The following is a 115343-nucleotide window of genomic DNA, read 5'->3' on the forward strand; positions in this document are numbered from 1 at the left end:
GCCATGCCGGTTCAGTGTGAGTTTGATTACTTGAATAAAATCCATTTCCAAAATTCCAAAGTCTTCCTGTTGTTCCTGTTGAATTGTCGGTGAATGTTATTGTTTGTCCGTTACAAATATTAATTACACCAACAACAATTGGCGGTGAAGTTGTAAAGCTGATCACATATGGTGTTGGTGGATTACGAATTACATTTTGTGTACATGAATCTATTCTTCCACTCAAATCGCGCACATACCATTTCACTACTGTAGTTCCCACAGGAAATACACCCGGAGAATTATTCCACATAGAATCAAACACACAATCAGCCGGAGGTCCACCCGGACCAGTTCCGCCGCCTGCAGTTTGAGTAGTATCAGTGTATGTCGGTGGTAAAAGAACGATCAATGAATCCGGAAGTCCGAAACAGAAAGATGTATCGCGGCAATTCAGGTGACAACAACTTTGTCCGACTGTTACCGGACATTGCACAGTCACGTTATTTGCATCGCGCACACTGAACACATATGTTCCCGGACAAAGTCCACCTACGCAAGTCATATTAAGAACTGGTCCGCTCGGTGTCGGAAGAAATATTGAATAAGGTGCCAATCCACCTGTGATCGTAATCCCCGCCGAACAATTACACGGTTGTCCTGATGAGCAGCAATTTGTACTACACAACGGATCCGGCACAACAGTCAATGGTCCTTGTGCAAACACACCCGAGTGCATCAACACAAAAATGCACAACATCCGAAAGAACTGCTTCACTCCCTTCTGCGTCAAGGAAGCTCCATTCTCCTGTTTAATTAGAATCGGCTTAGAATCATGCAAGCAAATTTCAAAATAAGCTACAAGTTCTTTCAGGATGTTGTACATGTGTTTCATGGTGGTTGTGATTATGCGTGTGTGTAAATTCAGTTTGAGTGTGTGGTGTGTAGTGTGGGCGTATATGTGACGGCTCTTCGTATTTTGTTTTCTGTTTTTCGTTATTCGGGATTTTTCATTTCACTTCATTTTACTTCATTCCACTTCTTTTCACTTCATTTTCTTCATTTCTTTTCACTTCATTTTACTTCATTCTACTTCTTTTCACTTCTTTTTTTCCAAGAATAGATCTGCCCCGGCGTTAAATCAAATTTCCTAGCAATAGCCGCCACTGCTTTCTCATTCAACACAACTTCATGCAGTACCTTCACTTTAAATTCTTCGGAAAACTTCCGGCGTTGGTTTTTCATTCGGGGACACGGATTCTTGGTCTCTAAAGGTGAAAATTTGAATGAAATTGCGGGGTGGGGTTGTAATAGATGGTAGGAATTGGGAATAGGTGGTGGGGGGGAGTTGATAGATGGTTGGGGGATTAATTTTCTTGGGGGTGTTTTGTTTATTGGGAAATTTGGTATGCTTAAAGAGTCTAATATCTTTCGATAGATTTATTTGGAATCAAAATTTCTTTCGAATGGATGTTTAGTGACATAAGAATGAACTGAAAAAAAAGTAATTTAGAAATTCTGAATAACTGCTTCAATAATAAAAGAACTATGCTTTCATATCACTAAAATCTATGTTGCCAGCATCCGGAATACTCAGTATCGAAAGAAAACACGAACAATAGCAATTCTACTGCAAGAAAACCACTTGAAAAGGATAATGACATAAACTTTTAACTCATATTTCATTTAACAAAATAAACATCACGCTTTATATTTCATATTCACAATTAAAACACTAATTTTCCACTTTAATGATAATATAGGGTGTACAAACCCTTTAAAACTGACTTCATTTTAGGGAAATGTTTGCTTTATTAAAATAAATAAATGATTACACGTAATATCAATACTGGAAATATTAAAGTGCGAAACAAAAATCTCACAGCAATTCACAAATTCTATTTTTTGGAGTATTTTGACATCCTCTTAAAGAGTATACAATTTTCGCGTGAACCAAATATTGCCTTTACACATTTTATTGGATTAAAAGATAAAAAAAATTAGGTGAGTCTCGCTACAAAAAAAATGTGCAAGCAACAGAATCGATGAGCAATTTAACCCTTCATCATTATTGGTACACATTTCAAGAAGTTATAGAGGAGTCTGCTTTCTTAGGGCTTATTGAGAAGGACCGAAGTATATTGAAATTGACTTCACTTGGAAATAAGCTTTTACTTGTCAGTTCAAAAGGCAGTGAAAAGTTTAACCATGAAATATTTCTCTTAATGGAGTCGAGGTTGCAAGGATTTAGATACCTTATCGAAGCTTCTTACCTAGCTAACCCAGAGAACAACGGACTTTTAATTTTTCCCGTGTATTCCCCTTTAAAATTAGGTATGAATAAACAGGAGATAGTGAGTAGTAACAATATCCGAGAATACGCACAATTACTTCGTGAGAAAATTGAAATAGATATAGAATATTATTTGAGTCAAAAAATTTCTCTTGATAAACCTACTTCCGAAATTATTAAAAAATCGAACACTCTGGACTATTAGAAATGACTTTAAATAGCAATGGAATTGCACAGAATTATAACAAAATTGTCAAGAGAATAAGAGACTTTTGGGTTAATTACTTTTGCAATTTGTGTATAAAATAGATCTTAGTTTAAGCTATTTTGAATTATGGGTTTATCGAGGCAAGCAACTTGGAATCATTAATGCAAATGAATTCTATCCAGGGTTTAACGGAAAGATCGTTTACCCAACATCTCTCCTCATGAAAGAAAAGGCCCATAGTGATTTCAAAAAACTGTTTACATATAAAGATGATACTTCTTTATATGCTCATACACCGAAATGGGTGTTAAATCAGCATGAGTTTGTTAACGTCCTGTTTAATTCTTATCACGATATCAAATCAAGAAGTAAAAGTTATTTTATCAATCTCGCCGATTTAAGAGATATGGTTTGTTTTAAAATGAAAATTTCGGAAAGCGTCTTTAGTGATTTCCTTAAAAAGGCCTACACTTTAAATCTTAGGGACGTATTGAAAATTAAAATATCTCTGGAATCCGATACTCTTCCTGAAGAAAATAAAGCAATTTATTTAAAACGCGAGCCTGTTATCATTGGTGGGAAACAGAAAAATATTATAGCAATAGAACTCAAAAAATAAAAATTTATGGAAAATCCATTGGACAAATTAATCCAGAAACCTAGCGAGTCCCCGAACATGTCCGAAGTTGGCAGATTTGAAATTTACAACCTTCGTGAGAATCCTTTTCCTAGAAGTCCCTTTGTAAATAAGTCCTCGACAGAGGATAAATTAAATGGTAATATTTTTGAAATTGCAGTGAGAGAGAAGGAGTTTGCAAAAAATTAAAAAGTGTTTTTAAATGTACCACAATCTAAACCTGATCATCTAAGGCTTGGCTTCATAAATGATACTTCATACATCGGTCGAGGTAACGGCAAATCGGCATTCTTGATAAACCTGCTCAAAAAGATCAATCAAAATTATTGCTTGGATTTATCTGAAAATAAAAATAAATGCTTCGGCATTTTCGCTGCTCCTGAAGGTGGGGGAGTCGTAAAGACCTTTGACAAATTTGTTGATTTAATTTTTGAATCAATTCTTGAAAGCGACATTATTAAGGTTTCGTTGGCCATAATCAGATTAGATGTTCTAGCTAAAAAAGGGTTACACAAAATATTTTCCGGAAAAAAATTTGAAGATATCATTGAGGATTTGAATTCAAGTAAGTGGTTTCAAGAACAAAAAATTGACTTTCACGAACTCAACAAAGGAATAAGAGCTAATTCTTATATCTCAGCAATGCCGACAGAATTCCCATTATTTAATGAACATGGAATGTTCGTTAATTTATCGACTCAAGCATCTTTTTGAAGAATATTATTCAAGGTTAAGAAAAAATCAAGATAAGTTAGAATTTGTTTTTAGTCAACTTGTTGAGTTTTTTCTCGCAGCTGGCTTTAACGGAGCCTATATCTTAGTTGATGATTTTGAACGCATTCCGGAATTTCAAAGTGCTATTCAAAAAAAGGATTTCGCTACCCAACTTCGTACTGTACTTTTCGATGGGGTATATGTTAACTCTAGAATTGGTTTTTACAACTTCTTCTTAGCTCTTCATGCTGGTGTACCAAGGCTTCTCGGGACTGCATGGAGTGAGTCGGGCATGGAAAACAGGTGCCACTTAACCCTCAGATAGAAACAAATAATGTTATTGCCTTTGAAAAACTGAGTGATAAACACGCGATAATGATGATCAAAAAGTATTTGGAACATTATCGAACAAAACCGCCGAAGAAAGGGGATGATTTATTTCCATTTACTGAGAAAGGGGTGCGAATAATGGGTGAATCTTCTGAATATAATGCGGCCTCTATACTTAAATTTGCATATCAGGTTATTGAGAAAGGTGCCGTCGAAAAAAGACAAATGCTTGATGAAGAGTATATTCAAAACTTTAGAAAAGAAAGCAAAGACTTTTCCATTGAGACGACACCAAAAAATCTGACTACTTCCTCAACGACAGACCTACGAAAGAAAGCTAAAAGTAAACGTAAAAAATGAAAAGATGCTTGGATAAAGCTTTAATTGAGCGTCTCATTAATCACTTAATTTTAACTCATGTTAAGGATGCAGAAATTCAACAACTTGTTGAAAATTGCAAAAATTGGGAGGAACAGATAGTTATCATAAATTATTTGTTGACACAGATTATTCAAAAAAAGATCAAAAAGGGTTCGTTGCCAGTTTCGTTCTTGCAGGAATTATATGACCTAATCGAAGAAGGAGATTTTGTGTTAGATGAATTAGATCGCAATTTTATAGAATTTATGTTCTCACACGTTCGCTACTCAAGTGATATGAATGAAAATATACGACAACTTAAGGAAAGACACTTAGAATATGATTATAGAAACACGATACGTTATTGATTCAGTCTCATTAATAAATTATTTTAATAAATTATTTAATGAAGCAGATAAGATTAGTCCTGATGCACGTCGGATAATTAATAATGGATTTAATACATTTTCAGGTGTAAAATTAGTAATTCCAAGTACAGTTTTTCTGGAGCTTCACACAAAATTTGTTTCAAATAAAGAAATGGCTAAGAAGATTTATTACGAGTTATATTATAGGATTAAAGAATGTCCTGATATTGAAGTTAAACCTTTAGAAAGAGAGGTTGTCGAACATTTTATTGCTATCGACAATTCAATAGTTGATTTGGAACACAATGATAAATTAATTCTTGCTGCAGCAATTCAACTTCAATGCCCAATTATTACGATAGATCCGAAAATTGTCTCTTATGTTAAAAAAACTAAAATTATTACAGTAATTCAATAGACGCAAAAATGTTCTTGAAGTATTAAGAATACAATTTTCATTTTAACAAATGATAAAGAAAAAGAAAAAATATCCCCGCTAGGGAATGTTGAGCGGATATTAAGAAAGTACTTTCATATTAATAACTACTAAAGTGACATTCCTGTCGGGATAACGTACAAACCTTGAAAGCTTACAATATGTATATAGAACTTTTTACAAACAATGTCCCTAACATCACGTCGGAATGACGCTGAGTGTATTGCTAAATGAAAGTGGTTACTAATTTGCGCTTAACATCGTGAAAGCGGAGGTTCTGTGCTTCGCAGACACATTTGTGCAAGGCGGAAGTTCAGTTCTAACATTGAAGTTTAGTGCTAAAAATAACTAATTAATAAAATGAATAAACTTTTAAAAAATTCAATCCTTGTTTGGCTCAGTTTAACTTTAGCAATTACTTTTATGTCGTATTTGGGCGGGAAAGACGGTGGTAGTTCTGATTATCCTGTATATCTTACGAGGGCGCAACAAGAAAATCCTTCCCTTTTATTTTGGGAACTTTTTCCAGTTAGTGCAATAATTTCTGGTATTGTTACATCAGTCGGAACATTAATTATTTATTTCATAAACAAATCCAAAGAATTCGAGTAATGGAAAGAAGCATTCTTTACGTAATAATTGTAATTCTTATTTATTCCTGTAAGGATAAGAGTACAGCTGTTGAAAATTTTAATGCGGGAATAGAATCTTATAATGATAGTTCCTTTACTACTGCTTTAGAAAATTTTACCAAAGCATCCAAAAAAGATACTAAAAACGCAAATGCCTTTTTTTATAGAGCATTATCAGAAGCTCGCCTTCAAAAACATAAAGAAGCACTAATAAGTTTTCAAAAATCAATCGAACTTGATAGTGTATTATATCAAGCATTAGTTGAAAGAGCAAAATTAAAAATCAAACTGGGAGATTTCGCAAGTGCTTGTAATGACTGCGACAAAGCAAAAATGATTAAAATAGATTTTCCGGAAATTTATAAAACCAAAGCAATTGCTTTTGAAAACCTAAACGACCCTTCAAATGCTATTATTGCCTATGAGTATGCGATTAAATACGGACAAAAAGACGGAGAAACATTTTATAACCTTGGTGTTCTCAGACTAAATTACGGCAACCGAGATTCAGCCTGTGCTCTATTGAGTAAAGCGGGTGAATTGGGATTTATGGAAGCATATGAAATGATTAAAAGGAATTGCAATCCATCATACAAAGAAGTCTTGAATGAAAATAGTGATCTAGATAATTTTAAAAAAAAAGATTCTTCTGAAGTAAATAATATTTTAACAGAAATTACCGAAGAAAACTCTAATGCTAATGCAAAAAAAAGTGCTAGAGAAAATTCTACGAATACTATTACAAGTTTTGGCTCAGATATTCCAAATATTAAAATTGGAAATGTTTTCACCAAAACCAGTGACTATGAAATAAAAGGTATTTCTTCCAAGACAAATGAACATTATTATCAATATACCAAGCCAATAAAGAGATTAGTCTATGGACATTCTGTTGATTATATTGTTGTGACAACAAAAATAATGTTATAATAGAATATATTTATTTTCTTTTCCCAAATAGTGGCGACATTGGTGTACCGAAAGAAATGATTGTTAGATTTAATACTGAAACTGGATTTGCCCTAGGGAAAAACGGGGATTCCTATGCCGCGAAAATTGACAATTTCTTTATAATGATTACTCGTGTAGACGATATTAATTTGGGTGGAGACAGAATAATGATAAAAACAAAAACGAAAACTGACAGCTTGTCGTACCGCTAGGGAATGTTGAGCGAAAATTAAGAATACACTTTCAGATCAGTAACTGCTCAAGCGACATTCCTGCCGGGGTATCGTACAACGCTTGCTAATAGCATACACATGAACTTAGAACTTATTTACAACCTGTATACCTAACTTCCCGGCGGAATGACGCTGAGTGTAATGCGAATTGAAATTGGCTACTAACGTGCGCTTAACATTCCGCCTAGCGTGATGGGTCTTGCCAATTGAATTGTGCACTATAGGCAGTACACCGAAATGTTGAACCGGAATTAAATGAACGCGTGCTAGGCGGAATGTTGAGCGGAAATTAAGAATGTACTTTCAGATTAGTAACTGCTCAAGCGACATTCCTGCCGGGGTAACCTCCAAACCACACTGAAAGCTAACAATATGCATATGGATCTTTTTACAAAAAGTATTGCTTACTTCCCGGTTCTATTTCGTAATTTGTATTGAGTATTCGAAGTGGTTGCAAATTTGCCCATTAACCTTCCGCTAAGTTTTTCTTTCCTTTCTCACAGCACTTGTTACACCTCTGGCATTTATAAAATTGTTAAATTTGTAATTGAACTTATTAAACAACCAACACCTCTGCACCAAAAAATGAAAGAACTCTTTAAAATATTTACATTTCTCCTCTTTCTCACCTTTTCTCTCCAGAGTTATTCATCAAGAATATATATACCGATTGATACAATCAAAAAAAATGCCCTTTGATCGTCGAAGGAAAAGTTGTTTCCATTCCTCCTGCCTATTGGGGCGGTCAAATGATTTACACCTCGTATGTCGTTCAGGTTTATAAAATTTTTAAAGGTGGTATCAATACAACATTTATTGAAATTCCTTTGGAAGGAGGTATAGTTGGTAACGACATCCTATCCATTCCTTCCTGTGGAACTTTGTCATTGGCAGGGCTAGGACAAACTGGTATATTCTTTCTCAATAATCCAAATATTTCAGATTCTACAGCAAATAAAAAATTTCTTAGTTCAGGTGATACTCTTGCAAAGAATTTTATCGTTCGTGCATTCTATGATACTTGGGTCTATCAAAATAACGCAAACACTGAGAAAGATGTTTACTGTCATATCGAAGAACTTACAAAAATAAAACGTAAAATAATTTCACGTCCCGAAGTTGAAGATGCAACTGTGAAGAACTGGTTAATAAGCTCAGGAAACGCTGGTCTCCTTCAGTCGCACGGTGTGGCTTTAAATTTTAAATATGCTGAACTTGGAAAGAATCAAACAATTTTTGATCTATGTATCGAAGTTAAATCAACAGTCAGTTTTGTTGCCTTAAAAACACTTGAATTCGCAGTTAAATATAACACTGAAACATTCGGCACTTTTGTCGTAAGGAATAAAAACATTGAATTCAATAATTCAAAACTTAATTTCGATAAGAAATGGTTAAGAATTTCAAAGTCGCTCTTAGGTGATACAGCATATACTACTCAAATTTATGATTTAGACAGCTCGACGATTTTGATTTCAATAAAATCATTAAAGAAAAGTAAACACGTTTTTGAAATTGGAAAGCAAATAGTTGCCTTGCTGCGCTTCAATATTAAAAACTTTGATTCAACTTCTTCATTTTCCTTTCCCAGCGAATTTGCAAATGGGAAATTCTATGATTACGAAAACAATTCCATTTCAAAATTGAGCTATGTATTCTGCAATCAAGAAATTGATGTTACCCCTCACAGCCTTCTTCTTCCAATTATTAATAACTTTTCTCCAGACACAATTCTGTGCGGTGAAAAAGAAATACTAACTGTAACAGGAATGAATTTTCTATCTGATAAAACAAGACTAATAATCGGATGCGCTAAAGATGGATGTAGTTTTAATGCAATAATTCCACATACAAAATTTATATCTCTAACTGCCACTACAATTGTAACATACATTCCATGCGAACTAAATGTTGGCGGATCCGCTTGTGGCAGTACTTTTCCTACTATTTCAGGATTCTATGTCGGCAAAGAAAATTTAAGTCCGGAAATTTTAAGTCCTCGCAAACTTTATATTCAACACAAATAAAAAGTATTTAACTAATAGAAGGCTTGAACAAATGTTTTGTCTGATGAAATATAAATCCGGAAATAAACGACCACCGCTAGGCGGAATGTTGAGCGGAAATTAAAAATAAACTTTCATATTCGTAGCTGCTCAAGCGACATTCCTGCCGGGGATAACGTACAACGTTTGCTAAAAGAATACAACATGTAATTCGAACTATTTTCAACCTGTGTCCCTAACATCCCGGCGGAATGACGCTGAGTGTATTGCGAAGTGAAAGTGGTTACCAACGTGCGCTTAACATTCCGCCTAGCTTGTGAGGGATTTACAAATTGCATAGTGGAATGAGGATGACTTCAAACAAATTGCTTTTTTTAATTTCCCGGACGAAGTTCATGCACGAAGTATTGAGACTGAATTTTTAATTTCAAGACTTCGTCCTGCGCCACGGTTCTAGTGCACACGTTGGGGTGTAGTCTGCAGACTACACCCCAACGTGCAACTTCATCCTGCAGCATGGTACCAAAACACACCCCGCTCGCCGAAATGTTAATCCTGAATTAAATGAACGCCCGCTAGGCGGAATGTTGAGCGGAAATAAAAAATACACTTTCAAATCAGTAGCTGCTCAAGCGACATTCCTGCCGGGGTAACGTACAATGCTTGTTAAAAGTATACAACATGCACTTAGAACTATTTCACAACCTGTGTCCCTAACATCCCGGCGGAATGACGCTGGGGACATTACGTATTGAAAGTGCTTTCTAACTTGCGCTTAACATTCCGCCTAGCGTGTAGGAGATCTTGCCAATAGAATAGCAGGAAGGGACGACTGCTTGAAAGTGGTTACTAACTTGCGCTTAACATTCCGCCTAGCATGTAGGGATCTTGCCAATAGAATAGCACATGTAGTGCGAGTTGAAATGGTTACTAACTCGCGCTTAACATTCCACTGGCGTGTAGGGAATTTAATCTTTATCCCATACCGAAATTTACTCCCTGATTATTTTTTTACAATAACTCGAATTTTCACTACTAACGATCAGAAAATAAATTCCACTCTGAAAATTAATCGTATTTAATTCAAGCCGGAATGAATCGCTGAGTGGATTTATCTCACGACTTTCTAAAACCTGACCTAAAAGATCTGTAACTGAAATCCGATAAGATGCAGATTTCATTCCTGAGGCATAAATCGTCAGGCTGCTGGTAAAAGGATTAGGTACTATTTTTATCTCAGTAGTATTTCCATTAATAGTATTCAAACCTGTTGTACATGCTGTTGTGATCGTATCACTCGTTGCGAAACAGCCATTAATGTCGAGACCGGTTACAAAATAATTTCCTGCCTGAGTGCATGATAATACATCTGTTGATCCTACAGGTACTGTGTCGCCAACAATGTACCATTGACTTTGAGTGTACGGTGAAACAAGATCGTTGCCGTTGATCGTAAACGCAATGTCGTTCAAAGGGGTGGCAACATTTACATCCCAGATCTTCCGGTAGGCAGTCAGTGTTTTTTTAACTTCATAGGTTGAGTCGTAACTTTCTGCAATTATCTGGTGCATTCCGGGAGCATAGAGCGAAGCATCGAATGTAAATGCAGTATCATTATTCACGACAGGAATTCCATCAACAGTCCATTGAGTTTGTATAGTGTTCGGACTGGATTTAACTTGTGTAACTGTAAACAATTGTGTTTCGCTATTACAAATTGTCAGGACTGTATCTTGAGGTGAGAAATTGTCATTCAAATCAACTAAAGAATTTATTTTATAAATGATCTGCTCTGCACATACTTCGCAAAACGGTTGATTCAAAAACTTCATTTTGCAATTACACTTTGGACGATACCAGTTAATTGGACAATAAAATGCTCCGGGATAAAGTCCTATTAAATTGCAATCTGTTCCGGGTGTACTTGGAATAGCAGCGGTAGTAAGCCAGTTCTTCCATACTAATAATGATGTGTCAGTTTCCTGACTTACATTTATATACTGGCTATGTCCGGGATTACAGTTGCTTGAACCGTATTCGTATTCGTCAGACAATCCTGCGAAAGAATGTCCGAATTCATGCATGAAAACTTCAAAGGCTGCAACATCCATTGATGTGAATGCTATTCCTCCGCCACTGCCACCATAATAAGGAGAATTTACAATTACGTTGATAATATCATACTGCGGGAAATTGATATCGGCTACAGTATAGATCAATCCCAGATTACTGGAACTAACAACCCTGTGTAAACCGTAATCGAATGATGTTTCCAGATAAGTATCTGCAATAGTAATGGGTTGTGTCAATGGTACTGATTCATCAGAAGCATTCCCCGGATGATCAGAACCGGATTCATTGGAAATAACTTCTATTCCGAAAAAAATTGAAAAAATTACTGTACATGTTAAACGGTGGAGTGCTTATGAAATAGTTCATTACACTCATAGCATTTGTCCTGAACAATGTTGTATCCGAAATAGTATACCCATCTCCCATGATAACTAAATTTATTCTGTTATCCGGATCACCGTTATAAAGTAGTGTATCAACCTTAAATACCTGAGCTTTTATTTGTGTGGAACAAAAGATCAGAAGAGTCAGCAAAATCAAGCGTGAATTTCTTTTCATGGAATTGAAATATTAAGGGTTGACAAAAGTGTTTCTTTTCCGTTGATGATCACATAACCTTCCGCTTTCACTGTACTTACATTTTCTTCAATTCCAAAACGAATATTTATAAATCCATTATTGTCATTCGCAATTTCATTATTCTTAATGACTCCATCAGGCTCAAAGCTTTCAATATGTCGCTTGAGCGGGTTCTGCACATACTCTTCATAGATCAGTTCGCCCGACTCCTTATAAAATTTAAAATGAACCGGTTCACTGAAATGTGATGCAGCATTTGTCTTCAGAACTTTAACTCTTCCTTCAAATACGTTCTTGCTGTAAAGTTCGATTTGCTCAGGCTTTGCATCTTTTCCGGTTATCTTCAGAACGATTGCAATTGCACGTTGTCCTGATTTTTTTTGTGATACTGTCTGGGCACATCCAATCTGAGAAAAAGCAAAAAGTAAATGCACTATCACAGCAACTCTATACCTGTTTTTCATTTCAATATTTAGATTATTATAACACTAAGAAACGAATTCTTATAGATAAATCCTAAAATAATTATTACCGATTTCACGAATTACGATATAAGATTTCATCCGAATGAAATGTAACACTAAAGGGCTTTTATTATTGCAGGTTTTTAATGATCTTTGGTTATTGATTATTCTAAAAGTCGCATAAATTGATAATCGCACTACTTTGAAAAAAATACCGATAAGACAACTTGGCTCTGCATTGCAGGAATTGTCTGTTTCAGAACAATTTAAAATTCGAAGAGTAGAAGAAATTGTAGGTGACAAAAATCTGGTTCACGATCTGCACAGACATGACTTCTTTTTTATTCTCGTTATTGAAAAAGGCGAAGGAAATCACGAAATCGATTTCACACCTTTTAAGGTGGCGGATAACACTGCCTTTTTTTTACGACCCGGACAAGTACACCAACTTGAATTAAATGCCGGTAGTAAGGGATTTCTTGTGGAATTTAATTCTGAATTTTATCACCCTAAAGAAAAATCATCACGTTTAAGACTAAGGAAAGTCAGCACGAAAAATTATTGTAAACTTGAAGTTAATCGGTTTAATAAACTTCAGGTCCTTCTGAATTCTATGCTGGAAGAATTTAATGCACGGGAAGAAGGTTTTGAATACATCATTAAATCCAGTCTCGATATCTTTTTTATTGAATTTATGCGTGAAAGTTCAAACCCAAAAGAATCTACCTTACCCGCCAATTCATATTCCCAGGAACGGTTTGAGGAGTTTTTGGAATTACTTGAGAAGCACATTGCAACTAACAAACAAGTTGCTAACTATACGGACATGATGAACCTCTCTCCTTATCAATTGAATGAAATAACAAAATCTTCAATAGGAAAAACAGCTTCAGAAATGATCAATGAACATATTTTACTTGAAACGAAAAGATATCTTTTAGCAACACCCAATCAGATAAAAGATATAGCTGATCAACTCGGCTTTGAAGACCCTTCTTATTTTATCCGGTTCTTTAAGAAACACACGGGTCAGTCACCTCAGGAATTCAGAAATAATTTTAAATAAGTCCTGCACTACTACACCTTAGTCCTATATATAACGCTTACGGTGGATTTACTTTTGTGTAATTAAAAAATAAAAATTATACAAATGAAAATTATCATCGTTGGTGCATCAGGCACTATGGGTAAGCATCTGACAAATGCATTTGCCAAAGAACATGAAGTTGTTACCGCTGCAACTGACGGTTGCGAGGTGAAGGTGGATATCACTTCCCCGGAATCAATTGACAACATGTACAAACAGATCGGAGCATTTGATGCTCTTATTTCAACAGCAGGTCCGACTTTTGTCGGCCCCTGGGCGAAACTTACAGACAAGGAATTCAGGAAAGGTGTTGAAGGGAAAATGATGGGACAGATCAATCTTGTTTTGATCGGGCAGAATTACATTAAACCAAAAGGCTCATTTACATTGATCACAGGTGCTCTGACACATGAGCCACAAAAGAATTTTGCCAATGCATCTGCTGCTAATGGTGCTGTGGAAGGTTTTGTAAGAGCTGCTGCCATTGAACTGGAAAATGGAATACGTATCAATGCAGTAAGTCCTACAGTAATTGAAAACTCCCCTCAGTATTTTCCTTTCTTTCCCGGCGATATCCCGGTTACAATGCTTCAACTGGAATATGGTTTCCGCAAATCTTTATTTGGCGCTAACACAGGACAGATCATTAAGCCTTACTAAAGAATCGATTTTCTTTCGTTGCAAATAATTAAGCCCGGACTACTCATCCGGGCTTAATTATTTTATTTACGTTTAACTGAAATTAATTCTGATCAGGCAAATAAATATAAAACAGTACGATCATAATTAGTAAAGTCGCAAGCCCAAATAGACTTGCTTCCAAACCAAACATGCCACCTGTAAAAAGATCCGATGCTTGCAAAAATTCTGGTTTCATTAAACTCTCTTCACGATTTCCGCTGACACCAAATCCAAGGAGCGTTCCCTGTGTCAAGTTCGCCATAAAATGTAATCCTATCGGAAATGCCAGACTCTTTGTTCGAATATATGTCAAACCGAATAACATCGATGCTAAAAATATATTCAGGGAAGCAACCCACTTAACTGATTCAGCCATGCCCGGATTATTAAGATGGGTTAAAAGAAATAACCCTGAAATAATAATTTGCGCCGGCCATACACCGATGGATTCTATAAGTCTCTTAAAAATAAATCCGCGAAATAAAAACTCTTCAGCGAAAGCAATAATAAATGCTGCAGAAATTCCATATACAACAGTTGAAAATAAAAACTATTTAACTTCCAGTTTACCATTCCTGAAATTGTCAATAACAAAGCAGGTGCAATCATTAAGATCGCACCTGCAATGATTCCTTTCTGAAATTGATTTAATAAAGTGAAATTGATCTTTCCGGTAATTTCAGTTACCTCTTCATTTCTTAAAAACTGACAGATAACTGTTACAAGTAAAATAAGTAATGCCTGTATAAATACAGGAACAGGAACAGATTGCTTTTGCGCAACTAATATTATCGGAAACAAAAATAAAGCAAGCAAGGTGAAGAATACCGGTACCCACCAGATACTCCTCATCTTGCCTGATCTGTTAAGAAATATTTTTCTCATTGATGTTGTGGAATATTTCTTTTTGAATTCACATCCCGGCTGTGATTGCTGACGGCTTGAAGCCACGAACCACCAGGTAAATACCTAAAGAAAATTCGAAGATAGCAACCATTATTGCAGATATCATTGATAATTCTGAACGAAACTCAATATAACCGAACAGTACTCCCAGGAAACCTGCTATCAGAGGGAAAGCGCCGATAATTCCGATAAGGGAAAGTGCACGTGGTACTAAGCGCGATTTATACAGTAAAATTCCCAGGAGCAGGTCATCTATTGCAGGAATGAACGATTGTCCGAGTGTAAAGATGCGATCATACAAAATAACGAGTGTACGACTGGTTAACAAAGCATCCGGACCTACACTTTCTTGCCTCAGGGTTACGGCCGAGAGTAAGAAAGCGACCCCCAAAAAGATTGTACTTGCTTCCAGCACTCTTGCTGCGACAAGGCCTAAAGCCATTCGCTCGCCCTGGCGTTTTAAAACAGGATACAATATTATAGCGGTTGCAATTCCGGAAAGAGCAACAATAATTTCAAGTAGTCCACCGATAATAATAGGTTTGTCTGGTCCCGCCCCAAGAACGTAATTCGGATCGTGAATGGGTTGATACAAACTTAGTGTCGGTATAGAAATAAATGTGAGAATATAAATAAGTCCGGCAAAGAAAGATGTCTTTCTCAATGAACTCATAGGTTTTAATTTCGATGCAGCTTCTAAGCCCAGGTCGATGGTTTTTGCAGTATGCATGTGTTTTTATATTTCAGTTAAAATATATAGTACGATTAATTGACTCCTTGCTTAAATTGCTTTTTCGCAAATGGATTTGTTTTCCAAGGTTTAGAAACACGTACACTTACCATTACGGATCTTGTTTTAATTTCGCCGGCATTGGCTATGTCTGATAAGCCATGTACATATCTTACATCTAGTGTAATGGTTTTCTTTTTCGTTGGTATAGAAAATCCTCCGCCAACTTGTATACTTGCATCCCATCTTTTGAAACCGTCAATCGAATTGGAGAAGTTGAGTTGTGATGTTTCATCACTGAATTTTCTGCTTCCACTGAAATTGTAAGCAATAGAAGGACCGGCGTTTAAATAAAGTTTTCCTACATGTAAACGCGCCATCATCGGTAGTTCAATGGAGTTGATCTTGATCGTCGATTCGCCTACGTTCAAAGGATTATTTGCCTTTAATGATCCACCCTTTCTCATGTAATACAATTCAGATACTACAGAGAAAGCCGGAGTCACACCTGCTTGAAATGAAAATCCGGCTTGAAGTCCTCGAATGGATTTTTTATAGTCGGACAGACTACTTTCAGCGCTCCCATAATTCAAATTAGAAGATGTCATTTGTACCATGACATCTAAATGAGTTTGCGCTGATCTTTTTTTGTTTTGATTTTTTTCGGAAATCGTTGTGTCTGATTGTCCAAATGTTGATGTGCTAAGGAAAATTAATCCTAATACTACTGCTGTTTTAATTGTTTTCATTTGTTTTTGTTTTTTAGGGGTTATTTATGATGCAAAAGTATTTGCAGGATAAACCTTGCGACAGGACAATTGTAAAGTTGAATTGTAAAAAATTGAAGTTTTTATAAAAGATTCTTTTTTACATCAATTTCTAACATCGACTGTGCTTGTAATTAAAAAAGAAAAAAGGCAATCACCGGGTAATTTTCAATTATATACTATTCTTCTGCACGTTTGTCCTACCTCAAAGCATCACACAGGAATTACTTTTACAACAAAATAAATAATCGTTATTGATCTAAATTAATTACCATGAAAACAAAAATGAAACTGATTGCCTCACTCAAAATTTGGATTGTAATATATCCGTCCATTACATTATTTCTTTTTCTGTTTGGCCGGTCATTATCGGCACTACCCTTATATCAAAGAACGTTTGTACTTACAATCGCTTTAGTCCCATGGGTAATGTTTGTAGGAGTTCCTTTGGTGGAATCGTTCTTAAGAATAATAAATACGAAAAATAAAATTTCAAATTAATTAATATTAATGTCCCATGGCTTCTTTGTCCAGAAGAGAATTTATTCAATTAGGAGGAAAAGCTGTTGCATTTTCTCTGTTGCCATATTCCCCATCACCAAATTTAAAATACAATTCAATGACTAATAACAAATATTTTGATGTAATAATAATAGGCGGAAGCTATGCAGGTTTAGCAGCGGCAATGTCTCTTGGAAGAGCTTTAATAAAAACATTGATCATCGACAATGGTAATCCAAGCAATCGCCAAACGCCACATTCACATAATTTTCTAACGAATGACGGTAAAACGCCTGCTGAAATAGCCACACTTGCTAAACGGCAAGTGAGTAATTATGATTCTGTCTCTTTTCTAAACGATACTGCAATCAATGCTGAAAGAACATTGAATGGATTTAAAATTCATGTTGCCGGTGGTGAAAATTTTGAAACAAAGAAATTGATTTTCGCTACTGGTATTAAAGATACATTACCTCCGATAAAGGGTTTTTCAGAATGCTGGGGTATTTCAGTCCTGCATTGCCCCTATTGTCATGGTTACGAGATCCGAAATAAAAGAACGGGAATTTTTGGAAACGGAGTTACAGGCTTCGAGTTTGCGAAACTCATTTCGAATTGGACAAATGATCTTACCATTTTTACCAATGGCGACTCTTCATTCACAACCGATCAGAAAAATAAACTTCATACACATCATATTAAAATAATTGAGAATAAAATCGACCGACTTGATCACAGCAATGGTTATGTAAATAGGATTTTATTCAAGGACGGTTCTGTATTGCCCATTGACGCAATCTATGCACCCTCCCCTTTCGAGCAACATTGCAAAATTCCTGAAGCATTAGGATGCGAATTAACAGATGAAGGTTACATTAAAACAGATCAATTCCATGAAACAACGATTAAGGATGTCTTTGCAATTGGTGATAACGCTACCAAAACAAGAACTGTCGCAAACGCAGTTGCTATGGGTACGCATGCCGGAATGACCCTCAGCAAGAAAATGATCATTGAAGAATTCTAATTGAAAGAATAGAAAGCACTCTGATGAAAAATAATGTGAAATGAAAAATCTTGATGCCACAATTTACAGATTTACAATTGCTTTTATAAGCATTGTAAATTATACTAATGCTCAGTCCGCTATTGGCCTTCTGAGGTATAACGACAACTTTACCTTCATCAAGGATGATAGCCTGAAAAAAGGTTTTAATCGTTTTAAATATATCGAGTTCAGCGAAAATAACTTCATTTCATTTGGCGGAGAAATCAGAGAACAACTCCAATTGTACCATAACATTAATTTCGGAGATCTGCCTCCGAAATTTTCAAGCATTAATGCCCACCAGCTTAATCATCGTTTGATGCTTCACGCTAACATAGAATCAGGAAATCATTTTCGCTTTTTTATTCAAATGAACAATACTCTTCAGTTCATGAATGTGAATCCACCGTCTCCCGAAATAGATGTGAATCATCTGAGCTTACATCAGGCTTTTTCTGAATTCCTGTTTGACAAATGGAAAATCAGAATAGGCAGACAAGAGGTCTTTTACGGAAAGCACAGGATATTCACAGTAAGGGAGGGCCCGAATACCCGGCAAACTTTCGATGGAATGGTTGTAAAAAAAGTTTTCAAAAATGGCACAATAGATTTCTTTGCTTTGTCCAAAACAATTTCCAAAAAATTCATTTTTGATGATGAGTTTGGAAAAGAAAGGTCCTTTGGATTTTACAGCAACTTGTTTTTAACTGAAAAAAGTATCGGATTGGATTTTTATGGATTAAATTTCCAATCAGAACAAAGGAAATACAATCACAACTCTGGTCCAGAGAACAGACAAACAGTTGGGTTTCGGTTATTTTCCGATTTGAAGCAATTTAATTTCGAAATAGAAGGAACGTATCAAACAGGCCAATTCAATTCGCTTTCGATTGATGCTTATAATGTATTTGCCGATGTCAATATAACAATCCTGCAAAAAATGAAAGCCAGAATTGGCTTGGCTGCAAATATCAGTTCGGGCGACAAAAATAGTTCTGACAATAAATTAAATACATACAATTTATTGTATGCAAAGCCTGCATATGGTTTGGCTATTCCATTAGGCTCTGCTAACATGATCAGCATATATCCTTACATTAAAATAAATCCGGTTCCAAAACTCAATATACTGACACAAGTTTTCTTCTTACAAATAAATAGTGATCAGGATGGTTTATATTCTCCATCTATGATAATGGTAAGACCTCAACCTGAAACCTCATCCAATTCAAACTCGATGTATATGGGAACTTTCTTTGTATTAGAAACGTCCTATCAGCATTCTGAAAACTTCTCACTCTCCTTTGATGCATCCTATTTCAATGTTGGAGGTTTTCTTAAGGAAACCGGAAAAGGTAAAGATCTGACATACGTTTCATTTAAATCTACCTTCAAATTCTGATTTCGAATTACTTTGTTGAATGAAAACATCTAATTGCACGGCTCATTAGGGCCGTGTAAATAGATGTTTTTGATTTTAAGACATGCTCCTTCTGCATGGTTCTATTGTAAATGTTGAAGTGATATCAACAGTCTAATCCCAATGCACAATCATATCAGTATGGTCTCAAGCAACATTCCGGCCGGGGTAACTACCTGCAAAAAATCATACATTCATTTAGAATTCCTTTTAGATTATGAGTGCAAATGAAAGTTCTTAATAAAAATAAGTAAAAAAGATGCAAACCATAAAGCCTGCATCTTTTTGTAATAATTGATCAAAATAAAATTGGTGTTAATCTTTAAGTTTTGTCGCTGGTGAAAACTAATCTGCGACAACTTCTTCCACAATCAGTTTTTAATTATTTTCATAATTGAAGTTCCACTTTTGGTTTTTAGTTGCAAAAAAATAAACCCCGCTAGCAGAATCAATTTCGATATCAAATAAATTCTCACCTATAAAAACTCTCTCCTGAATTAATCTGCCATCGATAGCAAATATAGCTGCGCGAACGGAATCGTAATCAATATCCATCTTTACTGTAATTCTGCCTGATGATGGATTCGGATAAATCCATGCCGAAGATTGTTGCGATGCAAGAGATATGACCTCTGTAAACGGACCACCTTCCAGACGTACCAGACCATTTACATGAATACTATCGTAGGTCCGGTAATCGCCGCCGATCAGCATCTTGTCATCATACCCTTGTAATTCGATTGCGTGACCTCCGGGATTAAAAGTAAGATAGCCGTCAGAAATTCCAAAACCTGTATTAAATGTATTATCTGTTGTTCCGTCTGAATTCAGTCTTATAATTCCATTTGCTAACGTTCCGTCAAAGGAAGAAAAAGTTCCGGTCAGAATTATTCTTCCGTTTCCCTGAATCTCTGTTTCGTTTACCTTCTGATCAGCTCCGGTACCGATATTGTTGATGAAGGATGAATCAACTGAACCATCCGTTTCAAGTCTGATAATTCTTTGACTCATTGCTCCGCAGGCAATAATTTTTCCATTTGTCTGGAATTTTAAATCATTTATTCCGACAATTCCCAGGGGAGTGAATGAGTTTTCTACTGTACCATCGGAATGCAATCTGAGAAGCGGTTCACATGCAACACCATTATACGTAGTAAAATTACCACCAATAATCATATCTCCACTTCCGCCCGGTACAAGCACAACAGAGTTTGCTTCCGCATTAAAACCATTTGTAGCGGAAGGAGAAATAAAACTTAGATCCGGGATACCTAACGTATCCAGTCGTATGATCCTGTTAAACGCTGCTCCGTCGAAAGTTGTAAAGTTGCCGACCACAATTATTTTACCATCAGGTTGCAACAATATTTTTTTAACGCCATTATTAAAACCTGTTCCGATATTAAAATTTGGATCAATGGAACCATCCCAGTTTAATCTCACAAGATTTTTTCTGGCAACATTGTCATAAGTGGTAAAACCGGTGCCATCTCCGCCGACATAAATTTTCTGATTGATTGTATCCAATACAATACAACTGATCTTAACTGTAAAAGTAGAGTTCGTTTTAAAACCTATAGGAGTATGAAAACTCGTATCTATATCACCATTCGTCAGCAACCGTACAATTCCAGGCGCCGCTGTTCCATTATAACGAATTGCATTTCCATCAAGAGCAAGCAGTATTTTATGATCCGGCTGGAGTTTTATGTCACGGATGTAGTGAGAATTTGAAACTCCCCATGAAGTTGTAAACGATGTTTCCAGCCATCCGTCCGGTTTTACACGCGCAATTTTATTTCTCAACGTATTGTTATACTCAATAAATGCTCCACCAATTAAAATGGAACCGTCAACCTGAACATCGAGCGACTGAATTTCATCAACTGTATAATTATACGTTGATATCGATGATGTGTAAAATGAATGATCCAGTCTTCCGTCCGGTAATATCCTGCAAAGTCTTCCGATGGTATCTGTATCATAAATCGCAAAATCTCCTGCTGCCAACAGATTATTATTAGCATCAAAATGCAGATCATAAACAATATTGTCAAATCCGTTCCCGGAAAGAAAAGATGTATCAACTGAACCATCAGACATCAACCTGCAAATTCTTCTAAGAGTTTGTCCGTCGTAAGAAGTAAATGCACCGGCAACAATCAGCTTCCCTGAATTATCAAGCAGTGTTCTATACACAGTATTGCTGAAACCGTTTCCAACATCGTAAGTAGGATCAAGAATTCCATTGATAGATAAACGTACAAGTCGGTTGGCAGCAGTATTATTATCGTACTCACTGAAATTTCCACCTACATAAATGGAATTTGTAACATTATCAAAATTTATCGATCGTGCTGAATTATCAAATCCAACACCGGAAATAAATGTTGTATCCAATGATCCATCCGTGTTCAATCGTACTATTCTTCCGGCCGGAGTTCCATCATAAGTATTGAAAGATCCGCCGACTAAAATCTTTCCGTCAGGTTGAAGACAAATTGCATACACATTACTGCCATTGTTGAAACCTGTCCCAACCGTAAAACCAAGATCCAATGCTCCTGTGCTGTCAAGCCGGACAATCCCACTCCGTGGCTGACCGTTAAAGGATGGAAAAGTTCCGCCGACAATTATTTTACCGTCGTTCTGCACTGCGAGAGACTGGACTTCTCCACTGCTGAATCCGGATGAAGTTTGAAAAGCCGGATCCAGATCACCGTTGTTCAATAACCGCACAAGTCTCGGGCGACTCACGCTATTATAAGTAGTAAATGGACCTCCGACGAGGATCTTCTGATCCGGTTGGAGCAAAAGAACATTTATTCCGGCACCATTGAACCTGGATGAATCGCCCAATTGCGGAGACGGTCTTCCAAAGCTGTAATCGATAGCACCAAACTGAGCGTTGCTTGTGTATGTAAGTAAAAATGCAACGAATAATACAAGGTATTTTTTTTTCATATATGAGAATTTAAATTTAAAAAAATTATGGTTATGCAGACGCAATTTAGTGGTTGTTGTTTAAATATCAAAATGGATATTGGACAAAATATCGGCGTATATATCTGCGAAAATCAGCAGGAAATAAATTGCGGCTAAATTTTACCCGCAGTTCGATTACATGAAATAAATTATTTTCAGGAAATCGCCTTCTTCGTCATCATCCCAATAAACTCTTCCTTCTTGCGTCTTGAAATTTCTGCAACGGAGTTGTCACTCATATGTACAAAATATCCATCAAGGCGACTGAAGCGCTTTACATGTTTAAGATTGATCAGATGCGAATTGTGTGAACGGAAAAAACCGTATTCGTGCAAAAGGTCTTCGTACTCTTTGATGTTTTTTGTACCGGTAAATTTTTCAATGGCTGTGTGGATGTGCGTGTAGGCTCCGTCGGCATGCAGACGAATAATTTCTTCGGGTAATAAAAATGCATAGCCGTCTTTTACAGGAATGGCAATTTTGTATGTCGTTGTTGTATTGAGATTTTCTAAAAAAGCATTGTATTGCGAAGGACCGTTCTCTTCTAATTCATTCGAAACTTTTTCTACTGCGCGGACTAAGTCATCGGTGTCGATCGGTTTTAAAATGTAATCGACTGCTGAAAAACGAATGGCTTTGATCGCATAGTGTGCATGTGCGGTTACGAAAATTATTTTGAAATCGATAACCGGAACTTTTCTAAGCAAATCGAAGCCGGTGCCGTTGGGCATTTCGACATCGAGGAAAACCAGTTGCGGTTTGTTCTTGGAAATGAAATCGAGCGCTTCGTCGACGGAAGAAACCTGACCTACGACTTTTACCGTCGGACAATATTCTTCCAGTAATTTGGAAAGGCATTCGTGGTTCTTTTTTTCGTCGTCGACGATGAGGGCGGAGATCATGTGGGGGCGTGGTCTACTGTGTGTTTTTATTTCCCGCAGAGTGCGCAGATTTCGCAGAAAATCCGCAGAGATCTCTGCGAGATCGAATTTGATTTTTGCACTATATCTAATCAATATACTACTTCGTGTAATAAATTTATATTCCGAAGGAATTTCTGCGGATTTTCTGCGAAATCTGCGCACTCTGCGGGAAATAATCACACTCTAACAAAGCTAACCGAATTCCCCTCAGATTTGCAAATTAAATCTCAACTTCTACCCTTGTTCCCGTTAAAGTACCATTTTCCGAGCGCAGATCGCGGTATTCTGCCTTGATATTCTTCCTGAAAAGCTTGTTATATGCCTCTATCCGCTGGAAAATGATCTTCGTTCCCCGTGATTCATGCGGCTCCCGGTTTTTGATGTTCCACTCTTTTGCTTCTTCGAAACCGATTCCGTTGTCTTCAATTGCTATCAATAAGTTCTCCCCTTTTCTGCGGATATCAATTACGATCTTCCCTTTACCTTTCATCTTAGAAATACCATGCTTGATGGAATTTTCTACGAATGGCTGCAATAACAACGACGGCAATTCATAATCGGAAAGTTCTATTCCTTCTTCAACATCTATCCTGAATTCAAAACCGCTTTCAAATTGCTGCATTTCCAGTTCAACATAATTGCGAAGTGAATTCAATTCGGCTTCAAGTGATACTACTTGCTTATCGGAATTGTCAAGAACATATCTCACCAACTTCGAAAATGAAGTCAGATATTTTTCTGCCGACTTCAGATCATGACTCTGCATATAAATCCGGATCGAATTCATGACGTTGAAAATAAAATGCGGATTCATCTGAGCACGGATTGCAGTCAACTGCAAGGAAGCCTGCACTTGTTCATTCTCCAGCTTTTCTCGTAACTTTCTCAACTGACTTTTGTAGTAAAAGAAAACTATTGCAGTTATTAAAAGTGAAATTCCAACTTTAAACCAGACCGATTGCCACCACGCCGGACGAATTACAAAATTGAAATTTGCTGAAGCATCGCTCCACACGCCTGATTTATTCATTGCCATTACACTGAAATAATAATTGCCCGGAGCAAGCGATAAAAATTCAACTTCGCGATTCATCGTTGTTGAAGTAATGGTGTCTTTGTCGTGAATCAACAAATACTTGTAGGTTATCTTTTCAAAACTCTTAAATGAAATTGCATTAAAACTGATCTGCAGATTATTTGAATCGTGTGGGAAGATCATGTTCTCAAATCCAATGATCTTCTTTGTATTCATCTTAATTGATGAGATGTAGATCTTTGGTGAAATTGTATTTGTGAAATCAGCAGTTGCTGAGAAAAAAGAAATTCCTGAATTGGTTGCAACGTAAACTGTATCATTCAATACAGCGATCTCACTGATCTCATCATTCAACAAACCATCGCTGTGATGGATATTGGTGATCTTATACGCGATGGAATTCAGATCATCGAACTCTATATGACTTACTCCTTTATTTGTTGCTACCCAAACTTCATTTCCGGAAACTGTCATTCTTCCCACCAGATTACTTGCAAGGCCTTTGGTTTCATCAACTGAAATTACAGAGTCGTTTACTACGAACAAGATTCCCTTTCCTTTTGTTGCAAACAATAATTTATTTCCGATATGTTTAATGTCGTCGACACGTACTTCGTCAAATTCCTTTTTATATGGCGTCTCCCGTTTAGTTCTTTCATCATAATAAAAAACCCCACGATTACAACCTATGAGTAAACGTCCATCATTTGTTTCAACAATGGTATTGACCCGTTGGGAAAGCAAATCGCTGATATATATCGAATCAGATTTAATAGAAAGTATAAAGGATGATCCTGCGGCATAAATGTCGCCATTTTCTTTTCTGAAATATTCCGTCTTTACACCTATCGGATTACGGATCTTATAAACATTATACTTCCCTCCAATAATACTTCCTGCATAATACCTGCTCACATAAATTGCAGGATCCCCCGCAAAAACAGTCAGGTCTGTAATCGGTAATTTTTTTGCAATATCAGTTTGTTCGTAAATCGTTTTTACTTTCTGATTCTGCATTTCAAGAATTGCACCGGTCCAGCAACCAATATAAAGCTTGCCTGTAAGATCAGTTGCCAGACTAGTTGGTTTCTTTATTGAATCAGAAAACTCAATGCTTTTTATCTTATCGTCCGGCAAATAGAAAACTCCATTCTCCAGTGTTGTGAACCAATATCCATTTTCATTATCCTGAAAAATTGCTGAGATCATATTCCCTTTCAGAAAAAGTCTTGAATAATTTCTCCAGTTATCTTTGTCATAGTAAAAAGTCCTTCCTCCGATCCTACCCACAAATTCTGATTGTCGTCTTCGAGCAAGGCAAAAATACTTCCCGCCAATGTAAAGAGCTTTTCTACCTTACCGTTTTTATCGACAAAAAACGCAGAGCTGCCGATTGAAAAAATTACTTCATCCGTACTCGTGCGACGAAAACAAAGTCTTCCGAATTCACTCGTAACTATTTCATACTGCCATTTCTTTTCTCCAAAACGATGATTCACGAAAGCTTTTGTACTGTTTCCATTTACACCAAGTATCGACGACACATGGTAATTCCCCGGAAATTCGTTGATGTAATAATTTGAATCTATCTGAAATCCTACTGAGTCGATGAAATTATACTTTCCGCCACTGTCGATAGAAAATGTTCCTTTCCCCCTGAATGAAACAACAACTTCCTGCAAACTGTCGACATAAAAACCATTTGGAATTTTGTTCTGTGAATTTTTCAGTAGAAAATCATTGTATTGATAAGGGATTATTTTCTCATCCTGAAAATAAAATACCCTTCCGGAATAAGTGAACATCCACAACCGACCACTGACATCTACATGCAGATAAAAAACAGTATTGTCTGTTAAGCCATCTTGTGTAGTGAATGTCTTGAATTCATATCCATCGTATCTGACCACACCCCTGTCTGTTCCCAACCAGATGTTTCCATAATTATCCTGTATTACCGAATAAAGTTCGCTGCTCGATAATCCTTCTTCCGTAGTAAAATGCTTGAACAAAGGAAGGGCGTCCTGAGCCGCTACCCGGGTAACCAAGGCGAATTTCAGGCAAAAAAGCACAAACAAAATCCCAAGCCTCGCAGTTGACGACATAAAAATTGTCTTTGCGTAAATATGATGAAAAATAAGATGTAAGTCAACACATGGATTCTATCGGTGGATTAAAAATCCATAGCTCGATAGCACAGGATCACAGATCCTGCGCAACAACATCCACAGCTCGGTCGCACAGGATCAAAGAGCCTGCGCAGCATTGTCCACAGTTCGGTAGCAATGGGTTTAAAAAAAATGAAGCAACTTTCATGGCCGAATCACCTTCACTTTTCATTTCTTCTAATCGAGTAGTATAACTCATCCAGCATTTCACCATTTTTCAAAAGGGTTTTTTTCAAACTTACATTCAAATTTAAAACCGGATTTTTCTAAGACGCGTTGTGAAGCAATGTTTGTTCCAAAGGGACGGGCGAAAATTCTGGTGATGTCGTAGGTCTTGAAACCGAAGTCAACAATCTGTTTGATTGCTTTTGTAATAATTCCTTTGCCCCAAAAAGGTTCTGCAAGCCAGTAACCCAATTCGGCATTCATTCTTTCAATGTCTTCTTTGGGATGCAAACCAATTCCGCCGACTGCTTCACCATTTACATCGATTGCAAAAATGTGGATGGGATCATCTTTGGTTGAGAAGGCAATGAAGGCTTCTCCATTTTCTTTTGTGTAAGGATTTGGAAATTTATCAGTCATAAATTTCGCAATGTTGATGTTGTTGGCGTACTTAACCAGACTGTCTATGTCTTTTGTATTCCAGGGGCGAAGGGTGAAATTCATTTAGCAAAGAAAAACAATTCTGCGCCAAATCTGCGAGATCTGCGGGAAAATTTTTCTGTGTTTTTTTCTCCCGCAGATCACGCAGATCACGCAGAAAATCCGCAGAAATTCCTGCGGAATTATTTTTTATCTATTTCATTTACGATCTCGCAGAGATCTCTGCGGATTTTCTGCGTGATCTGCGAGATCTGCGGGAAATTTTTGTGTGTTTTTTTTCTCCACATAACTCGCAGATTTATCGCAGAGGATTATTGCTTTATGACTTTCCCAATCCGCACTCTGCTCTTACTTGTCATCCTCAAGAAATATATACCTGACGAAAATTTCTCAAGATCGATTTCATTGTTAGCGGAAGTGACCTTCGTAGTTTGACAGAGTCGACCATTTGAATCAAAGATCTGCAACGTTGCAGTTTCCCCATCAGGAATTTGCATCAGATGAATTGAACCGGATGTCGGATTCGGATAGATGCCAAGATGAGTTTCATATGGATCAGTAATATCACTCGTCAGACACCAGAAAATCTCTACAGTTGTATCGCTGAAACTTTCGCTCATCAGAAAATGATACTGTGAAAAATCTGTTATGCCGAATTGAGTGATCGTATCCTGATACGTCTGAAGACCATTACCCATATGAGCAAAGAAATTTACCCAGCCGATCTTATTTGAAATTGTATCGCCTTGCGGACTGACGATCTGCACTGACGGATAATTCATATGTGCGAAATTTCCGTTGAAGATCCTTACATTAATATAGATTGGATTTAAGGTATCATACCAGACACTGTCTACACATACCAGGGAATAATCAACAGGCATTCCCGCTACGAAAGGATAATCAAACTTGATAAGATCTGCACTTGAGATACTGTCTTCCAGAATATATATTCCGGAATCATCGAAAGCCATGTCAACAGGAAACTCCTGAACCGAATTCGAATTGTAATCGCCAAACCAATTCTGATTTCCCATTACATCGAATGTTGCAACTCTTACATTGTTATCAATTGGTCCTTGTATTGCGCCTGCGATAAGAATGTAATTCTGACTAAATAAAGAAGACGATATCCTGTAACTGTCCAGACCATTCATCGAACGCTGCCATTCAAAATCACCATTGTAATTATACTTGTACATAGAATCATTCAAGCCGATTGCAATTATATCCTGATCCCAGTCAACGATCAATTCAACACTGATATCACCAAACGGTGGACAGACAGCAATATCCGGTTTAATCCAACTGAAAGTACCTGAACTATCAAACCGAACCAGATTGTAGGTTCCATAATTATTTATCAGATAAATATTATTCTGGTAGTCGATAGCTATATGCGCAGCATCAATTGTGACTGCAGTAAAATTAACAGATCCGTCCGTGTTATATCTGATCAGATTAGTTGCGCCGGCAACAAGGGAAGCGACAACACGACCTGCATTGTCAACTGCAATAAAATTAGGAGCAATCACCTACAGACCATTGTTCATTTCCAAACAGATCAAATACAGCTATTCCTCCTTGTCCTTTAAATAAAGTAAACTGTTTTTCATATCATTTGATGAAATGAAGAAAGCTGAGTATATTGCCATCGGTATTGAACTTTCGTAAATATATACTCTTTTCCGAAGAGCCTGATTGATAACAGAGCGTCACAACATTTCCAAAAATATCCACTTCCGTTTTTACTGGAAAAAGATAACTACTATCTGGCAACGTATTCATTGTTTGCGTCCACAGCGGCGTGCTTTGCGCATTAACATTCATCTGAATGAAAATAGTGATCAGGGTTAGAAGTAATTTGTTTTTCATAGGAATTAAATTTTAACTGAGATTAATTTACAATACAATATTATTTCATATTGTTCATTCCGACAATGTCAATTTTACGGCATCAATGGTACTTTTCGCGGATGGATTTCCTGAACTGATCCGGAGTGAAATCAGTATTCGTTTTGAAAAATTTCGTAAAATAACTGGGATCATCGTAATTCAAGGCTGCAGCTATTTCCTTAATGCTCTTTTCTGAATGATAAAGCAGTCTTTTTGCTTCGAGAATTATCCGCTCATGGATCAATTCACTTGCCGTTTTTCCGAGTTCCTTTTGCATCGTATCATTCAAATGTCCGGGAGTAATGTTTAATAATGCCGCATACTCGCTGACAGATTTATTCTCTGCAAATTTTTCTTCCACGAGCTTTCTGAATTTTCTTGTCGTTTCATTTTTCACTCCATGCTTTTCACCGGAAGGAACCTGATTCAGATATAATCTCCTGCATGAAATTAAAAACAAAGACATCCAGGAAGCGATCACCTGAATTTTATCTGAATGCTCTGAAGCATATTCTTTCTGAATCCGCTTAATGATGTCGTTAATTTCGCTTACGTTTTCTGTATCTTCCAGACGAACAATTGGAGTTGATGATGGATTTATAAAAAACGGCAACGTTTCAATGAACATCGAACTTGCTGCGCGATCAAGGAAAAAATCATCAGTAAACGAAAGCACATATCCCGTAACTTTCGGATCTCTTCTCAGTAAGTGCACTTGTCCGGGTGATACAAAATGAATTGAATTTTTCTCAATGGGATACGATTGAAAATCGATCTCATGACTTCCACCCGAACCATTGAAAAATAATACTTCAAAATAATTATGGCGATGCGGATGGCTGGCATCATAAGGGTTGTAGCTCTCTTCCAGCTTTGTGAATTCAAATAAATGATCCTTGTGGAGACTTTTATTGAAATCGAATGCGGGTATGTTTTTCTTTGAAATCGACATATTTTCAAAGATATTAATTCATTCCTTTGAATTAAATTTTTCATTGCTAAATTTATCGTTCAATTGATACAGAAATGAAAATAATACTCCTTATTTTAACATTTATCCTCCTTCCTTTTTTAGGAATTTGCCAAGGTACATGGACCCAGGAATTAAATTTTCCCGATTCCGGAAGAAGTATGGCTCTTACAACTACTGTTGGCGATACCGGTTTTATGTTCATGGGATACAAAGGCGGTTCCTTTTCCTATGCAACCTGGTTGTATGATCATTCAGCAAATTCGTGGACACAAAAAGCTCCGTTTCCCGGAACATGGCGAACCGGTGCATTTGTCTTTGCATTGAATGGAAATATATTTATCGGTTGCGGAACCGATTTTAATGGAAGTAATTGCAAGAATGATGTCTGGAAATATAGTATTGCAACAAATACATGGACTTTAAGTTCGCCCTATCCGGCGGATAATAGAGAAGGTTTCGCATTTTACACATATAACAACAAAGGATATGTTGTTTTCGGAAGAAGTAATTGTTCGATTTCTCCTTCGAGTAATTTTTATGAATTCGATCCCATTGGAGAAACGTGGACTGCATTAACACCATATACTTTCCGGGGGTGGAACAAGCATCGCTGCAGTTTATGACAACAAAGTTTTTTTTCGGAATAGCGGAACCAGTTTTGTTCTTGTTTATGATTTGATCACCAATCAATGGGAAAATACCTATCCAAATGTTCCGAATTACCCGGGTAACAATACCACTGAAAATCTTATTGTTTCCGGAAACAATCTCTTTGAATATACTTACGGTTTCATGATCTATTACCATCCTGCTTCCCGGACATGGTTAAATTATTCAAGTTCTTATAATGGCGCTCCTCACGAAGATGCATCGATCATGGTGTTTGGCGATACAGTTAAATTTCTCTGCGGAAAAATTCCATCTACAAATAATCACACAAATGATATCTGGAATTTTTATACTGGGTGTACGTCAACGATAAATGCAGAAGTTACATCAGTAGATTCAACATACTTCGGTGCAACTACTGAACTTCAAAACACATCAGTCGTAACTCCTGCAAACTTTGCTTATACATATCACTGGCAGGTTGACACATTAGTTGCAGGATGGCTTTCGGGCGACACTTCTTTTATTCCTAACCGATTCGGCAATGTAGACATTCAATTGATTGCTGATAATGGTGCTTGTGCCGATACATTTACAAAAACGATCTATGTCAATCCGGGAATGTGGTCGCCTAAAACTATTCTTCCCACTGAAGTAAGTGCGCGTTCGGAAGCCATCGTTTTCCCTATCGGAAATTTTGCATACATGGGATTCGGTCGCGATTTTGAATTGAATGCACTTAAGGACTTTTACAAGTACGATCCTGCAACTCAACGCATCACTAAATTAAATGACTTTCCTGACAGCGCAATGAGTTTTGTAAATGCAATAACACATAATGGAAAAGGATACATTCTTGGTGGTAGTACCGGTAACTTCCCGTACAAGTCGAATAAGTTTTACGAGTATGATCCAATAACCGATTCGTGGACACAACTTCCGGATTTCCCGGGTCCGTCCAGAGCTTCTGCACTGACTTTCATTATAAACAACGAACTTTATTTATGTCTTGGAACCACAACAGAAATATATAAATATAATTTTTCTACTTCTACCTGGACGCAATTATCCTCACACCCGCAGCTTAATAATGCAAATCATGCCTTCACATATAATGGTAAAGGGCTGATCATGATCAATGCAAATACATTGTCACAATTATGGCAATATGATCCTGGCACTGATTCATGGTCTGTTCTTGCAACGAACTTTCTACCTGAAAACCTCTCGGGCGTTTCTGCTGCTTTGGTCGGAAATAAAATCTGGATCGGTTATGGAAAATCCAGCGGCACTTCTATTCTCTCTTACCGTAATTCTACAGTCTTCTATGATCTGATTTCTGGACAAACTACGCCTGGACCTTCAAGCTTTGCAATTGCCAATTCTTTTCCTCAAAGAATTAATGCAACTTTCTTTCAATTGAATGGATATACATATAGCTGTTTTGGAAAAAACAATTCCGGATGCGATCGTATTATATCCAGATTTGAACCAGATGCATGTGTTAATATTCCTATGTTTTACCCCGATGATAAAGATGAAGCCGGAATTGGTATACCAATTCGTGTGGTTAATACTTCCAATTTATATTTACCTCCACTTCAATCATCGTTTCAACTTCTGACAGATGGTATTCAGACAGCTTCAGGAATTACTCAATTTGATTATTACATGGACTTCAGAATTTGTGGCGAACACAAAATACAATGGGTAATGAATGATGTTGCCTGCACTGATACATTTACTTTCTATCCAACTGCACATCCCGTGTACAATATTATTTCAGTGGCTGATATGCCATTGGGCGTTCTTAATTTCAGACATACTATGAATTCATTTAGTATAAATGGGAAAGGTTATATGGGTATGGGAAATAAGTATGTTGAAATTTTATCTGAAGCTTATAAAGATTGGTATGAATACAGTCCTGCTACAAATTCCTGGGCAGTTAAAAGCAGTCTGCCTGCAGCTGCATCTAATACTACAGGTTCTGCTTGCTTTACTGATGGCACCAACGGATACATTACCTCAGGAACAGACGGTTGTTTCGTAAATCAATCGTGTTATCTTAATGACACATGGATGTATGATCCGGTAATTGATACATGGACAGCAAAAGCTGACTGGCCGGTTGTCGGAAGATATACAGCAAGAGCAACTGCTTTAGGAGATACTGCTTTTGCAGGATTGGGTTATTATACTTTTTCAGGAGCAGGAAATATATACAAATATAGTTTCAGCGCTGACACATGGACCAATGCAAACTGGCCTTATGGTGTTGGCTATGTTCCGCCAATGTTTACATATAACAATGAATTCTACGCCGGCTATCCTCCGATTTCCGGTTCAGGCAATGACTGGGGACTTTACAAATACAGTCCGTCGAATGGAACGTGGTCACAAAAAGTTTTAAAGTACGGGGAGCCATCAAGAGCATATTTGAATACAGTTAAAGGGAATGAAGTTTACCTATTCGAATATGATTATGTGTATAAAATCGATCTTATAAAAATGAAGATGATCCCTATTCAGCCGATCTATATTCCCGGTGATACTTCTAATGAATTCAGCGCAGGGTTTGCTATTGGCGATCAGGTTTATTTCAGTTTGCTGAATCTGGATTACGGCGCACGGCGAGGGAATCATTTTTATCAATACGATCTTGCAGCTCCTGTTTGTAATCTGGATTCATTGATTCTTGGTACTCCAAATTCTGTTCTGAAGAATACTGTTCTGCTAAATGTTTCACCGAATCCGGCAACAGATAAAATAAATTTAGAGATTGCAGATCCACACAGGCATGTTGGCTTTATTCAAATCGCTGATGTGACCGGTAAAATTCTCATGAGTTCTGCTTACAATTTATTTGATCCGGTAACAGATGTCAGAAAACTTTCACCTGGCACATATATTGTTTCACTAAAAAATGAAACTGGAACAATTCTTACTTCAAAGAAATTTATCATCAACAGATGATTACAAAAAATGAATTCAAATAAAATCGATCTGTTCAGGGATTCTGAAAGTAATTTATTGCCAAAAGACGGGACAGTAAACTATTTCGGTAAGATTTTTTCAATAGAAAGATCTGACTATTATCTTGAAAAATTGCTGAGTAACATTGAGTGGAAAAACGACGAAGCCGTAATGTTCGGAAAACTCATTGTCACCAAACGTAAAGTTGCCTGGTATGGAAGTACTGAATTTGAATATACATATTCAAATGTAACCAAGCATGCACTTCCCTGGACAAAAGAATTGCTGGAATTAAAAAATGCTGTTGAAGAAAAAACAAATGAAACTTTTAATTCATGCCTGCTTAATTTGTATCATACCGGTGAAGAAGGAATGGCTTGGCATAGCGATGGAGAAAAAGATCTGAAAAAAAACGGAGCTATCGGTTCGCTAAGTTTCGGTGCAGAAAGAAAATTTGCTTTCAAACATAAAGAAACAAAAGAAGTTGTATCGCTAATTTTAGAACACGGAAGTTTACTTGTGATGAAAGACGAAACGCAGACAAACTGGTTACACAGACTACCGCCTACTAAATCAACTTTGAAGCCAAGGGTTAATCTTACGTTCCGGACAATAGAGAGTGATATGCGGGAAATATGATCCGGTTTTTATTTCCCGCAGAGTAGCGCAGAATACGCAGAAAAACCGCAGAAATTCCTGCGGAATTAAATGGAATAAATAATTGGTAATTGATGTGGTTTGTTTGAAGGAATTTAATTGAACAAATAATTTTTCATCTCGAAGAGATCTCTGCGGATTTTCTGCGGATTCTGCGCAACTCTGCGGGAAATATGATCCGGTTTTTATTTCCCGCAGAGTTGCGCAGAATCCGCAGAAAAACCGCAGAAATTCCTGCGGAATTAAATGGAATAAATAATTGGTAATTGATGTGGTTTGTTTGAAGGAATTTAATTGAACAAATAATTTTTCATCTCGAAGAGATCTCTGCGGATTTTCTGCGGATTCTGCGCAAGTCTGCGGGAAAAATGATCCGGTTTTTATTTCCCGCAGAGTTGCGCAGAATCCGCAGAAAAACCGCAGAAATTCCTGCGGAATTAAATGGAATAAATAATTGGTAATTGATGTGGTTTGTTTGAATGAATTTAATTGAAAAAACAATTTTTCATCTCGAAGAGATATCTGCGGATTTTCTGAGGATTCTGCGCAACTCTGCGGGAAATAATAAGCAGTATTAATTCCCGCAGAGTTGCGCAGAATACCCGAAAATTCCTTAGGTATCAAACCCAGAATTTATCCTCCACAAGATCACACGAAGTTCCTTTATAATGCAAAACTTCGATCTCTTTCAATTCTGATTCTGTGGCTTTTGATTGAAGTTCATTGAACAATACACGTTCTTCAAAACGAATGTGTTCTTCAAGTAAGTCGCCGATTTTAACTAATGTCTCTGCGTCCTTAATTTCAATATTAAAAATTTCAACCAACTCTTCGTGCTGCAAAAATGCTTGTTTAACAGAACTGCTTTCTTTGTCGATCGTAAATAAATGATCCTCTTCAATCCGGAAATGTGGAATGAGATGCTCCTTAAAAAACCAATCAACATACTTTTGGATCCGGCTAACATCAACTCCTTTTGATAGGCCTTTATTGATCTTCCATTTCAATAATAAACCATCATGATGATCGCGGCTTAAAGGCTGGAGAGAGTTGTGTCTTTTAATTGGTGTTGTCATAATGATGTTGAATGAGAAAATAATTAAGTACTGTGTGTCTAATACCGGGATTTAATGGATTTATAAAAATATATGTTCTTGCATTCGATATTGTCCAGGAAATCCATAAATCCATCAAATCCCGGTAAAATTTTTCCATCACCCCTTTAATCCCATTCGTGAAAACTGCGTCACTACCAGACTCACAATCCCCGTGAACATAACTAAAGCAATTCCGAAGAGATAATAATGAACCAAAGGTATGCTTTCATTTTGCATGGCCTGTACTCCCTGTAACATTAGTATCACTTCATTGACAATAACTCCTGCAACAAAAATAATTATTGCGTTTTGTGCACTTTTTGTAATAGTAATTACCTTTTGAGAAATTGCATATCCTATAATAAACAAAGTTATCATTCCAAGTAAAACTAAATGCAGATATCCAATAACAATAGGCCTGAATCCGAAAGCAATCTGACTCAACTGCGGATGTGTTGAACCGGTCTGTAAAAGAAGCTTGATCGACAATGCAAGTCCTGATGTTATCATTAAGACCCGTGATATTTTACTTAAATTTATTTTCAGCTTTTCAATATTCGCTCTGATCAATTTCAGAAACAGAATCCATCCATACATCTGGACCAGTGCTGAAATTATTACGATCAAATAGATTATAGTATGTATCGGAATCCATAGTACGGATAAAAAATAAGCAGGAATACATGCAGCGAAAAAATATAGAAAACTTTTTTTGAAAATATCTGAATGAATTCCCATCAACTCCAGTCTGTGAACCAGCAAACCCATACATGCAAAAAAGAACCAGCCATTATACTGGAAATGCAGAAAAAAATATATTGAAGCGAGATACCACTTTTCATGCAGATTATCTGAAGCCATCATATATGAAAGTGAAAATGGTCCGATGGACGAAATCACACTAAATATGAGTGACCCCTTAAACCACCATTTACTGATCCTTTCATCTTTCAGTTCATTCAGGTCTTTCCAAAAAGAAAATGCAAATCCATAAGAAACAAAAATAGAAAGTGTAGAAAACACAATTGAAAAAAAAGCATATCCCTGTAGTGGAAACGAAATTACCATTCCGTACGCCGTGATCAGGTTGAGTACAAGTAGGTTTCTATATTTCTTAAATGCAGCAGTCTGTCCACTGACAAAAAGATAAGAAACCATCAGCGTCATTAGCGCCTGAGTGATCCACCCTGCAAATGCAAAATGAGAATGGCCATGCAATAAATAATGCTGATCAAGAAAGGGAAGGGAAAATGCAATTTTGTAACGCAGTAAAACTCCTATGAATGCAACAATCGCCAAATTTAAAAGTGAAATGCGAAACCATCTGGATACTTCTGAGACCATTTTGAATCTGATATTCTGAAACGCAAATTTCTTCTCTACACAGCATGAATCAGTATGACCTCAATCATAATCAAATAAAAACTTTACCATTCTTAATATCCAGACTTCCCAGATCATTCAAATGCCGGATTGTTCTGATAACAGTTTCAACTCTTAGTCCGGTCATATTTGCAATTTGCTGTCTTGTCAAATTAACTCTTACACTATTCTCCCCTTGAATACATTTCTTCTTTTTGTAATACGTCAGCAATGCTATGACTCTGTTCTCCGGATTTTCGAATGCATTTGTTTTAAGCAACATGAACTTAAATCTTAATCGGTTGGCCAGCATGGCAGCAAATTTAAAACTTAGATCTGTGTTTTCTTTCAATATCTGGACAAACAAATGCTTAGGTAATTTTATAATAAGTGAATTTTCGAGTGCAATTGCACTTGCCACATATGGTTCATCATCAAAGAGTGGAATCTCTCCGAAACTTTCTCCCGGATCGATCAGGGTTTGAATAAACTCTTTACCATCATCATTATAATTGATCCATTTTACTTCTCCTTCTACTAATTGATGATAGCAACTGCATATTGCCCCCTCTTCAAAAATCAATTCACCTGCCTTATATGATTTATAAGTCCCACCCCAAGCAAGCAATATGTCCAAATCTATCATCATTACTATAATTAAAAATGAAAATTACAATTGATCTAAAAAACAAAATATGAACTTTTTCATTGAGTTGTATGATTTGCATCATACAAAATATAAAACAAGGACCCCTTTATTCGTTTTTAAGTCAATTTCACACAAGTAAAATCATTATTAAACAAAATTCAACTATAAATACAACATCATTTTTATGCTTTACATCATTATGATTCAACTCATAAAATACCGTTCCAAGTGCATGGTAATATTGCGCTTGTAATCACAATATAAACAAATCCTCATGAAAAAACTACTCTCTCTTTGCACTGCATTTTCAATCATCGCCCTTATTGCTGCTTGTGGTGGCAGTGAAAATAAATCACAAGATTCAGCAACAACTGAAACGACTCCTGCTTCAGGATCTGAATCTGCTACGAATGCAAATCCATCTTACGACCCGAACCGTGGTGAAGGTAAGTTTAAAGATGTAATGATAGCTGATAAACTTGATGTTGCAATGGCAGCGGATGGAAAAAAAGCATACGACATCAAATGTTCCTCTTGTCACAAATTAACAGATGAAAGACTTGTAGGACCGGGATGGAAAGGTGTTTCAGGACGTCATCAGCCGGATTGGATCCTGAACTTTATTACTAACACTGATGCTATGATCGATAAAGATCCTAAAGTGCAGGCTCAACTTGAAATTTGTCTTGTTAGAATGCCAAATCAAAGTCTGAGCGACTCAGATGCACGTGCATTACTTGAGTTCATGCGCGAAAATGATGGCGTCAAATAATTTATCCCACACGAAAAAAACAACTAATCAATAAAGATTATGAAAAACAATAAAGTGGTTTCATTAGCAGTGATCATTGCTCTTGGTTCTCTATTTGCCTGCAAACCTAAGAACGCAGGAAATGCTATCAGTGGCGATGCTGCTGCTAAAGCATACGTTGCTCCCGGCAAGTATGATGAATTCTACAATTTCGTCAGTGGAGGTTTCAGCGGTCAAATGGCTGTTTACGGATTACCATCAGGAAGATTGCTGCGTGTTGTACCTGTTTTCTCTGTCGATCCTGAAAAAGGATATGGTTATTCTGAAGAATCAAAGCCTATGTTAAATACTTCTCATGGAATGGTTCCATGGGATGATCTTCACCATCCGGAACTTTCACAAACAAATGGTGAAGTTGATGGTCGTTGGTTATTTGGAAATGCAAACAACACTCCACGTGTAGCCCGAATTGATCTTACAACTTTCAGAACTGCTGAGATCATTGAACTTCCTAATTCAGGCGGTAATCACTCTTCTCCATTCATCACAGAGAATACAGAATATGTAATTGCAGGAACGCGATTCAGTGTTCCACCGGATGATAAAAACGGAGACGTTCCGATCAACAGCTACAAGAAAAACTTCAAAGGAACTCTTAGCTTTATAAGTGTCGATAAGACAGATGGAAAAATGGCTATTGCTTTTCAGATAGAATGTCCCGGAGTGAATTTCGATTTGAGTCACTCAGGTAAAGGTAAATCTCATGGCTGGTTCTTCTTCTCTTGCTATAATACTGAACAAGCAAACACTTTGCTGGAAGTAAATGCATCTCAACGGGATAAAGATTTCATTATGGCTGTGAACTGGAAAAAAGCAGAAGAATATATTAAAGCAGGAAAAGGAAAAAAACAAAAAGTGAGATATGCTCATAACACCTATAGCGATGTTACTCATACTGCCACTTCTGAAATTCTTACAGATGTAACTGTTCTTGATTCAAAAGAATTGAAAGACATCTGCTATTTTATTCCATGTCCGAAATCACCTCACGGTTGTGATGTTGATCCTTCAGGAGAATATATTGTAGGTAGCGGAAAACTGGCTGCATTAATTCCTGTATTTAGTTTTGATAAAATGCAGAAAGCAATTGCAGCGAAAGATTATGCAGGAGAATTTGAAGGCATTCCGGTTATAAAATATGAATCTGTTCTTTATGGAGAAGTTAAAAAACCGGGACTTGGTCCACTTCATACAGAGTTTGATGGAAAAGGAAATGCATATACTTCATTCTTCGTTTCATCTGAAATAGTAAAATGGAATATTAAAGACCTGAAAGTGTTAGACAGAGCGAGTACATTTTATTCTGTTGGTCACTTGTGTATTCCGGGTGGTGATAGCAGAAAACCAAATCCGAAATATCTTATTGCATACAACAAGATCACAAAAGACCGTTATCTGCCAACAGGACCTGAGTTAGCACAAAGCGCACAACTGTTCGATATTTCCGGTGATAAGATGCAGTTGATACTCGACTTCCCGACAATTGGTGAGCCGCATTATGCTCAGGCTATTGCTGCAGATAAAATTAAAAACAATTCTGTTAAGATCTTCAAGATAGAAGAAAATCAAAATCCTTATGTATCAAAAGGTGAAGCGACTGCAAAAGTTGTACGTGAAGGAAATAAAGTTCACGTGTATGCTACAGCAATCCGTTCACATTTTGCTCCGGATAATATTGAAGGAGTAAGGATGGGCGATGAAGTTTATTTCCACGTTACCAATCTTGAACAAGACTGGGATGTACCACATGGATTTGCAATAAAAGGCGCCGACAATGCAGAATTACTCATCATGCCGGGTGAAACTCAAACACTAAAATGGATTCCGGGAAAAGTTGGAATCTATCCAATGTATTGTACTGATTTCTGCAGTGCATTGCATCAGGAAATGCAAGGATACGTTCGCGTTTCTCCTGCAGGAAGTAATGTACCGCTGATGTTCAGCACAGGTAAAAATCAACCGGCCAAAGAAAACCAGGATTAATGGATTATTGGATTAATGGATTTCTTTGAATGCAAGTGCAGAATCCAGGTAATCCCAGCAATCCTTTAAATCCCGGTCAAAAATCAAAGTGGCGAGTTGAATCCTTTAACCAATTGCATTCTCAAATGAGAGATATGAGAATGTAAACCGATTACAGGAAATTTCAACTCGCCTTTTTTTATAAATTAAATCAATAGCAAAATGAAAAATCAAACCAAGTTGTCTTCACTGATCAGTGTATTGCTGATTGTTTCCGGAGTATTACTTTTTGTAATTTTGTTTGTACCAATGTGGCGCATTGATCTTGATGCCCCGCAATATCCGGAAGGATTGCGGTTACTTATTTATGCAGACAAGCTCGGAGGTAATGTCGATATCATAAATGGCCTGAATCATTATATAGGAATGAAAACATTGCATGAAGATGATTTTGTCGAATTCAAAATTTTGCCTTTCATCATTTCCTTCTTCGGACTGTTCTTTATAACAGCAGGAATTACGAAAAGCAGAAAACTATTATTCACTCTGTTCGCTCTGTTCGTTGCGTTCGGAGTCATTGCTATGGCAGATTTCTGGAAATGGGAATACGATTACGGTCACAATTTAAATCCTGAGGCTGCTATAATTGTCCCGGGAATGGCATATCAGCCGCCTTTGATCGGCTTTAAGCAACTATTGAATTTCGGAGCTTATTCTATTCCTGATATTGGTGGCTGGCTATTTATTATTGCCGGCGCAACTGCATTATTCTGTATAATTTTAGATCACAGAATGTATAAACTTTCTAAAAAAATAAATCCTGCATTAACTCTGATACTGATATCTTTTGCTTTATACTCTTGTTCCATTTCTCCTCAACCTTTAAAACTGGGTTCTGACAATTGTTCATTCTGCAAAATGACAATCAGTAATCCACGCTTTGGTGCTGAGATTCTGACAAAAAAAGGTAAGGCATTAAAATATGATGATATTTCATGTATGGTCTCTGATCTGAAAGAAAATCCCATAGCTGCTGAAAAAATCAGTGCTATCTATTCAGTAGATTTTTCTTCAACACATCAATTGACAGATGTAAAAGATTGCTTTTTTTTCGAGACAGAAAATCTAAGGAGTCCAATGGGTGGCAATATCGCTTCTGTCTCAAATAAAGATTCGCTGAATTACTATCTGACCAACTTACAGGCACAGGAAATTTCATGGAGTGAGATCATTAAGCAATAATAATAATGAGAATCTTTTTTACTGTAACCCTTCTTTCAATAATTTTTGTTTGTCATGCCGCACTTGCGAAAACACTTCATGTTGGAGCAAATAAAAACATTAAAACCATTCAAGGGGCTGTTAGTAGTTCAATCGATGGAGACACCATTATAGTAGATCAAGGAATTTATTTTGAAAAAAATCTTATTATTGATAAGCAACTTGTATTGTTTGGAAATAATTTTCCGGTAATTGATGGCGAAGGCAAATATGAGATCGTTTCGATCAAAGCCGGAAATGTTACACTGAATAGTTTTAAAATTCAACATTCCGGATATGCTACTTTAGAAGATCCTGCCGGAATCAAAATCTACGACTCAAACAATGTAACTATCGAGAACAATATAATCGATGATACATTTTTCGGCATCTATGCACAGTATGCGAAGAACTGCATCATCAAAAACAATAAACTTACTGCCTACGGAAAACAAGAACAGGAAATCGGTAACGGTATTCATTGCTGGAAAAGTGATAGTATGCAGATCATAGGAAATACAATCCGTGGTCATCGTGATGGTATTTATTTTGAATTTGTAACCAACTCTATTATCTGGCGAAATAATTCGCTTTCAAATATGCGATATGGTTTGCATTTTATGTTCTCGCACAATGATTCATACATCTGCAATATTTTCAGTGGTAATGGTGCCGGTGTTGCTGTAATGTATACACATGGTGTAAAAATGTATAACAATGTTTTTGAAGACAACTGGGGCGATGCCGCTTATGGTCTTTTGCTAAAAGAAATATCTGACAGTTATATTGAAGGGAATACCTTTGTAAAAAATACCAGCGGAATTCACATGGAAGGTGCAAGCAGAATTCAGCTCTGTAAAAATATTTTCAAAAATAATGGTTGGGCAATTAAAATCCAGGCAAGTTGTATGGATGTTAATGTAAGCCGGAATAACTTTTTCGGAAACACATTTGATATTGGAACTAATGGAACTCTTGTGTTGAATACTTTCAATAATAATTACTGGGACAAATACGAGGGCTATGATTTGAACAAAGATAATTTGGGAGATGTACCTTTCCGTCCTGTGAGTATGTTCTCTATGATAATAGAAAACAACCCGCAAACAATGATCTTATTCCGAAGCATTATGGTTACCTTGCTTGATAAAACCGAAAGAATTATTCCAACTTTGATTCCTGAAAACCTGAAAGACGAACACCCGTTTATGAAACCCATTGCATTATGATAGAACTTAAAAACATATCAAAAAACTTTGCGAAGTTTCAGGCACTTAAAGATATTAATTTAACGTGCGAGAAAGGGCAATGTATTGCATTGATTGGTCCAAATGGCAGCGGAAAAACTACTCTCATTAAATCAATACTTGGAATGGTTGTTCCTGAAAAAGGAGAAATTCTATTTAAAGGAAAATCAATCAAAAACGATTTTGAATATAGAGCAGAGATCGGCTACATGCCGCAAATAGGACGATATCCTGACAACATGACCATCGGACAGATCTTTGAAATGATGAAAGATATCCGTAAGTCAAAAGATTCAACATTTGATGAAGAACTGATCAATAATTTTGAACTCAAAAAAATATTTGATAAACGGATGCGCACCCTCTCCGGAGGAACACGGCAAAAGGTAAGTGCTGCACTTGCTTTTCTATTCAATGCCAACGTTTTGATTCTTGATGAACCTACAGCAGGACTTGATCCGCTTTCTGCCGACATACTCAAAGAAAAAATAATCAAGGAAAATAAAAAAGGAAAGCTGATAATAATTACCTCACATATTCTTAGCGAACTCGACGAACTGATCAGTCATCTGATCTATATGCAGGATGGTAAGATCCGGTTTTACAAAAAAATAGATGAGTTGAAGAATGAAAGCGGACAGGCAAAACTTTCGAAAGCAATTTCTACATTAATGCACGAAGCAATATGAATAAAGTTTTCAAATATTTTGTAATCGATATTCTAAGGAATAAGACTGTAATTTTTTATACTTTGTTTTTATTCATCGTTACGTTTACTTTATTCAGTTTTGAAGAAAACACTGCAAAAGGATTACTAAGCCTGCTGAATATTATCTTATTCATAGTGCCGTTGATCTCAATAATTTTTTCAACTATCTACGTCTACAATTGTTCCGAGTTCATTGAATTACTGATCTGTCAGCCTCTAAAAAGAAAATACATCTGGCTAAGTCTTTTCACAGGACTTGCATTTTCACTTTGTCTATCATTTCTTATCGGCTGTGGAATTCCGGTATTGATATATGAACCGACATCAACCGGTTTAATTCTTGTTATTACCGGGTGTTTATTATCCGTGATCTTTGTCTCAATTGCATTGCTGGCAACAGTCACAACCCGCGACAAGGCAAAAGGTATTGGAAAGTCCATTTTGTTATGGCTCTACTTTGCATTGATCTTCGACGGATTGGTTTTATTTCTCCTATTTCAATTTGCAGAATATCCGTTGGAAAAAATGATGATGGCTATCAGTGGTTTGAATCCGATTGATCTTAGTCGTATCATTGTATTGCTGAGGCTAGATGTATCTGCATTAATGGGATACACAGGTGCAGTCTTCAAAGATTTTTTTGGTACCACTCTTGGTTTTGGAGTTGCCCTCCTGGCACTCTCATTATGGGCTATTGTCCCGTTATTAATTTCTACAAAAAAATTCAGGACTAAAGACCTGTAAAAAAATCAACATGAAAAAAGACATTTCCGGACGCCCCGATATAGAACTTGCAATAAAATCTTTTTATGATAAAGTTTTAGCTGATGAAAAAATTGGCTTCATCTTTACTGATATTGCAAAAGTGAATTGGGAAAAACATCTGCCAATTATGTATGACTTCTGGGAGAATGTTCTTTTCTTCTCAGGAAAATACAATGGCGACCCAATGAATGTCCACAGACACTTAAACAATTTAATTGAATTAAAAGCTGAACATTTCAGAAGGTGGACTCACCTCTTTAATTTGACAATCGATGAGTTATTTGAAGGAGAAAACGCAGAACGTGCAAAACAAAGAGCATTGAGTATAGCTACGGTCATGCAGGTAAAATTATCTGAATCTGCTTCAAAAAAAGAGTGACCCATCATGAGAATATTTCTCTGATGAATCACTCTTACATTTTTCAATTCAACCTGATATTAAATAAACAATTCTATTTCGATTGTAGTAATACTTCATCAATAACGTGGATCACACCATTTGATGCCTGAATTGACGCAACAATTGTAGCTTTACCGTTAATCATAATTTTTCCATCAACTTTTGTGATTGTCAAATTCCCTCCATTTACTTGTCCTAAAGTTTGTCCGTCCATCAAAGCATCTGCCTGATATACGCCAACCGAAACGTGATACTGAAGAATATCCTGCAACGATTCCTTTGCTTCAGGTTTCAACAAACCATCTACCGTACCTGCAGGTAATTTGTCGAAAGCTGCATTCGTTGGTGCGAATACAGTAAAGGGCCCTGCATTACTCAATACATCAACCAGTTCAGCAGCTTTAACTGCAGCAACTAATGTTGAATGGTCTTTACTTCCCGAAGCAACCTGAACGACATTTTTTGCGGATACATCGTCTTGTACACCTGACTGCCCGACAACAGACTCTTGTTGTTCCGCAGTCGCATTTGATTCTGATTTTTCTTCCCCTGAATTACTACAGGAAAACGAAGCAAGTAAAATTCCTGCTCCGATTAAAATTTTTGTGGTCTTTTGCATAATGGTTAAAATTATCATTTGATCTTAAATGTAATTTGTCACACGATGAAGGGATTATGATTGCAATCATAAATGATATTATTCATATGGAAGAGCTTGAAATTTTAATCAAAACAGTTGACACATGCGAAAGATCATGTTAAGGCTTCCACTCAGAATACGAATCTTTTGTTTCATATAATTTCAACCCGGTTAATCTTAGTTCTCTTGGCAATTCACTGCTTACTGCAACTTTAATAAACAACAATATATTTTCAACTGTTGGTTCAAAATCCCACACGATCAGATTTTCCAGTACCTCTACATAGGGTTTGTTGGCAAGGAATTCTTTCGACAAAACCAACTTATGATCCAGCACACTTACAACAACTTTCCCTACAATTTGCTTCAACAACTTAAAATCAATAATGAAACCCGGCGGTGCAATATATTCTGAATCATTTTTTGCAAATGAAACTGACACAAACAACTGATAAGAGTGTCCATGAATATGTTTGCAGGCACCGTCATATCCATTTATCGCATGCGCCATTTCAAAATTAAAGATCTTGGTAATACTCAGCATTTTTTTTAAGGACAATTTGGTCCAATGCCGAAGCGATTCAAATGACCTTAGTCACACCAAGTCATGAATTTCATTAATACGGAATTTCAAAAACCAATTTCTAAACACCTCTCGGCACCTTCAACACAATCGAAGTTCCCATATTAGGAACACTCTCTATCTTTAATGTACCTGAGATCATACTCGATCGTTCGCGCATGCCTAGTAAACCCAGAGTGTTTTTATTTCCGGCGTCTTTCTGGTTGAAACCTTTTCCGTTATCCTGGATATTGAGGATGTAATTTTCAGAATCAGATTCAAGTGTACTTTTAACAGTGGTTGCTTGTGAGTGACGGATGATATTTGTCAACGATTCCTGGTAGATCCTGAAGATGCTTGTCACAATATCTTTATGTAATGTTGTGTCGTCGATGCCTGAATGGAAAGAGCTTTCTATACCGGTCCGTTTCTGAAACTCTATACTATGCCATTCCAATGCTGCATTCAATCCGAGATCATCCAAAATTCCCGGGCGAAGTTCATAAGCAATTCTTCGAACAGCTTTTACTGTGTCGTCGATCATTTGATTGATGTCTTTGAACTTTTCAATAACTTCTTTCTCGTTAGAATCAATTCTCTTTTTCATCCACGCTACATCCATCTTCAAGCCTGTTAGCTGCTGTCCTAATTCGTCATGGATCTCTCTGGATATTGTCGTTCTTTCTTCTTCACGAATGCTTTGAAGATGTGATGCCAGTTCCCGAAGTTCTTCCTTTGTAGCTTTCAATTCAGAATTGCTTTGATTCAGACTGGTAATGATCGATTGGCGTTCGGTTGAAAAACGAATTACCTTATCTAACTCCTTGCTGCTGCTTTCCCCTTTGATCAGATAGTCCTGTGCACCTTCACGTAATGCACTTAAAGCAATGTGCTCATCAGACATCCCCGTCAAAATTACTATGACACTATTCGGAAATTTTTTTCTGATCTCGCTAACTGTTTGCACACCATCACTGTCAGGCAAAGTAAGATCGAGCAAAACAAGCGAAATGCCATCTGGTGGAATTTCAATTTCAAGCGCATCCTTTAATCCGGAATTTACAATCAGTAAATCTGTTGAAATACCAATCTCCTTTAGCATTTCCAGAATTAACCGGACATCCCCTTCATTATCTTCAATTAATAAAATATTACTTTTCTTTGTCATTCTCCAAATCTGTTTTAAAAATAAAATTTAATATTAGGTAATTTTAAAATTCAATTTAACTGTGGGAGCTTAACAATGGTAAACCAAAAGTCTTCAATGCTCTTGATCACACTCATGAATGAATCATATTCTACCGGCTTACTTACGAAACAATTTACATGCATTGCATAACTGGCGTGTATATCATTCTCTGATTGTGATGTTGTAAGTACAATTACGGGAATTAATTTGAGCTCAGGGTCGTTCTTGATTTTTTCCAGAACTTCCAACCCATTCATTTTTGGCAAATTTAAATCCAGCAGGATCAGATCCGGAACAATTGCATTCTTATGCTTTCCTGTCTTCGATAAAAATTCAATGGCTTCCACTCCATCAAAAACGACATGCAATTTATTTTCAATTCGCCCTTCATTTAATGCTTCCTGTGTCAGACGTACATCGCCCGGGTTGTCTTCAACTAATAAAATGTCAACTGCTTTCATGCTTTTTTACTTTTAAGGTGAAATAAAATGTTGTTCCTTTTCCTAATTCTGATTCAAACCAGATTGTACCGCCATGCCGTTCAACGATCTTCTTTACAACAGCAAGACCAATCCCTGTTCCATTGAACATAGCCTTGCTGTGAAGTTGTTTGAAAATTACAAATACTTTATCATGATATTTTTTATCGATTCCAATTCCATTGTCTTTTACTGAAAATAGCCATTCGTCAGTTTTACGTTCAGCAGATATTCTAATTTCAGGTATATTATCCTTTACCTGAAACTTTACAGCATTGGCTAATAAATTCTGAAATACCTGTATCATTTGTGTCTTATCCGCAAGTATCACCGGTAATTCATCGATTTTAATTTCAGTTTTACTTTCAACTATGATCGTTTTCAGATTCTCCAAAACATCCTTTACTACTGTATTTAAATCTACTTCTACATCCGGAAGTTGTCTGTTGATCTTCGAATAATTCAGAAGATCGATGATGAGTTGTTTCATCCTGTTTGCGCCATCAACTGCGTATTTGATAAACTCATCAGCATCTTCATCAAGCTTTCCTTTATATCGCTGTTCAATAAGTTGCACATAGCTTCCAACCATCCGCAATGGCTCCTGAAGATCGTGCGAAGCTATGTATGCAAATTGCTCCAGTTCTTTGTTCGACCGTTCCAGCTCTTCTACATATTTTTTTTCTTTCTCCTCTGCAATCTTTTGAGGAGTAAGGTTAACCATTGAACCTATCATTCTGATCGGCTCACCTTCCAGATTCCTGATAATAGATCCGCGGTCAAGAATGAAAAACACTTTGCCATTTCCTCCGTGATATTTATATTCATCGGTCCAGAACATTTCTCCGTTTTTTATTGATTCAAAGATCTTTTTTTCTACACGTTCCCTGTCATTATCATCTATGTTTTTTATCCAGAATTCAAATTTTTGCTCCGTTTCATCTTTGTCATATCCAAACAAAGTGTAAAAATTCTCATTCCACCAGATTTCATTAGTGATAAGATTCCAGTCCCATACTACATCGTGTGTTGCTTTGGAAACAATGGAAAATCTTTCGTTCATTTCAATGGCTGTATCACGCGATTTAAATTTATCTGTTACGTCTCTGTGATTTGCAACGATTGCTTTCACGTTCTCGTCATTCAATAAATTTATGACTGTTCCTTCTACCCAGAAATGATGACCGTCTTTATGTCTGAATCTATTTTGACGGTGAAAGAGTTTTCCAGGATGTAACAATAGTTCGCTGAAAATATTTTTTGAGTCATAAATATTTTCAGGATGCATAATTTCACTGAAATTTTTCCAACCATGTAATCTACGGTGTATCCTGTTGCTTTTTCAAATGCAGGGCTCACATAAATTACTTTTCCTTTTTCATCAATCAGTGAAATAATATCTTCAGCATTTCGTACCACACCCTGAAACCTTTTTTCACTCTTTATCAATTCTTGCTCAGCTTCCTTTATTTCAGTTATATCCTTGAAGTTCGTCAGCATTCCCTGGACATTGGGTTCATGAAATAAATTAACAATAATTCCATCGAACCAGATATACGAGTTGTTTTTATGTTTAGACCTAAGCGTTATTTTAAAAGGAGCTCCTGGATTTGCAAGTGCCAGGTTAAAAACCTGATTTACTTTCTCAAGGTCGTCAGGATGTATGCGTTGGAAAATATCTATTTGTTCAGAATCTTCATCAGTCCAGCCGGTAACACGTTCTGCTGAAGGACTTCTATAAGTCATTTTTCTGTCTTTGTCAATTACAATGATCAAACTATCATTATACTCTAATATATATTTAAATCTCTGTTCTCTTTTATTCAATTCATTGGTTCGTTCTTCAACCAGTCTTTCAAGACTTGCGTTTAATTCCTGCAATTCAATCTCTGCTTTTTTAAGAGAAGAAATATCTTTCACTAATACCAGATTTCCTACAACTTCCGAATTATCATTCAGGTTTTGTGATACTGTTACCAAAACATTAAGTGGCACATTTTCTTTCGTATAATAAATAACTTCACCTTGCCAAAAGCCTTCCTTTTCAAATGCCGCAAGCGCTTCTTCTCTGCCACCTGTATGAAATTTTATCTTCAATACCTCCATCGCAGTTTTTCCAATTGCTTCTTCACTCTTCCATCCAAACAGCCTCTCTGCTGCCGGATTCCATTCAGTGATGGTGTAATTTTTATCTGAACTAATAATGGGGTCCTGAATATTTTTTGCAATTGAAGCCAGGTATTTGTATTTTTCAATTTGCTCAGCCATTTGTCTGATCTTTCCGGCTTCAAATGCCTCCCTATCCTGTGTTGTTCTCTTTCTTACTGAAAATAAATCTATCAATACAAAAACTGAAGTCAGAATAACTATTGCGATAATAAAGATCTGCTCTTTCCAATTTGGATTTGTATAAATGGAAATTCCTGCAATTAAAATTGCAAGAAATAGTAGCAGCAGATATTTTTCTTTTCCCTTCATTAATTAATTCACTCTCAAAATAAAATTCAATTCAATAACATACAGCGCCTTTCAACTGTACGCAAAAAATCCTGCCAGATAAAAATAGCAGAATGCTCCTAATATGTCGAGTGATTCAGGTTCTTAGTGGGATTTCAAACCAAGAGGGTTCAAATAAAAACCCGGATCGTATCAAATTGTTTAAATTGTTTAACTCGTTCAAGGTGCTAAGAAGTACATTAAACCCATTAAACGATTTTGCACCTTGATTTAAATCATCAGCCTTTTCTAATCAAGGGCATAACAGATGCCATTGACTTTTCAGATCAATGGCATTTTTGAAATTCACTTCTTTCTTCAGAGTTCTGATGATTGCAAATTAATAAAAATCTCGTAACATTCTTAGAAAAATCCCAAAAAACTTTTTTACACTGAAAACTTAAAAATACTCCGAATAAATGTTGTCACGTTTATTATTGCTCATCGGCACTTGGACCATATACTCCCGGAATCGGAATATCCAATAATCTCAAGTATACGCCTAGCTGTGCTCTATGGTGAACAATCTGACTAAAGGAATGCCTTACAGTGTCAAGTTTTGATTGTTCCATGTAAACAATATCACCGTTTCGAAGTGTCCACTTTTCATCCAATACACTTTCTTTTGCATTCTCCAGATCTTTCAAAGCCAGCGCTACATTCTTGTTGAAATAAGCAACCAGTTCTTCTCCGGTTGTACAATCTGCAGGATTGTATGGACTTTTTGCGAAATCAAGTTCATCAGTATTCACTCCAAGGGAGATCCATGTCGGAAGATCAGCAATGTGAATAGCAAGATCCTGCAATTTCATACTCTTAGCATGTGGCTTCCAGCCCAGCTTATCTGCCGGAACCAGTGCCAGCATTTTTCGTGTACCAATAGCTTCTTTTTCGAGCTCTTTTTTGAATGATTGAAGAAAGGTTGTCATTGTTTTTAGTTTTTTGACAAAGAAACAGAAGACTAATGACAACAGTATGTCAGCATGTTTTTGGGAAACTAATGTTTCTAAGATTCTTTTCAGAAGACTCAAGTTCGGACTGCATTCTTTCAAGCATATTTAATTGGTCATGCTTCATATCTAATAATATTGATTTGTAATAAGATATTCCATTTATGAGGTTTTCCTTAAACAATTGAAACTGCTTTTGGTGACGAACAGTCCATGTAGAAAAATTCTTCGAAATCTCATTCTTCAAATAGTCAACATATAAATTCAATTCATTGACAAACATGTTCGGACGAGAAATGCTATTCAGAATATTTTTACGTCCGTAAATATGAGAAACCATTTCATCCAAAGAATATACTCCTGAGAAAAATGCAAGATTCGGCCCGGGACAAATCGTTACGGCGTTTAATTTATGAGGAGTGACTTGTCCGTTCTTTAAATAAGCTGTGGCTCCAAGCCCTTCACACAAACAATCCTTTTCCATAACTAAAATAATCTCTTCATCTTTTTCCTTTTCTGAAATGAATTTGCTTTTTATCTGGCTTATCTTCAAATTTTGATACTGCCGTGAAGCCGTGCAAATCGGTTGTGCAGTAAATTCTGTGTTGCTTGCAAGGAATTTTTTGTAACAAGGACTTCCAGGTCGACCACTTTGAATTCTTTTCTTTCTTTGAACTTCAGACGAACTCCTTCGAAAATTGTTAAATGGTATTCCTAATGGTGAGGAATTACTCAAATAATAATCTTCCTGTTTTGCATGGGCTAATTGATTAAGAGTAGTTTCATCCACATTCGTCGCCTCAGGAACTAGTAAAAAAGGACTTCCCCATCCGGTTCCATCTAAAGAATAATATTCCCGTAAAAATCTATCTTCTTGAAAAGTCCCAATACCACCTTGAACAGTAATACGCATTTCAGGAATATCACCATAACCTACTTTTCCTTTCACAATAAGTGCAGAATTACTGATAGAATACAATTCTTCAATCAACTCCACTCTCTTCAATTTAAATTCTTCCAATATTGGTCCAAGCAATAATCCATCTGTTGCAAAAGCGTGTCCCCCACAGTTTAATCCTGATTCAATTCTAAATTCAGAGACCCATAATCCTTTCTTCGCAAGAATCTTTCCTTGGATTAATGCTGATCTAAAATCACTGACCTTTAAAATTATCCTTTTCTTTTGTATCCCAGATTGATCAGGAAAAAAATCCTTAAAAGTTTCACAATAACTATACAGACGGGGATTCATTCCTGCAGAAAAGACAACTGAAGATGAAAGATTGCTATTTGCAAAACCTCTCAGGGCTGACATGGCATCACAATATTCAACCGGCAATTCGTTTCCTTCTTTAGAATAATTCGATTTGTCAAGCTTTGTCATTATATTAACATCGATTGAACCGGCTGAAATATTTTTCCGTAACTTTTCTTGCAATTCATGCTTAACAATATCATCTGAAATCAACATTTCCTTATACAATATCTTTAATGAAGAATCGCCAGGGAGCATCTCGAAATACTTATTGATAGAATAACCATCATCAAAAGATTCTGAACGCACTTCTTCGATTTTCTTTTCAACAATCTTCTGTAATAAGTTTAAATAAGCTGTCACTCTTTTTGCCCTATGGTCAATATCACCTTCAGGAATTGCAACAAACTCTTCATTCTCATTTTTACAATAGATCTCTCTCATACTTTCGATCAACTGATCTTCAATGATCGATACGACTGAAGAGATTCCGTAATGCGCAACTTTAACAGGAGTGTCAATAGTGTATGCTAAACCCATAACAGGGATATGAAAAGTGTGATTTTTTTGGGAGCTCATTTAATTCTTTTTGATATTTAATTCACAAAAGTCGGTTTATTGAAATGATATAATTATGACCTCCCTCATAGTCAATATGATTCGCTATAAAAGCGGAACTTATTCTTGCATTATTCTGTGAGCATCTGCCGAAATTCAATGAATTCGCACACAATAAATAATAATAAGTACATAGAAAACTTACTGATATAAATCATTCAATTTACAAATGTCCAAACGACTTCGTCAACTTACTCCTACGTAAATTTAAAATTACAGTACAGAATATATGTTCTTACTAAGGCCTGTAATCAGGATTATTAATGAACGATGTATCTGTAAGGGTTTTTAGAAAATTCACAAGATCCTCCTTCTCCCAAGGCCATAAATTCAACCCGTATAATTTTGCCGGTTTCGTCATGATAGGATCAATACCAGGAGAAGAAATACATACGCCAGAATTATAAAATTCCACAACTTCTTCCAGAGTCTGGTACCGTCCATCATGCATATATGGCGCAGTCAATTCAATGTTGCGTAGTGTGGGAACACTAAACTTTCCTTTGTCATTTATGTTTCCGGAAATCAAATATCGTCCTAGATCCTGGCCTTGTGGCAAACATTCAAGCCCATTGTTTCTGAAATCATTTGAAGTAAACAAAGGATTTCCATGACAGTGGAAACAATCGCCTTTCTCCGTCATAAAAATAATATATCCGCTTTGCTCAGACGTTGTAAACCCCACCTGATGATCAAAATATTTATCAAATTTAGAGTTTGCAGAAACCATACTTCTCATGAACTGACTAATAGAATATACAATTGTCTGCTTCAAATCATCATGCGACAAGTCCTCAACATTTGAGATTCCAAATGCTTTGTAAATCATCTGCGGATATTTTGGATGGGTTTTTAGATCCTGGACCAATTGATTCATATCTGTATCAAAAAATTCCGGGCCAAAGTCTGCAATACACAATCGATCTAGTTTAGGTTCAGAACCGTTCCAATTGTAATCCGGATTCCATGCAAGATTTACATGAGGTGGAATACTTATAGAATCACCGCTTGCAGAAATAAACATGGGTTTCGAAAACGACTTGTTTGCAAGATGACAAGAAGAACATGTCAATCCATTACTGGATAATATTGGGTCATAATAAAACTTTTTTCCTAAAGCAACTCCTTCAACTGTCATGGGATTCTCAGGTGGAATAGATGGAATGGGAAAATGAAGTGGAACCTTTAAGGAAAAAGGTGTTGGTTTATAAATAGCAACTTCCTCTACAATTTCTTTCTTACAGGAGAGAAATGCCATAAGTAAAAATAAACCAGCAATTACAAATAATTTTTTCATCTTATTGGAAGTGAAATATATCAACACCGTTTGCTTTTAATTTTGCCATTGCCGCACTACTTCCCATAGAATAATTACCATCAATATTAAAATCATAGATGAATGGGTTTCGGAACCATTCATTGAGATTCATTACCAAAGGAATATTTAAAGCATTATCACCAATTACAAAATTGGTATCAAGCTGAATGGTAAAAAGATTTTCGTTTTTACCAAGGTGCATTGCATACCCGAAAGTACCGGAACTATCAGTAAAATGTCCCTCGAATTTCATGAAATGATAACCACCACCCATTGGGACAGGCCAGATCATATTATTGTTTTCTGTTGAATTTGGCAATCCATCTGGAATGTTATGAAGCGAATCCAAGCCAAAATTAAATTTAACTCCTTTATATTCTCCTTGTAAAATCAATCCGCTAGAGAACACATTGGTTTCGGGTTTTCGGATACTGACATATTGAAAATTCTTTATCAGAACTTCCAATCCATCTGAACGTATTAATTTAATTTCAGATAAATAATAATGTAGTGTTTCAATACTGATTCTACACCCCGAGTCTAAAGGGTACATGATTGAATCCAATTGGATTGAATTACCATCAGCTTCGTAACCAATGGATAGATTAATTGTTCCGGTACTACTTGGTTCAGTTATTGATTCCTTTTTGCAGGAAATCATTAAAGTCAACCAAATAAATATAATTAATAATTGCTTCATCTTTTTTTACTTAATATGAAATTTAAAGCTAACATTCCGGAATTCCTATGATGATGCTCAGTGACATTCATCATGCTCAACTACACCCAACACTGGTTCCGCAATTCAGACATTTATAGCACGAGCCGCTACGAATGGTAATATGTCCGCATGTTCCGCACAATGGAGCATCACCCATCATACTTCCCAGGAATTGTTGTGTTTGATTATGTTGTAACTCTGAATTCAAATCTTCTGCTCTCAATGTAACTTTTGATTTTATTTCCTTCGAGATTGTCTTATCAATGTGTTCTGAAGGTTTAACTTGAACAAGATCTTCTCTTCCAAGATACTCCAATGCAAGGAGTCTAAATATATAATCTACAACTGAGGTTGAGTTTTTGATGTTCGTATGATCCACCATTCCTGATGGTTCCAAACGCGTAAATATAAATTTCTCTACAAATTCATCCAGAGGAACACCATATTGCAAACCAATAGAAACAGAAATTGCAAAACAATTTAAAAGAGATCTAAAAGATGCTCCTTCTTTGTGCATATCAATAAAAATTTCTCCTAATGTACCATCCGTATATTCCCCTGTTCTTACAAATATTGTGTGTCCACCGATCTTTGCTTTCTGTGTAAAGCCACCACGTTTTTCAGGTAACTTCTTACGGTGAACTATGTTTGACAATTGCCTTTTGAATTTTGTATCTGTTGTCTGGTGAATAATTCTTCTTGCTGCTTCGAGCACATCTTCTGCCGTTAATTTTTCTCTGTCTACTTCATTGGAATCATATACATTAACATTTTCTTTCTTATCGCTTTTTGATGAAAGAGGTTGTGAAAGTTTACTGCCATCCCTGTAGATTGCAACCGCTTTAAGTCCGGATTTCCACCCATTCATGTAACAATCCTCTATATCTTTTTCAGTAGATTCATTTGGCAAATTGATTGTCTTTGAAATTGCACCAGAAATGAATGGCTGCACCGAAGCCATCATTAGTATATGCCCAGATGGATGAATGAACCTTGTCCCTGTTTTTCCGCACCGGTTTGCGCAATCGAAAACTGAGAGATGTTCTGATTTCAAATAGGGAGCTCCTTCAACAGTCATAGTTCCGCACACATATTGATTTGTCTCTTCAATTTGCTCCGGTGTAAATCCTAACTCTGTCAACAATATAAAATTCAAATCAGAATATCGTTCCTTTGTAAAACCAAGTCGCTTTAAGCAATCTTCGCCTAATGTCCATACATTAAAGATGTAAGCAATATCAAATGCTGAAGTCGCTGCCGCATTAAGTATTTCTACCTCTTCTCTGGTAAATCCCTTTGAAGCTAACGTCTCATAATTTATATAGGGCGCACCTTTGAAAGTTGCCCTTCCATTTACATAGTTTATGATCGACTTAACTTCATGTTTGTTATAGCCAAGGTTTTTCAGTGCAGCCGGTACACTTTCATTTACAATTCTAAAATATCCGCCACCGGAAAGTTTTTTGAATTTTACCAATGAAAAATCCGGTTCAACACCTGTAGTATCACAATCCATCAACAATCCGATTGTGCCGGTTGGAGCAATTGCACTTACCTGAGCATTTCTGAATCCATTTTGTTCTCCACATTCCAATGCAGAATCCCATGTCTTACATGCTGCACGCAATAAATAATCAGGACAATATTTTGCATCTATTCCATTAGGAATAACTTCCAGATCTTCAAATGCATCGTTTGCATAATATGCAGCATAGCGGTGATTGCGGATCACACGTAACATGTGGTTTCTATTCTCTGCGTATTTATTGAATGCCCCAAGTACTCCAGCTATTTCAGCAGATGTTTTATAAGCGGTTCCGGTCATGATTGCTGTAATTGAAGCTGAAACAGCTCTCGCTTCATTACTATCATAAGGTATTCCTGATATCATAAGTAAGGATCCCAGATTTGCATAACCGAGGCCTAAAGTCCTGTAATCATGTGTTAATTGCGCAACTTCTTGTGATGGAAACTGAGCCATTAGAATAGAAATTTCTAACACAACTGTCCATAGGCGACAAGCATGTTGAAAAGAGTCAACGTTAAATTGTAAAGACTCTTCGTCTATAAACTTCCGTAAATTTAGTGACGCTAAATTGCAGGCAGTATTATCAAGAAACATATACTCGCTACATGGATTGGATCCACGGATGCGACCACCTTCAGGACATGTATGCCATTCATTGATTGTGGTATCAAACTGAACACCCGGATCTGCACAGCTCCATGCTGCATGTGCAATTTTATCCCAAAGTTTTTTTGCCGGAACAGACTTAATTGTATGTCCCTCAGTTCTCGCTGTCAGATTCCAATTGTCGTTTTCTTTGAGTGCTTTAAAAAATGAATTCGGAATCCGAATGGAATTATTTGAATTCTGCCCCGACACTGTCTTATATGCTTCCCCTTCATAATCGGACGAATAACCGGCGGCTATTAATGCAGCTACTTTTTTTTCTTCTTCAACTTTCCAATCAATAAACTCTTCTATTTCGGGATGGTCAAGGTCCAGACAAACCATCTTTGCTGCTCTCCTTGTTGTACCTCCCGACTTAATGGCTCCGGCTGCACGGTCACCTATTTTTAAAAACGACATTAACCCTGAAGAGTATCCGCCACCTGCAAGCTTTTCACGTTCACCTCTGACTGATGAAAAATTAGTTCCTACTCCACTGCCATACTTAAATATTCTGGCTTCCCGAGTCCACAAATCCATAATGCCGCCCGGATTAACCAGATCATCATTTACAGAAAGTATAAAACATGCATGTGGTTGTGGTCGTTCATAAGCTGAAACAGATTCAACCATTTTACCTGTTTCATGATCAACATACCAGTGGCCTTGTCCATTTCCTTTTATGCCATAGGTTGAAAACAATCCCGTATTAAACCACTGGGGAGAATTTGGTGCTGCATATTGTGCGAGTAACATAAATATAATTTCATCATAAAATATCGCAGCATCGTTTTTACCGGCAAAGTAATTATATTTAACTCCCCATTCCATCCAACAGTTTGCCAGTCGATGTACAACTTGCTTGATAGAATTCTCACTGCCAAGGCTTCCATCAACCTGTGGCACGCCGGTTTTTCGAAAATACTTTTGCGCTAAGATGTCTGTTGCTACTTGCGACCATTTAATTGGCACTTCAACATTCTTCATTTCAAAAACCGTATTCCCATCAGGGTTCCGGATAACACTGGTCCGCTTCTCATATTCAAACTGATCAAAAGCACTCAAATTGTCTTTCGTATAAAATCGTTTGAATTTTAAACCTTGACTTTTAGATTTTTTTTCGGATTTTTTATTTGAATTATTTTTCATAAAGTAATTTATATTCTGCAATATTCATCATCATTACTTCACGCAAAGATGAGTCAAATCATAATTTACTTTTATTAGATAACAATTCATCTGTTGATAAAATAATTTTGTAAAATTTTACCAGCAATGGAATTGAAATTAAAATTATACCGATAAGAACTGCTAATCCTGCGATATTAAACAACTTAAATAATTGTTGAAGTTGTAACATCATTGATTGAAATGCTACTCCCTTCTCATTTAAGATAGCTTTTGTTATGCCCGATATGATAAGTGTCATCCAAAATATTATTAGTGCAAGGTTGACCAGTATAAATCCGAATCGCGTTTTTTTATTTTCAATCTTTCCGATATGTTTCTCCAAAATGTAATACAGCGATGCAAAAAGAATCATTGTATTAATTCCAATAGTTGCTCCCATTGCATGTGCCACAGTAACATGAGTGCCATGAGTATAAGTGTTAATCGCCGGAATAGAAATGAGAATAGCAAGGGTCAGATTAAGGAATATCCATATGTCTGCAGCAACAATAAATTTGTAAGGCACCTTGTACAGATTCTTCTTTGCAGTATTTAATGATTTTCGCCAGTTTAAAATGATACTACCTAAAATCAACAATTCTGTCATACTAATTATATAAGCTACATTTTTTATCCAGTTTGCAGCAGGTACAATATAAGTATGATGGCCCCAATTAAACATTAGATTAGTCAAACCAAGAAAATAAAAGAAAAATGTTATAGGTGCAATAGTTGTTTTTGTATCACCACTTATTTTTTCCATTACATAGAAACCTGTTCCATACACCAACATATTCCAGGATCCTACCATAGAGCCGTTAGCTTTCCACTGCACAGTTACATCTCTTATAATATTGTCACGAAAAAATGGTTGTGTCCAAAAATAGGATTCAACAAAAGTGATAAGAAAAAATAAAATTCCTGTTGCCCACATCCATTGGTATATTGGCCAATCACTTATATTGAACTTAATAGTTTTAATGAAATTTATTGCAAATAAAATCCAGCTCAACAACATTGGTATTGCAAGCACCGGTGGAAACTCAAGATATTCTCTTCCGCCGAAATCACCTTTAAAATAACAAATGAGAATCGTAAGCCCAGTAACTATAAATAAAAAAAAGTGAATATAGGCGAGCTTGATCGAAAATAATTTGCGATTTGCCACAATCGGCAGATAATAATAAATACCACCGACACCACCGGTGAAAATCCATGTTATAACTAGTGTAACATGAAGTGGCCTTGTTTTTTCAAATGACAAGTTCTCTTTCAGGAACTCGGGAAGTATGTATTGCATCCCACCAATCATTCCAAAAAAAACACCAATGATCAGTGATAGTAGGGAAGCCACAATAAATAGCAGTGCAACTTTTATATGATCTCTATTACCTGCTTCTGAATGCATTTGTCTGTTTAGAACTTAAAACTCTATGTATTATAACTTTTCAAAATGTGATGTGAAATGTCTTAAAAATTTTGGCTCTTTGATGATCCGCAAGCCTTTAACCTTTTCTTTGGTTCTCAAAATTTCATCGAAGACTTCTATTACATAATCAATATGTGATTGTGTATAAACCCGACGAGGTATAGCAAGCCTTACAAGTTCCATTGGGGCCGCTATTAAATGTCCGCCTGAGTCATAGGTGCCAAACATTACTGACCCGATCTCAACAGTCCTAATTCCACCTACTTGATACAATTCACAAACAAGAGCCTGACCCGGATAATGATGTGCAGGTATATGATCGTAAAGTTTTTTTGCATCAACATAAACTGCATGTCCACCCACAGGATAAATTATCGGAACCCCTTTCTCTCTGATCTTTTCTCCAAGATACTGCGTGCTGACAATTCTGTATTTCAGATAATCAGGATCGAAAACTTCTTCCAGACCAACAGCAATAGCTTCCATATCCCGACCCGATAATCCACCATAAGTCGCGAAACCTTCGGTGATGATGAGCATCTGAGTACATGCTTCCGACAAACTTTTGTTTCTTAAAGCCAGAAAGCCACCCATATTTACCAATCCATCTTTTTTTGCACTCATGATTGCAGCATCAGCAAGCGAAAACATTTCCTGTGCTATTTCACGAAACGGAACTTCTTTATAACCCTGTTCTTTTTCATGAATGAAATAACTGTTTTCTGCAATGCGGCAACAATCCAGAACAAAAAGTATATCATGCTTCTTACAAATTCGGCTAACCTCTTTTGCATTTTGCATACTAACCGGTTGTCCACCGCCACTGTTATTTGTAACTGTCAATATAACTGCAGCGATATTTACTTCACCATATAGATTGATTATGTTCTGGAGCTTTTCAAGATCTATATTTCCTTTAAATGGAAATGTTGAATTATAGTCTTTGCCTTCTTGTGCAGGGATATCAATAGCTATAGCCCCACTGTATTCTATATTCGCACGTGTTGTATCAAAATGTGTATTGCTGATAAAATATTTTCCTTTGCCTCCGATATGACTATATAAAATTCTTTCAGCAGCCCGGCCCTGATGTGTAGGAAGAATGTATGTCATTCCGGTCAGATCAAGAATTTGTTTTTCAAAACGGTCCCAACTTCTTGCACCTGCATATGATTCATCGCCACGCATCAATGCTGCCCATTGATTGCTACTCATTGCAGAAGTTCCACTGTCTGTCAGAAAATCAATTATTACCTGATCTGATTTCAGCAAGAACGGATTATAATTTGCCTTTATCAAAAATTCTTTCCTTTCTTCTTCAGTGCTCATTGTTATGGGCTCGACGGTTTTAATCCTGAAAGGCTCAATGATCGTTTTAAAATTCATGGTCAGATCGGTTTAAATTTAGCCTGGAAAAAACGAAGATACTTAGGTTCATAAATCATCTCCAGACCTTTTATTTTTTTTCTGTGTTTGTAAACAGAAATTACTGATTCGGCAACTACATCCATGTGTGCCTGTGTATAAACTCTGCGCGGAATTGTTAGTCTGACAAGTTCAAGTTCCGGAAAATAATTTTCTCCGGTTTCCTTATTTCTCCCTGCAGAAACAATTCCTCTTTCCATTGTTCTTACTCCACTATCCAGATAAATTTCAGCTGCGAGAGCCTGCGCCGGAAATTGAATCTGCCTGAGATGCGAAAGAAACTTTTTTGCATCAAGAAATATTCCGTGTCCGCCAATTGGTTTCACAATTGGAATGTTTGCTTTAATTAATTTGTTACCTAAATATTCTACCTGTCCAACTCTTGCACGAATATGATTATCTTCTACTGATTCTGTTATACCAATAGCCATTGCTTCCATATCACGTCCCGCTAATCCACCATAAGTATGAAGTCCTTCATAAATAACAACCATATTACTGGCCTCTTCATACAACGACCGATCATTGAGTGCAAGAAAACCACCAATGTTAACCAGTGCATCTTTTTTAGCACTCATCGTTGCACCATCTGTCAGCGAACAGATCTCTTTTACAATTGCTCTGACCGGAATATTTTTATATCCCTTTTCCCTGATCTGAATAAAATATGCGTTCTCGGATACACGAGTCATGTCATGTATAATGCGAATCTTATATTTATTTGTAAGCTTTCTTAAGTCCCGCAGATTTTGCATCGAAATCGGTTGCCCGCCCGCCATATTTACCGATGTAGCAATAGAAATATATGGAATCTTTTCAGCACCGTATTTCTTAATAACCTGTTCAAGTTTCCTGAGATTTACATTTCCTTTGAAAGGGTGCGTGCTTTGCGAATCATGTGCTTCATCAATGATTATATCTATAAAAGAACCACCCGCCATTTCCTGATGCAATCGTGTTGTTGTAAAATACATGTTACCGGGAATGATGTCACCGGGCTTAATCATGATCTTGGAAATTATATTCTCCGCACCACGACCCTGATGTGTGGGAACAACATACTTATAACCATAATACTTCTGGATGACTTCTTCAAGATGATAGAAGTTTTCACTCCCTGCATATGACTCATCACCTAACATCATACCCGACCATTGCTTGTCGCTCATTGCTGAAGTGCCACTATCCGTCAGTAAATCAATGTAAACATCTTTCGATCGCAGTAAAAAGGTGTTGAAACCTGCCGCTTCAAGTGCTTTCTCTCTTTCAACTCTTGTCGTCATTTTCAAGAGCTCGACCATTTTTATTTTGTAGGGCTCTGCCCAGGATTTCTTAACTCTCATTGAACTTCAGATTTTAAAATTGTGACTTGATCGATATACTTCAAATATGCAATTATCTCAATGATCTCATTTTCGTTGAGATTAAAATTCGGCATTCGTTGAGAACCGGATCTTAACATTGCACTCATAACCAATTCATTCTTCGCCCGACTTGAAATTACCTTTGTAAGATCAGGGCCAAGATATCCTCCTAAGCCATATATCTGATGACACGCAGTGCAATTATGTTTCTGATACAACAACTTTCCCCTAACTGCTTCGGTACTCATACTCACTCCATCTACTTTTGTCCCCTCTAGATATACAAAAAACGAGTAAACAAAAAAAGCTAAAAACAAAAACAGGAACACATAAACTTTCCTCATCCTACAACGATTTTAAAATTACTTTTTTCTTTCAACAGATCTTAACTGTACCAATAATGATACTGAAAGAGGTATTGCAAATGAAATAAATAATTCACGTCAGTTACATGACTTTATTGATGCATATGTCATGAGGAAAATCATTGATAGAATGAAGGAGTTTTAGATGACAAAATATGCTTTATGTTTTCAATCATAAAAATTACAATTCGTGAAACTTCTTTCTTAGCATCAACCTATCAATCATTTTTACAATCCTTTCAGCTTTGGTGTCTTCATGTTTAGCAGAATAGACCCAATTCAGATATTGCTTCTTTTCACTTTCGGTTAACTTGTTATAAAATTTTAATGCTTCGGGATACTCTTGCATACAATCAATAAGTTCCTGAGGAATTACCAATGGACTCGCATCGGAATAAAGTTTGACGTGAACAAGATCACCGGCTTCTTTCTTTATTTTCTTTCTGATCTCGGCTTTCACAGGTAAAAATAAATTTCCATTTCCCATTGGCATCAGATTGTATTGTTTCAACTCATAACTATCAATACTGCCTTTTACCCGAACCATTCCAAAATGTGCTTTATGATCAGGACTTATTTCTTTGATCTCAATGTAAGACCAACCACCTTTTCCAGACATTCTCTGCATTATATATTTTTTGTCCACTAATGGCTTTTCCTTTTTCATTACTCCAGTCTCTTAAGTAAAGTAGTTGCCAATGCTACTACTCTTTTTTTCAATATTGCAGGCTTCACAATTTCAGCAACGTCGCCAATCATCATAAACCATCTTGCAAAACCATCAACTGATTCTGCCAGAAATGTCATTTGTACAACTTCATCTTTCACGATCTGCGAAACAAATCCATTATAATATTTTTGATCACCAATAAATCTGTAACTGCTTCTTTGAATATTAATAACAACTTCTGTCATCTCTCTTTCTCTGGTAATTTTATTGAGAAATGATTTAAGGTCAGGGTGGTTCTTTTCAAATTTCTCAGAAGTGTTGGAAATATTCTGAACCCTGTCAAGCCGGAAATCTCTGTAATCCTTTCTGAGTCTGCAGAAAGCTATCATGTGCCAATGCTGTCCGGAATGAAAAACTCCTACGGGTTCCACCAGTCTTTGAGATTTCTCCAGTGAATGATTGGCGAGATACTCAATAGAAATGCAACATTGACTTTCAATTCCTGTCATTACAAATATAAGCGGAGACTTCTTGTCATCAGGAATACTTGAATTATGTAAAATTGCAATCTTATCATCTACTCTTGCAATCGATTCCTTTTCTGAGCTTCTGAGAACTGCCTTTACTTTAAATAAGGCCGATTGAAAATTCTTTTTTGAAGTATGATCAGAAAAGCGGTCCATCAATTTCTCTGCTGTTACAAAAGAAAGTGCTTCGTCTCTTGAAAAAATTACAGGCGGTAACCGATACCCATCCATGATTGAATATCCGATTCCGGCTTCACTTACAATTGGAACTCCGGCTTCCTCCAATGAACGAATGTCCCGGTATGTTGTACGCAAACTTACGCCAAACCTGTCAGAGATCTCCTGTGCTGTTACTACTTTCTTACTCTGTAACTGAATAAGTATTGCTGTTATGCGGTCGAAACGATTCATTTTCTGTGCCGACGAAAATAGTCAATTTGTTTTAACGGTATCCGGCTAATTATTAAATTTATTTTCTACTTTAGTAATCGATAATAATATTCCAGAACTGAATGCAATTCAAATCACTTGAAAATACATCGATCGCCGATCTGGTTCATGTTTTTAATGAAGCATTTTCTGATTATATTATTCCAATGCATTTGACAAAAGAGCAATTGTTGAATAAAATAATTGCTGAAAGTATTCAAAGAAAATTATCTTTTGGAGCTTTTGATGGTGATAAATTAGTAGGATTTATTCTTCATGGTACTGAAATTCAGAATGGCGAAAAAATTGCTTACAATGGTGGGACCGGAGTTATTCCTGATAGGCGCGGCAAAAACTTAACATCACAACTTTATGATCATTCACTTCCGATATTGAAGAAAGCCGGCATTAATAAAATTCTTCTTGAAGTAATTTCTGATAATCATAAAGCATTTAATACTTACTCAAAAATCGGATTTAAAAAAAACCGAACTCTTAACTGCTATAAAGGTTCAATAGCCGACTTCAGCACTGATTCCTCTGTACATGTGCAACACATCTATCAGCCTGACTGGAATTTACTCAAGACATTCTGGAACTGGGCTCCTTCCTGGCAAAATTCTGTAACTGCAATAAATAATTCCTGGTCCTTACTGGATACGATCGGAATATTTAACGATGATAAACTTGTAGGTTATGTTGTCTGCAATCCTAAGTTAAATAAGATCCTTCAATTTGCTATCGATAAGAATTTCAGAAAAACCGGACTAGGGAAACAACTTTTTCAATACTATGCATTGAATAAAAGTAAGTCTGTATCTCTTAACAACATCGATTCCGGCGATGTTGAAACTAATTCATTTTTAACGTCAGCAGGATTGAAAATGCATTTGCAGCAGGAAGAAATGCAATTATCATTTTGATCAGAATAAAAAATCAGGAACAACGTATTGCTGTTGCTCCTGATCCTGAAAACTACAACTCCATTTCAGAAAAACATTATTGCTTTACCAGATAAAATTTTCCGCCATTAATCGTGCTTGGACTATATCCCCAATTTCCTGAGATCCGCATTGTTGCTGTATCCAGTGTAGAACTTAGCAGAAAGATACTATTGTATGGAGGAAGAAAATGAGTGCTGGCTGTATACAATGTTCCGCTCAGTGACCACGTCCCAACTCCACTTTGAGTATTCAGCGAATTCCATTCTTCCAATGTTCCATCATCATCCATTTTAAAACAATAATAAGTATCCGGCGAATCATTTCCATAACCATACTTACCAACCCATGTACCCTTCATGCTTTTATCAGGGTTTACAGGTAGTGGTTTCTCAGATGTGCCAGACGGTGTAATTGGGTCGTCTTTTTTACAGGCTACAAAAGAACTTGCAATTAAAATCGCTGTGATAAATAATTTAAGAGTTTTCATTTTTTGTGTTGGATTTAATTTAATTGTGAAAGGTTTGCTTTGTGTATTTAATTATTACACAACAAAGAAATGTTCTTAGTTTTATTTGTACAATTAAATTGGAATGTGATGCAAAAAAGCGAAACTGAAATGCAGATTTTAGTGCTTCAAATGAAAAAGGGAGACTGCGAGATCTTTGCGAAAATAAAAGTCCTGTATGTTTTCTCCCGCAGATTACGCAGATTTAGCGCAGATTCTTTACCCATAAATTCTCCTAAATGCTATTAACCAATGATCAAGCATAATTAAACTAGCTTTAAAAAATTCCAAAGAGACCTTTTCGACAAATATTCAAAATTTGACTCTTGTGAAAATGCTTCTTTCTCAAAGATAATATTTCGATAAGCTTCGTCGTGTGTTTTATATTTAAACCGGTTAACCAGATAATTAAAAAGATAAATTACATAAAATGGTAAGACCAGTAACTCAATTTGTTGTCTGATATGAATAAGCTCATGATTGATCAAAACCTTCTGTCGCTCTGAGCTTAATTTAGAATTTATAATGATTACAGGAAACAAAGCAATTCCACCAAGGTTTATTCGTTTTGTTTTGATAATTAACATAGACTTTAAAACTACCTATTTTTTTAACACTAAGCGAGCCCGAGAAAGGTTTTAATTGAGCTTGGTGTTTTTTTTAACACAGAGAGCGTAGAGAAAAAAAAGGGAGTAAAAAGAGAAACCTCCTTTTACTCCCTTTTTTTCTCAGTGTTCTCTGTGTTAAATTTGTAGTAACCCTGATGTTAAATTTACCCCGGAGTTTTGCAACGAAACGCACTTAATCCCACCCTTCCAAAATTGTTTCTATTTTCTCTGTTGTAATTGGTTTCTCCAGATAACCGGTAACATTTCTGTTGTCGAAAGCTCGTTGTTTATCACTGGGATCAACTGATGATGACAACATAAATATAATCACTTGATCCTTTATATCTTTATCCAGACTGTCAAAGTAATAAAGATATTCCCATCCTGACCATGTCGGCATATTTATATCTAAAAATAGTACCGTAGGCACGCCATTGGCAGTATATCCCTTTTGAAAATACTCCAGTCCTTCTTCCGGTGATTCAAATGTTTTAATTTCACATTTTGATGCCACCTTTTCTATAACGATCTTGCATAACATATTGTTAATTCTATCGTCATCAATAACTACGAATCGTATTGGCCTTTTCATAACCCCTCCTCTTTTTCAAGTCCCAGACTTATTGTAAATTGTGTTCCTTCATTTACGATACTTGTTAAACTAATTCTTCCACCTATAGTTTCAACCTGTGTTTTTACCATGAATAATCCCATACCCTTTCCCTCTGCAGTTTTAGTATGAAATCGCTTATATAAACCGAATACCTGATCTCCTTTTTTCTTAAGATCTATACCTAATCCATTATCCTTTACTAGTAATTGAAGTTTTCCTTCAACAACTTTACTTGAAATTTCAATAATAGGCCGCACTTCCTTTCGGCGATATTTCAAACTATTTAATATCAAGTTATATAAAATACTGTACAGATAACTTTTTATAGTTATCATCTCGTTCCTTTCAATTTTATCATAAACAATTATAGCCTCTTCGTCTTTGATCAGAGTACTTAAACTAATTTCAATGTCCTGAATAATTGATGAAATCAAAACTTTTTCTCTTTTTTCAGAAACATCTTTCTTGATCTGAAGAATCTGATTCAAGTCCTTAATAACATCATCCAATTTGTTAACTGATGAAAATAATCCTGATATCATTTCTTTCCGTAGTTCCTCTTCTAATCCTTCACTTTGAAGCACAGACGTTAAACCAATAATATTTGCTACCGGCGACCTGAGATTATGTGACACGATATAAGAAAACTGTTCAAGATTTTTATTCCTTTGCATAACATCAGAACTTAGTTTGTCTTTGAAAATTTCGTCCAATTTCTCCTTAGTGACGTCTACAGCATAACAAGATAAGCCTATAATATCATCATTTTCCCAAATTGGATAAATTGAAAAGTTCACAAAAGCTTCTATGTCCCGGATAATATATTTTTTCTCAAACTTTACAGTTTCTCCGGTTAACGCATCCGTATAAACTTCTTTCCAGAATTTTGTCTCTTCAGGATCATTTTTCCCGTGTAAATCAAAGACTATATCGCCTGGTTGTATGTCGACGTTAAAAACTGATTTTATTGTTTGCTTTAATCGTTGATTAAAAGTAATGTATCTGAATTCTCTGTCAATAGAATAAATTGTTGCTTCAGTATTCTCTATTATTGCTTTCAAATTCGATCTTGATTGTCGTAAAAGTTCTTCTGCTTTTTTTCTTTCAGTAATATCCTGATGCGATGTTACTACTTTATCATCATCGCTTCCAAAACCCATTACCACCATTAAAAACCATCGGTTTTCGGTTGGCGAATTACATTCATACTCCAGTTCGAAAAGAGTTCTTTCTTTTTTAAAAACAGATTTTATTCCATCCAATGCACTTTTTGCAACCTTATTCCCTTTCTTAATGGCTCGCTCACACACTTCAAAATAATTACTACCCTTCGATGTTCGTTCCAAAGTTATTGCACCATTTGCTTTTGCAAAATCGTCCCAGGCTTTATTAACTGCTACAACTTTACCGTTTTTATCTACCACAGCAATATGCGAACTTAATGAAGCTAAAACTCCTTTGTTGAATGACTCACTCTCTCTGAGTTTTTCTTCTGCAATTTTACTTTCTGTAATATCCTGAACTAACGACATTACAGATACCACTTTTCCATCTTTATTCTTCTGAACAGAGTTAAACCAATTACACCAAATCACACTTTTGTCATGCCTGTAATTTCTGATCTGAAAATTACTCCTGGTCAGATTTCCATTCAGCATGTCTTCCTTAAATTTCAATGTGCGTGAAAGATCATCTTCATATACCTTTACAAATTCTTCCTCCTTACTTTCAACATAATCGTCCATACTCCATCCGAAAATTTCTTCAGCGCGTTTAGAAGCTGTGCGTATTTTAAGGTTACTATCCCATTCTATAAAACCTAATGGAGTATTCTCAAGATGGAACATAAGCATTTCGTAGGCGGTCTTCAGATTTTGTTCGGCTTTTCTTTTTTCCTCTTCTGCCCGTTGTACTTTTGTTACATCGAGAATAAAACCGATCATACGAACCGGTTCCCGCAAATGATTTCGCTCAACGAAAGCTTCGCATCTTATAAATTTGATCTCATTAAAATTATCCCTGATCCGGTAATTGAGCTTAAATGTGCTCTCACTATTTGGAGTTTTGCTGAAAAGACATTCATATACCTGATCATGATCCTCCGGATGAATATATCTCAAGTAACGTTCCACAGTTGGCTCAATCTCTGTGTTAGTCAGTCCAAAAATACGATAAACCTCATTCGACCATTTCATACAGTTTTTGACCACATCAATTTGCCAGCTACCGAAATGTGCAAGCCGCTCCGCTTCCTCCATTAAAGATTCACTCTCAACTATTCTTTCAAGAAATTTCTGCCTTTCAATTTCCGTTTTCTTTTTTCAATTGCATTGAGGACTGCTTGTGGTAATCTCTGAATTCTATCCTTCAGGATATAATCATAGATTCCTTTTTTCATCATCTCAACTGCAAAATCCTCTGAAACTGTTCCTGTAACGAGAATAAATGGAACATCATAATAGATCATTTCCCGTGCAAGCTTCAATGCTTCAACAGAATTAAACGCAGGAAGAGAATGATCAGACAATATGATATCAGGCTGAAATGAATTCAACGCTTTTTCATAATCGTTCCGATTGCTTACAACCAGCTTTTCAAATTCAAACGTCCCCTTCTTCAGCTCCCTATCTACAAGATCAATGTCCGACTGAAGATCTTCTAAATGTAGTATTTTCAATTTCGTGTCCACGTCAACTCATTTAATATTTATTTCATCAATCAGGAGACTGATTAATAAGAGCCCAGTAAATTCCAAGATGCGAAATAGCATTTGAAAAGCTCTCGAATTCAACCGGCTTTACTATATAACTGTTCGCCCCTAATTTGTACGCCAGATCAATGTCTTTATTTTCTTTTGACGATGTAAGAACAACAACAGGAATTTGTCTGGTGTTCTCATTCTTCTTTATTCTTTCCAATACTTCCAATCCGCTAACTTTTGGCATTTTCAGATCGAGCAAAATTACCTTCGGCTTGTGATTTACATTCCTGCCTTCAAATGGTCCTTCAGCAAAAAGAAAATCAAGCGCATCTCTGCCATCTTTCATGTGTACTATTACATTGCCAACTTTATTTTTTTTTAATGCACGAATAGTTAATTCGGCGTCGTTCAAGTTGTCTTCAATCAATAAGATCTCAATTTCTGTATTTATCATTTTAAAATGTTTAAGAATTTTTGTCTCGAAATAGTAAATTAATCCGGCAGGGCAAAATAAAATGTTGCGCCATTACCGGGATGTGACTCAGCCCAGATTCTCCCTTCATGCTTTTGAATAATTCTTTTTGCGATTGCCAGTCCTACACCGGTGCCCGCGAATTCTTCCTGTGCATGTAATCGTTGAAATACACAAAACAATTTATCTATATATTCCATATCAAATCCAACTCCATTATCATGCACAGTATAAACCACTTCATCATTTATTTTTTTTGAAGAGATTTCTACAATAGCATTTTTTGTTTTTGAAGAATATTTTATTGCATTTGAAATAAGATTTGTTATGACCTGGGCAATTAATGCACGGTCAGCTTTGATCGGATGTAATTTGTCAATCCTTATTTCGACATTAGGATTGTCTGTAGTGCCCACTTCCGCAAGTACACTTGTTATCAACTCATTCATATCATTCTCTGATTTCCTGATCTCCTTCTTTCCCAGTCTGGAAAATGTTAAAAGATCATCGATAAGAACTCTCATTCTTCGTGCATTATTCTGAACTTCACCCAACAGCCGAATACCTTCCTTATCAAATTTTGAAAGATAATCTTCCTCAAATATCCGTGCATATCCATTTATAGCACGTAATGGCGCTCTAAGATCATGTGAAACGGAATATGAAAATGATTCTAACTCGTCTGTTCTTTCTCTGACACGGTTCTCCAACTCAATGTGGAGAATCCTATTTTCCTCTTCTGCCAGTTTACGCTGAGTAATGTCAGACCTGATTGCTACATATTGATATGGCTTATTCTTGTTATCGAGAAAAGGAACTATTGTCGTGTCTACCCAATAAACAGATCCATCCTTCGCCTTATTTTTTAATTCGCCGCGCCAGATATTTCCTTTTGCTATTGTGCGCCATAATTCCCGGATAAACTCTTTCTCATGATGCCCTGAATTAATGATCCTATGATCCTGTCCGATCAACTCTTCTCTTGAATACTTGGAGATGTTACAGAAATTCTGGTTAACATATTTTATTATTCCACTTTGATCTGTTATTGCAACAATAGAAGATTCATCTAATGCAAATTTGTAATCAGAAACTTCCTTCAAACTATTTACCAGATTTTCTTCTACCATTTTCCTGGAAGTTATGTCGGCGCGGATAGCAATGTATTGAAAGGGCTTATTTTGTTCATCAAGAAAAGGCACAATTGTAGTATCTACCCAATATACTGTTCCATCTTTTGCTTTGTTCTTGATTTCACCGCGCCAGATCTTTCCATTTGCAATTGTTGTCCATAGTTCCCGAATGAATTCCTTCTCATGATATCCGGAATTAATTATTCTGTGATCCTTACCAAGCAATTCTTCCTGTGAAAATTTTGAAATGTTGCTGAAATTCCTGTTCGCATATTTTATTATTCCTTTCTGATCAGTAATAGCGACAATGCATGACTCTTCAAGCGCATATTTATACTGATAATTTTCTCTGATAATTTTTTGCAGCTCTGCAGTGCGTTCTTCAACCCTTTGAGTAAGTTCCAGATTCAGATTTTTATACTTTTCTTCGGCAAGTTTTCTTTGTTCAATTTCAATTTCCAATGCTTCCTGAGAACGTAATGAAAATGCAACAGGTAAATTTTTAACGATATAATAAACTGTTGTCCAACTTAAAATTCCCGTAACAAATCTTGTTAATGCATTTAACCGATAAAGCGGAATCCAGAATGAAACAGCATCGAGCAAATGAGTAATTCCACAAGTAAGAATGAATGCTGCAAAAAGAAAATATAATTTAATGAAACGGATCTCACCTCTCTTTGAAATGAATCGCAAAATTACAATTGGAATAGCAAAATATGCTGACCAGATCATAAGGTCACTTATAATATAAAGCCATCCATGTAATTCAGACCACTTACCGCAATGCCACCTTGGGGGCCAGTCAGAACTATCGAATAATCGACTAAAAAACTCTATCACTTCTTTCATCCGGAAAAAAATTAATCACTGGTATTTAAAACTGTCAGCCCACTTTGGGGTGTGTGCCCGGCTGTACATTAGGGTTAGAAGAATGAAATTGTATGTGTAAAAGGTGCTTTTCTTGTTTGTTTTCTTGTGTTTTTCTAATTTTTATTATAATGATTCTAATGCAATTTAACAAAAATTGGTTAAAATGATAATATTTTCAGGTTTTCATTAAAATATCCTAACCCTGCAAATGATCATTTGAACAGTTTTAACTGACTAAACAGAGTAAATGTCGATTTTTTACGTTTTTCGAACCTTTTTTTGATCCTGAGGCATTAAATGGGCTTAAAAATTAGAAAAACAACTTACGATCAACTTAAATGACAAGGATCTGATTCCTGACACTTTCAAAAATAAATGCCGGAGGCTGCTTCATTGAGATCAATAATATATTCGGTTTCTGTAAATCTTCCGGAAAAGATTTTTCTTCCGGTGACATCCGAAATAAAAAATGAATGATTTCCTGAAAGGAGAATTAAAATGATAAGGAAGAATCGCATTCCTTATTTTTACAAGAACTCAATTTTACAAATTGAGTGGTTAAAACTATCCTGACAATAAAAATCTACATCACTAATGTTGTTAAAATTCTGTTCCGCAGTATTTGCAAAAATTTGCATCGGAATCATGGCCTTGTTTAAAACAATTTTTACAGGTTCTTCCGGTTTCCGAACGATTTGCATTTATGAATCTCGCTGTAATGATACCGGTTGGCACTGCGATGATGGCATAACCTAAGATCATGATAACGGAGGCAATAGTTTTTCCTAATGCGGTGATTGGTGAAATATCACCATAGCCGACAGTCGTAAGAGTTACAATTGCCCAATAAATACTTGTCGGAATACTGGTAAACTTTTCATTGGTTCCGTTTTCAATAACATACATCATTGAACCAAAGATCACCGTGAGCAATAAAACGAAAAATAAAAATATCAGTATCTTTCTCCGGCTTTCCCATAATGAGAGGAGCATTCCATTGCTTTCTTCAAGAAACCGAACCATTTTGAATACTCTGAAGATTCGCAATAATCTTAAAATTCGTATGACTGAAAGAAAATGTAATTGCGGAAAAAGAATTTCAAGTAAAAAGGGAATAAATGAAACAAGATCTATAACACCATAGATGCTTCCCATGTACGATAATGGCCTGGGTACTGAAAGACAACGCAGCAGATATTCCGCAGCAAATAAAACTGTAATGATAAAATTAAGTGTGTAAAATAATCCTGCATACTCTGTCATGTACCTTTCAACACTTTCAAGCATTACCAAAACGGTACTCAAAAGTATGAGGAGCATTAAAAATATATCAAAGATCTTTCCGGCCCTGGTCTCAGACTCAAAGATTACTTTGTAAATTTTATTTTTAAGTCTGACAGGTATAAACATAAAAATTGCATGGCTCCGTAGAGCCATGCAAGATAAATTTATTCTACGATAAATTTACCGCTTATAACAGTTCCTTTTTCTGAACTTAGTCTGAAGACATACAACCCTGCAGGCAGAGTATTTTTGTCAATTTCAACTTCATTTGAAATGATGCCACTAACCGACTCAAGGCATTTACCCGTTACATCGAAGATTTTAAAATCGAATGATTCATTCTTCTCATTATAAAACGATAATATCGATCTGTCTGAAACAGGATTCGGATAAAGGAAAAAATTTGCAGGTAATATTGCGTTTTCAGGTATTCCAGTCGCTACATAATTTAATTTAGCAATAAATAAATCATACGAACCCAGAAATGCATCCGAATTCACCAAAGGGATCGTTCCGAAAATAGCTGTCGGACTACTATATCTTCCGCCTATATAAATATTCTGTGCATTATCAGAGCTTATTCCACCGGTTGTTTCATTTAAATTTCCTGTCGACTTCACACCCCACAACGGCGTTCCTGCCGAATCATACTTAACTACAAATACATCCTGGTTGACTGCATTCATAGTAATCGGTCCAAAATGTGCGCTTAGTTTTATAAAGCCTGTGAGATAGCTGTTACCTGTTTCATCTGTATAAACATCTTCGGCCTGATCGAAATTGTTTCCGCCTGCACTTCTGGCCCATACAACATTTCCAAGACTATCATACTTCAGCAGAAAAATATCATTTATTCCTGCATTAATAAGGGTATCGCCATCGAAATAAATAATCGGACTATTGAAATAACCGGCCACATAACTATTTCCAAAAGCATCATTACTTATATCTGTACCATATCCCGAACAAGGAAATCCTCCGGATGATTTAGCCCAAACAAGTGAACCAACAGAATTATATTTTACAGTAAACACTGAAGCGCCGCCACTGTTAGCTGCAGTCAATGTTGTTGTTCCGAATGTTATTGAATTTCTGTATACTCCCGTTATGTATGAGTTACCTTTATTATCAGCATTTACAGCATTACTAATATCCGTACTTCCACCACCGCCACCGGTTGCCCATAATACATTGCCTGATGCATCGTATTTAACAAGAAAAACATCTGTTCCCAGGATCGGTGACACAGCCGATATTGAAAAATTTCCAAATGAAATTGTACTATCTTCAAAAGTACCTGTAGCATACACTCCGCCATCTTTATCCACACAAATACTTTTTCCTGATTGCGCAGCACCGCAAATCGCTTTCTGCGCCCACAATGGAGTTCCGGAAGAATCATATTTAGCTATGAAAAAATTCCCTGTCCCATTTGCTGTTAAAGTTGTTGCACCAAATGAAATGCTCCCTCTGAATGACCCGGTAACATATACATTTCCTGATCTGTCTGCTGCTATTCCAAATCCTTCAGAGCCATGATTTCCTCCCGGTATTTTTGCCCATACAATATTTCCTGATGCATCATATTTTGCGATGAAAATATTTTCACCATACGTTCCTGTATTAACAAGTGTTGTCGGACCAAAATCGATTGTATCCTGAAATTGACCGGTGATGTAACTGTTGCCATGCATATCGGTACTGATACTCTCGCAATAATCATGAGAGGTGTATCGTCCGGCAGACTTTGCCCATTGAAAGGTTGGTGTTTGTGCAGTTAATACTTCTGAAATAATAAACAGTAAGAATATTAGTAATTTTTGTTTCATTGATTTGAGATTTAGGGTTAGGGAAAAATTCTCTTAAATTTAAAAAACAGCAATTCCGGAAACTGCTGCAGTTAAATTTGTGAAACAATTTACTAATAAATCTGAAGTGTGCAATTCGATTTAAAAATATTCAATCGAAAAATTAAAAAATATCCTTAGTTGTTCTTAAAAACTCATCCATCATTTCATTATAGCCGGATTTGGTAAAAGGCTTAGGTAAAATTGCAGCCGCTCCCAGGGCTTTGCAAGTATTGACCAGATTCTGATCTATGTAAGTACTATAAATAACAACACTTATTTTACTGAATTTCTCTTCACTTTTGAGCAATTTTAAGGCTTCAACGCCATTTATCTTTGGCATATTTTTATCAAGTATGATCAATTGCGGGAGTTCGCTTTCTGAATTCAAACCATTCAAAAATTCAAAAATTTCAACTCCATTTTCGACCACAGAAATCAGTAAAAAATCATTTCTGTCTTCCAGAAAATCTTCAAAGATCATCCTGTCGTCAAGGTCGTCTTCAGCAAGTAAAACTTTTTTTTGTACCATACTGTTACTTATTAAAAGTTGCCTTCTATTGGTAAAATGAATCTGAACTCCGCACCCGAATCATTGACACCTATTGCTGTGATCAAACCATTATGTTTTTCAATGATCTTTTTTGCTATCGCCAGACCTAAACCTGAACCTTCATATTTATCTTTTGGATTTAATCTTTCAAATAATGAAAAAATTGAATCCACATATTTAGATTCAAAACCAATTCCATTATCCTTTATACTGATGATTACAAACTTTCCTTTGGGATTAGATTCTGCTTTAAATGATTTTGTATTTACCCGCCTCGAACTGATGTGTATTTCCGGATTGCGGTCTGCACTTGAGAATTTAAGAGCATTGCTTATCAGGTTCTGAAACACCTGACGTAACTGGCCTTTATTGCAATACAATTCTATTAAATCTTCTGAGATAATTTTTGCTTTTTTATCTGCAAGAATCAAATCAAAATCACCCTTTAATTCTGCAACAAGTTCATTCAGATCCACCCATTCATAGAAAGGGTCATTTACTGATAACCGTGAGTAATTCAGAATGTCCACTATTAAGTTTCGCATTCTTCCTGTAGAATAAATTATTTTACCCAGATATTTTCTGAACTCACGAGGATTTTCATTTCCTTGCTCATTCAACATATTAGCAAAGATCTGGATCTTCCGTAATGGCTCCTGCAAATCATGAGATGCGACTGATGCAAATTGCTGCAGATCATGATTACTGATTTCCAAAGCAATATTACTTTTTGCCAACTCCATATTACTTTTTTCAAGTTGTTTCTGAGTACGCTTCTCATTAGTAAGATCTGTAAGAATTATACTCAGTGAAATACCCAGTTCCAGTTCAAGAGTTGTAAGTGATAATTTTACAGGCATTGTCCGCAGTCCGGTCCGCAACATGACCTCACCCTGGCAATCGGTCTTCCAGCACTTTTCAAAAAGCCGGCGATAGGTTTTCAGGCTTTCATTTGCAATAAATTTAACAATGGGAAATCCTATGATAGAAGAAATATCAGACTTCACCATTCGCGAAAAACTAGAATTGCAATAGAGAATAATTCCATCTGTGTTAACTGTAATTGCACCCTCATTCATTTTTTCAATAAATACCCTATATGGATGATCAGCACTTTTTAAAGTATACAATTGATTTCCCTTTTCTGTCTGAACAACCAATGCATCAATCTGTCCGCTTCTGATGGCTTCAATAGTTTCAAGTGCTTCATCCAATTGTTGATGTAACTCGGCCAACTCTTTTTCCAGTTCAGTATTCGACTTTATATATGACTCCTTTTTATCCATTAATATTTATTCCTAATCCTTTTAATACTTTTTTTGTATCCGATAAATCGCCTATGAGTTTTCGCTCGGGAAGGGGGCTTTTTTTTAAAAGCATGGGTAAAGCAATCAACTCTTCCTTTTCAGCAATTTCGTCTTGCTGATAAACATCTATGATTTCCAAAGTGTAATTGCCATTCAAATATTTCTGACAAATTTCCTGAAGATTCGTTACAGCTCTGACTGAGTTTGCAGACGCACCTGTAATGAATAATTTAAGAACAAGTTTTTCCGGATTCTCACCTGTATCGCCACTTGCTTCCGGCTTGTGTTCTTTTTTATTTTTCATACTCAGTATTTAATGGCCGAATATTCAAGCCAACTAAAACTTTTGTTTCATTCGACAAATCACCTATGATCTTTCTGATCGGTTCGGGAAATTTTCTTACTAAAGTTGGAATTGCTAAAATCTGATCTCCTTCTGCTAACTGTGGTTTTTCAAGAAGATCTATCACTTCGATTCTGTACTCACCTTTTAAATGTGTTTCACAATAGCGTTTTAGATTACTCAATGCTACGGTCGACTTTGGAGTGTTGCCTGCTATGTATAACCTCAATTCCCACTTATAGGTCTTTTCGGTTGTCTTACTTTTTTTTGCCATTATCAGATGTTTTAGCATTTCTTTTTTGAACTAAAGCCAATCGGTTTTCTTCAATAACACTACGCTTTAATTCTTCTTCTACGTAAACTTTGTTCAGTTCATCTTTCAACGATTCAAATTCTTCTTCCAATGAAGCAATTTTAGCGTTGAGAACTTTTTCTTTACGTGTGATCTCAATGTCTTTTCTGTTAGAGGCTAGTTTGCGTAATCTGGCATCTGTCAATGCTTCCAATTGTTGTGCTTCTCGTGCTGAACCAATGAGTACGCCATCATTACCCAGATAAACATCAACAAGATCAAGTCCGTTATCCGTAATAATAAATTCACGAACCTGATTTGAATGTTTCATTCCACGTGATTTCATTATATACATTCCACGATTTCGTTCACCGTTTGATTCGATATCGCGAACAAGGATCCATGCATCAACCAATGAAGATACTCCTTCATCGGTTTGCTCATTAACTATTGTGTTCAGTGAAAGCGCTGTGAACAATACCGTGATCTGTTCTGATTGTAAAAAATCAATCAGCCGCATCAGCATAGCTTTAACTTCACTTACAGAACCTACTGTCACCAGGTTTGTGATCGGATCGAGGATTACTATCTTCGGTTTGAATTGCTTAATTTTTTTATACATTGAAACGAGATGCATTTCAAGTCCATTCAATGTTGGCCTTGATGCATGCATTTCAAGAAGTCCTGCATCAATATGTTTCTTCAAATCAATTCCGATTGATTTCATATTGCGAAGGATCTGTAAAGGCGACTCTTCAAAAGCAAAATACAAGCAACGCTCTTTTCTTCTGCAAGATTCATTTGCGAAAATAGATGCAATACTTGTTTTCCCTGTTCCTGCTGTTCCCGAAACAAGAATTGAACTGCCTCTGAAAAATCCTTTACCACCAAGCATTTCGTCCAATGACGGAATGCCTGTACTTACTCTTTCTTTAGAAACTTCGTATTGTAGTAACAATGATGTAATCGGTAGTACTGAAATACCATCCTCATCAATTAAAAACGGATATTCATTCGTGCCATGTAATGATCCACGATATTTTACAATTCTTAAAAGCCTGGTAGAAATCTGATTGATGACCCTGTTGTCAAGTAGAATCACACAATCTGAAACATATTCTTCCAGACCTTGTCTGGTTATGTTTCCATCTCCCTGCTCTCCGGTAATAATCGCTGTTACCCCTTTTTCTTTTAACCAATTAAATAATCTTCTCAATTCTGCCCGTAAAATTGCCTGGTCTTCTAATCCCGAAAATAAACTTTCAATCGTATCAAGTACAATTCTTTTCGCTCCAATGCTGTCGATTGAATGACCTAACCTGATGAATAAACCATCAAGATCATATTCTCCGGTCTCATCAATTTCACTTTTATCAATATGAATATAATCGATCTTCAACATCTTATCGCGGACAAGTTTGTCGAGATCAAATCCCAGTGACGCAACATTTGTAGTAATTTCTTCCGCCTTTTCCTCGAACGTTACGAATACTCCGGGTTCATTATATTTGATTGCTCCTCTTACCAGGAATTCAACTGACATAACGGTTTTTCCGCACCCTGCAGAAGCGCATACACGCGTTGGTCGACCCGCGGGCAAACCTCCACCGGTAATTTCATCCAGACCTTTTATTCCTGTCGGAGTTTTTAATAATGTTTTGCTTTTAAAATTCTTCAGTGCCATATTCGTGTGGTTAAATATGTGAGCTGAAAAAGTGTCTTCTCACATCGAATTCTTTATAAATTATAAGCTTAGAATTACATCCAACGATTTGAAAATAATATGCCAGCACCCCAAAAGTTATTTTTCCTAATCAATGAAATTGAAAAAATAAAGAACAATGCTAAAAATTACACAATTTTTATAAATTTTTTGTCCAGATAATTACACAATTTTTATTCTTGAATAATAAATTACACTAAATATAAAATTTCATTTCTATAAATTTCTACAAGTTTCTCAAATGTAATTCTGTTCGCCGCCCGGGAGATGGTGAAAATGCAATCACCAGACTTATTTTCGATCGTTAAAAATAAATTCAGACCGTACCGGCTTTCTCTCTTTTGGAAATTTATGTTTGATTCCCATTGAATTTAAATATTGAAGAAACCACTTGGCTGCACTTGACTTACCACTACTGCTTGTAAAAATAATTTTTTCAATCCCGGGATTTTCTTCCAGAATTTTAAAAACTTCCATGTACTCACGAACTTCAAGATGTTCGTCAAGCGAACTTTCTTTATACCGTGCAATCGTTTTTCCCATATCCGATATTGCCAGATGCAATTTTGTAAGAATATTTTTTCGTTCTATAACAGCCTGCTCACCTGAAAAATGAAGCAACGGGATTCCGGAAATTTCAGACATGATCCTCCAGAAGAAATTTGCAGGATTGGGATAATAGAAGTCATACTTCCTGTTTTTCAATGCACTTGGAAAAGTTCCAATCACGAGTGACTTACTATCCGGGGGCGCATACCAGTTCCAGGGATGTTTTTCGAGAATATATTCGGAATTCGAAAGTAATCCGGCCATTATTTCAATATGTTAAAATGCTGTTTTAAAATAATCATTCCCAAATTTCGCCTTTTCTATATGAATCAGTATGCTTTTTTTCCAAACTCAGGAATTAACGTTCAGTGGCACACTATTATAATATTGTCAGGTAGCTCTGGTCAATGCCGAACAGATCTCTAAATAAAAGACAATGGAAAATCAAGATTCAATGAATAAATCAGGGTCTACTCCACAGGGAGGAAATCAACAGGGTGGATCACAACAAGGAAGTAATCAGCAAAAAGGAAATCAGCAAGGAACAAATTCTTCTGATCAGCCTCAACGTGATGAAAATAATAAAAACAAAGAAGCAAATCCTTCTGAAAGAAATTTCACTGCTGAAACTGATGCAGACACTGATGCATCTGAAGAAACTACGGAAACCAATAAACCGAAAATGTCCGGTGATGTTAAAGGTGGCAACACTGATAAAACAGGTACTGACAGAAGTGCCGGAAACTCTACTCTCTAATCCTTTTGTAAATACAAAAGCAGGAAGTCATCTAAGGATGATTTCCTGCTTTTCATAATATTAGTATATGAAAAACCCAACAATATTATTTGACTCCCTCTTACTGTTCATTATGATTGCCTTGACAGGATGTTCTGTTGTAGGCGGTATTTTTAAAGCAGGAATGGGCTTTGGAATTATAATGGTCGTACTGGTTGTTGCTCTTATCATCTGGCTCATCAGCAGAGTAGGGAAAAAAAACTAGAACCATTTCTTTTTAAAGCTTGTCTGTTGATGCTTTATGTTCTTTAAACTGATGCCGGAATAAAGAAATGATTAACTTGCCCGGGTTAATTAATCATTACCAATCGACGATTTTCCCGATCAAACCATTTATATTCTGTGAAAAATACTACATCAGGTAAATATGTACTTTCCAAAAAGCTTGATGCATACTTCTACGGAGTAAATAAAGCATATAGGTTTACCCAGGATTTTTTTAAACAGGTTGTAAGAAGACCTTTCCATTTTACAGAGGTAATAAATCAATGTTTTGAGATCGGCTTGCGGGCATTACCACTTATTTCATTAACCGGATTTATCATCGGAATTGTTTTTACCAAACAATCGCGGCCATCTCTGGAAGATTTTGGCGCTACTTCCTGGTTGCCCTCACTCATTGGAATTGCAATCGTAAAAGCACTGGGCCCGTTAGTCACTGCTTTGATCTGTGCAGGAAAAGTAGGATCAGGAATTGGGGCTGAACTTGGTTCAATGAAAGTTACTGAACAGATCGATGCAATGGAAGTATCTGCGATCAACCCCTTCAAATACCTGGTCGTTACCCGTGTTCTCGCTACACTCATCACAATTCCAATTCTCTCATTCTATTGTAGTGTAGTTGCACTTCTCGGAGCATATATTAATGTGCATGCAGAAGAAATGACCAGCTTCCTAGCATTTTTCAAAAATGCATTTTCTACAATTCACTTCCTTGATCTTTTTACTGCAGTTGTTAAATCGATCATCTTTGGATTCACAATTGGTATCATCGGTTGTTATAAAGGATTTTATGCAACACAAGGTACAAGTGGTGTTGGTAAAGCGGCAAATGAAGCTGTTGTAATTTCAATGTTCATAATCTTCATCGAAGAAATTGTTATTGTTCAAATCGCTAACTGGATAAGATTCTTTTAATGATGGAAGCCCAACATAAAATAAATTATAACGAAAAGGTTATTTCCATAAAAGATCTTTACAAATCATTTGGAGATCTTCATGTATTGAAAGGTATATCCCTCGATTTACATAAAGGAGAAAATATAGCTGTACTCGGAAAATCAGGTACAGGTAAATCTGTTCTGATAAAAATTATTTCCGGCTTGCTTAAGCCGGATAAAGGAGAAGTAATTGTTTTAGGAAAAAATGTTGATCAGTTAACATTAAAAGAACTGAATGAACTCCGCTTACATATTGGGTTCTCTTTTCAGAACAGTGCGCTCTATGATAGTATGAATGTAAAACGAAATCTTGAATTTCCGCTGACAATGAATTTCCCGAAACTTACAAAGAAGGAAGTTGAAAAATCCGTTGATGAAGTTCTTGATGCTGTCGGACTCAAAAGCAAATTGAAAGAAATGCCTTCGAGTTTATCAGGTGGACAAAGAAAACGTATTGGAATTGCCCGTACATTAATTCTGAAACCACAGATCATGTTGTATGATGAACCAACTGCCGGACTGGATCCGATTACCAGTACAGAGATCAATAAACTGATCAACGAAGTACAAGAACAATATAATACCAGTTCAATAATTATCACGCATGACCTTACATGTGCGAAAGCAACAGGCGACAGGGTTGCAATGTTACTTGATGGACAATTTTCAAGAACCGGGACTTTCAAAGAAGTTTTTGAAAGTAGTGAAGAAGTAATAAAAGAATTTTACAATTATAATTTTATTCAATAAGTCATGAATGAATCTTCTGAAAAAAGAAAAGTAGCTGTTGGAATCTTCGTTTTGATTGGAATTGTTTTTCTGATCCTTGGAATTCTTGCGATCGGAAATATCAATGAAACATTCAAAAAGAAAATTTCTATTGTCGCAATGTTTGATGATGTAAGCGGACTGCAATCAGGGAATAATATCTGGTTTTCAGGTGTGAAGATCGGCATGGTCGATAATCTTGAATTTTATTCACAAAGCAAGGTTAAAGTGACCATGAAAGTAGAAGAGAAAGCTGTTCCTTATATTCGTAAAGATGCATTTGTAAAAGTTAGTACCGATGGATTGATAGGAAATAAGATCCTGATCATTTATGGTGGAAGTATGGAGAAACAGGTGATAGCAGAATTCGATACACTTGCAGTAGAAAAAAGTCTTTCTTCGGAAGATGTTATCAATACACTTCAACAGAATAATAAGAATTTTTTATCTATTACAAACGACATTAAACTTATCAGCAATAAAATGGCTGCCGGTGATGGGACTGTTGGAAAACTATTAAACGATAATGCACTATACGATCACTTGAATCAGGCGGCAGTATCATTACAGGCAACTTCCGGTCGCGCGCAACAACTTGTCAATTCACTTGCAACATTCAGCGAAACATTAAATACTCCCGGTAGTCTGATCAACCAATTGACAACTGATACAGCCGTTTTTAATTCAATTCGCAATTCTGCAACGAATCTGCAACGAATGAGTGATTCTGCAAGTACACTTGTTAGCAATCTCAATTCAGCACTTTCGAATTCAAAAACACCTGCAGGTGTACTACTGAATGACGAGGAATCAGGTAATCGCTTGAAAGAAACATTAAAAAATCTGGAGTCGGGTTCTAAAAAACTTGATGAGGATCTGGAAGCTTTACAACATAATATTCTTTTCCGAGGTTATTTTAAAGGTAAGAAACAGTAAGACTGCATCATAAACCTCGCCTTGCATTTCAAAAAGGTTTATAAGGTTAATTGTCAAAGGCACTACTGTCCGATAAAAATCAAACTTTGTAATTTATTTTATTATTATATTTTAAATCAACTGTTCGAAGAATAAATTTGTAGCAAGCCCCACATTTTGTTGACATACATCTTTGTGGATCAAAGATAAAGCAGTTCTTGTGCGTGGGAGTCCACGCGCTGCGCGAAATCATTTGAAAAGTTGAATCAGGGATCAAACCAATAATCGAAGATTTCAAATGATTTGTGCGCGTGGTGGCCTTTTTTTGTTTCTTTTTTTGGCCAAACAAAAAAAGAAAAATTGAAACGAGGCTTCAAGTTAAGTAAGCAGTTTCAATTGAAAATGTTTTATCGTGTGCTGACCTTTGACCCTCAACCCAAATTGATTAATGAATTACAACAACCTTTGCATTGTAAGTTGCCAATAAACTATTTCCTACAAAATAAATTCCCGGTACAAGATCTTTTAAATCGACTGTAGTGTTTTCCTGAGAATCGTTTTGGATCTCTATATTTTTTACAGTTTTACCTGAAATGTCTTTTATACTTAATACTGAATTGTTCTTCAAACCTTTCAGAACAATATGATCGTTTGCAGGATTAGGATAAATATTACCGGAAGAATAAATTTCTTCAACGCCAATATTCATATAAACATAAATCGCAGAACGGGATAAGCAACCATTCGAATCATGAATGATGACCTGATAATTTCCATTAAGTGTAGGCATTATTGATGGACCTGTTTCACCAACCATTGGTTGTTGATTAAAGAACCATTGATAATATTCTGCCGGACCTGCAGTAAGAATTCCTCCTGCTTCCGTGATCACCGGCTGATCCATAAATGTACTGATGATGCGGTTACTGGTAACAGTAGATGGAAGTGCACATAAATATGAACTGACAAGGACACATTCTACAACATCCCCATTCTGCAAACCGGAAATCAATGCCGAGTCTCCATTTGAATAATAACTGTTATTTACATACCATGTATAAACCGGTGCAGAACCTTCTACTGTTCCGTGAGCGACAAATTGTGCAATGTTCCCTTTGCAAAAATCACTCTCTGTACTGATCATAATTGCAGGGTAACCGGTTTCACAGATAGTATTGAATACTTCATTAGTTCTTATCGGTGGATTCTGATCAAAATAAATATGTGCTGAATTCAGTACGAGTGTTCCTGTAGGCAATCCCGGTTTTGTTCTTACTTTGAACTCTATATAACCATCACTGTTCTTTTCATTTTTCGATGTATCAGGAAGATTGATTTGTAAAAAATCCCAATGTAGAGTATTGAAACTTTCAATCCAGAAATTAAAACTATGACTTGAAGAAACAATTACTATTGATGATGCTTCAAATAATGTCGGATCTAAAATGTCAACTATATGAACATCAAAAGCTGTATCAGTACCAACATTCTGAAAATTGATTCGATAAGTCAGGCTGTCGTTATTCGAAACAAAATGTTCTGCACTCCACCCAACCGGGTCTACCTGAATAGTATTTTGAATTGAAACCGAAGAGCTGATATGGGGATCTGATACAATAACATCATCCAGATCCAACTGACCTTTAACAGTTGTACTCAGAATAAATAACAAAGCAATACAAGCCGAGAGTGCTTTCATGTTTCCGTGGTGAGGCTGATAAAGATAAAATTACATTTTAATTACGCCAAAATTAAGGTTCAAATATTATGTCAAACCGTCATTTTGTTTGGCAAGGGGAAAAAATGGTGTCAAAACCTACTAAATACCTCAAATTTCAATCAAAAATCAAACTCCTTTTCAATTTTTCCCGCAATAAGTGAGTTTCAATCTATTCAAAATACCCCCACATAGAACGCAAAACCTACTTATTTAAATTCATTATTATGTCTTTCAACCCGATTCAGACCCGGCTTTTTCTCATTCAGCGATTTTAATTAGAAGTCGAATTAAAACTAATTTACTATTACATTGTTATTTCACATAACAAACAAGCGCATACAAATCTTTATTATCCGGTTTTATTGAAGGCACCACGGGCGACTGTGGTGTCTTTTTTTGAAAACATTATTTAGATATACATTTAATTAGAACCGGCTTCAACTATCGGCAAATAAATATCAAAAGTTGCTCCTTCATTTAATTCACTTGTTGCAGTAATTATTCCATCATGATTCTGAACAATTTTTTTAACAATTGCCAGGCCAATTCCTGTTCCTGCATATACTTCTTTGCCATGAAGTTTTTGAAAAACCTCAAAAATCCTTTCACTAAAATATGGCTCAAAGCCAATTCCATTATCCTTGACAACAATATGGCAGTAATTCATTTCAGATGAAAATTTTTCGCCTTTCAGCTCGCTACCTCGCAGAACAGAACTGTAAATTAAAATGCGGGCCGGGACATTAGGAAGTGAAAATTTCAGTGCATTGCTTACAAGATTGTAAAGTAATTGCCGAAATTGAAATGCGATTATACTTACCGGACATAAATCTTTGACTTCAATGATAGCATGTTTTGATTCTATTGTATCCTTCAATTCAAATATGATATCGTCTATTATTGTATGAAGATCCGTCAATTCAAAATTGCGTTCAGTTGCATTTATTCTGGAGAATGCAAGCAAGTCTTCAATGAGTAACTGCATTCTGTTTGCAGCTAATTGGATTCTGTTAAAATTATGCTTTCCACTTTCTGATAATACTGAATACTCTTCTTCAATAATTATTGAAGTCAGCGTCTGGATCTTTCTTAGAGGCTCCTGGAGGTCATGGCTGGAAATATATGTGAAAGCCTCAAGTTCTTTATTCGCAACAATCAATTCAGCAGCCCGTTTCTCTTTCTCTTCATTTTGAAATGCCAATTCTTTATTTGCAATTCCAAGTTCAGATGCCCGTTTTTCTTTTTCCTTATTCTGGTAAGCAAGTTCTTTATTTGCAATACTTAATTCCGCTGCGCGTTTCTCTTTCTCATTATTCTGATATGCTAACTCAGTATTTGCAATACTTAATTCCGCGGCTCGCTTCTCTTTTTCTTCATTTTGAAATGCCAATTCGATGTTAGCTATTATTAACTCAGCCGCTCTCTTTTCTTTTTCTTCATTCTGAAATGCAAGTTCTTTATTCGCAATACCCAATTCAGCTGCACGTTTTTCTTTCTCTTTGTTCTGGAAAGCCAATTCCTTATTTGCAACACTTAGTTCTTTCGATTTTCTTGAATCCATTTGTACTTACATGTTAAACAGGTTAGCTGCTCTGACTATTCAGAACAAAATGCAATTTATCAGGCTGGGCAATGGTCCTTGCAACTTCGGTTCCTGATGATAGTTTAGCGTTTTCCATGTCTCTCCTGATAAAAGTAAGTGCCTGCAAAATAGCATTCATAAGCTGAGGGAACATTGCAGGTTTTCTCATGAAATACTGAGCTCCACTTTCATAAAGCATATCAACTCTTTCCTGATCAAATGATGTTGAGAAAACAATTACAGGTAAATTCTTCAGCAAAGGGTTTTTCTTAATTTCATTCAGGCATTCAAATCCGTTCTTTCTATGCATGTTAAGATCAAGAAATAAAACATCGGGTAGCTCCGAAGTCAACTTCTGCAAATAAAACATCAGCTTCTCTCCATCATTAACAACATTGAAAATTGTATTCAAAGACAGCTTTTCCAGTGCTTCCTTGAAAAATGAACAATCGTCTATATCATCATCTGCCAAAAGTATATTGAAAAGTTTCGTTTTCATGCGTTGAGAATATACTTTACGCTACTTGTAGTGAATATTTTCTCTGATGCTATAGGCAGGGCATTATTTATTATTTCTTTCAATTGACCAAAATCACCGGGCTTACGTATGTAAACGTGAACTCCTGCTTTAAACACTTTTTTTATTATTGCCTCATCCTTTGATGTTGAAAATATAACAACAGGTAAATCTTTAAATCTATCGTCCCTCTTTATTTCAGCTAAACATTCAAGGCCTGTTTTTCGCGGCATATTCAAATCGAGAAATAATACATCGGGAATTTTAATCTCTTTATTATTTAATTCGGACATTAATTGTTCGCCGTCATTTACAATTTTTAATTCTGTTGAAATAGATAATGCAGATAATGCTTTCCTGAAAAAAGAACAATCATCATTGTCATCATCTGCCAGCAATATCCTTAGAGGCTCCACTTTCATATTCTACAGTGTTGAATTTGCATATAATAACCAAAGCTACTCCTAATTATGACCTGCAATTCATATGCATTAAATAAAATCCGAAAACAGAGTATATATTTCCCCAAATAAATAGTGTGCCATACTGATTGGTTTAGATTATTTTCCCTGATTATCAATACTTCTTATTATTATAACCCGTTGTTCGAAATTCAAAACGCCCGCCCTTCGACTTCGCTCAGGGACCGTGGCTTTTGGGCAGATATGTGTGAATTTTTTGCGAAGAAAATTCCCTTAAAATTAAAGTTAAATTTTCTTCGCAAAAAATTCACACATTACCTCTTATAACACGGTCCCCGAGCGAAGTCGAGGGGCAATAATTTCAAACAACGGGTTATTATAATGATGGAATGCTTATGTGCAGAACGAAAACAACACATAGCATTCCATCTTTTTTTTACTTTACCGAAACATTATCACTCGCTTTCCAAACAATCTCCGCTGTTTCAACCAATTTTATAAATTCAGCACGATAGCCGTCTGTATCAATTCCTTTTGATTCTCTTGCTGCTGTTAAAATATTTTTAAAATTTGCTTTGCCTTTAAATTTCGAATCCCGTAAAATCATTCCAAACTCTGCAACTGATGATGCAAAACGGAAATCTTCACTGCTCTTTTGTTCAGTTTCGTCTTGTGCCAATAGAGGATGCACGATCAATTTGCTTTCACTGCCTTTTGGGTCTTTGTAACGAAACTTAATTGTCATCATTTCATTTAACGCAATTTGATCCTGTGATACTGTCTTCTGATATTTTAAAGTATCAATATTGTCAATCGACTCTTTACTTTTAGCAGGAATGATCTCATACAATGCAGTTACGGTTTTTCCTGAACCTAATTCACCCGCGTCTTTTTTATCGTCGTTAAAATCTTCGTCAGCCAGAAGTCTGTTTTCATATCCTACAAGTCTGTAAGCTTTCACATGAACAGGATTGAATTCAATCTGCAGCTTTACATCCTTTGCAATTGTGTTCAACGTTGCACCCATCTCTTTCACAAAAACTTTTTGTGCTTCCAGAATATTGTCAACATATGCAAAATTTCCATTGCCTTTATCTGCCAGACCTTCCATTTTAGAGTCTTTATAATTCCCCGTTCCGAAACCGAGAACAGTAAGAAATATGCCCATGTCTCTTTTCTTTTCAATCAGTGAAACAAGTTCTGCATCACTTGATACACCGACATTAAAATCTCCATCAGTCGCAAGTATGACGCGGTTATTTCCATCCTTCATGAAATTTTCTTTTGCGACATCATAAGCTAATTGAATTCCTTCACCGCCGGCTGTTGAACCTCCGGCTTGAAGAACATCTATCTTCTGCATAATCAATTCCTTTTCTTTTCCTGAAGTTGGCGAGAGAACTAAACCGGAACTTCCGGCATAAACTACAATAGAAACTTTGTCTTCAGGTCGAAGTTGCTGTACTAATAATCTGAATGAACGTTTTATCAATGGTAGTTTATTTTCATCCATCATAGATCCCGATACATCGATCAGAAAAACCAGATTATTTGGCGGAAGTTTTTCTGCTTCAATTGATCTGCCTTTCAATCCGATCTTTACAAGTTTGTGTTCAGGATTCCATGAACAATTTCCGATCTCTGTTGTAATGCTTATTGGTTCCTGATCTTTTGGCTGAGCATACTCATAGTTAAAATAGTTTATCATCTCTTCTATACGGACTGCATCTTTTGGTGGTAACATTCCTGCAGTAAGTATTCTTCTGATATTGCTATATGATGCTGCATCTACATCAATAGAAAACGTAGACAGGGGTCGTCGTTTAACATTGTTGAATTGGTTTTCCGTGATCAATGAATACTCTTCATTGTCCGAAACTTTTCTTTCCGGTATTTGTGTAACAGACCCTCTCACTTTAATACCATCAACATAGTATGCATTAGCATCACTTCTACTACCACGGATATTCATTGGCTCTGATTCGTTCACCTGATAAACTCCTGCTGCCTGGGAACTTATTGAATTAACATCTCGGGTTGGCGCCTGAATAATTTGTTCTTTCTCAATAAGTGGTACTTTATATTCCCGAATCACAATTTGATTTAGTTGTGTGCCAATAGTCATAACAATGTCAACTACCGCAACCGAATCAACAGCTATCAGAATGTTTTTCATCATTATGGGTTGAAAACCAACACAGGTTGCCTTTACATTATACAATCCACCTTGATCCGGTTTAATTGAAAAGTTTCCGTCAATATCTGTCGTAGTTCCAAACAAATTTGCAGTATCGCGATAAACAACAATGCTGGCAAATGGTATTCCTTCATCCGGATTTGAAGTATGAACCCGGCCTCTAATTTCGTAAGTCTGCGCTGTAGATACGGTGCAGACGATCATTATATAAATGATCATTTGTACTAAAGCTTTCATAAGATTTAATTTTTGAGAGTGATTTTAATCATGAGTCGCCCCCGCGACTTATTGCATAAATAATTTCGATCTTTTCATAGGCATTGGATTAAATTTTAAAATCTATCAATTTGAAAAAGGAAATTACTTAAGGAAAAATTGATATATGTCATGCGAAAGTTAGGAATGCCTTTTAGATGAAGTCTGATTTCAATTTTTCGTTTATCAGCTAACAACCAAACGTTCAATTTAGCCTTGGAAAATATGAGAGGAATAATTTAGCATAATTTTTTCTCCCGCAGATCCCGCAGATGAAGGCGCAGATAAATACGCAGATGTGTACCGTCAAATTAAAAATGTCGCTTTTCTAGTATTAACGCTGAATGAAAGCAACACAAATCAGCGATTTTATCTGCGCCTCATCTGCGGAATCTGCGGGAAAAAACACAGTACTTTTTTCCGTCAAAGATCTCTGCGGAAGTCTGCAGGAAATAAACTAAATCAATGCAACTTTTAAATTCAATATTTCGTTACTTTGAATTGCATACAGACTAAATTGCACCAATGAAAAGGTTCGCCATCTACTATTGCTTTACTTCTTTTATATTAATCACAGCTTGTGGACCTTCGCGAATAGTCAGTCTTAATGTTACACGCCCGGCAGAAATTTCATTGCCTGCTGATGTCCAAACTATTTTACTTGTAGACAGAACGAAATTCAAAAATCAGACGATGAACGTCATTGAAGGAATTCTCACAGGAGAACTTCCGGGTGATGACAGATTTGCTGTTCAGGAAGCGATGAATGCTTTGAAAGAAACATTATACAATTCACCCCGCTTCAATGTAAAAGTTTCCCCTGAACGATTAGAAGGAAATAGCTTGTCGGCTGTATTTCCTGATCCTCTTACTTGGGAACAGGTAAATTTATTGTGCTCCAAAGAAAACGCCGAGATACTTGTGGCGCTGGAAGTTTTTGACAGCGACTTCACTGTTTGGCCGGGATCCAGAATAAAAAAGAAAACTGTTGGTGAAGGAACCAACAAACAAGAAATTGAATACACAGAATTTTATGCTCAAGGTGCAGGAAGTGTGGATTTCGGAATCAGGACTTACTATCTGAATGAGAAAAAAATTGTAGACCAGCAAATGGTCAGCGAATCTCATACGTGGGAAGGTACGGGAAGTACACCGATTGAAGCAATGGGGTTGCTCATTTCAAAGAATGAAGCGATCAGATATCTTGCTAACAATATTGGCGAAAGTTATGCTTATAAAATTTCACCAATGCCAATTCGAATTTCAAGATCGTTTTACGGAAAATCAAAACGTGTGGATGAAGTTGCCTCAGGTTCACGACTTGCAGATGTAAACAAATGGCAGGAAGCAATCGACATGTGGAAAACCGGACTTTCAAAAGCAACTAAGGAAAAAGACAAAGGACAAATTGCCTACAATATCGCTATCGGCTACGAAGTCCTGGGTGAATATGGAACTGCTTTGAAATGGGCACAGGATTCATATACACTTTACGGAAATAAAGAAGGCCGGAATTATGCACGACAAATTCAGCAGCGAATCAATGAAGAAAATGTTTTGAAGGAGCAGATGAATAAGTAAATGCTCACCTTTCGTACTAACATTATTTTAGTAGTTAAATTATTCGTCTTTAATCGCTTTTATTATCTAAAGAATAAATATCAAACTCAACCGGTATTTTAAATTTAGCCAAATCACATAATAGTTCAGGCAGAAGTTGGAAGTAGATATGAAAATCATAAATTGTTCCGTAAACAACAAGAAACATAGCATTCTCAGGATCAGCAAATATTGATTTAAATTTTGTTTCATTGCCATTCAGAAAATCTACCATTTCAATTAGTGGTTGACTAAGATAAACACCGTCTTCGTTTTTTGCCCTTAACTTTATATCATAAATCCAGTTGTTTTCAGTGCATTTTCTATATTTATTAGTTTCACCTGTCCCATAGTTTATCCACGGCTTTCCCTTTTCTCTAATTTGAATATAATCTATTCCGGTTTCCTCAGTAATATATTTAGGATCCCGATCACCGGTATTTATGTAAAGCTTTACTCCAAGAGTATTTTTATCTTTCATTAATTATATTAATTATATCAATTAATCACACTCACCCGCCCCGTATACTGATGAAAATTCCCCTGAATATCAAACACACGAACCATCCACACATACGTCCCCAATTGAACTAACTTTCCGCCTTCTTTAACTTTTCCATTCCAGCCATCACCCCAACTATTTGTTTTGAATATCTCGCTACCCCACCGATCGAAGATCATAAATTCATAATCCGTTTCGCTCACTCCTGTTCCCAGTGGAGAAAATATTTCATTGATGCCGTCGTCATTCGGAGTAAAAGAATTTGGTACATAAAATTCGAATTCCATTTCAACACAGATCTCAGAGTTTAATGTATCTGCACAACCATATTGACTCTTTACGATCAGTTGCAATGGATAACAACCGGTATCAGGATAAATAAAATTCGGATTCTTTAATGATGATGTGTCATTAGCATCAGAAGTAAACATCCAGTTCCATGAAACTGCATCTGTTGATTGGTCTGAGAATGTTACAGCAGGATCAACGATCACAACAGGATTCGGTGAATATGTAAATGCAGGTTTAGGTTGAGGAAGTACTGTAATGAAATTTGTTTGTGTTCCTGTTCCGAAACAACCTGATGTATCTGTTACTTCATACGTAATTGTATATGTGCCTGCAGTATTGTAACAATGAGATGTAATTCTACAATCAGTAGAATTTTCACCATCACCAAACGTCCAGCTTGCATCCATACAATTTGTAAGAGTTGTATCTGTTAATGTGATACATAATGGCGCACATCCATTTAAAACATTTGCAGAAATTACTGGAAGCGGTAGTTGCTGAACATTCACATTCGAATATGATGTTACAGCAGGTGTCCCGCAATTGTCAGTAACAGTAAGTGTATACGTAGTGGATGTATTCAAAGTAACATCCGGTTCTGAGATCAAAGGATTGTTTAGTCCGGCAACCGGCGACCACAAATAAAAATAATTTTCATTACCTCCACTCACTATTGATGAAAGTGCATTTGAAGTACCTGCACAAACATTTATTACAGGTAGTGTATACACACTCAAAGGTGGATTCACTTCGATTGAAACAGATTGCGGTAATGAACTGCATCCGTTTGCATCAATTGCTACAACATCGTAAGTTGTTGTTGTTGTCGGATTCACACTTGAACTAACCGGAACTCCACCTGATGACCATGAATAAGTATAGCCGGATGCTCCGCCAGATCCAATAGCTGTTAAAGAAACCGATTGTCCGATGCAAATTGTATCGCCGGCCATTGCCGCTACTGTTGGTTGCACATCATCAATTGTTGCAGTTAAACTATCAGTCGTACATAAACCGGGATATGAGATCACGCAAGTGTAATCACCGGGATATAAATTTGAAATTGTAGATGTTGTTTGTCCACCCGGTGACCACAGATATGTTGGTGTTCCTGAAAAATTACTTACCGTTGCAGTTGCACTTCCGGTGTTCACACAAGCATCGGTTGAATTTATTGCAGATACAGGTGCAGTAGTACAGGTAAATGTATTTCCCTGAATGAATACGCCAGAATCATATTTACCATTCAGTGCATCGACTACGGCAATCTTCATGTGGTAAGTCTGACATGGTGTAACAGCAACTACTGAAGTAATTGGAATTGTATATCCGTCGTAAACAATATCTGAATTCGGATTTGTATAGTTGTCGACATAGAATGCAGGATTCGAAGCACCGCTACCTAATGGCCAGCCACCATTTACTGTGAAGATCGATACCGGTGTGGTTCCATTCGGCAACGTTGCAATATTTTGCGACAAATAATTTCCTCCTGAAGGATTTGGTCCGGAAAGAAACATTGCAAAAACATCGTTGTATTGATTGATGTACCTTGGATATTCTTCCGAACCGAAAACATATGTGATGTGCAACGTGTCACAGACCGGAATAAAATCAAACTCAAGTAAGCAGGCATCGTATCTTGCCTGAGAACTGATTGCAATTACATCAGCATCGTTTACATTATTTCCATTCTGAACATTACTAAAATCTGTTCCGGGACTAGCGACATCTGATGCATACCCACTTGTTAAAACCACGCCATTAGGTAAACCCAGATTAGATCCTGTATAGGTAAATGTTCCGGTAGAATTTATACCGGTATTCATAGTAGCATTGCTTACGGTAATTCCGCTTCCGACAATCGCTTGAGCTAAAGCTGATGCTGATCCATTATTGATAATCGTGAGCTGAGAAAAACCGACTAACGGGAGCAAAAAATAAAGCAAGAAAAGAAATGCAATTCTCATAAGGGGAGGACGCCATTTTGCTAAGGAGCGAAGAGCAAAGGTAGAGAATAATTGTAAGATAAATGCTGTTCACTTTAAACCCAAACCCCCAAAATACCCGGTGGTATTACTTACAGTTAAGCAAAAACTTACCGATCTTTTCCTTCATATCCTCATCACAAAGTTCAAATGCCTTTTGAAAATCTTTGCACGCTTTAATTGAATCTTTCATTTTTAAACGAATCTCTCCTCTTGTAAGAAATGCAGTTGAATATTTTGGATCGAGACTAATTGATTTTTCGACGTGCTCGATGGCACATTTAAAATCATTGAGAAGCATTTCTGTATCTGCAAGATTATTCCATGCTACTGATTTTCCCGGGAAATCAATGCATAATTTAGAATAACCTGCAAGACTTTCATATAACTTTCCTTGTCGTTTTTTAATCAAAGGGATTTGCAATCGAGCATTAAAATGGGAGTCATTAATCAACACTATTCTTTCCAGATCAATCAATGCCTTATCAAAATTTTTGTGAAATTTATGATATAATGCTCTTTGATACAAACTACGGACATTATATGAATGGCGGTAAATTGCATAGTCAAGGTCCTTCAAAGCTCCAAGGGAATCATTTAATTCTTCCTTCAATTTTGCTCTTGACAATAATATACGAGTAGAGCCAGGTATAATTTCATGGGCTTTATTTAAACTTTTCAAAGCATCTCTCAACTTTTTATTCAGCCATTGAGTAATTGCTAAATTCTCATATAAATTTACATTTAAAGAGTCCTTTTTAATTGCATCAAGCAACAACTCTTCCGCCATTTTATAATTCTTTTTTTCATATAAACTATCGACCCTTTCGTACAACACTTTATAGTCCGCACCACTACAAACAAAACTCAGCAGTAGAAAATTTAAAACAAATAAGCTCTTTTTCATAGATACTTTATCATAAAACTGAATTTGCCTCAAAGAAACGCAATTATCAAAGCAATCCAAAATTTGCAGCCTTTTTAATTAACATTGCAGTATTGTTTACTTGAAATATTACGAGTGATTTTCTTTCCCTGAATTCCATAAAACTCTCCGGAATTTAGCCTACATGATTATGTCCTCAAAACAATACCTCTCGTATGTTTTTTGTGCTAAACTTAATAGCAGATAGTGTAAATTTGAAAATGAAAAACCACACAGCAAAAACAAAACGATTTTTATTTACAGGAATTTTTTTTATTTTTTTATTTTCAACTCAAGCGCAGAATTGGCAATGGGCAATTAAAGGAGAAAGTTCGCGCAACATTACTTCTGACGCAAGCGTAATTGACAGGAACGGAAATAGTCTGATCGCAGGTACATTTTCTGATTCCATTTCGTTTGGTACAACTACTCTGGCAAACCCGGGACTGCGATCTGTGTATGTTGCCAATTTTGATGTCAACTCGAATCTGATCTGGGCCAAAATTGTTGCTTACGACTCATCGCTTTCTGTAAATGAAATAACTGTTTACCCATCTGGCGATTTTTCTATTACCGGACAATTTTACGATACAATTACTGTTGGTCAAAGTCCATCATTGCAACTTACTTCAGCAGGTAACCAGGATCTATATCTTGCGCGATTTGATAGTCTTGGAAATTTTCTTTGGGCCAAATCCATCGGCGGAACAGGAATTGATTTTGCAGGTGGAATTAGTGCAGATAATCTTGAGAATACTTTTCTTTCCGGAGATTTACATATCACTTCATTCCCTTATTCCGGTTCAAAGATTTTTTTGAATAAATATGATATTTCAGGAAATCTTATCTGGTCGCAAGTTGAACCTGCTTTTGGAAATAATCATTTCAGTTCTGCTATAAAATGTGATGACTTCGGAAATTGTTATGTTGTTGGAGAATTTTTCAATCACATTGAATTTAATTCCGGTGACAGCATTGATGCGGGCAACGTTGAACTCAATGGTTTTGTAATTAAATTCGATCCGCTAGGTAATTATGTATGGGGTAAAACGATCGGTGCTGCTTCAGGATACTGCGGTAATCAATCGATTGAAATTGATCAATCCGGGAATTGTTATATGAGTGGTTTTTATCATGGGACTATTTCCTTCGGAACAATTGCTCTGACATCCGCTCCATCATCCTCCTATGAAGTGTTTATCGCTAAATGTGACAGCGATGGAAATTTTATCTGGGCAACTTCAACATCCGGCTCTTCAATTAATGGCGGTTTATCAATTAATGATTTCGGGACAATTTATATTTGTGGAAATTTTTCACAAACTATCGGAATCGGACCAACAGTATTAACATCACAAGGAGAAATGGATTGCTTCATTGCAAAACTAAACTCCTCAGGAAATTTTGAATGGGCTATAGAATACGGAGGATCTCAAAACGACGACGTGAACGGAATAATTACGAATCAAAGTGAGCTTTATTTATGTGGAACTTTTACCGGTGAAATGAATTTTGGTTCTGCGCTCACTTTGTACGGAAATGATACGATCACTTCAAAATCCTATCTGGCAAAACTCGATATTACATCAGATATTTTTCAGGCAGAACATTTACAAAATGTGAAAGTATTTCCTTGTCCGGCAATTACTACAATCAAAGTTACTACAGAATATTCCGGGAAATGCAGTACAGTAATTTTTGATGTTTCCGGAAAAGAAATAATGCATCAGTCTACTACCGATTTTATTAATATTGAAAAACTCACTCCCGGAATTTATATTCTTAAATTATTTAATGGAAGTCAATATGCGGGCTCTACAAGATTTATCAAGAACTAGCTTAGTGATCTGGCATGATTTAAATTTTAACACTAAGATCACTAAGTTTTTAGCACAAGAGCACAAGTGAAGGTTCTATTATGTGTTCTTGTGACGATTTTCAGTGAACTTAGTTTTAATTTATTTTCATCCTGACTTTCTCACAAACTTCGTAAGAATTACAATCTGCTGCCCTTCTATCTTTCCTTCGATCTGTTCCGTATTATCAGCAACAATTTTAATATTCTTCACAACAGTTCCGATCTTTGCATTGATCTGTGATCCTTTTACATCAAGCGATTTGATAAGCGTGACTGAATCGCCGGTGCGAAGCTGAGCACCGTTACTGTCTTTATGTATATCATCAGCTACTGAATCAAGATGGTCGCCGGAAGATTTTGCCCATTCCAGTGTTTCATCATCTAAATACAACATGTCGATTGCATCTGATGCCCACGATTCATTTTTCAATCGGTTCAACATGCGCCATGAAACAACTTGCACTGCAGGAATTTCACTCCACATACTGTCTTTCAGACAAGTCCAATGTGCCGGATCCAGATCACTTTTTTTCTCAAGCTGACTTAAACACTTTTCACACACATACAAACTACTTTCTGCTCCCGGCCCTTTGTCCGGTGGAATTGTATATACTGAAAGCGATTCTGCGGAACCACATAATTCGCAAATACTATTACTTCTTTCCTTTAATTGATCTTCAATTGTCATTGTTCTGAATTATCCGGCAATAGTACACATTTCCGCAAAGATGCGGAAGTACAATCTAAAGACTAAAGAAAATGACAATAACTTCTGAAAATAATGAAACTAAAAATTAAAATACTCGCATTTCATATTCTGATCACTATTTCAGATTAGCAACCTGAACACTTGAAAGCACTGTTTTCGCTTTATCATCTGACCTTCCACCAAAAATATAAAGTTTGTCATTCAATACAAATGCACCTGCGTCTTTTCGTGCAATCATTTTATTCGACTTAATCATTGAAAATGTATTCGAAATAATATCATAGCAACCAATCAAACTCTGATTATCAGATAATACGTAAATCTTTGTTCCGTGTGCTACTACTGAATTAGCAGAAAGACCAAGAGGAAGATCTGCAAGTTGCGTCCAGGTATTTGTTTCTGTATTATACATATCAATCCTGTTTGAAGGCTTTCCTGTATTTCCTCCTATAACATATAGTTTTCCTTCAACCATTACACCTTTTGCTTCCTTTGCTTCGGGCATTGGTGCAAGTTTGATCCATCTTTTAGAAGAATGATCAAAACAATACAGCCTGTTTGAATACATCGGTTCGACTGGAGAAATTTTTCCACCAAACGAATATATCATGTCGTTCCAGACAGCCACTCCACCTGCATGAGCAGGATGTGGATTGTCAGTTGTAAGAGTTACTTCTCCGGTTTTTAAATTTACAACTTCGGTTTTTCGGTTTAGTTTGTCATCATTCACATCGCCATTGAAAACATAAAGCTCATCTCCAAGAATTACCGACGATGAGTATTGCCGGGGTATTAGTCCCGAAGTCAGGACAGTCCAACTGTTTTCTGAAATATTATACTTGTCTACTTTTCCCGAAAATTGATCCGCTGTAAATCCATTGATAACATACAGACTGTTGCCATCAGAAACGCTTGATACAGCACCTCGTGCTTCCGGCATTGCAGCTAGATCTTTGAATTCAAACAGAGGCTGAGAGTTTGTGGTTAGAAAACCTAAACAAATAAAAGAAATTACAAGTGTGATTTTTTTCATGATAACAATTTATACATTGTTTCACAAAAAAAGTTTTATTTACTCGACTTTAAATGAGTGTAGAATTTTTAACCCAATGTCGTTTACATCTTCAGAAACAGAGGACAGTACAAATACACCAACATGCTCTGCTTCATTAAAACCAATATAGGATGCAAAACCGCCAGTTAACCCACTTTGCCACACCACGCTACTGTATTGTTCAGTTGCCGGATTAATTCTCCAGCCTAAACCTACTTCAATACCGGGTTCTGCCAGCTTGCCGGATTTTATTCTTGGATTGTGGGTGTAATCAAGCAAATTGGTAACACTACTCTTATTCAAAGAAATATTTAATGATAGAAATTTCATCATATCTCCAGGTGTTGAATGTAATCCAATCACAGGCGCATACACATCGCCGGTCCATCGCGGCGCCGGATTACCTTTTTGTGTGTACCCGCTTAGAAACTTTTTATTCATCTCTTCAGATAACTTTATGCGGGTATCGTTCATCTGCATTCTGTCAAGTAAATTTTCAATGAGTAACGTTTCAAAATCTTTTCCTGATTTCAAGGATAGTGCTTTTCCCAATACTGCCACTCCTATTTCGGAATGCTTGTATTCAAATCCAATTGGCTGTATCATAGAATAGCCTCTTAAAAACTCATACATGTCTTCCGTTGAATAATCTGCATAGGGATTCGACTTTTCTTTCTTATGAAAATTGAACGGTTTGTCCGGAAGTCCACTGGTATGTGTCGACAAATAACATAACAATATTGGCTGAGGTTCAGTTGAAGTATCCGGTTTGCAGATGTAGGGAGTAAATTTCAATTGCATATTATCACCTGAACCATTATCGTACAAACCGGTCTCTGTTTTATATGGTTCACAGATTACATGCTGGTAAACGGGAGCAGGTACATCCACAGGAAGAAAATTACTTAATTTATCATCTTCGTGTATCTTTCCCTTTATAACCTGATCAGCATAGAGCAAACTTGTAAATGTTTCTGTTAAACTACCTAATTCAAAAACAGAAGTTGAGTCGGGTTTCTTTCCATTGTGTAATTCCGTTTCTCCATAATAAAAAATCTGCTGAACTCCGTTATTATACACTCCGATTACCAGAGCACCCGGCCTGTTTCCCAGATACTGAGAAGCGAGTTTATTGGAAAATATTTCTATTCCCGTCTGTGAATTAACACTAAATTTACTCAGGAAGATAATAGCTAAAACCAGTAGTTTTTTCAAGACCTAATTTTTATTCAATTTGTTGAATCAACAGGTTTTTGCTGATGATGGATGTCATGATTCCATATGATTCTTACCTCATGCCATGATTAATTTCATAACTTCTTTTGAATTTCCCATTTAAACCAATGTAAATGATTTCGTATAGCCGTTTGGTATTTCTCATTTTAGTTCTCGCTCTTGGCTCGTGTGGTCCTCAACATAAACAAGCTGCCGAAATAGTTGTTGAAAATAAAATTGAAATTGAAAAGGAAGTTGAAGATCTGCTCAGAACACAATTGGAACAATACAATGATGACAGCCTTCTGATCATCGGCAAAGATACGCTGTTCACAGCCTTTTGGATCAACAAATTCTTTTTAGCCAATAATTTTAAACCGATATGGACTTTAGAAGAACAACTGACACCATCTGGCCGGCAATTGTTTAATGTACTTGATTCATTGTACTGGTACGGACTTTTTCAGGAAAACTATAACACCAAAAATCTTCTCCAAATAAAAGAACAGATAAAAAACCAAAATTCAGATCAGATCAGTATTACGCGTTTATATGAATTGAATATCTTACTTACAGATCAACTTCTGAAACTTATCATTCATTTAAGAGATGGCACTATCAATCCCTACACTTTAAAGAGCGAATGGAAAGGGAAACAAACCGATTCAACTTTGTTGCCACTTATGCAACTCGTCGTTTCTTCAAAAGATCTTCATTCTGTAATAAATTCAGTCGAACCGAATAGAGCAGAATACAAATTTCTTAAACAACATCTGATTAAGTGTTTAACAGTATTAAAAAGCGAAATTTTTTCTGACAAAATTTTTTCGAACGACTCTCTCTATAAAAACCTCTCCGTAATATTGTTAAATATGGAACGCTGGCGCTGGGAAAAAGAAACGGCAGAAGATTACAGTATATTCATTAACATTCCTTCTTACAGTTTCAGGTTTTACGCTTGCGATACACTTGCTTTAACATCAAAGATCATTTGCGGCAAACCATCTACGCCTTCACCTTACAGGCTGGACTCAAAAATAAACCATTATTATGTATATCCTTACTGGATCATTCCATTCAGTATTGCGACGAAAGAAATCCTTCCTAAACTTAAATCTGACCCGTATTATCTTCTGAATAATAATATACAGGTACTGGATAAGCAGGGAAATATTGTAGTCGATTCTATTGACTGGAAAAAATATTCCAAAAGAAGTTTTCCGTTCACCTTAAGACAAAGAGATGGTGATGAAAATACTTTAGGAGTGCTGAAATTTATTTTTCCTAATAAATATGGGATCTATTTACACGATACGAATGCGCCCGGACTTTTTAAAAAAGAAATGCGTGCGCTGAGCCATGGTTGTATTCGCCTTGAAATGGCCCGTCAATTAGCTGCCTTGATCTCGACTTGTTGTTCAAGGGATTTTAATAATGATTCGCTACAATATTATATTTCAACGAAAGAAAGACACAAGGTTAATTTAGAAATACAGCTTCCCGTTCATATAAGATACTTTACCGCTGAAGCCGACTCTTTAGAAATTATTTTTTATAGAGATGTTTATCATATCGATTCACTAATGAGAATGACTAGTAAATTTCAGAAATCATTTTCTATTCTGTAAAAGATGATACATCAGGTTAGCATGAAACATTTCAGTGATTTGTTTTGATCGTTCAAAAAAAACATTGGTTACTGCAGTATAGCTGCCGGTATATAAAGAATTTATTTGTGGCAGGCTGATATCAATTCATTCTAACTTTCTTTCTCCACAATAGACACCGGTTCTTCGATGGAAAAAAATGATTCTATCACGTGTTAAAAAAGATTTCATTTACCAGCTCATTTAATTTCACTACTTCCGAATTAAAATCATTTTAAAAAATGACTTTTATCCTTAACATAAGAAATTAAACTTTATACTTTTATCTATTAGTATCTTTTTCTGATTTCATAATTCTAAATAAAAAACCATGGAAAAAATATTTCTGAATAAAACCGCCATCATTACAGGTGGTAGTTTTGGCATTGGAAGAGCTACACGCAATTGCTTTCGCAAATCACGGCGCAAATGTAGTCATTGCTGACATAATTGAAGATCACGAAACTTCAGACCAGATCAAAAGTTCAGGAGGTAATTGCATTTTTGTAAAATGCGATGTTTCAAATTCAAATGATGTCAAACGATTGATTGATTCTGCTATCAGTGCATTTGGTACAATAGATTTTTGCTTCAATAATGCAGGCATAGAAGGTATTTCAGCCCTCACTCATGAATGCACTGAAGAAAACTGGGAGCGGACAATAAATGTTAATCAAAAAGGAGTCTGGCTTTGCATGAAGCATCAGATACCTGTTATGTTGATTCAGGGAAAAGGTGTAATTGTTAACAATGCATCAGTAGCCGGATTAGTTGGGTTTCAAAATCTCCCGGCTTATGTTGCTTCCAAACATGCAATCATTGGACTTACAAAATGCGCAGCTCTTGAATACGCTAAAAAGGGTATTCGTGTAAATGTTGTTTGCCCAGGTGTAATTAAAACTCCTATGATAGATCGGTTCACCGGCAATAATAAAGAAGCCGAAAAACAATTTGAAAATCAGGAACCGATTGGAAGACTTGGTTCACCTGAAGAAGTTGCCAATGCAGTCGTCTGGCTTTGTTCTGATCAGTCTTCTTTTGTTACGGGAGTTACACTACCGGTTGATGGTGGTTGGGTTGCTCAATAATTATTATTATCGTTTCAGATTTGTCAGGAACAATTAATATCTGACTTCTTTAGAAGAAGGCTTTTATTGATCTCATTTTCGGCAATGAGAATATTTTCTATCCCTTGTAAGATTGCATCCGGATTGAAAGAAATACTGTCAATTCCCTGCTCTACAAGAAATGAAGCATATTCCTTATAATCACTTGGAGCTTGTCCGCACAATCCGATTTTTTTATTCATCAGTTTTGCTTTACTGATTGCAAGACGGATCAGATTTTTCGGTGCCTCATTTCTTTCATCAAATAGATTGCTGATAATTGATGAATCCCTGTCAATCCCAAGGGTCAATTGTGTCAGGTCGTTTGAGCCAATTGAAAATCCGTCAAAATGTGCGGAGAACTCTTCCAGCAACAGAGCATTTGACGGAATCTCCACCATCATGTAGATCTGAAGATCATTCTGTCCGCGTGTGAGGCCAAAGTCTGACATCACTTGTATTACTTTCCGGGCTTCTTCAACTGTTCTGCAAAACGGAATCATTAGTTTTACATTTGTCAGCCCCATTTCTTCCCGGACTTTTTTCATGGCTTCACATTCAAGTCTGAAACCTTCTCTATAACTTTCATGATAATACCTTGATGCCCCACGAAAACCTATCATTGGATTTTCCTCTACCGGTTCAAATTCTTTGCCACCAATGAGATTAGCGTACTCATTGGTTTTGAAGTCACTCATTCGAACAATTACTTCCTTCGGATAAAATGCTGCTGCAATAACTGCAATTGATTCAGATAATTTATCTGTCAGAAATTTTTCTTTACTTCCATATCCGGCAGTGATCTTTTCAATTTCTCTCTTCGCTTTTTTGTCTTTTAGTTTTTCAAAATTCACGAGAGCCATTGGGTGGATCCGAACTGAGTTGGTTATACTAAATTCCATTCTCAGCAATCCAACTCCATTATTGGGATAAAAAGAATTTTCAAATGCATTGTCGGGATCGCTAAGAATTAACATTGCCTTTGTTTTAGGCATACTCAATTTCTGAAGATCAAAATTCGTTTCGATCCAGTTAAGTTTTCCTTTATACACAGAACCTGTTTGTCCTTCTGCACAACACACTGTAATTATATCTCCACTTTTAATTGAATCCGTTGCATTGCCGGTTCCAACTACTGCAGGTAAACCAAGTTCTCTTGCTACAATTGAAGCATGACTTGTTCTGCCACCGCTATTAGTTACAATTGCTCCTGCTTTTTTCATAATCACATTCCAGTCAGGATTGGTAATGTCTGTTATTAAAATCTCACCCGGCAATAGCTGATCAGCTTCTGTAGGCGACAAAAGTATCCTGGCAGTTCCGGAAACTATTTTGCTGCCGATTGCAATTCCCCTGACTATCAACTCTCCTTTATCTTTTAATGTATAGATCTTGTGTTGTGTAAGACTTTTTTGCGAATGAATAGTTTCCGGCCGTGCCTGAACAATGTACATCTCTTCTGTCAATCCATCTTTCGCCCACTCTATATCCATGGGTTGCTTATAATGTTCTTCTATTGCCTGTGCTGCCTGCGCAAGTTTCAATATCTCCTTATCAGATAATATGTATTTGTTTCGGAGATTTTCAGGAGTATCAATATTCACCGTTGCAAGTCCTTGTTGATGGTCTATATTATCCGGATAAACGAGCATCTTCTCTTTACTTCCCAATTTCCGGCTGATGATCGCTTCTTTATTTTCAGCGAGGGTTCTCTTGAAAATTAAAAACTCGTCAGGATTAACAGAGCCCTTTACAATATTCTCACCTAATCCCCAACTACCCGCTATGTGAATCACATCACGAAATCCGGAATCAGGTTCCAGCGTAAAACAAACTCCAGAACATCCGAGATCAGACCGGATCATTTTTTGAATACCGACGGAAATAGCGATTTTCATATGATCAAACCCCTTATCTTCCCTGTACTTTATTGCTCGCTGATTAAATAACGATGCATAACAATTCAGTACTGCATTCAGCAATGAATGACTACCACGGATATTTAAAAACGAATCGTGCTGTCCAGCGAAACTGGCACCGGGAAGATCTTCAGCTGTTGCGCTGCTTCTCACAGCAACATCAGTGTCGCTACCATACTTTTGCTGCATCCTGTAATACTCTTTCTCAATCTGCATTTTTGTTTCTTCCGGCAGCTTCGATGTTAGAATTAATTTTTTTGCTGTATCGCTGATAATCTCAATATTCCTAAAATCTTTTCTATCTAACTTAGATAAAATCTCTGTTAAGGCCGACTTGAGATTATTAAAATAAATAAAATCCCAGTAAGCATAAGATGTAAGTGCAAATCCTTCGGGAACTTTGACATCGCTTTCTGATAACGACTGAATCAATTCTCCCAAGGAGGCGTTTTTTCCACCTACCATTGCAAGATCTTTTAAATTAACGTCTGAAAAACTTACAACCAGCTTCTCAGACGTATTGCCTGAATTTTCCATTTTATAAAGAATTAATAACCTGTGTGAAATATCATAGTCGGTATATGTGAATGATACACCATTTTTTTTGTTAGCCCCGGATGAAATAATTTTGAATAAAATGATCTGTTTCTCATATTTATGAATAGCAGATCAGCTTCAAAACTGTTTTTTCATTAACTATCTATTTTCTTTTTTCCGGTTGCGGATTTGGTTTTGCCGGAGCTAATTTATCAGGAATTGATTTCCGGATATCCGGTTTTCTAGGCGTTACAGGTGGCTTAGGCGTTACCGGTTGTTTAGGCTGAACTTTTTCCTTTGGAACCATCTCTCTGATTTTCGGCTGCGTCTTTACTTTCGGCGAAGTGCTCTCCCATTCTTCTCTATGATAATCCTGAGCCTTTTGTCTGTCATTGTATTGTTCCGGTTTTCCGGTATCAATTTTCGGAGGCTTCTGATCTTTTATGACAGGTTTAGTGTCTGTTTCAATTTTAGTTTCTCCGCCTTTAACCAATTCATTATTTCTCTTTAAAACAGGAAAATTGCTTTTATTCTGTTCATAATATTCATCTCTCTGAATAGTATTCAAATCTTTTTCCGGAACGGTCTTTTACCGTATTCAATTGACCCAGTTCTTTCATTGTTTCAATACCATTTGTTTTATTCCTGATAAAGTCGCGAGGTAAATATTTTTATTTTCCTCTACCCATCTGTTAACAACAATAGAATTTGAACCTATTGAATTTCGATGTCCATAATAATGTGATACAAATGTGTGACCAATATGCGGATGATGATGCCAATGATGTGGATGATAAAAGTACCAGTGTACAAATCTGTAAGAAGGCATGCCTATGATAATAATATTCCCGAAAGGATCATAATAAAATCCCAGATCTACCCAAACCGGAACAGGATACCAATAGGGTTCCGGATACCAGAAAGGATAACCGTACCAATAAGGATATGGATAATAATTATAATGAACGATCACATTATTAGTTACTGCAAGAGATTTAATTTCATTTTCAGACTTTTCGTTTTCAGAACTGTATTCTCCGGCAAGTGCTTTCAGATCATTCAAATTGTTGGTGTCTTTCTGAACAGAGTCTTTCCATTGTAATAATTCCTCAGCATTTTGTCTTGCAACTGCCAGACTAACTGAGTCTGCAAAATGAATTACATTTTCAGGATTCCTTTTATACTCCGCGCCTGCCATCACTGCTATATCCAGATGATCATTCAAAATAGAAAGTACTTCAGGGAAAGAAAGTAATTCCCTGTAAGCTCTTTTTGTTTTTTCAGTATAGCCTGAAAGTAAAGTTTCAAAGTTCTGCCCGGTAACTTTATTCAGTGAATCTATACTTTTCAATGACCCGGGATTATTACGAATATGTTTCATTGCAAGCCCTTTAACTTCTTCCGGGTATCCTTCAAATACTTTATCCGTTTCTGATACAGATCTATCTTTTACAAGCGCAGTAATCAATTCAGGATATCTGCTCAGATTCCAAAGTTCTTCCTGTTCTTCTCTGCTTTTTGATGCTAATAATTCTCTGAATGCGAAAGCTGATTTCTCCTGTTGCATTGACAATCTGACCAAGAGTTCAGGATACTGGCTTGCTTCAAAAATATTCAGCCGAACACTATCCGGATACAATGCAAGAGCATTGATTGCAGCAGAATCTTCTTTAGAAAAATTCGTTGTATTAACAGATTTTTGCGCGGTCAAATTAAGCGACAAAAAGATGAACTGGATTGAAATAAAAATGATTCTGATATTCATGATAATTATTTTTAAAATAAATTAAAATAATTGAATTAGTAGCATATTCTTTCACGGAAAATTAAATTCCATCTTCCAAATTAGTACCGGACTTTTTAAAAGTAATTTTCATTTTTATCTTTCTCTGAATTCTTACAACTTTGATCTTTGTGTAAAACTTTCGGATCCGTTTCTTATGGACTGTCGGTGCATTAGAAATATTTTTCAGAAAGTAGTGATTCACTGTTTTTAATCCTCCAATCCAGTCAATAACTTCTGCTTGCAGAAAACGATAATTGTTTACCATGATCCTTTTGACTTCCATTATTAGTTTAACAAATAAATCCTCGAATACTTCCTGTGTAAAGTTTCTTCTTAAATAAGGAATGAAATATGATGAATCTTAGGAAACTTTCGGAGGTCTGTCATTGTAAATCCAATAATATTCAACTACCTTGTCAGTTCTGATTAAAGCATATAACTATGGACAAAATTATTTCACACCTGAAAAAACACTCTATCAAGTATTGGGGTCTGATAATAGTTGTCGTTTTTATTCTGTACTATTTCCTGACAACAAAAAATCTGAATTAGTAAAACGTCGTTTTTAAGAATTTCCTCAGTAAACAGCGTCTTATATCATATGATTTGCTGAGTATAGTCATCTCTAAAGCTATTTATAAATTGAAACTTTGATATATAAACTTTGAAATCATGGAAGCAAATACCCAAACAAATCAAACAAGTATGTTCTCAGAAAAACTAAACAAATTCCAGCAGGAAATTGAAGAGTTTGCATTACAGTTTTCGCTCGGAAAAGCTGAAGCCAAAGATAAGTTTCAGGAAGTCCGGAAAGAATTCAAGGCACAGGTAAATGAATGGATCAGCTCCATAAAAGAAAGTAAAGAACAGTCAACTGAAAAAATTAAAAGTTTACTGGAAGAATTGCAGATACAATTGGCGCTGGGAAAAGCTGAAGCAAAAGAAGTTTATGAAGAGCAAAGAAAAAAGATGGAGCGTCTGATCACTGAAGTGGAAACAGAATTAAAAAATCAACCTCAATTAAAATATCTTCTGCCAGAAATTAAACTTGAATTAATAAAGATCAAATTAAAACTTCAGATCCTTAGCATTGAATTCAAGCTCAAACAAAATGACATGAGTAAAATGATACATCAGGAACTGAATAAACTCAGGACTAATTTTGATTACCTATTCAAGAATGATTCCAAAGATTCATTTCACATTAAAGAAAAAGTCGATCATTTCAACAATGAAATAGAAAAGGCTTTTGATCATTTGAAAAAAGCAATAAAGTCTTTCTCATAAATCTTAAACTTCGCATTAAAGCCTCATCAGAAATAATATTCTGACGAGGCTTTTTGTTTTAACTTAATTCCTTCTTGTCATTTGTTCTGCCCTAATCTGAAACCAATCGTCCGCTGAGTGACATCCTGATCCAGAAAAGTTTGTAAACCGATAGTGTAACTTTCTGTTATTTTCCCGAAAAGATATTCATAAAATTTCTGATGATCGGGAAGATTGCTTTCATCAATTTCAAATTCTTCCTCATAGTCAATTAATTTTACAAGATAATTCCTGTCTTTTAACTTTTTAAAAATTAATCCCAGTATGATCGTCTCCTGCGGGAATACATCTTTCCCTTCATAGACATTGATCCCAAAAGCGAATTCCCAAAATGAATCTGCTCTTATTGACAATGTGTTGAATATTGGCGCCGGTACAGATTCATATTCTCCTTCCTCGTTTAATTTGAAAAAAGACAATTGTGAATAGGGAATCTGAAAATGATCTACTATACCTTTCCAAAGATCACCGGCAAACTGATGACATTCGCTTCTGTATTTTTTAAATTCTTCACGTGCTCCACTATAGGAATCACAAATGGACTCAAACTTTGTCATAGATTATTAATTTAAACAGGTTATGTCGGATAATTACATAATTGATTTCTATGCAACTCTTCTAAGGTGAAAGATTTTTTTTGAAATAAGCATAATGGTTATAACAAGAAATACTCCTATAAACGTCATCGCCATATCTTTTGGCGTATCATAGAAATCATCCTGAGCTCCAATGAAAAGAAAGGACAAGCGTGGACCTGAAAATTCAAATACCAGCCATTCAAGAATTTCATATACTGAAGCCATACCAAGTAAAAGTGCAGCCGGGATCATATAATTCATAAATTTCCGGTTCCCTATCTCATATTTTATCATTTCATACAACGGATAGAATAATAAGAAACCATAGAAGAAATGAGTAAACCGGTCAAAGACATTTCGTGTGGTATTAAACCATGTCGATAATTCAAATCCTATCGGCACATAGCCAACCCCATAATGCGCCTGAATTACGGGCATTATCATATAGACAAAGATCAGTAAATAGGATCCATCCGAGATTCTGAACCGCTCTCCTAAATATATAAACAGCGGTACAAAAATTATTACAGGCAACAATTCCAAAAACCAGTTTTCACCTGATAATGGATTGACTGCAGATCCCAAAACGGCTAATATAAAAATTGTTAATAGTGCAATCTTAAATTTCGATTTCGCCATGTGTCCATAAAAATTAAATAATGTATATTAAAAAATATCCTACTCCACCTGTCAACTTGCAAAAACACTTTTCTGCTTTAAAGTACAACAAAAGCTCAATCGTGTCTTCTATTGCTCTGTTCCAGCGGTGAATTTGAGACTCCATATTAACGAATAAATCATACAATCAGACTGACACGTATCATCGTTAATCTTGACATAAGTCACAACTTTACCGGGTCACTTCATTAGCTTTACTGAATGAGGACAATTCTAACCGCAAGCGATTTTTCCAAAAACGGGAATAATACTGTCGAATATGCAGCCAGCCTTGCTGAAGTTTTTAATTCAAGACTGATCATTTGCCATGTCAATGAGACTTTCACGCAGAATATAAGAATCAGCGAAAGTGCAGTCAATACAGAGTTGCTTTCTGAAATGAGATCAAATCTGGAATTGTTGAAACAAAAAATTCTGAACAAACATCCTCATCTATCAATTGATTGTATTGTTTTGACCGGATCAACATCTCATGAAACTATAAAGAACTATTCTGAAGAAAACAAAATAGATCTTATTGTTATTGGTTGTACAGGAACAAATGTCATTGAAAGAAAACTGATGGGTAGTACAAGTTCTAAGTTAATTCTCTCTTCGACGATCCCATTAATATGCATACCAGAACACACAAACTATTCACCAATTAAACGAATTGCATTTGCAACGGATCTTAGAGAAGATAATCTTAGTGCATCTCATAGCATAATCACTTTTGCAAAACAATTTCAATCTGAAATTTCGTTTCTCTTTATCGATAAAAAAGATGAAATACATACTGAAGAACAAATTTCAGAGTTGACCAGAAAAATCCGGGAGAAGGTACATTACCCGAAAATTTCCGGCTATATCATACAGCATATTAATTTAAACAAAGGGATAAACGCATTTCATAAGAAACACAATATCGATCTGCTCGTAATGCTTAAACATGTTGATGAAAACTCAAACATAGCATTGTCCAAGAGTAATACCGTATATGTATCAGAACATACCACTTTGCCTTTACTTGTATTAAGGTCCGGAATAATTTCTGTTATCTAATGTGCTTTCTACCACTTACTGGTATCGTTTTATCAAAGCAATTCCATCAAATTTATTCAGCATGCCCGGTTCAACGAAAGACACTTTTCCATGCTTATCGAGAACTATATGAGCTAATCTGCTTCCGATATCTTTGATAAAAGTATCACTTTCTGAATTCTGAATATCTGTAAAATAATTCTGTTCAGAATTTAAAAATACCGGTTTCAAATAATTTCGCTCCAATATTAAAGTCATCCCTTTGCCTTCGATCGCAGAATTATAAACATCATCTAGACCGATATCAACGAGATCCCGCCCAAACTTTTCATCAATTTCATTGATAATTTTATTGGTTTCCGAAACGAAGTACGATTCAACCATTTGCCATGATTTAGCCCGCAGTTCAGGCAGGTCGTGTTCAAAATTTCCATGAATCTCTCCGATAATAATTGAGTTGTGATGACTCAGGGACTTAAATAATGCAGGTTCCTTTCCTGTTCCCGTAATTATCAAAACACTGTCCTTTGAGATCAAATTATTTATAAAGTGATCGACTTCTTTGTAAAATTTCTTCAGGCCGATAATTTGTGTGTCCGATTTATCTTTTTCTACGCTTTTCAAACCATATCCTGTAGAAGAACCTATGGAAGTATGCTCGTATTCTTTATCGTCGTCAAATTTTAAATTATGATTTCCTGTAACTTCAATAAGGGTTCCTGAATTGCCCTTATATAATTTTGCACTCTTCATTGTTAGACTTAATACAAAATAATCGATTGCTAATTGGGTTTTATATAAAAGCTCCCTCATCTGAAATTCCTTGTCGATCAAAAAATACTCTTCTACTTCAAATGGGAAAGTAATAATACTTTTCATTTCTTTCGACAAGTAAATCCCGACACCTTTGGCTCCGCTGATCTTTGAGAATTCCTTTTTAAGGGAATTCAAAGATGTCTTGATTCCTTCTGCTTCAGATGTTGAATTGCTTTTATCAAGTTCTGAAATGGCGTCAGAAACAATTTTGTGAAACCTGATACTGTCTTCTTCTGCCTGAGCAGGAACAGAATGCAATGGCATAATAATCGTTAAACATAACTGACCGGTTGTGTTCTTAATTTTCAAATATTCTTCATCTGTTTTCATAACTTTTATTTTTTATTTTATTTAATTGTACATTTTCGGGTAACCAAAATATTCCTTTCACATTTGTTAGCCATCCGGGAAGAATATATACCATCGCAATTTCTTCAATTAGATCCAGACCTGTTATTATCACCGCTGAATAAAACAAAAACAAATCCGGGTCAGGCATTATAAATATGTGTATTAAAAAAAGTCCCTGCAACAATGCTCCGACCTTTGCTAGATAAGTGTGAAAGCTGGTGAACTTCTGATATTTAATCAGTGAATATGAAATTTGAATCAGGAAAAGAAAGAACAGAGTAAGAAAGGCTAATTTATGTTCCAGCATGAATTCAGATTTATACATTATCATACCAATGACTGCCATTAGCACTGTCAGATCATCTCCTATAGAATCCATTCTTGTTCCTAATATACTTGTCACCTTGAATTTTCTCGCAAGAAATCCATCTATCAAATCTGTAAAAAAACTCAGTACAAGAAATTTTGCAAATGTATCCAGCCTGTTTGAAACAAGAAGATAGAGTAATAATGGAGCTGCTAATATGCGGTACAATGTAATTGCATTAACGATATAGAAAGAAGTTCGTCTCATCTGCAAAATTTTATCAGGTAAATCAGAACAACCGGAGCTGAGCCAAACATTGAATCAAAACGATCTAATACACCACCATGACCAGGGAATATACTTCCGGAATCTTTTACATGCCGGCTACGCTTTAACATGGATTTTACAAGATCGCCGAATGTTCCGAAACATATAATTATCATTGATACAATGATCCAGTTGATCTTTTGCTGAGCAAACTGGAAATTATAAAAGAAGCCGAGAAGAATAACTATCAACGAAGCAGACAGAAACCCCTCCCATGTTTTATTGGGTGAGATCCTGACAAAAAGTTTTTTTCTTCCAAACTTTTTTCCAAAAACATAAGCGGAAGAATCGAATACCCAGATAAGCGAGAAATATAAAAGGAGAAATTCAGATGAATAGTAATTATTTTCCGTTGAAATAAACGGAATGGCAAGTATGCATATTACCGGAACTGTAATATAGATCACTCCAAACAATGTTAACGAAACAGAAACAAACGGCTCAGGATTTTTACGATATAACTCGTAGATATATGTCAACAAAACTAATGGTAATAAAAATAATGCCGATGACCATGATAATAGATCCACCAATGACATAGCTGAAATCAGGAATAGAACGGTTGAAAATGTATATCCAGGAATTTTTGCGATGTTGTAATTTGATCCACGAAAAAGCCTGTAAAATTCAAAGAGCCCTGTCACGTTGATTAAATAAAACAATAATATAAAAGACATGGGCCCAAACATTGTATTTCCAACAATGATTGAAACCAATAAAACCCCTGTGATCAATCTTGTAATCAGATTGTTTGTTTTTACTTGTTCAAATGTCGCCAATCGCAGTTGCATCAACTATGAAATATAAATAGTGGGATTGTTGTATAAGCTGTTATTTCCTTGATCAGGTTTTTATGGAACAATTTATAAACCGGCCCATGCTTCTGAAATGAAACCACAAGCATGTCCATCTTATTTTTATCGATCAAAGATTTAAGTCCACTGACAGTGTTTTCCTGAATTAATCTGTGAAATGATACCCTATGAATAAAATCACTTTCATCTTCTATTGAATTTCGAAACGAATGATAGACTGTTTTACTCAATTCAGAATCAACCTCGCTGATATGAACTATTTCGTATCGTGGGTTGAAGTCCTTAAAAATTCCATCCAGGTGGTTCAGGTTTAATTCCTCTTCAGAAGTATAATCAGAAGCAATATAAATTTCTGAAATGGCTTTAAACTCACAATTCTCCGGTACGATCAGGACAGGAGTCTCAGCATTCTTTGAGATATTATAACTATGCGTACCAAAATAAAATTCATAAATATTGTTTGAGCCATTTGTCCCAATCACAATAAGATCGAATTCGCCACCTATTTCAGCAATACTTTTCTCAACTGACCCAATCGTACTTGATATCAACTGATCACAACTGATGTTAAATTTCAAAGTGGTTTCTTTGCAGTGATCTTCCAGTATGTCTGAAAACATATTTGTAATCTTAACAGATTCTCTTTCGCTGCCTGAAAAAAGAGAAACTCCCTCACCCAGTGGCATCTTCTGAACATTCAAAAATGTTAACGTAGCTTTTAACTGTTGAGAAAGTCTTGCTGCGTACTCCATTGCATTCAGTGCAGATTGCGATAAATCGGTTGGACATAATATTTTCATGATTGCATCTTTACCTTAGTAAAATTGCACATTGGGAATATCAAACTATATGATATTCACTTCCATTTTAATTGATTGTTATCATAATTCCTCTACGGGAAAATTTGGCGAAGTGCTAAATCGCAATAATTCCACCTTTTTATTCATTTGAGAAAAGCTGCATCTCAGTTATTTTTATCTTAACGAATACTACATATTCTTCCGTCCGATAAACCTGATTACCGAACCTTCACCATTATGAAATGATCCTTCATTCAATTGAATCACTTTTTCATCCAGTTCTATTATTTCGAAATTATTAAAATCTGACTGTATTTCTTCTTTTGAAAATAACATTTCAATTTCTCTGGGTCCGCCAACACTTTCATTCCTGGAAATGTATTCAAGGTGTTTTTTGCTGAATGCCTCGAAAATTATTATTCCCCCTTTTTTTAAGTAATTACCTAGTGTTTTGTGATATTCTGATTTTATCTCTGCCGGAAAATGTGCATATATCAAAGCTATTACATCAAACGACTCCGGTTTATAATTCAATGATTGAAGTCCTCCAACTTCGTATTTAATTTTTACATTATTCTTTTTGGCCAGTTCTTCTGCTTTGTGTTTACCAACAGAACTTATGTCAAATGCATAAACATCCCAGCCTTTCGTTGCTGCGAAAACGGCATTCCGACCTTCTCCTTCAGCAGGAAAGAGAATTTTTCCCGGTTTAAGCTTTTGTAATTGCTCCCGGAGAAAATTATTGGGCTCTTCTCCATAGACAAATTCTTCTTTGCTGTATCGGTCATCCCAACTTTTTACCCAATTATTGCTCATAATTTCCTTTAAATCTTTTTC

At 36.1% G+C, this 115343-nt stretch carries 109 protein-coding genes and 3 pseudogenes (1 of these 112 cut by a window edge); 38 read left to right on the forward strand and 74 right to left on the reverse strand.

Going from position 1 to position 115343, the window contains the following annotated elements; all coding sequences use genetic code 11:
- Positions 1-865, reverse strand: the 5' end (the start) of a protein-coding gene (locus IPL24_15270) for a PKD domain-containing protein (GenBank protein ID MBK8364966.1). It extends 13160 nt beyond the left edge of the window; 865 of the gene's 14025 nt are visible here — the first part of the coding sequence; its start codon is at positions 863-865; its stop codon lies beyond the left edge, outside the window.
- A 203-nt stretch (positions 866-1068) separates the two neighbouring features.
- Positions 1069-1224: a transposase gene (locus tag IPL24_15275; GenBank protein ID MBK8364967.1), complete on the reverse strand. Its 156-nt coding sequence runs from the start codon at positions 1222-1224 to the stop codon at positions 1069-1071.
- Between the two features lie 782 nt (positions 1225-2006).
- On the opposite strand from IPL24_15275, the gene IPL24_15280 reads away from it, so the two are divergent.
- The 11 genes from IPL24_15280 to IPL24_15330 all read left to right on the forward strand — a co-directional run bounded on the left by IPL24_15280 (position 2007) and on the right by IPL24_15330 (position 9168).
- Complete coding sequence (locus IPL24_15280; GenBank protein ID MBK8364968.1) at positions 2007-2477, forward strand: hypothetical protein; 471 nt, start codon at positions 2007-2009, stop codon at positions 2475-2477.
- 91 nt (positions 2478-2568) lie between these two features.
- Positions 2569-3099, forward strand: a complete 531-nt coding sequence (locus tag IPL24_15285; GenBank protein ID MBK8364969.1) for a hypothetical protein — start codon at positions 2569-2571, stop codon at positions 3097-3099.
- A gap of 6 nt (positions 3100-3105) precedes the next feature.
- Positions 3106-3306 carry a hypothetical protein gene (locus tag IPL24_15290; GenBank protein MBK8364970.1) on the forward strand — a complete coding sequence of 67 codons (201 nt, stop codon included), beginning with the start codon at positions 3106-3108 and terminating at the stop codon, positions 3304-3306.
- Positions 3307-3309: 3 nt separating this feature from the next.
- Positions 3310-3831, forward strand: a complete 522-nt coding sequence (locus IPL24_15295) for a hypothetical protein (protein ID MBK8364971.1) — start codon at positions 3310-3312, stop codon at positions 3829-3831.
- A complete protein-coding gene (locus IPL24_15300) occupies positions 3791-4156 on the forward strand; it encodes a hypothetical protein (protein ID MBK8364972.1) in 366 nt (121 codons plus the stop codon). The genes IPL24_15295 and IPL24_15300 overlap by 41 nt, the downstream gene beginning before the upstream one ends.
- Positions 4135-4521 carry a hypothetical protein gene (locus tag IPL24_15305; GenBank protein ID MBK8364973.1) on the forward strand — a complete coding sequence of 129 codons (387 nt, stop codon included), beginning with the start codon at positions 4135-4137 and terminating at the stop codon, positions 4519-4521. The genes IPL24_15300 and IPL24_15305 overlap by 22 nt, the downstream gene beginning before the upstream one ends.
- Positions 4518-4889, forward strand: a complete 372-nt coding sequence (locus IPL24_15310) for a hypothetical protein (protein MBK8364974.1) — start codon at positions 4518-4520, stop codon at positions 4887-4889. The genes IPL24_15305 and IPL24_15310 overlap by 4 nt, the downstream gene beginning before the upstream one ends.
- Positions 4861-5307 (forward strand): PIN domain-containing protein, encoded by a 447-nt coding sequence (locus IPL24_15315; protein ID MBK8364975.1) that lies wholly within the window; start codon positions 4861-4863, stop codon positions 5305-5307. The genes IPL24_15310 and IPL24_15315 overlap by 29 nt, the downstream gene beginning before the upstream one ends.
- A gap of 378 nt (positions 5308-5685) precedes the next feature.
- Positions 5686-5937, forward strand: coding sequence for a hypothetical protein (locus tag IPL24_15320; GenBank protein ID MBK8364976.1), 252 nt, complete (start codon positions 5686-5688; stop codon positions 5935-5937).
- Positions 5937-6887 carry a hypothetical protein gene (locus IPL24_15325; GenBank protein MBK8364977.1) on the forward strand — a complete coding sequence of 317 codons (951 nt, stop codon included), beginning with the start codon at positions 5937-5939 and terminating at the stop codon, positions 6885-6887. Before IPL24_15320 ends, IPL24_15325 begins: the two co-directional genes overlap by 1 nt.
- Positions 6888-7836: 949 nt before the next feature.
- Positions 7837-9168: a hypothetical protein gene (locus IPL24_15330; GenBank protein ID MBK8364978.1), complete on the forward strand. Its 1332-nt coding sequence runs from the start codon at positions 7837-7839 to the stop codon at positions 9166-9168.
- A gap of 971 nt (positions 9169-10139) precedes the next feature.
- Here IPL24_15330 and IPL24_15335 read toward each other — a convergent pair.
- Genes IPL24_15335 through IPL24_15345 form a run of 3 tightly spaced genes read right to left on the reverse strand, consistent with a single transcriptional unit; the run spans position 10140 to position 12263 of the window.
- Positions 10140-11456 carry a T9SS type A sorting domain-containing protein gene (locus IPL24_15335; protein MBK8364979.1) on the reverse strand — a complete coding sequence of 439 codons (1317 nt, stop codon included), beginning with the start codon at positions 11454-11456 and terminating at the stop codon, positions 10140-10142.
- Positions 11457-11502: 46 nt separating this feature from the next.
- Positions 11503-11778 carry a hypothetical protein gene (locus IPL24_15340; protein MBK8364980.1) on the reverse strand — a complete coding sequence of 92 codons (276 nt, stop codon included), beginning with the start codon at positions 11776-11778 and terminating at the stop codon, positions 11503-11505.
- Positions 11775-12263 carry a hypothetical protein gene (locus IPL24_15345; protein ID MBK8364981.1) on the reverse strand — a complete coding sequence of 163 codons (489 nt, stop codon included), beginning with the start codon at positions 12261-12263 and terminating at the stop codon, positions 11775-11777. The genes IPL24_15340 and IPL24_15345 overlap by 4 nt, the downstream gene beginning before the upstream one ends.
- Positions 12264-12465: 202 nt before the next feature.
- Between IPL24_15345 and IPL24_15350 the strand changes: the two genes are divergently transcribed.
- Both IPL24_15350 and IPL24_15355 read left to right on the forward strand, forming a co-directional pair.
- Positions 12466-13329: a helix-turn-helix domain-containing protein gene (locus IPL24_15350; protein MBK8364982.1), complete on the forward strand. Its 864-nt coding sequence runs from the start codon at positions 12466-12468 to the stop codon at positions 13327-13329.
- An 84-nt stretch (positions 13330-13413) separates the two neighbouring features.
- The gene (locus tag IPL24_15355) at positions 13414-14010 is read left to right on the forward strand and encodes a short chain dehydrogenase (protein MBK8364983.1); all 597 of its coding nucleotides are present in this window, start codon (positions 13414-13416) and stop codon (positions 14008-14010) included.
- Positions 14011-14092: 82 nt separating this feature from the next.
- Here the strand turns inward: IPL24_15355 and IPL24_15360 are convergent, their stop codons facing one another.
- The 4 genes from IPL24_15360 to IPL24_15375 all read right to left on the reverse strand — a co-directional run bounded on the left by IPL24_15360 (position 14093) and on the right by IPL24_15375 (position 16416).
- Positions 14093-14554 carry a CPBP family intramembrane metalloprotease gene (locus IPL24_15360; GenBank protein MBK8364984.1) on the reverse strand — a complete coding sequence of 154 codons (462 nt, stop codon included), beginning with the start codon at positions 14552-14554 and terminating at the stop codon, positions 14093-14095.
- The gene (locus IPL24_15365) at positions 14482-14916 is read right to left on the reverse strand and encodes a hypothetical protein (protein MBK8364985.1); all 435 of its coding nucleotides are present in this window, start codon (positions 14914-14916) and stop codon (positions 14482-14484) included. The genes IPL24_15360 and IPL24_15365 overlap by 73 nt, the downstream gene beginning before the upstream one ends.
- A 28-nt stretch (positions 14917-14944) precedes the next feature.
- Positions 14945-15610 carry a DUF4386 domain-containing protein gene (locus tag IPL24_15370; protein ID MBK8364986.1) on the reverse strand — a complete coding sequence of 222 codons (666 nt, stop codon included), beginning with the start codon at positions 15608-15610 and terminating at the stop codon, positions 14945-14947.
- Between the two features lie 92 nt (positions 15611-15702).
- Positions 15703-16416 (reverse strand): PorT family protein, encoded by a 714-nt coding sequence (locus tag IPL24_15375; protein MBK8364987.1) that lies wholly within the window; start codon positions 16414-16416, stop codon positions 15703-15705.
- Positions 16417-16951: 535 nt separating this feature from the next.
- Between IPL24_15375 and IPL24_15380 the strand changes: the two genes are divergently transcribed.
- Positions 16952-17962: an NAD(P)/FAD-dependent oxidoreductase gene (locus IPL24_15380; protein MBK8364988.1), complete on the forward strand. Its 1011-nt coding sequence runs from the start codon at positions 16952-16954 to the stop codon at positions 17960-17962.
- 40 nt (positions 17963-18002) lie between these two features.
- Positions 18003-19385, forward strand: a complete 1383-nt coding sequence (locus IPL24_15385; protein MBK8364989.1) for an alginate export family protein — start codon at positions 18003-18005, stop codon at positions 19383-19385.
- A gap of 396 nt (positions 19386-19781) precedes the next feature.
- On the opposite strand, the gene IPL24_15390 is transcribed toward IPL24_15385, so the two are convergent.
- From IPL24_15390 to IPL24_15405, 4 genes are all read right to left on the reverse strand, one after another.
- Positions 19782-22367 carry a hypothetical protein gene (locus IPL24_15390; protein ID MBK8364990.1) on the reverse strand — a complete coding sequence of 862 codons (2586 nt, stop codon included), beginning with the start codon at positions 22365-22367 and terminating at the stop codon, positions 19782-19784.
- A 176-nt stretch (positions 22368-22543) separates the two neighbouring features.
- Positions 22544-23290, reverse strand: coding sequence for a response regulator transcription factor (locus IPL24_15395; GenBank protein ID MBK8364991.1), 747 nt, complete (start codon positions 23288-23290; stop codon positions 22544-22546).
- A gap of 241 nt (positions 23291-23531) precedes the next feature.
- Positions 23532-25637 (reverse strand): histidine kinase, encoded by a 2106-nt coding sequence (locus tag IPL24_15400; GenBank protein MBK8364992.1) that lies wholly within the window; start codon positions 25635-25637, stop codon positions 23532-23534.
- Complete coding sequence (locus IPL24_15405; GenBank protein MBK8364993.1) at positions 25565-26452, reverse strand: hypothetical protein; 888 nt, start codon at positions 26450-26452, stop codon at positions 25565-25567. Before IPL24_15405 ends, IPL24_15400 begins: the two co-directional genes overlap by 73 nt.
- A gap of 50 nt (positions 26453-26502) precedes the next feature.
- Between IPL24_15405 and IPL24_15410 the strand changes: the two genes are divergently transcribed.
- The gene (locus tag IPL24_15410) at positions 26503-26709 is read left to right on the forward strand and encodes a hypothetical protein (protein ID MBK8364994.1); all 207 of its coding nucleotides are present in this window, start codon (positions 26503-26505) and stop codon (positions 26707-26709) included.
- Here IPL24_15410 and IPL24_15415 read toward each other — a convergent pair.
- The 4 genes and pseudogenes from IPL24_15415 to IPL24_15430 form a co-directional block, all read right to left on the reverse strand.
- Positions 26677-27184: pseudogene (locus IPL24_15415) on the reverse strand (GNAT family N-acetyltransferase). The gene IPL24_15410 and the pseudogene IPL24_15415 sit on opposite strands and share 33 nt — an antisense overlap.
- A 248-nt stretch (positions 27185-27432) precedes the next feature.
- Positions 27433-28656 (reverse strand): T9SS type A sorting domain-containing protein, encoded by a 1224-nt coding sequence (locus IPL24_15420; protein ID MBK8364995.1) that lies wholly within the window; start codon positions 28654-28656, stop codon positions 27433-27435.
- 82 nt (positions 28657-28738) lie between these two features.
- The gene (locus tag IPL24_15425) at positions 28739-28996 is read right to left on the reverse strand and encodes a hypothetical protein (protein ID MBK8364996.1); all 258 of its coding nucleotides are present in this window, start codon (positions 28994-28996) and stop codon (positions 28739-28741) included.
- Between the two features lie 82 nt (positions 28997-29078).
- Positions 29079-29969: a helix-turn-helix domain-containing protein gene (locus IPL24_15430; GenBank protein ID MBK8364997.1), complete on the reverse strand. Its 891-nt coding sequence runs from the start codon at positions 29967-29969 to the stop codon at positions 29079-29081.
- A 74-nt stretch (positions 29970-30043) separates the two neighbouring features.
- On the opposite strand from IPL24_15430, the gene IPL24_15435 reads away from it, so the two are divergent.
- Genes IPL24_15435 through IPL24_15445 form a run of 3 tightly spaced genes read left to right on the forward strand, consistent with a single transcriptional unit; the run spans position 30044 to position 34214 of the window.
- The gene (locus IPL24_15435) at positions 30044-30613 is read left to right on the forward strand and encodes a hypothetical protein (protein ID MBK8364998.1); all 570 of its coding nucleotides are present in this window, start codon (positions 30044-30046) and stop codon (positions 30611-30613) included.
- A 52-nt stretch (positions 30614-30665) separates the two neighbouring features.
- Positions 30666-33575 (forward strand): T9SS type A sorting domain-containing protein, encoded by a 2910-nt coding sequence (locus IPL24_15440; GenBank protein ID MBK8364999.1) that lies wholly within the window; start codon positions 30666-30668, stop codon positions 33573-33575.
- 9 nt (positions 33576-33584) lie between these two features.
- Positions 33585-34214, forward strand: coding sequence for an alpha-ketoglutarate-dependent dioxygenase AlkB (locus IPL24_15445; GenBank protein MBK8365000.1), 630 nt, complete (start codon positions 33585-33587; stop codon positions 34212-34214).
- A 638-nt stretch (positions 34215-34852) separates the two neighbouring features.
- Here IPL24_15445 and IPL24_15450 read toward each other — a convergent pair.
- From IPL24_15450 to IPL24_15460, 3 genes are all read right to left on the reverse strand, one after another.
- On the reverse strand, positions 34853-35308 hold the full coding sequence (locus IPL24_15450) for a hemerythrin domain-containing protein (GenBank protein ID MBK8365001.1): 456 nt from the start codon (positions 35306-35308) through the stop codon (positions 34853-34855).
- Positions 35309-35446: 138 nt separating this feature from the next.
- Complete coding sequence (locus IPL24_15455; protein MBK8365002.1) at positions 35447-36673, reverse strand: hypothetical protein; 1227 nt, start codon at positions 36671-36673, stop codon at positions 35447-35449.
- A 70-nt stretch (positions 36674-36743) separates the two neighbouring features.
- Entirely contained in the window at positions 36744-37337 is a 594-nt protein-coding gene (locus IPL24_15460; protein ID MBK8365003.1) for a Crp/Fnr family transcriptional regulator, read from the reverse strand.
- 277 nt (positions 37338-37614) lie between these two features.
- Between IPL24_15460 and IPL24_15465 the strand changes: the two genes are divergently transcribed.
- The 7 genes from IPL24_15465 to IPL24_15495 all read left to right on the forward strand — a co-directional run bounded on the left by IPL24_15465 (position 37615) and on the right by IPL24_15495 (position 44473).
- Positions 37615-38112, forward strand: coding sequence for a cytochrome c (locus tag IPL24_15465; protein MBK8365004.1), 498 nt, complete (start codon positions 37615-37617; stop codon positions 38110-38112).
- A 39-nt stretch (positions 38113-38151) separates the two neighbouring features.
- On the forward strand, positions 38152-40134 hold the full coding sequence (gene nosZ / locus IPL24_15470; GenBank protein MBK8365005.1) for a Sec-dependent nitrous-oxide reductase: 1983 nt from the start codon (positions 38152-38154) through the stop codon (positions 40132-40134).
- Positions 40135-40335: 201 nt separating this feature from the next.
- Positions 40336-41355, forward strand: a complete 1020-nt coding sequence (locus tag IPL24_15475) for a nitrous oxide reductase accessory protein NosL (GenBank protein ID MBK8365006.1) — start codon at positions 40336-40338, stop codon at positions 41353-41355.
- Positions 41356-41360: 5 nt separating this feature from the next.
- Positions 41361-42602 carry a nitrous oxide reductase family maturation protein NosD gene (locus tag IPL24_15480; protein MBK8365007.1) on the forward strand — a complete coding sequence of 414 codons (1242 nt, stop codon included), beginning with the start codon at positions 41361-41363 and terminating at the stop codon, positions 42600-42602.
- A complete protein-coding gene (locus IPL24_15485) occupies positions 42599-43309 on the forward strand; it encodes an ABC transporter ATP-binding protein (GenBank protein ID MBK8365008.1) in 711 nt (236 codons plus the stop codon). The genes IPL24_15480 and IPL24_15485 overlap by 4 nt, the downstream gene beginning before the upstream one ends.
- Positions 43306-44073 (forward strand): ABC transporter permease subunit, encoded by a 768-nt coding sequence (locus IPL24_15490; protein MBK8365009.1) that lies wholly within the window; start codon positions 43306-43308, stop codon positions 44071-44073. Before IPL24_15485 ends, IPL24_15490 begins: the two co-directional genes overlap by 4 nt.
- A 10-nt stretch (positions 44074-44083) precedes the next feature.
- Positions 44084-44473: a group III truncated hemoglobin gene (locus IPL24_15495; GenBank protein MBK8365010.1), complete on the forward strand. Its 390-nt coding sequence runs from the start codon at positions 44084-44086 to the stop codon at positions 44471-44473.
- A 73-nt stretch (positions 44474-44546) separates the two neighbouring features.
- Here IPL24_15495 and IPL24_15500 read toward each other — a convergent pair whose 3' ends face one another.
- From IPL24_15500 to IPL24_15585, 18 genes and pseudogenes are all read right to left on the reverse strand, one after another.
- On the reverse strand, positions 44547-45113 hold the full coding sequence (locus IPL24_15500; protein MBK8365011.1) for a fasciclin domain-containing protein: 567 nt from the start codon (positions 45111-45113) through the stop codon (positions 44547-44549).
- Between the two features lie 139 nt (positions 45114-45252).
- Positions 45253-45678, reverse strand: coding sequence for a 6-carboxytetrahydropterin synthase (locus IPL24_15505; GenBank protein MBK8365012.1), 426 nt, complete (start codon positions 45676-45678; stop codon positions 45253-45255).
- A gap of 100 nt (positions 45679-45778) precedes the next feature.
- Positions 45779-46864, reverse strand: a complete 1086-nt coding sequence (locus IPL24_15510; GenBank protein ID MBK8365013.1) for a response regulator — start codon at positions 46862-46864, stop codon at positions 45779-45781.
- A 50-nt stretch (positions 46865-46914) separates the two neighbouring features.
- Positions 46915-47346, reverse strand: a complete 432-nt coding sequence (locus IPL24_15515) for a response regulator (protein MBK8365014.1) — start codon at positions 47344-47346, stop codon at positions 46915-46917.
- On the reverse strand, positions 47333-47854 hold the full coding sequence (locus IPL24_15520) for a GHKL domain-containing protein (protein ID MBK8365015.1): 522 nt from the start codon (positions 47852-47854) through the stop codon (positions 47333-47335). The genes IPL24_15515 and IPL24_15520 overlap by 14 nt, the downstream gene beginning before the upstream one ends.
- Positions 47855-48049: 195 nt before the next feature.
- Positions 48050-48427 (reverse strand): annotated as a pseudogene (locus IPL24_15525) (PAS domain-containing protein).
- 104 nt (positions 48428-48531) lie between these two features.
- Positions 48532-49842, reverse strand: coding sequence for a PAS domain S-box protein (locus IPL24_15530; protein MBK8365016.1), 1311 nt, complete (start codon positions 49840-49842; stop codon positions 48532-48534).
- A gap of 452 nt (positions 49843-50294) precedes the next feature.
- The gene (locus tag IPL24_15535; GenBank protein MBK8365017.1) at positions 50295-50789 is read right to left on the reverse strand and encodes a DinB family protein; all 495 of its coding nucleotides are present in this window, start codon (positions 50787-50789) and stop codon (positions 50295-50297) included.
- Positions 50790-50838: 49 nt separating this feature from the next.
- The gene (locus tag IPL24_15540; GenBank protein ID MBK8365018.1) at positions 50839-52644 is read right to left on the reverse strand and encodes a hypothetical protein; all 1806 of its coding nucleotides are present in this window, start codon (positions 52642-52644) and stop codon (positions 50839-50841) included.
- A 277-nt stretch (positions 52645-52921) separates the two neighbouring features.
- A complete protein-coding gene (locus IPL24_15545) occupies positions 52922-53980 on the reverse strand; it encodes a cytochrome-c peroxidase (protein ID MBK8365019.1) in 1059 nt (352 codons plus the stop codon).
- Between the two features lies 1 nt (position 53981).
- Complete coding sequence (locus tag IPL24_15550; GenBank protein MBK8365020.1) at positions 53982-54701, reverse strand: hypothetical protein; 720 nt, start codon at positions 54699-54701, stop codon at positions 53982-53984.
- Positions 54702-54777: 76 nt separating this feature from the next.
- Positions 54778-58044, reverse strand: coding sequence for a vitamin B12-dependent ribonucleotide reductase (locus IPL24_15555; protein MBK8365021.1), 3267 nt, complete (start codon positions 58042-58044; stop codon positions 54778-54780).
- A 58-nt stretch (positions 58045-58102) separates the two neighbouring features.
- Positions 58103-59473 (reverse strand): cbb3-type cytochrome c oxidase subunit I, encoded by a 1371-nt coding sequence (locus IPL24_15560; protein ID MBK8365022.1) that lies wholly within the window; start codon positions 59471-59473, stop codon positions 58103-58105.
- 30 nt (positions 59474-59503) lie between these two features.
- Complete coding sequence (locus IPL24_15565) at positions 59504-60880, reverse strand: tryptophanase (GenBank protein ID MBK8365023.1); 1377 nt, start codon at positions 60878-60880, stop codon at positions 59504-59506.
- Between the two features lie 2 nt (positions 60881-60882).
- Complete coding sequence (locus tag IPL24_15570) at positions 60883-62262, reverse strand: tyrosine phenol-lyase (protein ID MBK8365024.1); 1380 nt, start codon at positions 62260-62262, stop codon at positions 60883-60885.
- Positions 62259-62531 carry a cytochrome c gene (locus IPL24_15575; GenBank protein ID MBK8365025.1) on the reverse strand — a complete coding sequence of 91 codons (273 nt, stop codon included), beginning with the start codon at positions 62529-62531 and terminating at the stop codon, positions 62259-62261. Before IPL24_15575 ends, IPL24_15570 begins: the two co-directional genes overlap by 4 nt.
- A 298-nt stretch (positions 62532-62829) precedes the next feature.
- Complete coding sequence (locus IPL24_15580) at positions 62830-63315, reverse strand: DUF1905 domain-containing protein (GenBank protein ID MBK8365026.1); 486 nt, start codon at positions 63313-63315, stop codon at positions 62830-62832.
- Positions 63315-64256 (reverse strand): YafY family transcriptional regulator, encoded by a 942-nt coding sequence (locus IPL24_15585; protein ID MBK8365027.1) that lies wholly within the window; start codon positions 64254-64256, stop codon positions 63315-63317. The genes IPL24_15580 and IPL24_15585 overlap by 1 nt, the downstream gene beginning before the upstream one ends.
- A 101-nt stretch (positions 64257-64357) precedes the next feature.
- Between IPL24_15585 and IPL24_15590 the strand changes: the two genes are divergently transcribed.
- Positions 64358-65197, forward strand: coding sequence for a GNAT family N-acetyltransferase (locus IPL24_15590; protein MBK8365028.1), 840 nt, complete (start codon positions 64358-64360; stop codon positions 65195-65197).
- A gap of 76 nt (positions 65198-65273) precedes the next feature.
- On the opposite strand, the gene IPL24_15595 is transcribed toward IPL24_15590, so the two are convergent.
- From IPL24_15595 to IPL24_15660, 14 genes are all read right to left on the reverse strand, one after another.
- Positions 65274-65705, reverse strand: a complete 432-nt coding sequence (locus IPL24_15595; protein ID MBK8365029.1) for a hypothetical protein — start codon at positions 65703-65705, stop codon at positions 65274-65276.
- 819 nt (positions 65706-66524) lie between these two features.
- Positions 66525-66923: a response regulator gene (locus tag IPL24_15600; protein ID MBK8365030.1), complete on the reverse strand. Its 399-nt coding sequence runs from the start codon at positions 66921-66923 to the stop codon at positions 66525-66527.
- Positions 66920-69139 (reverse strand): PAS domain-containing sensor histidine kinase, encoded by a 2220-nt coding sequence (locus IPL24_15605; GenBank protein ID MBK8365031.1) that lies wholly within the window; start codon positions 69137-69139, stop codon positions 66920-66922. Before IPL24_15605 ends, IPL24_15600 begins: the two co-directional genes overlap by 4 nt.
- Before the next feature lie 80 nt (positions 69140-69219).
- Positions 69220-69621, reverse strand: coding sequence for a response regulator (locus IPL24_15610; GenBank protein ID MBK8365032.1), 402 nt, complete (start codon positions 69619-69621; stop codon positions 69220-69222).
- 37 nt (positions 69622-69658) lie between these two features.
- Entirely contained in the window at positions 69659-70099 is a 441-nt protein-coding gene (locus IPL24_15615) for a response regulator (protein ID MBK8365033.1), read from the reverse strand.
- A 38-nt stretch (positions 70100-70137) separates the two neighbouring features.
- On the reverse strand, positions 70138-72102 hold the full coding sequence (locus IPL24_15620) for a PAS domain S-box protein (protein MBK8365034.1): 1965 nt from the start codon (positions 72100-72102) through the stop codon (positions 70138-70140).
- Between the two features lie 621 nt (positions 72103-72723).
- Positions 72724-73533 (reverse strand): ion transporter, encoded by an 810-nt coding sequence (locus IPL24_15625; protein MBK8365035.1) that lies wholly within the window; start codon positions 73531-73533, stop codon positions 72724-72726.
- A 38-nt stretch (positions 73534-73571) separates the two neighbouring features.
- Positions 73572-75236, reverse strand: a complete 1665-nt coding sequence (locus IPL24_15630; GenBank protein MBK8365036.1) for an SBBP repeat-containing protein — start codon at positions 75234-75236, stop codon at positions 73572-73574.
- Between the two features lie 142 nt (positions 75237-75378).
- On the reverse strand, positions 75379-75786 hold the full coding sequence (locus tag IPL24_15635; GenBank protein ID MBK8365037.1) for a response regulator: 408 nt from the start codon (positions 75784-75786) through the stop codon (positions 75379-75381).
- 11 nt (positions 75787-75797) lie between these two features.
- On the reverse strand, positions 75798-77093 hold the full coding sequence (locus tag IPL24_15640) for a PAS domain-containing protein (GenBank protein ID MBK8365038.1): 1296 nt from the start codon (positions 77091-77093) through the stop codon (positions 75798-75800).
- On the reverse strand, positions 77086-77418 hold the full coding sequence (locus IPL24_15645; GenBank protein MBK8365039.1) for a circadian clock KaiB family protein: 333 nt from the start codon (positions 77416-77418) through the stop codon (positions 77086-77088). Before IPL24_15645 ends, IPL24_15640 begins: the two co-directional genes overlap by 8 nt.
- Positions 77408-77731 (reverse strand): circadian clock KaiB family protein, encoded by a 324-nt coding sequence (locus tag IPL24_15650; protein MBK8365040.1) that lies wholly within the window; start codon positions 77729-77731, stop codon positions 77408-77410. The genes IPL24_15645 and IPL24_15650 overlap by 11 nt, the downstream gene beginning before the upstream one ends.
- Positions 77715-79433, reverse strand: a complete 1719-nt coding sequence (gene kaiC, locus IPL24_15655) for a circadian clock protein KaiC (protein ID MBK8365041.1) — start codon at positions 79431-79433, stop codon at positions 77715-77717. The genes IPL24_15650 and kaiC overlap by 17 nt, the downstream gene beginning before the upstream one ends.
- Before the next feature lie 330 nt (positions 79434-79763).
- On the reverse strand, positions 79764-80285 hold the full coding sequence (locus IPL24_15660) for a hypothetical protein (protein MBK8365042.1): 522 nt from the start codon (positions 80283-80285) through the stop codon (positions 79764-79766).
- Between the two features lie 172 nt (positions 80286-80457).
- On the opposite strand from IPL24_15660, the gene IPL24_15665 reads away from it, so the two are divergent.
- From IPL24_15665 to IPL24_15685, 5 genes are all read left to right on the forward strand, one after another.
- Positions 80458-80778 carry a hypothetical protein gene (locus IPL24_15665; protein ID MBK8365043.1) on the forward strand — a complete coding sequence of 107 codons (321 nt, stop codon included), beginning with the start codon at positions 80458-80460 and terminating at the stop codon, positions 80776-80778.
- A gap of 67 nt (positions 80779-80845) precedes the next feature.
- Positions 80846-81022, forward strand: coding sequence for a hypothetical protein (locus tag IPL24_15670; GenBank protein ID MBK8365044.1), 177 nt, complete (start codon positions 80846-80848; stop codon positions 81020-81022).
- Between the two features lie 137 nt (positions 81023-81159).
- Positions 81160-81954, forward strand: coding sequence for an ABC transporter permease (locus IPL24_15675; protein ID MBK8365045.1), 795 nt, complete (start codon positions 81160-81162; stop codon positions 81952-81954).
- Positions 81954-82727: an ATP-binding cassette domain-containing protein gene (locus IPL24_15680; GenBank protein MBK8365046.1), complete on the forward strand. Its 774-nt coding sequence runs from the start codon at positions 81954-81956 to the stop codon at positions 82725-82727. The genes IPL24_15675 and IPL24_15680 overlap by 1 nt, the downstream gene beginning before the upstream one ends.
- Before the next feature lie 3 nt (positions 82728-82730).
- A complete protein-coding gene (locus IPL24_15685) occupies positions 82731-83681 on the forward strand; it encodes an MCE family protein (protein ID MBK8365047.1) in 951 nt (316 codons plus the stop codon).
- A gap of 424 nt (positions 83682-84105) precedes the next feature.
- Here IPL24_15685 and IPL24_15690 read toward each other — a convergent pair whose 3' ends face one another.
- The 5 genes from IPL24_15690 to IPL24_15710 form a co-directional block, all read right to left on the reverse strand.
- Positions 84106-85359 carry a T9SS type A sorting domain-containing protein gene (locus IPL24_15690; GenBank protein ID MBK8365048.1) on the reverse strand — a complete coding sequence of 418 codons (1254 nt, stop codon included), beginning with the start codon at positions 85357-85359 and terminating at the stop codon, positions 84106-84108.
- A 442-nt stretch (positions 85360-85801) separates the two neighbouring features.
- Positions 85802-86941, reverse strand: coding sequence for a two-component sensor histidine kinase (locus IPL24_15695; GenBank protein ID MBK8365049.1), 1140 nt, complete (start codon positions 86939-86941; stop codon positions 85802-85804).
- A gap of 22 nt (positions 86942-86963) precedes the next feature.
- Positions 86964-87461: a response regulator gene (locus tag IPL24_15700; protein ID MBK8365050.1), complete on the reverse strand. Its 498-nt coding sequence runs from the start codon at positions 87459-87461 to the stop codon at positions 86964-86966.
- Entirely contained in the window at positions 87458-87901 is a 444-nt protein-coding gene (locus IPL24_15705; GenBank protein ID MBK8365051.1) for a response regulator, read from the reverse strand. Before IPL24_15705 ends, IPL24_15700 begins: the two co-directional genes overlap by 4 nt.
- Positions 87902-88337: 436 nt before the next feature.
- Entirely contained in the window at positions 88338-90335 is a 1998-nt protein-coding gene (locus IPL24_15710) for a von Willebrand factor type A domain-containing protein (protein MBK8365052.1), read from the reverse strand.
- A gap of 543 nt (positions 90336-90878) precedes the next feature.
- Here IPL24_15710 and IPL24_15715 point away from each other — a divergent pair.
- Complete coding sequence (locus tag IPL24_15715) at positions 90879-91934, forward strand: hypothetical protein (GenBank protein ID MBK8365053.1); 1056 nt, start codon at positions 90879-90881, stop codon at positions 91932-91934.
- A gap of 49 nt (positions 91935-91983) precedes the next feature.
- On the opposite strand, the gene IPL24_15720 is transcribed toward IPL24_15715, so the two are convergent.
- The 3 genes from IPL24_15720 to IPL24_15730 form a co-directional block, all read right to left on the reverse strand.
- On the reverse strand, positions 91984-92433 hold the full coding sequence (locus IPL24_15720) for a hypothetical protein (GenBank protein MBK8365054.1): 450 nt from the start codon (positions 92431-92433) through the stop codon (positions 91984-91986).
- A 17-nt stretch (positions 92434-92450) separates the two neighbouring features.
- Positions 92451-94715 (reverse strand): choice-of-anchor L domain-containing protein, encoded by a 2265-nt coding sequence (locus IPL24_15725; protein ID MBK8365055.1) that lies wholly within the window; start codon positions 94713-94715, stop codon positions 92451-92453.
- A 106-nt stretch (positions 94716-94821) separates the two neighbouring features.
- Positions 94822-95640, reverse strand: coding sequence for a hypothetical protein (locus IPL24_15730; protein MBK8365056.1), 819 nt, complete (start codon positions 95638-95640; stop codon positions 94822-94824).
- Positions 95641-95879: 239 nt separating this feature from the next.
- On the opposite strand from IPL24_15730, the gene IPL24_15735 reads away from it, so the two are divergent.
- Positions 95880-97496: a T9SS type A sorting domain-containing protein gene (locus tag IPL24_15735; protein ID MBK8365057.1), complete on the forward strand. Its 1617-nt coding sequence runs from the start codon at positions 95880-95882 to the stop codon at positions 97494-97496.
- 126 nt (positions 97497-97622) lie between these two features.
- On the opposite strand, the gene IPL24_15740 is transcribed toward IPL24_15735, so the two are convergent.
- The 3 genes from IPL24_15740 to IPL24_15750 form a co-directional block, all read right to left on the reverse strand.
- Positions 97623-98204 carry a PhnA domain-containing protein gene (locus IPL24_15740; GenBank protein ID MBK8365058.1) on the reverse strand — a complete coding sequence of 194 codons (582 nt, stop codon included), beginning with the start codon at positions 98202-98204 and terminating at the stop codon, positions 97623-97625.
- Between the two features lie 136 nt (positions 98205-98340).
- Positions 98341-99258, reverse strand: coding sequence for a hypothetical protein (locus IPL24_15745; GenBank protein MBK8365059.1), 918 nt, complete (start codon positions 99256-99258; stop codon positions 98341-98343).
- Positions 99259-99297: 39 nt separating this feature from the next.
- Positions 99298-100494 carry a beta-lactamase family protein gene (locus tag IPL24_15750; GenBank protein MBK8365060.1) on the reverse strand — a complete coding sequence of 399 codons (1197 nt, stop codon included), beginning with the start codon at positions 100492-100494 and terminating at the stop codon, positions 99298-99300.
- A 134-nt stretch (positions 100495-100628) separates the two neighbouring features.
- On the opposite strand from IPL24_15750, the gene IPL24_15755 reads away from it, so the two are divergent.
- Together IPL24_15755 and IPL24_15760 are read left to right on the forward strand one after the other, a co-directional pair.
- Positions 100629-102122, forward strand: a complete 1494-nt coding sequence (locus tag IPL24_15755; protein MBK8365061.1) for a L,D-transpeptidase family protein — start codon at positions 100629-100631, stop codon at positions 102120-102122.
- Between the two features lie 349 nt (positions 102123-102471).
- A pseudogene (locus tag IPL24_15760) lies at positions 102472-103228 on the forward strand (SDR family oxidoreductase).
- A gap of 23 nt (positions 103229-103251) precedes the next feature.
- Here IPL24_15760 and ppsA read toward each other — a convergent pair.
- The 4 genes from ppsA to IPL24_15780 all read right to left on the reverse strand — a co-directional run bounded on the left by ppsA (position 103252) and on the right by IPL24_15780 (position 107771).
- Positions 103252-105702: a phosphoenolpyruvate synthase gene (gene ppsA / locus IPL24_15765; GenBank protein ID MBK8365062.1), complete on the reverse strand. Its 2451-nt coding sequence runs from the start codon at positions 105700-105702 to the stop codon at positions 103252-103254.
- 163 nt (positions 105703-105865) lie between these two features.
- A complete protein-coding gene (locus IPL24_15770; protein ID MBK8365063.1) occupies positions 105866-106270 on the reverse strand; it encodes a hypothetical protein in 405 nt (134 codons plus the stop codon).
- A 48-nt stretch (positions 106271-106318) separates the two neighbouring features.
- On the reverse strand, positions 106319-107467 hold the full coding sequence (locus IPL24_15775; GenBank protein MBK8365064.1) for a hypothetical protein: 1149 nt from the start codon (positions 107465-107467) through the stop codon (positions 106319-106321).
- Positions 107468-107528: 61 nt separating this feature from the next.
- Positions 107529-107771, reverse strand: a complete 243-nt coding sequence (locus tag IPL24_15780; GenBank protein ID MBK8365065.1) for a hypothetical protein — start codon at positions 107769-107771, stop codon at positions 107529-107531.
- A gap of 389 nt (positions 107772-108160) precedes the next feature.
- Here IPL24_15780 and IPL24_15785 point away from each other — a divergent pair, with 389 nt between their 5' ends.
- Positions 108161-108775 (forward strand): hypothetical protein, encoded by a 615-nt coding sequence (locus tag IPL24_15785; protein MBK8365066.1) that lies wholly within the window; start codon positions 108161-108163, stop codon positions 108773-108775.
- Positions 108776-108852: 77 nt separating this feature from the next.
- Here IPL24_15785 and IPL24_15790 read toward each other — a convergent pair whose 3' ends face one another.
- Entirely contained in the window at positions 108853-109371 is a 519-nt protein-coding gene (locus IPL24_15790) for a hypothetical protein (GenBank protein ID MBK8365067.1), read from the reverse strand.
- A gap of 48 nt (positions 109372-109419) precedes the next feature.
- Positions 109420-110031, reverse strand: a complete 612-nt coding sequence (locus tag IPL24_15795; protein ID MBK8365068.1) for a DUF2238 domain-containing protein — start codon at positions 110029-110031, stop codon at positions 109420-109422.
- Positions 110032-110271: 240 nt separating this feature from the next.
- On the opposite strand from IPL24_15795, the gene IPL24_15800 reads away from it, so the two are divergent.
- Entirely contained in the window at positions 110272-111111 is an 840-nt protein-coding gene (locus tag IPL24_15800; protein ID MBK8365069.1) for a universal stress protein, read from the forward strand.
- A gap of 15 nt (positions 111112-111126) precedes the next feature.
- Here the strand turns inward: IPL24_15800 and IPL24_15805 are convergent, their stop codons facing one another.
- The 5 genes from IPL24_15805 to IPL24_15825 form a co-directional block, all read right to left on the reverse strand.
- Positions 111127-112236, reverse strand: coding sequence for a hypothetical protein (locus IPL24_15805; GenBank protein MBK8365070.1), 1110 nt, complete (start codon positions 112234-112236; stop codon positions 111127-111129).
- Positions 112223-112831: a CDP-alcohol phosphatidyltransferase family protein gene (locus tag IPL24_15810; protein ID MBK8365071.1), complete on the reverse strand. Its 609-nt coding sequence runs from the start codon at positions 112829-112831 to the stop codon at positions 112223-112225. Before IPL24_15810 ends, IPL24_15805 begins: the two co-directional genes overlap by 14 nt.
- Positions 112828-113682, reverse strand: a complete 855-nt coding sequence (locus tag IPL24_15815) for a phosphatidate cytidylyltransferase (GenBank protein ID MBK8365072.1) — start codon at positions 113680-113682, stop codon at positions 112828-112830. The genes IPL24_15810 and IPL24_15815 overlap by 4 nt, the downstream gene beginning before the upstream one ends.
- Complete coding sequence (locus IPL24_15820; protein ID MBK8365073.1) at positions 113682-114506, reverse strand: universal stress protein; 825 nt, start codon at positions 114504-114506, stop codon at positions 113682-113684. Before IPL24_15820 ends, IPL24_15815 begins: the two co-directional genes overlap by 1 nt.
- Before the next feature lie 189 nt (positions 114507-114695).
- The gene (locus IPL24_15825) at positions 114696-115322 is read right to left on the reverse strand and encodes a class I SAM-dependent methyltransferase (GenBank protein ID MBK8365074.1); all 627 of its coding nucleotides are present in this window, start codon (positions 115320-115322) and stop codon (positions 114696-114698) included.
- Positions 115323-115343 lie beyond the last annotated feature (21 nt).

The sequence above is a fragment of the Bacteroidota bacterium genome, from assembly GCA_016711505.1.
Taxonomy (GTDB): domain Bacteria; phylum Bacteroidota; class Bacteroidia; order AKYH767-A; family 2013-40CM-41-45; genus JADKIH01.

Excerpts from the sequence above, each read along its gene's own strand:
- IPL24_15800 (MBK8365069.1), top strand. The coding sequence starts at position 110,272 with ATGAGGACAATTCTAACCGCAAGCGATTTTTCCAAAAACGGGAATAAT.
- IPL24_15805 (MBK8365070.1), bottom strand. The coding sequence starts at position 112,236 with ATGAAAACAGATGAAGAATATTTGAAAATTAAGAACACAACCGGTCAG.
- IPL24_15325 (MBK8364977.1), top strand. The coding sequence starts at position 5,937 with ATGGAAAGAAGCATTCTTTACGTAATAATTGTAATTCTTATTTATTCC.
- IPL24_15650 (MBK8365040.1), bottom strand. The coding sequence starts at position 77,731 with ATGGCAAAAAAAAGTAAGACAACCGAAAAGACCTATAAGTGGGAATTG.
- IPL24_15310 (MBK8364974.1), top strand. The coding sequence starts at position 4,518 with ATGAAAAGATGCTTGGATAAAGCTTTAATTGAGCGTCTCATTAATCAC.
- kaiC (MBK8365041.1), bottom strand. The coding sequence starts at position 79,433 with ATGGCACTGAAGAATTTTAAAAGCAAAACATTATTAAAAACTCCGACA.
- IPL24_15600 (MBK8365030.1), bottom strand. The coding sequence starts at position 66,923 with ATGAAAAGGCCAATACGATTCGTAGTTATTGATGACGATAGAATTAAC.
- IPL24_15740 (MBK8365058.1), bottom strand. The coding sequence starts at position 98,204 with ATGACAATTGAAGATCAATTAAAGGAAAGAAGTAATAGTATTTGCGAA.
- IPL24_15665 (MBK8365043.1), top strand. The coding sequence starts at position 80,458 with ATGGAAAATCAAGATTCAATGAATAAATCAGGGTCTACTCCACAGGGA.
- IPL24_15700 (MBK8365050.1), bottom strand. The coding sequence starts at position 87,461 with ATGAAAACGAAACTTTTCAATATACTTTTGGCAGATGATGATATAGAC.
- IPL24_15530 (MBK8365016.1), bottom strand. The coding sequence starts at position 49,842 with ATGAAGGGAAAAGAAAAATATCTGCTGCTACTATTTCTTGCAATTTTA.
- IPL24_15500 (MBK8365011.1), bottom strand. The coding sequence starts at position 45,113 with ATGCAAAAGACCACAAAAATTTTAATCGGAGCAGGAATTTTACTTGCT.
- IPL24_15615 (MBK8365033.1), bottom strand. The coding sequence starts at position 70,099 with ATGATAAATACAGAAATTGAGATCTTATTGATTGAAGACAACTTGAAC.
- IPL24_15425 (MBK8364996.1), bottom strand. The coding sequence starts at position 28,996 with ATGAAAAACAAATTACTTCTAACCCTGATCACTATTTTCATTCAGATG.
- IPL24_15630 (MBK8365036.1), bottom strand. The coding sequence starts at position 75,236 with ATGAAACAAAAATTACTAATATTCTTACTGTTTATTATTTCAGAAGTA.
- nosZ (MBK8365005.1), top strand. The coding sequence starts at position 38,152 with ATGAAAAACAATAAAGTGGTTTCATTAGCAGTGATCATTGCTCTTGGT.
- IPL24_15690 (MBK8365048.1), bottom strand. The coding sequence starts at position 85,359 with ATGAAAGCACTCTCGGCTTGTATTGCTTTGTTATTTATTCTGAGTACA.
- IPL24_15820 (MBK8365073.1), bottom strand. The coding sequence starts at position 114,506 with ATGAAAATATTATGTCCAACCGATTTATCGCAATCTGCACTGAATGCA.
- IPL24_15565 (MBK8365023.1), bottom strand. The coding sequence starts at position 60,880 with ATGAATTTTAAAACGATCATTGAGCCTTTCAGGATTAAAACCGTCGAG.
- IPL24_15680 (MBK8365046.1), top strand. The coding sequence starts at position 81,954 with ATGATGGAAGCCCAACATAAAATAAATTATAACGAAAAGGTTATTTCC.
- IPL24_15520 (MBK8365015.1), bottom strand. The coding sequence starts at position 47,854 with ATGAAACAACTCATCATCGATCTTCTGAATTATTCGAAGATCAACAGA.
- IPL24_15455 (MBK8365002.1), bottom strand. The coding sequence starts at position 36,673 with ATGGTCTCAGAAGTATCCAGATGGTTTCGCATTTCACTTTTAAATTTG.
- IPL24_15495 (MBK8365010.1), top strand. The coding sequence starts at position 44,084 with ATGAAAAAAGACATTTCCGGACGCCCCGATATAGAACTTGCAATAAAA.
- IPL24_15815 (MBK8365072.1), bottom strand. The coding sequence starts at position 113,682 with ATGCAACTGCGATTGGCGACATTTGAACAAGTAAAAACAAACAATCTG.
- IPL24_15540 (MBK8365018.1), bottom strand. The coding sequence starts at position 52,644 with ATGAGCTCCCAAAAAAATCACACTTTTCATATCCCTGTTATGGGTTTA.
- IPL24_15465 (MBK8365004.1), top strand. The coding sequence starts at position 37,615 with ATGAAAAAACTACTCTCTCTTTGCACTGCATTTTCAATCATCGCCCTT.
- IPL24_15595 (MBK8365029.1), bottom strand. The coding sequence starts at position 65,705 with ATGAAAACTCTTAAATTATTTATCACAGCGATTTTAATTGCAAGTTCT.
- IPL24_15505 (MBK8365012.1), bottom strand. The coding sequence starts at position 45,678 with ATGCTGAGTATTACCAAGATCTTTAATTTTGAAATGGCGCATGCGATA.
- IPL24_15410 (MBK8364994.1), top strand. The coding sequence starts at position 26,503 with ATGGATTCTATCGGTGGATTAAAAATCCATAGCTCGATAGCACAGGAT.
- IPL24_15660 (MBK8365042.1), bottom strand. The coding sequence starts at position 80,285 with ATGGCCGGATTACTTTCGAATTCCGAATATATTCTCGAAAAACATCCC.
- IPL24_15475 (MBK8365006.1), top strand. The coding sequence starts at position 40,336 with ATGAAAAATCAAACCAAGTTGTCTTCACTGATCAGTGTATTGCTGATT.
- IPL24_15275 (MBK8364967.1), bottom strand. The coding sequence starts at position 1,224 with ATGAAAAACCAACGCCGGAAGTTTTCCGAAGAATTTAAAGTGAAGGTA.
- IPL24_15640 (MBK8365038.1), bottom strand. The coding sequence starts at position 77,093 with ATGGATAAAAAGGAGTCATATATAAAGTCGAATACTGAACTGGAAAAA.
- IPL24_15695 (MBK8365049.1), bottom strand. The coding sequence starts at position 86,941 with ATGGATTCAAGAAAATCGAAAGAACTAAGTGTTGCAAATAAGGAATTG.
- IPL24_15560 (MBK8365022.1), bottom strand. The coding sequence starts at position 59,473 with ATGCATTCAGAAGCAGGTAATAGAGATCATATAAAAGTTGCACTGCTA.
- IPL24_15490 (MBK8365009.1), top strand. The coding sequence starts at position 43,306 with ATGAATAAAGTTTTCAAATATTTTGTAATCGATATTCTAAGGAATAAG.
- IPL24_15480 (MBK8365007.1), top strand. The coding sequence starts at position 41,361 with ATGAGAATCTTTTTTACTGTAACCCTTCTTTCAATAATTTTTGTTTGT.
- IPL24_15355 (MBK8364983.1), top strand. The coding sequence starts at position 13,414 with ATGAAAATTATCATCGTTGGTGCATCAGGCACTATGGGTAAGCATCTG.
- IPL24_15785 (MBK8365066.1), top strand. The coding sequence starts at position 108,161 with ATGGAAGCAAATACCCAAACAAATCAAACAAGTATGTTCTCAGAAAAA.
- IPL24_15570 (MBK8365024.1), bottom strand. The coding sequence starts at position 62,262 with ATGAGAGTTAAGAAATCCTGGGCAGAGCCCTACAAAATAAAAATGGTC.
- IPL24_15460 (MBK8365003.1), bottom strand. The coding sequence starts at position 37,337 with ATGATAGATTTGGACATATTGCTTGCTTGGGGTGGGACTTATAAATCA.
- IPL24_15795 (MBK8365068.1), bottom strand. The coding sequence starts at position 110,031 with ATGGCGAAATCGAAATTTAAGATTGCACTATTAACAATTTTTATATTA.
- IPL24_15705 (MBK8365051.1), bottom strand. The coding sequence starts at position 87,901 with ATGAAAGTGGAGCCTCTAAGGATATTGCTGGCAGATGATGACAATGAT.
- IPL24_15315 (MBK8364975.1), top strand. The coding sequence starts at position 4,861 with ATGATTATAGAAACACGATACGTTATTGATTCAGTCTCATTAATAAAT.
- IPL24_15620 (MBK8365034.1), bottom strand. The coding sequence starts at position 72,102 with ATGAAAGAAGTGATAGAGTTTTTTAGTCGATTATTCGATAGTTCTGAC.
- IPL24_15485 (MBK8365008.1), top strand. The coding sequence starts at position 42,599 with ATGATAGAACTTAAAAACATATCAAAAAACTTTGCGAAGTTTCAGGCA.
- IPL24_15580 (MBK8365026.1), bottom strand. The coding sequence starts at position 63,315 with ATGAAAAAGGAAAAGCCATTAGTGGACAAAAAATATATAATGCAGAGA.
- IPL24_15380 (MBK8364988.1), top strand. The coding sequence starts at position 16,952 with ATGGCTTCTTTGTCCAGAAGAGAATTTATTCAATTAGGAGGAAAAGCT.
- IPL24_15730 (MBK8365056.1), bottom strand. The coding sequence starts at position 95,640 with ATGAAAAAGAGCTTATTTGTTTTAAATTTTCTACTGCTGAGTTTTGTT.
- IPL24_15575 (MBK8365025.1), bottom strand. The coding sequence starts at position 62,531 with ATGAGTACCGAAGCAGTTAGGGGAAAGTTGTTGTATCAGAAACATAAT.
- IPL24_15430 (MBK8364997.1), bottom strand. The coding sequence starts at position 29,969 with ATGTCGATTTCAAAGAAAAACATACCCGCATTCGATTTCAATAAAAGT.
- IPL24_15590 (MBK8365028.1), top strand. The coding sequence starts at position 64,358 with ATGCAATTCAAATCACTTGAAAATACATCGATCGCCGATCTGGTTCAT.
- IPL24_15775 (MBK8365064.1), bottom strand. The coding sequence starts at position 107,467 with ATGAATATCAGAATCATTTTTATTTCAATCCAGTTCATCTTTTTGTCG.
- ppsA (MBK8365062.1), bottom strand. The coding sequence starts at position 105,702 with ATGGAAAATTCAGGCAATACGTCTGAGAAGCTGGTTGTAAGTTTTTCA.
- IPL24_15585 (MBK8365027.1), bottom strand. The coding sequence starts at position 64,256 with ATGAATCGTTTCGACCGCATAACAGCAATACTTATTCAGTTACAGAGT.
- IPL24_15635 (MBK8365037.1), bottom strand. The coding sequence starts at position 75,786 with ATGGTACAAAAAAAAGTTTTACTTGCTGAAGACGACCTTGACGACAGG.
- IPL24_15555 (MBK8365021.1), bottom strand. The coding sequence starts at position 58,044 with ATGAAAAATAATTCAAATAAAAAATCCGAAAAAAAATCTAAAAGTCAA.
- IPL24_15745 (MBK8365059.1), bottom strand. The coding sequence starts at position 99,258 with ATGAAAAAAATCACACTTGTAATTTCTTTTATTTGTTTAGGTTTTCTA.
- IPL24_15345 (MBK8364981.1), bottom strand. The coding sequence starts at position 12,263 with ATGAAAAACAGGTATAGAGTTGCTGTGATAGTGCATTTACTTTTTGCT.
- IPL24_15510 (MBK8365013.1), bottom strand. The coding sequence starts at position 46,864 with ATGACAAAGAAAAGTAATATTTTATTAATTGAAGATAATGAAGGGGAT.
- IPL24_15340 (MBK8364980.1), bottom strand. The coding sequence starts at position 11,778 with ATGAAAAGAAATTCACGCTTGATTTTGCTGACTCTTCTGATCTTTTGT.
- IPL24_15385 (MBK8364989.1), top strand. The coding sequence starts at position 18,003 with ATGAAAAATCTTGATGCCACAATTTACAGATTTACAATTGCTTTTATA.
- IPL24_15605 (MBK8365031.1), bottom strand. The coding sequence starts at position 69,139 with ATGAAATGGTCGAATGAGGTTTATCGTATTTTTGGACTGACTAACACA.
- IPL24_15550 (MBK8365020.1), bottom strand. The coding sequence starts at position 54,701 with ATGAAGCAATTATTAATTATATTTATTTGGTTGACTTTAATGATTTCC.
- IPL24_15715 (MBK8365053.1), top strand. The coding sequence starts at position 90,879 with ATGAAAAGGTTCGCCATCTACTATTGCTTTACTTCTTTTATATTAATC.
- IPL24_15670 (MBK8365044.1), top strand. The coding sequence starts at position 80,846 with ATGAAAAACCCAACAATATTATTTGACTCCCTCTTACTGTTCATTATG.
- IPL24_15625 (MBK8365035.1), bottom strand. The coding sequence starts at position 73,533 with ATGTTTATACCTGTCAGACTTAAAAATAAAATTTACAAAGTAATCTTT.
- IPL24_15390 (MBK8364990.1), bottom strand. The coding sequence starts at position 22,367 with ATGAAAAAAAAATACCTTGTATTATTCGTTGCATTTTTACTTACATAC.
- IPL24_15515 (MBK8365014.1), bottom strand. The coding sequence starts at position 47,346 with ATGAAAGCAGTTGACATTTTATTAGTTGAAGACAACCCGGGCGATGTA.
- IPL24_15435 (MBK8364998.1), top strand. The coding sequence starts at position 30,044 with ATGAAAATAATACTCCTTATTTTAACATTTATCCTCCTTCCTTTTTTA.
- IPL24_15290 (MBK8364970.1), top strand. The coding sequence starts at position 3,106 with ATGGAAAATCCATTGGACAAATTAATCCAGAAACCTAGCGAGTCCCCG.
- IPL24_15375 (MBK8364987.1), bottom strand. The coding sequence starts at position 16,416 with ATGAAAACAATTAAAACAGCAGTAGTATTAGGATTAATTTTCCTTAGC.
- IPL24_15810 (MBK8365071.1), bottom strand. The coding sequence starts at position 112,831 with ATGAGACGAACTTCTTTCTATATCGTTAATGCAATTACATTGTACCGC.
- IPL24_15710 (MBK8365052.1), bottom strand. The coding sequence starts at position 90,335 with ATGAAAGCTTTAGTACAAATGATCATTTATATAATGATCGTCTGCACC.
- IPL24_15825 (MBK8365074.1), bottom strand. The coding sequence starts at position 115,322 with ATGAGCAATAATTGGGTAAAAAGTTGGGATGACCGATACAGCAAAGAA.
- IPL24_15450 (MBK8365001.1), bottom strand. The coding sequence starts at position 35,308 with ATGACAACACCAATTAAAAGACACAACTCTCTCCAGCCTTTAAGCCGC.
- IPL24_15790 (MBK8365067.1), bottom strand. The coding sequence starts at position 109,371 with ATGACAAAGTTTGAGTCCATTTGTGATTCCTATAGTGGAGCACGTGAA.
- IPL24_15725 (MBK8365055.1), bottom strand. The coding sequence starts at position 94,715 with ATGAGAATTGCATTTCTTTTCTTGCTTTATTTTTTGCTCCCGTTAGTC.
- IPL24_15445 (MBK8365000.1), top strand. The coding sequence starts at position 33,585 with ATGAATTCAAATAAAATCGATCTGTTCAGGGATTCTGAAAGTAATTTA.
- IPL24_15405 (MBK8364993.1), bottom strand. The coding sequence starts at position 26,452 with ATGTCGTCAACTGCGAGGCTTGGGATTTTGTTTGTGCTTTTTTGCCTG.
- IPL24_15720 (MBK8365054.1), bottom strand. The coding sequence starts at position 92,433 with ATGAAAGATAAAAATACTCTTGGAGTAAAGCTTTACATAAATACCGGT.
- IPL24_15755 (MBK8365061.1), top strand. The coding sequence starts at position 100,629 with ATGATTTCGTATAGCCGTTTGGTATTTCTCATTTTAGTTCTCGCTCTT.
- IPL24_15735 (MBK8365057.1), top strand. The coding sequence starts at position 95,880 with ATGAAAAACCACACAGCAAAAACAAAACGATTTTTATTTACAGGAATT.
- IPL24_15780 (MBK8365065.1), bottom strand. The coding sequence starts at position 107,771 with ATGGAAGTCAAAAGGATCATGGTAAACAATTATCGTTTTCTGCAAGCA.
- IPL24_15685 (MBK8365047.1), top strand. The coding sequence starts at position 82,731 with ATGAATGAATCTTCTGAAAAAAGAAAAGTAGCTGTTGGAATCTTCGTT.
- IPL24_15645 (MBK8365039.1), bottom strand. The coding sequence starts at position 77,418 with ATGAAAAATAAAAAAGAACACAAGCCGGAAGCAAGTGGCGATACAGGT.
- IPL24_15395 (MBK8364991.1), bottom strand. The coding sequence starts at position 23,290 with ATGATCTCCGCCCTCATCGTCGACGACGAAAAAAAGAACCACGAATGC.
- IPL24_15365 (MBK8364985.1), bottom strand. The coding sequence starts at position 14,916 with ATGAGAAAAATATTTCTTAACAGATCAGGCAAGATGAGGAGTATCTGG.
- IPL24_15535 (MBK8365017.1), bottom strand. The coding sequence starts at position 50,789 with ATGACAACCTTTCTTCAATCATTCAAAAAAGAGCTCGAAAAAGAAGCT.
- IPL24_15370 (MBK8364986.1), bottom strand. The coding sequence starts at position 15,610 with ATGAGTTCATTGAGAAAGACATCTTTCTTTGCCGGACTTATTTATATT.
- IPL24_15300 (MBK8364972.1), top strand. The coding sequence starts at position 3,791 with ATGGAATGTTCGTTAATTTATCGACTCAAGCATCTTTTTGAAGAATAT.
- IPL24_15320 (MBK8364976.1), top strand. The coding sequence starts at position 5,686 with ATGAATAAACTTTTAAAAAATTCAATCCTTGTTTGGCTCAGTTTAACT.
- IPL24_15545 (MBK8365019.1), bottom strand. The coding sequence starts at position 53,980 with ATGAAAAAATTATTTGTAATTGCTGGTTTATTTTTACTTATGGCATTT.